Below are 110,674 nucleotides of genomic sequence, written 5' to 3'. Positions count from 1 at the left end.
CCGGGGAGCTCGACCCCCGAAACCGCTGATCATGGCGTTCATCGACGACATGAGAGCGGCTGGCCACGCGGTCGAGTCGACCTGCCGAGTGCTCACCGAGCACGGCTGCAGGGTCGCCGCGCGGACCTACCGATCGTGGAAGCAAACCACCCGCCCGATCGCGACCCGGACGCTGACCGACGCCGCGATCACTGACGCGCTGCTCGCCGCTCAGAGCACCCCCGAAGGCCTCTACGGTCGCCGGAAGATGACCCACTGGCTGCGTCGGCAGGGCCACGAAGTCGCGTTCTGCACCGTGGACCGCCTGATGGGTGACCTGGGCATGAACGGGGTCCGTCGCGGCAAGGCGGTGCGGACGACGATTCCCGCCAAGGATGGTCACCGGGCCGGGGACCTGCTGGACCGCGACTTCACGGCACCGGCACCCAACACCCGTTGGGTCGCTGACTTCACCTACTGCCGCACGTGGGCGGGGTTCGTCTATGTCGCCTTCGTCCTCGACGTCTTCGCTCAGCGGATCGTGGGCTGGTATGCGGCGACCGACAAGCGCACCTCCCTGGTGCTGACGCCGCTGCGCATCGCGCTGTGGGACCGGGAGCGTCAGGGCGTTCCGGTCGAACCGGGGCAGCTGCTGCACCATTCCGACGCCGGCAGCCAATACACGAGCATCCGGTTCACCGAGCACCTCGACCTCGAGGGCATTGGTCTTCCCCTGATCTGACGGACACCGTCACAGTGGATCTACAGCGGTCCACGGAAGGGTGTCTCGATGGAGACCTACTCACAGGAGTTCAAGGACCAGATCGTCGAGCTGCACCGCAAGGGCGGCCGGACGTTCATGGATCTCGCCAAGGAGTTCAACCTCGCAGCAACCACGGTCTCGAACTGGGTCCGGGCGGCGGAGAAGCGGGAGGCAAAGGCGGCGCGCACGAAGGCGGCCGGCGGCGAGGGCGGGGAGTCGGACCAGGCGAAGATCAAGCGTCTGGAGAAGGAGCTGTCCCGCAAGGAGGAAGAGCTCGAGATCCTGGGAAAAGCGCTGGCCTTCTTCGCACGGCGGACGGACCAGTAGACATCTACTGCTACATCCGCGCGGAGAAGGCTGCCGATACCGAGGTCAACATCAGCGCCATGTGCCGGGTCCTGGGCGTCTCCCGATCCGGCTACTACGACCGGCTCGACCGGGTGCAGGCTCCGCCTGCCGGCCGTGCCGCAGCAGACACCGAGCTTCTAGCGGAGATCGAGGCGATCCACGCGACGTTCCGCTACTACGGGTCACCGCGCGTGCATCAGGAGCTGTTGGCTCGAGATCACCACGTCGGCAGGCACCGCGTGGCCCGACTGATGAGATTGCACGGAATCAAGGCCTGCCGCGGCAAGATCAAGTCGCGACCGCGAGCGGCGCCGCCCTCCCGCCGGCCCGAAATCACCGACCGGGTCCACCGCGACTTCCACGCCGACGTCGCCGACACGCTCTGGTTCACCGACATCACCCAGATCCGCACCGGTGAGGGCTGGCTGTACGCCGCGGTCATTCTCGACGCGTTCAACCGCGAGGTGATCACCTGGGCCGTTGCCAACCACGAGACACCACGCACCGCGCTGCAGGCCCTGGGCGACGCGATCAAGACCCGGCGACCAGCCCCGGGCTGCATCATCCACTCCGACCGGGGCTACCAGTTCACCTCTGCCGACTGGCTCAACCTCGCCGCGGGCCGGGGCCTGCAGATCTCCATCGGCGAACGCAAGAGCTGCCTGGACAACGCCGCGATGGAGTCCTGGTTCGCCTCCTACAAGAACGAAGAGCTCTACCCCAACGGGCAGCCCCGAACCCGGGCAGAGGCTCGCAGCAGGCTGTTCGGCTACATCTGGGACTACAACACCCAGCGCCGACACTCCACACTCGGATACGTATCCCCGAAGTACTACGCAGAAGAAGCCAGCATCTGTCCGTGAGACCCGGGCAAGACCACATCGCACCATCGATCGGGTCGGTCGGGGACGCCTACGACAACGCCCTGATGGAATCGGTGATCGGTCTGTTCAAGACCGAGTGCATCGCCACAACCGTCTTCCATGACGGGCCCTACAAGACCCTCGCCGACGTCGAGTACGCCACCGCCGGCTGGGTCGACTGGTACAACCACCGACGCCTCCACGGCTCGCTCGGCATGATCAGCCCGGTCGAGTACGAGGAAGCCCACTACGCTGCTCGGCAAGCCGTCGGCAGCACCACACTAGAAGCGGCAGAAATCCCGTGACGGTTCAGTTTTATCGGTGATGATCTACCCGTCCACGGCGTGCTCTGTTTCGTCGAGGCCGACTGGCCGCTGATCGGCGGATCCTTCACGACCCGCGGCATCGAGGCGCTGCGGCCAAAGAGGCTCTATCCGAAGTTCAAGGCGGACGGTCCACTCCTGACCCAGACCGTGGCAGAGGTTCACCGGCGCCTTGGATCATCCCTGCCCCCAGCGTGACCACGTGACACACCGCAGATGCGCCGCGTCGCGGCGAAGTGACGCGGGTTATGAACGGAGACTCTGTCGACTAGGCGCAGTCGTTGCAGTGGGTGGCGGCATCGTCCTCGTAGAGGTGGTTGGGCTGCATGAGGTAGCAGCCCATGCAGACCCGTTCCTTGACATGGCTGGCTGAGCAGCCGCATCGGCCACACGCCGGACATTTCGGCTTGCTGCAGACGTCGTGGGTCGGCGTCCATGCCTGGAAGGGCTCGCCGCACTCGGCGTTTGGGCATTCGCGGTCAGGCGCGCGGGGGCCGGTGTCGTACTTCGGGAGGGTGAAGCGGTCTGCCCAGGGTGGTTTCTCGGTGACGGCGACGATAACCAGGTGTCCGCTGCCGATGTCGGCGACCTGGGCGTACATCGGCGAGCTTCGGATGCCGTCGCGGTACTCGAAGGTGGTGTCGTTCTCGGTGATTCTGAAGTTACGGTCGCCGTCGGCTAGGCGTCGGCGGGCCTTCTTCACGATCTCGGAGTTCGACTGCTTTGAGCCTCGGCGCGGGGGTGGGACACCGTGAGCCGGGGCGATCTGGACAACGTCTTCGTGGTCGAGCAGGACGACCATGCCGGGGACAACGAAGTTCTCGCTGGCGCGGACACAGACTGCCTGGCGGGATGCGGAGGTGCTCTGGGCGAGGGCGACGATGTCGGCGGCCGTGGGCGTTCCGGTCCCGAGGATGGATGTCGCTGTGTCGTTGGGGATGAGGAGTGTTGCGGAGAACCGTTCGCAGATCCGGTCTTCGACAGCGAAGGTGATGTCGAGTGGCAGGTCGGCGAGTACGTCAGCTATCTCGGGCGTGGTGTGTTGGATGTGGTGGCCGAGTTCGTGCAGTGCGGTGAACGCATCGCGGCGGGTGTTTCCGGATTCGGCGACGGCGATGATGGCGCGCACGGTGGTGCTGGGGTCGTAGTAGGTGCCTGCGACGCTGCACTCTTTGCCGAGAGTTGCTGAGGGCGGGACGTTGATGGCCGGTTGGAGTCGGCGCACGATGACGTCGTCCCAACTCTCGAGCTCACTGAGTGGGTCGGTTTCGAGTCCGCGGCGGTCAAGGATGCCGTCGTCAATGAGGTCTTGGAGTGCGCTGAGTGCGACGAGGACCATCTTGTTGATGAGGTCCCACGGCATGGGATTGGGCACGCCTAGTCCTGGGGCAGGTGGGTGTCGAGGTACTGGTTGATGCGTTGGCGCCACTGGTCGAGTTCGTTGTCGTCGGCTTGTCCGGTGGCGCGGGCGGCTGCTGCGTAGACCCCGTAGGCGCAGTTGCGACGCGCTGTGATTTCGTCGGCGCCAGTCGCCTTGGCGTACTTGGTGATGCGGGCGCGGACCGCGGGTGTGTTGAACAGGTGGATGACAGCGGACGGGAGCTGTGAGGCAGCTGCGACGAGTTCATCGGCCGAGTGCCCGGCAAGGGGAGCGATCTTGGTCGCTTCGTCAGGTTGAAGCGGTCTTTGGCCGCGTTTGATCTGCAGCGCGTCGGCGGTGCTCACACCGACGGCCTGGGCGATCTCGGAACCTTTGACGTTGGCGAGGAGTTCTGTGATGTCGCCACCGGATTCGGGGATCCAGGTGGCGTAGGTGAGGGTCTTGAGATCGTCGATGACGCTCGCGCGCATGACGCCGTCGTTGGTCCGTTTGGTCGGGACGGCTTGATAGTGAAGGAGCTCGTTCGAGGCGAGCTTCCGCTCCGGTGACGGCGTCTTCATGTGCCCCAGATGCGCGTCGAGTGTGGCGAGAGGAATGGTCTGTGTGGCGTCAAGCCAGAGAACCGCGGAAATCCCGATCGTCGTTCCGGACGCTGGGGTCACCGTTGCGCTGGAGTCAGCAAGGTCCGGGTCAAAGGTGACTGCTGCGACCCTCACATGGTCGTCATCTGGGTTGGTCACGATGATTACCGCGAGTGCCGTCTTCTCCCATCGTGCTCGCCAGATCTGATTGATGCCGGGTTCGGGCAGTTCGGCGGTCTCGTCGGGAAAGGTGGGCGCACTGATGCCTCGTGCGGCGAGTAGTCGCTCGCGAACGGAGTCTGCTGCCGCTGCGAAGTTGAACTTGTCACCACTGTTCGGGGTGCGCTGTTCGTCGCCCATAGTCACCTCGTTTCCACGCTAATCATCGTTGAAGGCGCCCATGGGCGCACTGACAGAGCACCTTCTGCGAAGGTGGCGGTGGCGAGTGCTTCGACATGGTCGCGGTTCGTTGGCGGCAGCGTTGCTCGCCTCTCAATAGGAACTGACGAGCCATCTCGACCAGAACTGCGAGTACAGGTTCTGGTCGGACAGGAGCTAGTCATTCGTGCGGTGAGGAGTTCGACGACCGTCCGGGTGGTTGTTTGGGTCACGGGGTTCCGCCCGAGGGTCCGTTGGGGTGCTCGCGGTTGTAGATAGCCGTGAGTTCGTCCAGAATGTGCCGGCCGAACTCGGGGGTCAGTGCGTGTTCGCGGATCTTGGCGAACATCGCCTCCAGGATGGCCTGGGCTTCGCCTTCTCCGCAGCCGAGAATGAGGACGACCGCTGCGATGCGCGCATCTGAATCCTCCGGAACGTCGAGGAACGGATAGATCGAGCGTTCCTCGGCGGAGAACTCGACCCAAAGCCAGTCTGCGGCGTCTGCTGCTGCTACTCGGTCGAGCTGCTCCTCGGCAGTCGGGTCGGCGGGACCGTACACGGCGAGGTGTTCGGGGTCGGTCGGGCTGGTGGTGTCGGAGACGTCGCGGCTGTCCGGGTCGAGGAACTCATCGAAGCGGCGGGCGATTACCCGGGCGAGGATCTGATCAGGGAGGTAGCAGCCGCCGGCAGCGGTGAAGATCGCGGTGATGACGTCGAGTAGTGCCTGCTTGGTGACCGGGGGTGGTGGGCCGGACCTGTTGAACCTCACGCCGGGCGGGACCGGGGTGCGTGCCGCAGCCGCGTGAAGGGCATCTTCGTCGCCCTGCCACAGTTCGCCGCGGGCGCCCGGGGACCCGGCGGGCGCCCACCCGTCGAGCGAATTCGCGGCGTCGTCGAGTCGGACGTAGTCAGGGTGGCGCAGCAGCATCGTCGCGAGCCGGTTCCGCATGAGGCCGACGGGCGTGCTCTTGGCGACGTCGATCATGTAGTTGCGGATGGTCTTGAGGAGTCGTCGTTCTAGGTGTCCCTGGTCGCCGCCTGCGGCTGCCTTGGCCTCGGCGACGATGGCGGCGCCCTTGTGGAGGTACAGGTCGACGGCCTGGTCGGTGACCGCGGTCTCGGTCCAACTGTCGTGGTCCCCGGGCGGCGGGAACGAGGACTGCCGGACAACCTGCCAGACGAGACGAACAACGAGCGTCAGCTCGTCTTCCTCTTCGTAGCTGGACATGCCCTTGTTCCATCCCCGCGCGCCGACTGGCCAGCGGGTACGCCCTCCCGCCGAGGTCAGTGTGCCGTTTCGACAAGGAGTTGGCCCGCATCTGCGCCTGACCGGCGAGTCCATGGAGCGCGGATGCCGGCTCGAGCTGGTGGCTCATGCCGGGCTTTCCGCTTGTGTCGCGACGGCAGCTGGATGCCCTTGTCATGCGCATCCAGTCCGGCCGATCGGTCTCCCAGAGTTGGCTCGTCTGTTCTGGGTGAGCTCGTGCAGGGACCTGGCCGTTGCACAAGCCCACTCGCGCCCGTCGGGCGATCCAGAAGTCAAGGAGGAAGCACCCCATGAACGAGAACGACAACGCCGAGCAGAACGGACGCAGTGTGTCTACGGAGAAGGCGAAGGACCCGAAGTCGGGCAAGGTGCCCATCTACATCGACGGCACGAAGTACCACCCCGAGGGCAACAAGCTGACCGGGGCACAGCTGCGTACCGTCTCGTCCCCGCCGGTGAGCAGCGACCGCGACCTGTGGCTCGACGTCGTCGACGAGCTCGACAAGCTCATCGAGGACGACGAGGTCGTCGAGCTGGAGAACAACATGCGGTTCTTCACCGTGCCGCGCGTCATCAACCCCGGCCAGGGCATCAACCTGAGCCACGGGGCCTGATCGATGGGTGCCCTCGTGGCGGTCCTCCGCGAACAAGACCAGTCCGTCCTCGAGTCGCTGGGCTACAGCTACTCGGTCGAGGTCTCCGACGGGTTCGTAAACGTCGTTCTGGCGAACTTCCCGACCCCGGGTCTCGACCCGTGCCACGTCGATCTGCTCTTGCGCCTGCCGATCGGGTTCCCCGACGCCACCCCGGACATGTTCTGGGTGTCGCCTGCCCTGACGGCCAAGGGCGCCGCGATCCCGGGCACCGAGCTGACCGAGAACTATCTCGGCCGGTCGTGGCAGCGGTGGAGCCGTCACATCGGGGGCCAGTGGCGCCCGGGCGTGGACAACCTCGAGACGTACCTCGCGTACGTCCGCCGGGCTCTAGCGATGGCGGGCGGCAAATGATGTCGACCCGCATCGCGTTCACCGAGGGCCAGTTCGCCCCGCTCGTTGCCGCCCTCGGCTCCCGTGACGAAAGCGCGGTGGTCGTCGCGACCTCCCTTGTGGAGGCCGCGACGACCACCGCGCCCACGGCTGACGCCGACGGCACCAAGGTCGATCAGAGCATCACGCTCCTCGCCCAGGTGATCACCCCGGTCCCCGAGGGCGCCTACGTCGAGCGGGGACCGATGGGCCTGTCGATCCTCTCCATGGGCTGGGTGCCCCCGTTCCGTGCGGTGGTCGCGAATGACCTGATCCCCGTGTTCGTGCACACCCATCCGCACGGCCTGCCCGAGTTCTCCACCTACGACGACCAGGTTGACGTCGACCTGGCCATCTCCGCCCGAGCGTTCGGCGCCAAGTACTACGCGGCCATCGTTATCGCCGGCACCCCGGACGACCCGGAGATGGCCGCGCGGCTGTGTGACCTCGGTGAGAACTTCAACAGCCGGGCTCCGGAGTTCATCGTCATCGACGCCGTCCGGGTCGCCGGCGCCGGCCTCCGCCTATACCTGCCGCCCGCCGCCGACGGCGGGGAGTCGACCGAGCAGCTGTCGGTGTTCGACCGACAGATCCGGATGCTCGGACCCGACGGCAACCGCACCCTCAAGCAGGTCCGCGCCGCCATCATCGGGGGTGGCGGGACCGGTTCTGCGGTCGCGGTCCAGGTCGCGCGTCTCGGTCTGGGCGAGCTCGTGATCGTCGACGACGATGTCGTCACCGACCCGACCCCGACCCGCGGCCACGGCATCACGACCTCCGACGTCGACCGGCTCAAGGTGAACGCCCTCGGTGACCACCTCGACGCCATCGGTCTCGGGACCCCAGTGGTCCGCATCGACAAGCCGCTGCACCACCCGGACGCGATCGTCGCGATCGCTCATGCCGACGTCGTCTTCAGCTGCGTCGACGGACACGGCGCCCGCCTCATCCTGAATCGGTGGGCGTTCGCGCACATCACGCCGGTCATCGACGTCGCCGTCCTGGTCGACCCAGCCGAGAGCGAGGACACCCGGGAGGTACAGATCGAGCAGCGCGTCACTTGGGTCGCCCCCGGCACGGCGTGCCTGCTGTGCCGTGGGCGGATCGACCCCGCGCTAGCTGCGGCGGAGAACCTTGACCCGGTGACCCGCAAGCGTCTCGCCGGCGAGGGGTACGTCCAGGCCGCAGAGACCCCGCAGCCCGCGGTCGTCACCCTCACCACCAGCGTCGCTGCGCTCGGCGCCACCGAGTTCCTCCTGCGCCTGACCGGCCTGGGCAGGACCGACGCGACCGAGCTGCTGCTGCGCTCGCACCTCGGTGAGCTGCGGCGCAACGCCCGATCGCCGCGTCCCGGCTGCTTCTGCACCAACGCGGGCTTCGTCGGTCGCGGCCTCCGAGCTCCGTACCTCGACCTCGCCGGGGTGCTCCAGTGAAGCGCCTCTTCACCCGCACGGAGATCGGCGTCGTCCGGGCCTACCGGCGAACCCGCAACGCCCACGCCAAGTCCCGAATCACCCGGGTCATCATCGTGGCCGACCGCGCCGAACTGCCCGAGGATCTCCATCCCCGATGCGTTTACGTCCTCGGTGCAACGACACCGAAGTGGGCGCTCCTGGACTGCCCCTGCGGACGCGGCCACACGATCGAGCTCAACCTGGCCAACCCCGCGAGAACTCGCTGGAAGGTCACCACCAACAACTCCGGCCAGCCGTCCGTCCACCCGTCCATCGACTACCAAGGCGAACCCCGATGCCACTACTGGCTCAAGAACGGTCGCGTCCAGTGGGTGCCCAACCGGACCCGCCGCTGAACAACCTCAACCAGAGGAGAGCAAGATGACCATGGTCCCCGTCGTCTCCGACACCATCGCCTTCGTGGGCTACGACCACGCCACGCACACCCTGCGGGTCAAGTTCCGCAGCGGCGGCATCTACGACTACTACGACGTCCCCGTCTTCTTGTACGAGGCCATGCTGCTCCCACACCCCTGGCGCCGCGTCGGACGCCAGATCCGGGGCCACCGCTACCGTCGCGTCGCAGCCTGAGTCGACGACGGACCGTAGCGGCTGCGTCAATCTGGGAGCCGCTGTGACGCTGGTTCGTGCAGTCGTTCGCGGTGCTGTGTAGGCCGCACGGCAGGGGACTATCGCTGCGGGCCCGCCTTTCGAGAGGCCCGGTCATCAAGAGCCGGCGCGCTTGGCACCGCGGCGCTCGGCGTGATGACCGGCGGGCAAGAGTTCGTGGCCCACAGGTTGGGGACGTGCTTGTGCGCGACGCCTATGCGAGCAGACGCGAGCAGCGTGCTGGTCCGTTGGGCGAACTGCTCGCGTGGTTGTTCAGTCCAGCGATCCCCGGCGTCGATGACTTCGAGGTTCAGCATGCCGACGGGCAGGGAGGCGCGTGCCGTCACTTCCTCGATGTGCTGAGGCCATTCGTACGGCGGCAGAGCACCGATGATCTGACCGGCTTCGCGGACCAATCGCAATCGGGACGCCGGCGACTGCGACTCCTCGACCTCGGCGACCAATCTCTCGAGCAGTTGAGCTGCGAACGGCTTCGCCTCCTTAAGACGGCGGGCCACCTGATCTGCGCCTTGCGTATTAAGAAGATCCGCGGGGTCGGCTCCGCTCGGCAGGTCGACGTACCGTGGGTTGCCGCCCATCGCGGCCAGTTGCCAGAAGGCTCGCTGCGCGGAGAGCCAGCCAGCTGCATCGGGATCGGTCGCGATGACGACACGGTTCGGCTCATCATTAAGAAGCGGCTTGAGCTTGGTTCCCTGGGTTTCGGTGAAGGCCGTGCCGAGCGGGGCGACGCCGACGTAATCGCCGCCCCCCGCGATTGTGACTGCCAACGCGTCGAGCGGACCCTCAACGATCACGGGGACCGCGCCACCCCGAAGTTCCTCGGAACTCTCGACTAGTCCGAACAGCATTTCGCTCTTGCGAAACGCAGCGGTGGACCGGGTGTTCAGATACTTGGGGCCGGCGTACTCAGAGTCGTCTTTGGTCGGATTGCGCCGGCCGATGAAGCCGACGACCCCGTCCACCTCCCGTAGCGGGATGACCAGCCGGTCCTTGAAGGCGTCAACGAGGTGACCTCGATCCGTGCGGCGAGCGAGGCCGGCCTCGACGAGCTCCTGGACAGTGGCACCACGAGAGGTCAGATGTCGGATGAGGCTGGTCGGGCCAGGTGGCGCGTAGCCGACCGCAAACCGGGTGTCGTTTCCTAGGTCGCTCCCGAGGCGGTCCCGGAGGTAGGCGGGTGCCCAGGAGCGCTGATACAGCCCGACGTAGTAGTCGCTCGCCTCTTGGTTGAGCTCGAGGATCCGAGCACGCCCGACGCCGGGCGGCTCAGGCGGAGGTGCGACATGGAGCAGGTGCAGGTCGTCCGGTGGGGTGGTTGCGTCATCCAGCGGGTCCGGCGGCGCATCGTCGGACTCGTGCGGAACGTCGGTCAGAGCGGCGATGCGCCAGACCATCGCTTCGCACAGCTCGGACGGCGGCATTGTGAAGCGGTCTCCGTCCCTGAGCCCATTCGTGACGCTGCCGATGAGTTGGTCTGGCATCCACTCCCCGGCGGCGTGGACAGCGGCGGCGAGAGCCGGCCAGGCGGGGGCGTCCATGACTTGCTCGGCGACGTCCTCCCCGAGGTGCTCGGCAAGCAGGGGCGTCCAGGCTGGACGCAGGTCAGCTGCTGGCTGACCGCTGGCGTGGAGGGCGGTGGGGCCGAGATGGCGGACTATGCGCCACCACAGCGCGTCAGCCGGTACCTCGGTGGGCAGCGGACGTCTTTCGGCGAGGGCGTTGCGCACGAGCTGTGGGACGTCGAGGCCGGCGCGGTCGAGCGAGCCAAGGTGGTCGCTCAGCAGCCGGTGGTGCGGATCTGAAGTGACCTGCTTCGGCAGCAGCGCATCCCACGTGCCCTGCCGGCGCCCTCGCATCGTGCTCCGCGCACGGTGGTCGAGTCCGTCCTGGTGTCTCCGTGCGTCGGCACCCAACTGACGAGGTCCGGTCGGTCGTGTGTCGTCGTCCGGAACGGCGTACGAAGCCCGCCAGACCGCAAGATCGCCACTGAGATCCGCGTCTCGGCCGGTGAGTGGCCGTGCCCAGTCGGGTGCCATCGTCAGCGACCAGGCGGCCGCCTCGGCGCGGACCTGACCGGCGAGGGAGACAACGCGACTGGCTCGGGCTCGCAGGTAGTTGCCCCAGTCCGCGGACGTGGCCAGCGCTTGCGGGAGTGCGGCGAGCCAGGGGAGTGGGCCGCCGTCGGATGTTGTGCTGATGCGCCAATCGAGGACGGCAGCGACGTCCTCCGCGGTGTCGCTTTCGCGCTCTGCAAGTGCATCGGCGAGCACCATGACAGGGTCATCGCCGTCGATGGCGCGGAGGGCCAGATTTCCTCGCAAGGTCGGGTACGCCGGGGCCCTGGTCAGGCCGGGGAACAGCGCTTCGGCTTGAGCGTCAAGCGCAACGAGGGCGTCCTCGCCGACGGCCTGCTCGGCGGCGAAGGCGACGGCATCTTGGTATCGGAGCACGGCCTGATGGAGCTGCGCGGCAGCCGAAGCCAGTTCGTGCTGAGTGCTGCTGGCCGAGTGCTGGGAGCCGTCCCGCTGCAGGATCGTGGCGAGTACGTCGATCGCAGTGGGCGGGAGGAGCGACTCGCGGCGGACGAGATTGTGTGGATCGCCGTCGTCCGCGGTGGCGAGGTAGAGGTGGTTCGCACTGCGGCCGCGGGAGAGGGCGACGTAGAGCAACTGCCGTGACTCCTCGCCGGAGACCACCGTGTGGCAGGTGTCGGTGGTCTGGCCCTGAGCGGCGTGGACAGTGGCGGCGTACCCCAGTTGGACATGCTCGCGGACATACTCGGCCGGTAGGACGATGCTGCGCCGCAGTTGATGGTGCCGCGCATGCAGGCTCCCGTCGCGGCCGACGGCCGTGACTGTCCAGCGGTCGCCGTTCTTGACCCAGTCGGTCGCGGTGAGGGCGAGGTGGCGCTCGTTGCGGCGGGTAACGATGGTGTCGCCCACGGATGCGGCGGTGCCGTCACACAGTGAGACCTCATCTCGGGTTTCAACAGAGCTCTCCTCTGCGGCGAGCCGTTCGGCGCGGGCGCGCTGGTTGAGCTGGGTGACCAGGTCGCGGGTGGGGGCCAGGAGGAGAGTGTCGAGCCCGGCGGCGCGGTCGGCGGCCCAGGCGGCGTATGCCTGATCCGTGGCCGAACCGGTGTCGCCGACGTGGATGCGTCCCTGATCCGCGTAGTAGCCGAGCGCGGCAGGGGAGCCCTGGCGTACGGCGAGGGTCGCGGCGGCCTCAGCGGGGTCGGTGAACCGGCGTACCTCGGACAATGTCGCGACGCCGGTCGTGCGGGCGAGGTCCCGGAGGACGCCTCCGGCAGCGACTGCCGCGAGCTGCTGGTCGTCGCCTACCAGCCGCACGGATGCGCCGCGGTTGAGGAGGAAGTCGAGGGTGTTGGCGAGTTCGATGGTGCCTGCCTGTCCTGCCTCGTCCAGGACGACGAGCGTGCGCGGTCCAACCTTCTGCATCCACGTGGGCCACTGCCCCTTTGGCAGGTGGTGCAGGGAGTGGGTGAGCTTGGTGAGGGTGTCGGTGGGGGCTTCGATGGCTTCGCGGAGCTCATGGGCTGCGGCTGCGGAAGGGGCCAGCCCGAGGACCCATCCGTCTGAGTCGGTCCACGCGCGGGTCAGCACCCGCATGGTCGTGGTCTTGCCGGTGCCGGCCGGGGCGAGGGCGAGTTGAACCCGGGCGCCGGAGGTTGCGAGACGTCGGACGAGGGTGCGTTGTGCCTCGTTGAGCGGTGTCCCGTTGGCGGTTGCTTCGGCGACGGCAATGCCGACTCGGACGTCGCTGATTCGGCGGCCGTCGTGTCGCTCGGCGGCGGCGAGGATCCTCTGTTCGGCGTCGAGGATCCGTCGGGAGGTGTAGATGGCCGCCCCGTGTACCTCGTACACGCTCTCGCCGTCGGGCCTGCGTAGCGCAGCCGGCTCCCGGACGGGATCGGGGCTGTCGAGCCGCACCGACTCCTGCTTGAGGCAGAGCTCGACCAGCCTGCTGACGGCTTGCTCGAGGGCATCGGGGGCGAGGCCGAGGCGACGCACCTGACGCTGGGCCTCGGCGCGGATGTGCCAGACGGTCCACGTGGCCCGACGCGCCTCCACCTCCGCGACGACGAGACGGGCCACCTCGGGCAACGGAGGGCCGGGGGCCGACCGCGAGGGGCCTTCGCGCAGCGCATCCTCAACCATGCGATCGACGGCGGTGTTGCTACCCAGAAGGCTGACCGCCTCCTGACGCCAGGCGATCCGCTGCTCGGATTCCGACCGTGGAGCGTGCTTGGCATCGCGGGTCTCCAAGGTGGCCTGCTGCGCGAGTGCCAGCGCCTCCACCGCGGTTGGCGGACGCCCGTGGACGTCTTGGAACTCAGTGGCAAGACGTGCGCGTCTGGACTCGATGGCCGCCCGGCGCCGCGACCACGCCTTGGTGAGTGCCGGGTCGATGCCCGCGATTTCCCGGACGCGCCGCTTCCCGGTCTTCCCGCCGCGTTCTGTGAAGCGCACACCGAGGCGCTCAGCGAGCTCGGCTTCGAGGCGGGTGTTGTAGTGCTCTGAGGCAGCGACCTTGGCGCGGTACAGGACGCGGCCGTCCAGCGCCAGCCAGCGGTCGTCGAGGGTCTGGACCTTGTTGGAGACCGCGACATGGGTGTGCAGGTCGGGGTCGCCGGCGCGGGAGTCACGGTGGGTGAACGCGGCCGCGACGAGCCCGCGCACCGGCACCTGCCGGACACCGCCGTTGCCGACGCGGGTGAACGCCACCTCTCGTTCGATCCACGCCACGGTGTCGGCGACAGCTGCGTCGTGCGCGGCGCGGACCTGTTCGGCGACTTCTGGTGGTGCCAGCGCCCAGAGAGCCGAGACAGACTTCACCGGGGAGAAGGTCAGGTCGTAGCCGGCGACGGCCGTGGTGCTCTGCCGGCTCAGCTTCGCGAGGAACCCGGCCAGTTCCCGGTCGTCGGCCGGTGGGCGCTCGTGCTGCTCGACGAACCTCCGGCGGGCGATGTCGGTGCGGATCTGCGCCCGTACGTCGGGTGGCACGGGCGTGTTCCAGTGCCGACCGTGCTCGAGGTTGTAGTCGGTGAAGGCCCTGGCGATTTCGGTGCGGCACTCGCCGGCCGCGGTGTACACCCGGAAGGCGCTGCCCAATGCGCCTGCAGCCATCGCCTGTTGAGGACTCCCACCTTCCGCGAGGACCCGGGCTTCGAGGAGAGCGCTGTTGGGGTGACGGCCCTCTCCGAACAGCGCCTTCATCTGCGACTCGGTGACCTCGTCTCCGGTATCCAGGCCGAGACTTGGGAGCCCTGAGCCGATCCATCGGCCCGGCGACTCACCCTTCTCGGCGTAGTAGTCACCCAAGCTCGCGTGGCCGCGGTCGGTTGCGTCGTGGGCGGCCACCTGCCGGGTCAGGTACGTGTACCCGTCCCCGGCGGTCAGCTTGACCAGACCCATCACACCCCGCCATAGGAGTCGCGGCGAGGTGCTCGTGGACAGCCTGTCGTTGCGGACCTTCGCGCGGTCCGGTCATCGCATGCACCAGGTGTGAGGCCTCGGGATGAGCTCGCCTGGTGAGACCGGTGGCCTTGCGTCGGCAAGGTCCGTGGCTGTCCACGAGGGATGAGTCGTGGTGCCTATGCCTGTCGACAGTTCGAGGACCGGAGGCATCGATGGGCAAAGTCGCAAATACCGCGGTCAGGCGGCGCCGGCGTCGTCGGAACGACGATCTCAGCCGAGTAGCGACGGCCGGGACAGACGCCTCTCTCGAGGCGGACTTTGTCCGTCGGCAGCGCCGTATGGCTGTCGCCGAACTGCGGCGCGCCGTCCGCACGCAGACGCTCGCCCGCGACGCGATCAGCTCGGCTGAGGAGCGTGGCGCGGTGGCGGCGCGGACCCTCGCCGACCAGGGCCTGGCTCAGACCGAGATCGCCGCGACATGCGGCATCCCGTTGTGGACGGTCCGCCGGTTACTCGCCCTCACCAAGCCCACCGACCGCACTGCGACCGGCCGGGACCACTGAGAAAGGAAGCTCTCATGCTGCTCTCCCATGCGGTGCTGTTCGCCGAAGCCCGGTCGTACCTGTGCGCCCTTGCCGATACCGCCAGCGGTTTCGACGCGAGCCTGGAGTACGAGCGAGTCCTGCTCCACCTCGACCACCTGCACGGCGGTCAGGTCACCCCCATAAGCATCGTGCCTACCGGCGACCGCACGGTGCTGTACGACGTCGCCCGCACCGCAATCACCCGGCTCGTCGACTACGGGATCGACCGTTACGAGCTCGCGATCTGCCTGAGCATGCTCGCCACGGCCTGGGAAGACGAGCAGCAGCCGTGACGTACGGCGACGTCGCCTCGCGGTTGCGCGAAACGATGACCTGGCTGCTCGAGCGCCATCGCATTACCCAGCAGCTCGGCGGACCCGGCTCCTTCCGGATCCCCGTCACGACCACCGAGGCCGATCGGTTGGCCATGGGGGAGGAGATCCAGCACTACCGCGCCGCAGTCCTGACTTACTGCCTGGAGGCCGTCCGAGCGGCCACCCCGACGGCGGACCTCGATGGCAAGGACCGACTGCGAGACCCTGCTGTGGCACTGCGCTACCAGCTTGAACTGGCCCGTTCAGGAACGCCTGCTGACGCGCAGCTGTCCTCACTCATGAGGCAGCGGTCGAGGTTTGAGCTCGTGTCGCATTGGCAGGACGCGGCCAGGATCGCCATCGAAGGGGAGCGGGAGATCGCTGCAGTCCGCCACCAGCCGCTGTCTTGGGAGCAGCAGGCTCAGCTGCTCAAGGACGCGGCCGATCTGACACGCGGGCTGGTCGTGTTGGACATCCGCTACAAGAACGTTCCGGGCTGGCGATTCCTCGAGCAGAAGCGCCGCGTTCTCACGGCGGCCACCGCGGTCTCCGAAGGCCTGAGAGCGTCCGATCTCGATGCTTCGGTCGACCACCTCGGCTGGCGGCCGACTCCCGGGATCATCGAGGGGCCGGCGTTACCCGGCCTGGCCGGCGTCCTGCAGGCGCAGCACAACGCGTCCGTCGACCTGAGTCACTTCCCGTCGGCCTTTCACTTGCGCCACGTGCTGGTGGCTCAGGCGGATCTATCCCAGCAGTCAGCGCGACTGGCTGTATCCGTAGGATCGTCGACCACGGCCTCCTTCCAGGAGCGAGCCGCGCTGTATCGCGAACTCGTCGTGGCCTCGCGGCCGCTAGGCGGTCAGCTCGGCGCTGGCCAGGTCGCCGCGGTAGAGAGCGCCAACGCGGCCCGTCGCATGGCTTCCGGTCCGGCCGACGGCGAGGACGTCGAACGGGCGCTGGCCAAGCTGATGCACCTGAGTGGCCGCGTGGACGTCAAGATCGCCGCCGCCGTCGAGCATGGCTTCCGCGAGAACCTCTACTTCGTCGCGATCAAACTGCCCACCCTTGGTCGGCCTGGCCCGGACGGAATCGTCCGTGCGGCACAGAAGCACATCCCGGTGCACGAACCAGCTCAGTCGATACTTCTCGAACTATCACGCGAACGGCTCCGCCCAGCGGTAGCCATAACGCACACCTCCGCTGGCGACGGTCGGACTCCGCGCGCAGTCTTTGAGGCCACGATTGCGAGGTCAACTCCATCGCCTCCCGCACGCTGATCATGGGTGCCACCCCCAGTTGTGCGCGGGCGGCCGGACTTCGTCCGCGTTTGATCGCTGGTTTCACCCCTGAGCGACCGGGACGCTCGCTCCTGGACACGATCGAGGAGCCTGTTCCTTTGTGTCCGCCGCAGCCAGCAGTGATCGGATAGGTAATCCGATCCCCGGAGTCGAGAGATTAGGCAGATCGTTGGCGGCGAAATGATGCGCCCAGGACTGCAGTTGAGAGTCCCCCGGCGGCCTTGGACATCAGCTCCTTGCGCGGAAACTGACTCCAGAGCAGTTGCGGGCCTATACCGAAATGGTCGATAGAAGACGCTGAGTCACTCCTGGGAGCGCCTCTCTCCATTCAGGACAGCAACTGGATTCTGGGTGCTGGGCGGTCTCGGCTGTGTGATGAAAACAGTGCCAGAGCTGCGCCAAGAGGCTTTTCCTAGTTGTCTAGGGGGCACGCGCCAGCAGCCAAATGAGTGTGGCGGGGTCGTAGGAGAGGCGCACGGCCCACTGAGAAGTGTAGGAGAAGTGCAACGCAGTTGCGCACTGCCGTAGGCGGCGGCGGGTACGGTGCTGGCCGTGAACATCGACTGGGCGCTCGGCATCCTTGACGACTTCATCCGTGCATGGGAAGGGCTGGGCGCTGGCGACCGGAACGGTCACGACTACCGCGACGAGCTGCGTCGGCTCATTTACCCGGTGAACAAGATCTACGAGCAGCTGAACGCTCCGCCTATCGACGCGCAGCTTGATTTCTACGACCCCGAAGACTCGTTCGGCTCCCCGCTTATGACAGCCAAGCAGGCTATTGGCGTGCTCCACCACTTGGAGGATGTGGCGATCAATCTGGCCCCGTCCGCGCCGTCCCTCAGCGCCGACCAGTTTCACCAGTGGGTGTGGAGGGCCGCGTCGACGTTTTGGGCGACTGGTCACTTCCCGTCCGCGGTGGAGACCGCCGCGAAGTCGTTGACGGCACACATCCAGGAAAAGTCGGGGTCCAAACTGGCCGACCGTGAGCTCGCGCGGGACGTGTTCTCCCCGAAACCGTCGAAAGACGGTCGGGCCCGGCTGTGGCTTCCTGGTGAACGTGACACCGACACGTGGGCGTCCCGCCAGGACGGGCTGCATTATATGGCGATGGGCGCGTACGCCGGGCTCCGGAACGTGGCCGCGCACGAGCTCAATACCGGATGGTCCGAACGGGAGGCGCTCGAGCACCTTGCGGTGCTCTCCACGGTCGCCAGGTGGGCAGCGGAAACCGACGTGGTGTATCCGGTCCCGTAGCCCTGCCGGGCGTAAGACTCGGACCGGAGCGTGGCCGCGTCGCAGTGGGCGGACTGGGTTGGGGGGACGGCCCGTGATCGGAGAGGTAGGGCTGGTCGACATCCGTCCTGGGTGTCGGCCTTCGCTGCGCGTAGGAGGGCGGGGTTCGCGAGGACAGCGCGCCAGCGCCGCCCGCAGCGCGGGGTCCCGCCCGCGTAGCGCCCGCGCCGAAAGCGCGCTTGAGCCAGTAAGGAAAGTCCTCACGAGACGGGCGGGTCGAAGACGGTCATGGCCTCGGCCGGGCCAATGCCTCGCTGCATGTCTTGGCGGCCCGATAGCGACTGGACTCGTCGGCTGCCCTTCTCGCCCACTCGTCTTCGAGCACGATCAGCGTGCCTAGCGGGCGGAAGATGCCGTAGATCAGCGGGGGCCGGCGTACGGAGCGACCTTGCCATTTGCCGGCGGCGGCTCCGGGTCGGCTGAGCTGTCGGTCGGCTGCACCATGATTCCCGGGTCACTCCATCGGCTTGACCTTGGCCTCGATGAAGGCGGTCTCCTCGGCGTCGAGCCCGTACTTGGCGTACAACTGTGCGTCGATCTCGGGGACGGTCTTGGTCCAGTCGATGTCCGAATCGCTTGTGAAGTCCTGCGCCGGAACGAACTTCCACGTGCTTCGCGGGTTGTCCTGCGTGATCTTCAGGACTCCGAGCATCGCGCGTGCGAACTTGGACTTGAGGTACTTCAGGCACGCCTGTGCCTCGGCTTCGGCGTCGAACGAGCCGATGGTGATGAACGTCTGCGTGACCGCGATACCCGGCTCAAGCACGGTCGGGTTGTTCAACGGGACGCCGAAGAAGTCGGTGGTCGACCCCGACCCGTTCGCCTTCGGGACCGCAACCTTGTAAGCACCGAACGACGGAGGGCCAGTGATGTAGTCGCTGCGAAGCCAGCGGAATGCACGCCTATTCTTGATCACTCCGAGGACGCGCACGTACTCGCTGCCATCGATGGGCTTCTCGGCGTAGTACAGGAACGAGAACAACTCAAAGGCGTTCGTGTTGACCAAGGCTGTGTTGCCCACGGGGCGCATTGCGAGTGCCTCAGGATGGTCCTCATACAACTTTTTGGTGTAGCGGTATGAGCGTGAGCTCGTGATGCCGAGGGTCTCGATGAGGGCCGTTCCAGACTCCAGGACTTTGTGTCGGATCGTGGTGAGTTCGGGGTGCTTGATGAAAAAGCCGATGGGGCCGAGCGTGCGCTCCGAGTCGCGGTAGGTGACGGCGATGCCGCCCTTGATGGGGTCCGTGAGGCTCGGGAACAGACGGCTTGAGTCGGACTCGTAGTAGGCCACGCTCAGGTGCGCGTCGGCCAGCATCTTCTGGTTCCACGCCTTGGGCGTGAGGCCACCGTCGAACAGGAAGCGTGCGGGTGTAATCAGCACGGCCTTAGTGCCGATCTCGTACGCGGCGTCCATGAATCGGTGGTAGATGGGGGTCTCTCGGGTGCCTTCACCCTGTGCCTCCTCCTGGTAGGGAGGGTTGCCGATCACGACATCGAACTTCTTGGTCATGTCAGTTGTCTCCCAGCATGTCGTCCACTACCTTCTCGCGTTCCTCGGGGGTCATGCGGGCGAGGTTGCCGACCCGGAAATGCCCTGAGTCCAGAAGCCACGCCCGACGCTCGGCCACACCACCGCTGACGGCCTCAAGCGTGATGTTGTGCAGGATCTGGTTGTGGCTCATCTCGAACACCTGACGGGTGAGGATGTGCCGCAGCCGCTCGTCCTGGTCCGGGATGGCGTCGGCGAGGCCCTTGTCGAGCCTGCGCACGAGTTCCATGCAGAACAGGCCGGCGGTGGAGAACAGGTCCGCGAACGTCTTGTCGGGGTCGGAGAAGATGTCCGGGTTCTCCTTCTCCAGGGTGTCGCACATCAGCGTGACGACTTGCTTTGGGGTGAACACGAGTGAGGTCTTCTGCTGGGGGATGTACGCGAAGATGTCCTCGGTGAGCGCGGGGTCGAAGTAGTCGGAGAGTTCGTCCTTCTTGTTGAGGAACTCCTGGATCGCCTGGTTGAACACCTCCTCATCGAACAGGCCCGGAACATTGGTGACTTCGCCGGTCGTTGGGTCGGTGACCTCGCGGCCGTCGCGGAGCTTGCGGAAGTCCTCCTCGGTGATCCCCGTGATCTCGTGGAACACGTCGTCTGGGGTGTATTCGTCGAAGTTGGCAAGCGTGATGTTCCGTTCGCCATAGGCCATGAGAAACATCGGGATGGTCCGTGCGAAACCGCGCAGGTGGTCGCGGGCCGCATCCATCGTCTTGTCGACCTGCTTCTGGGCCTTCTTTGTCTCCTCGCGCTTGACGACGGTCTCGGTGACGTTGTCGAGCGTGTCGTGGAAGATCGACAGCACCTGTGCGTCGAGCTCGGCCTTCGCCTCGGCCTTCTTCGCCTCGACCGCCTGGAACTCGGTTTCGGTCGCCGCTTCCTTGGCTTCGGCGTCGATGTGGCTAAGCGCGATCTGATGGTCGACGTAAGCGCGCTCCACCTTGGCCTTCACCTGCGCCTCGGTGGCCTTCTCGTCGTTCTCGACCTGCTTTGCCGTCATGCCGTACTCGGCCGCGGCCTTGGTCCGTGTCTCGCGTGCCTTCTCCGTGACGATCGCGGCAATCTTCTTGGCCGCCTCGGCCGCCTTCGTCGTTGCCGGGTCCAGCGGCGGCACGTCCTCGTCGGAGTAGACCGGCTTGCCCAGCTCGGCGACCTTCGGGTTGATGACGGTGCCGACGTCGACCTGAACGTTTCCGTCTGCGTCCGTAGTCGGTGGCGGGACCGGGACCTCGACCGGCTTGCCCTTCTCGACCTTCTTCTCCTTGGCGACGGGGAGCTGGTTGAGGATGTCCTGGAAGTGCTCCACAGCCCGGAAGATGCCTGACACGTTCGCGAACAGCAGGTTCGACATGAAGCCCCGCCGAACGACCTCACGGGCCTTGAACACTTGCGGGAACGTGAGCACCTGGGCGGCGTCGAGTTCGATCATGCGACCCTCGGTATCTTCACCGAGGATGGGGAAGAAGTTCAGCAGCCGACGGATGTTCTCCCGGCGCTCACCGGCGTCGACCGGCGGGTGCGGTGCAAGATTGTTCGCGAACGCGTCAAAGATCGTCAGCGTGCGCTCGGGGGCGAAGTCGAAGATGTAGGCGTTCTTCTTCTGGAACACCTTGTCGCCGCGTGTGAACGTGCACGGGTTCTGCGAGCGGAACGCCGCCTGCATGTACAGAGCGGGCGAGGACAGGTTGGACAGCATGATGACCGCCGTCCACTCGGGCACGGTGACACCCGTCGTGAGCTGACCTACCGACAACGTGATCGTCTTGCCACCGTCGGCCTCCGCCTTCGCGATGGCCGCGCGGACCTTGTCGAGCGATTTTCCGACAGTCACAGAGTCGTCGGCATCCTCGTCCAGACCGTCGTTCTCATCAGCCTGGGGGCGGCCGTCGCCGGCCGCGAGGATGACCGTGTACTCGCTGAAGACGGGGTGCTTCTTGAGCATCCGCTCTAGCGCCTTAGCGGAGGCGACCCGGTTGAGCAGCCAGAACGAGTGCCTGATCTCGTCGCGCAACTCCGGGGTGGAGAACGGGTACTTCTCCTGCGTCGTCAGCGCGTCTAGGAACCGTGACACATCCGCTTCGTAGACGAAGTAGCCGTTCTCCTTGGTGGAGAAGAACTCCGCCAGGTCGAACGTGTAGTCGACGTTCCCTGCCTCCTCGTCGAGGGCGACCCCTTCAGCGAGCCGATCGGCGACCATTCGGGAGAGCTGGTAGGTGAGCAGGTTGAGCGTCGGGAGCTGGACGTACGGGTTGTCGCTTGAGTCGTCCTTCCAAGACTCCTTGGCGTCCTGCTCGTTCTCGTAAGTCCAGTTGAAGATCTGGTCCTCGCCGAAGCGTCCCGATGCCAATGCCTTGAACGGAGTGCCCGACAGGTGCAATGCGTGGCGACGCTTGATCTGGTTGAACGCCACATCGGTCTTCGTCGTGTCGACGCCTTCGTGCGCTTCATCGATGACGAGCAAGTCCCAGTCGACGTCGGCGATGTACTTGAGCTTGTCGAAGGAGCCGCCGAAGTACTGCGACCCCTTGAGGTCCTGGAGCGACACGAACTCGATGATGCGGGGGTCCTGGTCGACGTTCTCCCGTGAGTACATCTTCCACTGCTCGCGCGTCATCGGGCTGCGCTGGGCGAGCGACGGTGAGTCGGACACGAACTGGTAGCTGGTCTGGTGGCCGATGAACCGCTGGTAGTCGTCGAACCAGGAGTTGGCGATGGCCGGGCGATTGGTGACGATCAGGGCGCGCTTGACATCCATCTTCCGCATCAGGTCGTACGTCGTCAGCGTCTTGCCGAATCGCGGCTTCGCGTTCCACAGCACCTCGCCAGCCCCCTTCGGGCCGAACGCCGTCATCGCCTGGCAGACGGCCTGCTGCTGCTCGGGCCGCAGTGTGTAGTCATCATGCGACGCCCCGAGCGGTGTGGTGAAGGACCTCGATGCGAACTCGAAGAAGTACTGCTGGCTCGTCTTCGGGGCGCCGGCAAACTTGTGCCACTCAGTGCGGTGCGGAGTGGTGTTGGGGTCGAACTCGCGCTCGATACCATGCTGGCGCAGGAAATCGTGGAAGTCGCTGTCGCGAAATGTCCCGCCGTCTTCGGTGATGAACGCCGCCCTGTACGCCCAGACCTTGATCTTCCTGATGTTGAGCTGGGACGCCTGCTGGCTGATCCGCTTGTCAGCGGACTCCTGCTCGGTGTACCCGATCTTTTCCCATCCGTCGTACTTCTGTACGTCAGGGGTGCGCCACGAGTAGATGAACGGTGTGATCTCGCGGTAGGTGCTGATCTTCGGGCTAGGCATCGGTCTTTTCTTGGTCGTGGACCTTCTCAATTCGGCACGCTTGGTAATCGTCATAGACGGTGAAGTCGAAACCAGCGTCGTCACGCAGCGAGGCGAGCGTAAAGGGATCGCGCCGCACCTCGCCGGGCTTTCCGTCGATTCGATGCCACCACGAGAACTGGATGTTCTCCCCCTTCGGGGTCTGGCCGGTCAGGGTGTTGCCGCGCACGATGTTTGTTTCGATCAGGAACGCTGCCGCCTGGTGCAGGTCGGTGTCCGGACCACAGGGGGTGCCGTGGGCCTGGTGAAAGCCGTGGAACTCGGCGAGCATGAGCGCCTTCGCGTCCTGGTGGTTGTCCTCAAGAAGCTCGATTCCGTAGATCGAGGCAAGCGCGAACAGCGATTCCGTCGGCCACAAGTCAGCCGGGTACCGCTTCTCGATCGCGCGGAGCTTGCGACGCAGGATCGCCACGAGGAAGTTGCCGTGGCCGGCCGCCGGCTCGAGGAAGGTCTTGTCGACGAAGTCCGGGCCGGCCTCCAACTCGTCATGGACCAGGTCGAGCATCCGGTCGACCATGTGACGCGGTGTGAAGACCTCGCCGTATGTCTTCACACGGAGCCGCGACTTCACGAACAGTTCCTCGACAATCGTCTCTGTCACCGTCACTGGCGCCCCTCATCTCGCCGACGTGCCGAGCAGGTTGGCGAGTTGGTGATCTCGTGATGGTGACGCATGCAGTCCATTGTGCAGCCTGAGGCGTGCGTCAGACGCTAGCGGTAGGGCGGGTCGTTCGCTCGACCGACTCGAATGGCAACGGAAGCGGCCAAGTTGACACCTAGGAGTCAACGCGAACTTGCGGCTCGACGCGGTCGGAACTCGTTCCACGATCGGATCGTCTCGGGCCGCCACAGAGGGGGCCGCCCGTGGCCTGAACCGCACGACACGCATTGGGGCCGTCGCTACCGACATCGCTCGCTGACTCAAGCTCGCACGATAAGTGCGTCTGGCTTCGCGTCCCGAAGGTCGTTCCTCCGGTCCGCCGACTTCGCAAGTCCGACGACTACTACGCCCGCGGAACGACCCGCCCGAATGTCAGAGATGGAATCGCCTATGAAGACACAATCCTGTGGTGCCACGTCAAGCAACTGTGTCGCGGCGATCACGAGGAACGGGTGTGGCTTGAGCAGGCGGCGGGTCTCCGGCGTTCGGCACGCGTAGGCGGTGAAGCGTTCCGACCAGGCGAATCGATCAAGGAAGGCGCGAACGGCGTTCTCGCTGTTGTTGCTGACGACCGCAAGTCGCAGAAGCCGCCGGGCCGCCTGTTCGAGAAGCCAGTCGATCTCGGGGCTTGGCTGACTGGTCAGGGCGCAGGCGATCCCCGCTGACGTGCAGGCCCGCTCCACGTCCTCTTGCTCCATGTGATCGGAGAACAGATCCGATCGCAGGCAAGGAGCGCGGAGCCACTACGCTCAGGATCCTGCGAAGCAGCGGGCGCGTGGCGTCAATCGTCGTGGTGGCCATCGTCCGCTCTGCTGGTACCAAGACCAATCCAGCGCTCTCCAACACGCAGCGCCTTCGTGGCCTACTCGCAGACGACACCGTCGTCGTCGCGGTCGTCGCACCACCAGCACTCGTCGTCGACGCCTCGGTAGTAGAGGCCGTAGCCGTGGGCGATGACCTCGGTGCACGTGGAGAACCGGGGGTCCAGCCCACTGCCGCTGCTGGTGGTGGACCTGCGGACCACCCGGGCGGTGCGGACGGTGACGACCATGTTGCGGCAGTTCTGGGCCTTGGTCAGCAGCGTGCGCTTCTCGGCACGGTTCACGGTGAGCTTGCACTGGGTCATCACAGCGACCCACTCGGTCACGTATCGGCAGGCGACCGCCTTGCGGGGCATCCACTCGGCCGGGTCCTGGTCGGACTTAGACCGGTTCGACGCCGCGGTGACCGCGACCAGGCTGCGCTTGTCACCGAGGTCGTTGGCGAAGCGTTTGCGGGTGTCGGCGTTCCGGTGAACGAGCAGCCGGACCCAACCGAGGGATCCACGGTCGCCTCGGCGATGAGGACTTCGCGGCGGGTGTCGCAGCCGTCGGAGTCGGCGTCGGTCCAGTGCTGGAACTTGTCGCGGTCGTAGCCGCGTCGGACTTCGGTGGCCACCGTGAGGTCCTTGGTATCGCGACCAGGCGCTTCTTCACGACCCCGGCCTCCGCCGCGGGTGCGGTCGCGACGTCGGTGACCACGGTCAGCCCGGTGCTAGTTGCGAGCGTGGCGACGAGCGCCGCGACGGTGCGTCGGAACATGCTGCTTCCCCCGTGTCAGGGTTGTGAGCGGGCATCATCATCGGCGAGACCACCGACTGTTCTCACCGAATCGGTAAAGACATCCGCCCCGGCCTGGACCCGGCTGCCGGCCCGGGTAGTGGCGAGGTGCATCCGTTTCTTCTTGCGACTCATCGCGGGGGGAGGTCGAACGTGTGTGCGATTCTGCGGCATCATGGATAGATGGCCGGCGGCATGAGCAAGCGGGGACAGTGGGGGCCGATGGCAGACCGTGTCCGGGCGGAGGAGGAGCGGCAGCCGTCGCCGCCGGAGCGGTTGAAGCACTGCTGGGTCACCGACCGGCACGGTCGGCTCCCCGCGCTGCTGCTGGAGTGGCGCCGCACCACCGACGGGTTCCAGGGACGGGTGGTTCGGCCGGTGTTCGAGGACGACGGCTGGCTGGTCGTGGAGGAGTGGCTCCCGGCGGGCCTGCTGGACCCCGCGTAGCTGACCCGATGTAGCGGCCCCTACGGCGTGGCGTCGGCGTCGACCGTCGGGTCGTCCTCATCGCCTGCGGCGGTGCGTTCGCTGGGGCTAGGGCTCTCCACGAACGGGTGGGCGGCGATCCACTCCTTGGTCTCGGTGTACAGCCGTTCGACGTACCGGTCGATGTCGCGCTGTTCGACGCGGTACTGCCCGCGTCCGCCGAGCTTGATGGCGGCGAGCTCGCCGCGGCGCACGAGGGCGTACACCTGGGAGTGGGAGGTGGAGAGCATCTCGGCGACCTCGTCGAGCTTGTAGAAGCGTCGCGGCAGCGGGTCGGTCACGAGGCCGCAGTCTGCCACGGACCGCTGCCGGACGCGCCGACTCCGTCGACAGGGCTGGCGGCAACGAGGCGTCCGGGGTCAGAGCTGGGAGACGTCCTGCCGTACTCCGGGCCGGCGGAAGCGCCGTGCGTTCGCGACCACGGTGAGCTGGTCGCGGCGGAACACGCGGTGTCCGCGGGAGGTGCGGGTGCTGCGCTCGTAGGGTACGAGGCCGGCCTTCACCAGTTGTCCCACCCTCGCCCGGTTGACGCCCAGGATGGCGGCGGCCTGGTCACGGGTCACCCAGTAGCTGTTCGGCCACCGGGAGTGCGCCCGCCGCCAACGCCGCAGGGACAGCTCCTCGATGCCGTTGCGGGTGAGGGGTTCGTGGAGAAGGCCGTGCCTGCGCAGAAGCCGGGGCACGGCCGCCTCGTCGCAGGAGAGGATGCGTGCGGCCTCGGCGACGGTGATCTCGTCCGGGGCGGGCTCCACGAGCGCAGCGTAGTCGCCCGTCAAGGCGGCGCGGCGCGGCGCGTGGGTGGCGGCATTCCTACGCCGGTCGGTGGGTAGGTTCAGGACCGCAGGCACGCTGAGGCAGGCGGGGGGACTGACGGCCGAGGGCGGTGGACGCGCGAGGGTGGCGGATATTGGGACGACGTGCTCGCCCGGTGGCTCTCGGGCCGGGACCACCTGGTTCCGCCTCTGGAGCGGTGGGTGGACCGCTACTCGGGCCACGTAGAGGGGGCGGTCGACCTCGGGCACTACCCGGACCCGTGAGTCGGTGACCTGCGGTGCGTCCGCCATGAGCCGCGGGTGGTCGTCCCCGGTCTGAACCCTCGCGTCGGCTACGACCAACTCCAAGGCCCCGCGGGTACGTGGTCGCAGAGCATCCGGGAGCAGCGCTACAGCTTCTGCATCGAACGCAGTCCCGCCGAGGACCCCGTCTCGTGGACCGCGCTTCACGGCAGGCCGAGTCCGTACTGGGCGAGGATCATCAAGTTCACCCCGCTCCCCTTATATCCGACGAGCGCGGCATGCGGGGCGGCGCGAGTCCGATATTGCACCGATCCGGCGAGCTCCTCGCGAGCTGGCTCCGACTCCGATGCGGGGAGCCCGCAACCACTCAGACCGAGCGGTCCCTCGTACTGTCTAGCTCAACGTCTTCATCCAGACAGATGGCTGGATAGCGAGTGGGCGTATCTAAGGAGGTCAGCCGCTTCTAGCGGTCCATCCATCGCCTCCCAGTCCGGCAGCACGTCACGCTCCCGGCTCGACGGGAGACATGCCCGGATCGAGGCTACGGGAGACCATTAGCGAAAGAAGCCTGCGTCCTTGTGGGCGGTCAGGGGCTCGCCGGGCGAGGGGACGGTGGAGATCTGACTGGCTGGACGCTTATTGGACGTTTACCAGCGCAGAAGTCCACTGAAGCCCGCCGTTGCCAACAAGTATGAGGAAGAGCCGTGTAGCACGTTTTCGCAGGTCAGAGCCGTCTTGGGCAGTTCACAGCAAGCAAGGGCAAAGCGCCAGCCACAGGTCAAGGGGTCGCAGGTTCAAATCCTGTCAGCCCGACCAAAAAAACCGGCTCTGACCTGCGGAAACGCGAGTCAGAGCCGGTTTACGTTTTGAACTGTTCTGAAGTGTCGCTTGGTCAAGTTATCGGAGCGCGCAAGGGGCCGATGACCTGCGCAAACGCTGGCCGACCAGGACGCTTCGGTGGCGACTGTTGTTGGACGTTTACTGGTCGTAAACGTCTCCGAAGTCGCCGGGTCACGTCTCTTCGGGAGCCCTGAGGCCGGCTTCCCAGGATGTGCGCCCGGGACACCTGCAACTTCGAATGTGCGCAACGATGCAGGGCCGTTGCAGGTCAGCATTTCTTGGTGGTCTTGCCGGGCGCCTTGGACCATCGGGCGTCCTGGGGGAGCAGGCCGATCAGGCCGGCCTGCTCCCGGGCGCGCTGGTTCGCTGCTTCAGTTGCCGGTGCTGGCGGTGTAGCGGAGGTAGGGCTTGACGACCTCGAGGTCGCTGAAGCGCTTCTGTGCCTCCTCGGTGGGGATGTCGTTGCTCACGATCACCCGGTCGCCGGGCTTCCAGTCCGCCGGGGTGGCGAAGGGGTCCAGGTCGTTCATCTGCAGGGCGTCGAGGACGCGGAGGATCTCGTCGAAGTTGCGGCCGGCGCTCTTGGGGTAGGTCATCATCAGCCGGATCTTGTTGTCGGGGCTGATGATGAACACCGAGCGGACCGAATGCGCTCGGACATGCCTCCGGTTGGGGCCCTGGTCTACGCGGCGGCCGTCCTCGTTGAGACGGCACTGGCCGCGAGCGCATTCTCGAACTGGCGGATGAACCCGTCGGCCAATGAAGGCTGGCGCTCGAACTTCTTGGGGCGTAGGGCGGCATCGGCGAGGGTCGCAGCCAGTCGTGCACGCGCCCGATCGTGCTGCTCCTCTTCGTCGTTGTCACGCAGCATCCCGATGTCCCGCTTCGCGGCGATCCTTCTGGTCAGGCGTGCCGCCATACCTTGACGGCGGAGAACAGCAGCAGTGCCACCAGCAGTGGTACCAGCACCAGCTCCGGGACGACGCCGAGGAGCAGCCCGCCCGCCACGGAGCCGGTCACGGACCCGGCAGCCATGGCGGCGACGAATCGCTTGTGCGACGCCAGGACAGTGAAGGCCTGGTCTCGGCTGTAGCGGAAGAACGCGACCAGCATCGTGGGCAGCGAGACAAGCAGCGACAGCGAGCCTGCCAGCTTCACGTCGACGGCGAACAGCAGCACCAGCGTCGGGATCAGGAGCTCGCCACCGGCTACTCCCATCAGCGCGGCGACCACCCCGATCCCGAAGCCGGCCACCACCCCGGCCACGAGCTGCACCGGTTCTGCCAGATCGAGTGCAGGCAGCGTGCCGAGGCGTTCGGCGGTGAAGACGAGGGCAATCAGCACCAGCAGCACCGCCAGGACCCGGTACAACGTCGCCGTCGCCATGCGAGTTGCCCACGACGCGCCCAGCCAAGCACCCACCAGGCTTCCTGCGAGCAGGTTGACCACCACGGGCCACTGGGCTCCCACGTTTGCCAGCGGGACCGCGGCCAGCCGGGCCGGGGTTGCCGCGATCACGACGACCAGACTCATGGCCTTGTTCACGATCACCGCTGCGAGGGCCGCGAAGCCGAACACGCTCAGGAGCAGGGGGAGGCGGAACTCCGCTCCGCCGAGGCCCACCAGTCCTCCGAGAAGACCCACGGCTGCGCCACCCGCGAATCCTGCCGGGCCCGTGAGCCACCGCCCGCCCCCCACAGCGGGGCCGGCCGGAGGGTGGGCGGCTGCAGTCACCCGGCCAACGCTAACGGCCCCTTCTGCGACTCGCCTGCCTACGTGAGAGTGGGAGTTGTCCACCGCCGGGTTCGAGCCACAGAGGGGTCAACCATGACCATCGAGATTAAGTCTGTTCATGCTGTTGAGATCCTGGACTCGCGGGGTCGGCCTACCGTTGCTGTGGTCCTCCGGGATGGCGCGGGCAACGACGTCAGGGCCGGGGTTCCGTCCGGGGCGTCGACCGGCTCGGGGGAGGCCGTCGAACTCCGGGACGACGACGCCTCGCGGTACGGCGGTAAGGGAACGACGTCTGCGGTGGCCAACGTCAACGGACCTATTGCCGCGGCGCTCGCCGGCCGAAGCTTCGTGGACCTTGCTGAGCTGGACCGCCTGCTCATCGAGCTCGATGGGACCGAGAACAAGTCGACTCTTGGCGCGAACGCCATCGTCGGGGTGTCCATGGCCGCTGCCCGTGCCTTCGCCGCGGCCGAGCAGGTCCCGCTGTGGCGCTACCTCACGCCGACGGGGGTGACCCCGACGCTGCCGGTGCCGCACTTCAACGTGGTCAACGGTGGCGCCCACGCGCCGAACAGCCTGGACTTCCAGGAGTTCATGCTCGCGCCGCTCGGGGCCTCCACCTATGCCGAGGCCGTCCGGGCGGGTGCTGAGGTGTACGCCGCGTTGAAGGCCCGCCTGACGGCTGCCGGGTTCGCGACCGGCCTGGGCGACGAGGGGGGTTTCGCCCCCGACATCGCGTTGCCGGAGGACGTGCTGACCACCTTGGTGGAGGCCATCAACGACGCCGGATACGCCCCGGGCCGAGACGGGATCGCCATCGCGTTGGACCCGGCGGCCAGCGAGTTCTACCGAGACGGCGCCTATCACGTGGCCGGCAAGGCGATGAGCACCGCCGAGATGGTCGACTACTACGCCGAGCTCGTCGACCGGTTCCCGATCTGGAGCATCGAGGATGGCCTGGCCGAGGACGACTGGGACGGCTGGATCGACCTGACCCGGCGGCTCGGCGACACCGTTCAGCTGGTGGGAGACGACATCTTCGTCACCAACCCAGCCATCATCCGCGATGCCATCGGCCGCAACGTCGGCAACGCGGCGCTGATCAAGGTCAACCAGATCGGCACCGTCACCGAGACCCTGGAGGCGCTGGCGGTGTGCCGCGAGGCTGGTTACGCGGCGATGATCTCGCATCGGTCCGGTGAGACCGAGGACTCCTTCATCGCCGATCTCGCGGTCGGGTCCGGGTGCGGAGAGCTGAAGTCCGGAGCGCCGGCGCGAGGCGAACGTGTGGCGAAGTACAACCGAATCCTGGAGATCGCCGACGCCGCCCCCGATGTGGCCCTGCACTCGTTCTGAGGGTCTCGCGACACCACTCCGGCTGGAGCAACGGGTCTATCGACTGGTTAGCATGAGCCCACACGATGGCGGTGGGGCTCGCCGACAACCGTGGCACCGGGCCACCAACAGTCCCTACCTGACGAGGTAGGAGTTCGTGTGCCCGAAGAGAACGCCATCGCGGACCACCGGGAAAACCAACTTCCCGTGGACTCCGACGTGCCCACCGCGTCACGCCCGAAGCAGCGCAGACGCACCGGCGTGCTGCGGTCGCACTGGGACGTCCTGCTCGTGATCGGCGCCGGAGGCGCACTGGGAAGCCTCGCGCGGTGGGGTGTGGGAGAGCTGCTGCCGTGGTCCGGCGACGAGTTCCCATGGGCGACGTTCGTCGAGAACATCTCCGGGGGACTTGCCCTCGGAATACTGATGGTGTTCCTGCTCGACGTGTGGCCACCCCATCGCTATCTCCGCCCGTTCCTGGGCGTCGGGCTGCTCGGCGGCTACACCACCTTCTCGACATACATGCTCGAGTCGCGTGACCTCCTCGTCGGTGACGAGGCATTCACCGCCTTCACCTACCTGGCCGGCTCTCTCATTGCTGGCCTGGTTGCGGTGTGGCTCGGAATCTTCTCCGCGCGCGCTGCCGTGCGTGTGGCGCAGCATCGGCGACGGCGCCGGGAAGCAGCGCGCCCATGAACCCACGACCCGATCGAAGGAGCACCCGATGACGCTGCAAGGCACCGCGACCAGGTTGACGATCATGGTGGGGGAGTCCGACCAAGCGCACCACCACCCCGTCTACACCGAGATCGTGCACCGGGCGCACCGGGCCGGCCTCGCCGGCGCCAGCGTCTTCCGCGGCATCGAGGGGTTCGGGAAGTCCAACCACATCCACACCACCCGGCTCCTGTCACTCAGCGAGGATCTCCCTGTCGCGGTCATCATCGTCGACACCGACGAAAGGATTCGCGGATTCCTCCCCGAGCTGGAAGAACTGGAGATCGAAGGGCTGGTGATCCTGGAGCCAGTCGAGGTCATCCGCTACGCAGGACGCTCCCAGCCCAGCACGGGGGAGGACCACCCGTGACGGTGGCGATGGTGCTGCTGGGCGGAGCCATCGGGGCGCCGATGCGCTACCTGACCGACCTGTTCGTCCAGTCCAGGCACGACAGCGTCTTCCCCTGGGGCACCTTCACCGTCAACGTCCTCGGCTCCCTGATCCTGGGCGTCACGGCCGCCGTCGTCGTTGACCTGGACACGCCGACCTGGCTGCTCGCCCTCATCGGCACCGGGTTCTGCGGCGCCCTCACCACCTTCTCCACCTTCGGCTTCGAGACCGTCCGGCTTCTGGAAGAGGGGTCGGTCCTCACCGCGGCGGCAAACTGCGTCGCGAGCCTGGTCATCGGACTTGGCGCCTGCGCAGCCGGGTACGCAGCCACCGCGGCGCTCCTGTGATTCCGGCCTGGAGAACGATCCCGCGCGGCGGGCTGCACCGTGGCCGACCACCTCACAGCCGTCCCGAACGACCCCGGACAATGGCACCGTGCCAACCAACGCCGTGACCGATCTCTCCGTCCTGGCGGTCGTCTTGGTGATCGCGGCGGCTTTCGGCACCGCGTTGCTCTCAGCCGTCGCCGGATTCGGCGGGGGCGTCTTACTGCTGCCGGTCTTTGTCGCGGTGTTCGGTACTCGCGACGCGGTCGCGATCCTCACCATCGCGCAACTCGTCAGCAACGGCGGTCGGGTCTGGTTCAATCGCGGTGAGATCGACCGACGCCTCGTCGGGGTGTTCGCGGTGGGGGCTGTCCCGGCCGCCGTCGCCGGCAGCCTGCTGTTCGCCACCGCCCCCGTGCCCGCCCTCACCCGGGTCATCGGAGTCTTCCTGCTCGCCATGGTGGTGTGGCGTCGGTGGCGCCCCGAGGCAGCCCGGCTCGACGACCGAGGATTCGGGGTGGTCGGGGCAGTCTCCGGGTTCGGCTCAGCGCTGGTCGGCTCCGTGGGGCCGATGGTTGCGCCGTTCTTTCTCGCCCGCGGACTCGTCCGAGGCGCCTACATCGGAACCGAGGCCGCCTCGGCCGTTGTCATGCACCTGGTCAAGCTCATCGTCTTCGGCGCGGCCTCGGTGCTCACCTGGGGCAGTGCCGGGATCGGCCTCGCACTTGCACCGGCGACCATGCTCGACGCTTGGGCGGGCAAGAGGATCGTCGACCGCCTCCCCGTGGCCGTGTTCGTCACGCTTGTGGAGGTCGGGTTGGTTATCTCGGGACTTCTGCTCATCACCATCGGTTGATTCGACAACGGTCGCGCCGCCCATCGAACGAGGTCAGCAAGTTGCTCTGAGGAATCGAGCAACCCTCCACGAACCCTCCGGATTCAGTGGTCACGTGCACGAAACGACCGGTTACAGTCGGAAGTGTTCGAGACAGCGAACGCTGCTACAACACAAGCGATTCGGCTGTTTCCCGCAACTTTGGGTGGCACTCGGAATCGCCCTGTGTGACTCCAGAGGCCACGGGTTCAAATCCTGCCTTCGCCGCTGAGCGAAGTAGCGGTTCAGAGGTGGCCCGCGCCGTAGGCATCGGCAGCGTTGCCACGGAGTCACCCGATCCAGTCCATGTGGCAGCGGCCACCGCCTCTCGGGGTCAAAGTGGTCCGAGAGCGTCATGCGGGTCGACGTGGAGGTCCAGGGTTTCGAGCACGGTGAGGAGCTGGCGTTCCTCGTACCGGAAGTGGGACTCCATGATCGCGGCTACGCCTTCGAGGTGCCGATCCAGCTCAGGGGGTGTCGACGAGCGATCGACGGCTTCCTCGAGCCCGGTGAGCAGGTGCGCGATCATGGAGTGGTCCTGCTGCAGGTAGCGCAGAGTCTCGCGGAGCTCGGGATACTGCTCGGCGAGGGCCGGGAACAGCTCACGGTCCTCGCCTTGGTGGTGTCCGGTGAGCGCGGTGCAGAACCCACCGCAGTAGAGGAGCAGGTCTCGCGTGGCCGGTGCGGCTGCGTCGCCGTCGGCGAGTGCTGCTCGGGTGATGCTCAGTGCCTCCCGCAGCCGTTCGTGGACGGCGCGCAGCTCACGGCTCCAGGCGACCAGCCTGGTCTTGTCGCCCTCAGTCACGGACAGAGGGCGAAGGGAACGACGTCATCGTCGTCGCGCTCCTTCGATCCGGCGCCTCCATGCCTGACACGGTCTGCCACCGGCACGCGACGCTGCCCGAAGCCTAGCGCGCAAACATCGGCTGCAGGGAGCTGTCGTCAGCGGGTGGCGACGTAGACGGTGTTCGAGGACTCGCCGCGGGTGAGGGGGTTCGGGAACGTGACGAGCTCGGCTCGCGCGGTGGGGAAGACCTGGGACAACACCTCGAGAAACGCCTCGTCCGGCGGGTCGTCGGACCAGAGCGCGAAGACGCCCTCGGGCTTCAGGTACCGCGTCAGTGCGGTGAGGCCGTCGTGGGTGTAGAAGGCCGCGTGGCTGGGGTTGAGCACGTGCCGTGGGGTGTGGTCGATGTCGAGGAGGATCGCGTCGTACTGCTCCGGCGCGCCCTCTCCGAAGCCACTTTCGCCGGCGACCAGGCCGAAGAAGTCACCGAGCACCAGTCGGACTCGTGGATCGTCGGCGAGACCGGCTGTGTCGGGCAGGAGATTGCGGCGGTGCCAGTCGATGACCGGCGCGATGGCGTCGACGACGGTCAGGGTTCGGCCGCGGGGTTCCTCGAGGGCGGCTGCGGCGGTGTAGCCGAGCCCCAAGCCACCGACGAGTACGTCGAGGTCGTCGCCGGGTGTCTGTGCCAGCCCGAGTCGGGCGAGCTCGATCTCGGCGACGGTGAAGAGGCTGGACATGAGGAACTCCTCGCCGAGCTTCACCTCGTAGACGTCCACGCCCAGGGACGGTTCGACCCGGCGCCGCAGGCTGATCTCACCGAGAGGGGTGTTCTGCCAGTCGAGCTCCTCGAACCTAAGGCTCATGGGGCTCCCTTCTCGGGGTGAGAGGTGGACCCCCGGCCCACTCGCTAGGAAGGGCGGGCCGGGGGCGTCTTTCAGTGGCCTGCGCCGAGGTGGCCGCTGAGCCGGTCGTGCATGTGCGCGCTGGCTCCGTCGAGCCCGACGATCTCCACGTTCTTGCCCTTGGACTCGAACTTGTGCTGGACCGCGTCGAGGGCGGCGACCGTGGAGGCGTCCCAGATCTCAGCGTAGGTGAGGTCGATGATGACGTTCTTCGGGGCCCCGACGTAGTCGAACTGGGAGTACAGGTCGTTGCTGGTGGCGAAGAACAGGGCGCCGCGGACGGCGTACACGTGGGTGTCCTCGCCGATCTCGGCGACGTCCTCGACGACCGTGAGGTGGGCGACGCGGCGGGCGAAGAGCACCATCGCCACGAGCACGCCGACGATGACGCCGTAGGCGAGGTTGTGGGAGAAGACGGTGACCGCGACCGTGGAGAGCATCACGATGGTCTCGCTCTTGGGCATCCGGCGCAGGGTGTTGCGCTGGATGCTGTGCCAGTCGAAGGTGGCGACCGAGACCACGATCATGACCGCGACCAAGGCAGCCATCGGGATGATGGCGACGAGTCCGCCGGCCCCGACGACCAGGACGAGCAGGAACACGCCGGCCAGGAACGTGGAGATCCGGGTGCGGGCACCGGAGGCCTTCACGTTGATCATGGTCTGGCCGATCATCGCGCAGCCGCCCATGCCGCCGAAGAACCCGGTGATCACGTTCGCGGCGCCCTGGCCCCAGGTCTCGCGGGTCTTGTTGGAGTGGGTGTCGGTGACGTCGTCGACGAGCTTGGCGGTCAGCAGCGACTCGAGGATGCCGACCAGGGCCATCGCCAGGGCGTAGGGGGCGATGATCTGGAAGGTCTCCATGGTGAACGGGACGTTCGGGATGAGCAGCGTCGGGAGGCTGTCGGGCAGCTCGCCCTCGTCACCCACGGTCGGCACGTCGAAGGCCATGAACACCGTGATGAGGGTGAGGACCACGATCGCCACCAGCGGCGCCGGGACGGCCTTGGTCACGCGGGGGAGTGCGTACATGATGACCAGACCGAGCGCGATCAGGGGGTAGACCAGGCCGGGTACGTCGACCATGTGCGGGACCTGGGCGAGGAAGATCAGGATCGCCAGGGCGTTGACGAAGCCGACCATGACGCTGCGGGGGATGAATCGCATCAGCTTGGCGACTCCGGCGGCGCCGAGGAGCACCTGGAAGATGCCGGCCAGGATCACCGTGGCGATGAAGTAGTCCAGGCCGTGGTCGCGGGCGACCGGGGCGATGACCAGGGCGATGGCGCCGGTGGCGGCGGAGATCATCGCGGGGCGTCCGCCGAGGAAGGCGATCGAGACGGCCATCGTGAACGACGCGAACAGACCGACGCGCGGGTCGACGCCGGCGATGATCGAGAAGGCGATCGCCTCGGGGATCAGCGCCAGGGCGACGACGAGGCCGGCGAAGACCTCGGTGCGCAGCCGCTTCGGTGACCGCAGGGTGGCGAGGACGGAGGTGTTCTCGTCCTCCTCGACCTCGCGGGGGTGGACGGGGGCAGGGTGCTGCTGGGACACGCGTGTCATCCGTTTCGTGGTCGTGGCACGCGATGTCCAGGGGCTTGCTGCCCTGCTGTCTGCGTCGTTGCAGGCGTGCGGAAGGTGCTGAAGAACTGGGAAACTGGGGCATGATCGGAGGGCGGGGCCGCTCCGGAAGACTGGGTCAACCCTACCCTAACGGGAAGGTAGGGTCGAACCGGTGACCGGCTCCGGGACGTGATCTCGGGCACGCGGCGGCTTCACGACCATCGCCGCGACGACCACCGCGAGCGGGAGGGCGACGCTGCCCAGGAGCACCGTGGTGTAGCTGCCGGTCATCTCGAAGCCGGTGGCGAAGAGCAGTGGGCCGAATGCGGTGGATCCGACGCTGATCGAGGCGACGAAGCCGCGGATGGAACCGAGGTGCTTGGTGCCGAAGTACTTCGGCACCGAGGCAGCCTCCAGCGCGCGGATGGAGGAGCCCGAGGCGCCGAGGGCGACGCCGAATCCGATGGCGGACCACCCGGGATCGACCACGACGGCCCACACCAGGGCGCCGGCGAGCATGAGCATCGAGGCTGCGGTGAGCCACCGGGAGCTGAGCCGGTCCACGAGGTGACCGGTAGCGAGGGTGGCGACCAGGCCGGCGATCGTCTGGGGCATGAAGTTCGCCGCAGCCTCGGCGGTCGACAGGCCTCGTTCACCGAGCAGGCTGATCTGGTGGAATGCGACGGCGGTTGAGAGCAGGCCGGACACGGCCACGCCGGCGGTGAGCACCCAGAAGAACGGCGTCCGGAAGGCCTCGCGACGGGTGGCGCCGCGCTCGACACGGTGCGTGTCGTGTTCCTCGACCGGTACGCCGTCAGGTCGTTGACCGAGGTGGGCGGGGTCGTCTCTCATCGCGAAGACAGCCAGGGGGATGACGATGGCCCAGATCAGCAGGCCCTCGACGACCCAGGCGGTGCGCCATCCGTGCGCGCTGATCAGGCGTTCGAGGAGCAGCGGTGCCGCCGAGATCCCGGCCGCGCCGGCGGCGGAGACGATCCCGAGCGCGGACCCGCGGCGCCGGATGAACCAGCGGGCGGCCGCCGTGGTGGCGGTGAGGCCAAGGGCGCCCTGGCCGAGCAGGCGGATGCCGACGAAGCCGATGGTCAGTCCGGTGAGGCCGTGGACGAGGGAGAGCGAGAGCAGGACCGCGCCGAAGAGTGTCCCGATGACGAGCATGCTGCGCCGGGTGCCGTACCGGTCGATGGCACGGCCGACGAACGGCATGGCTGCGGCGCCGGTCAGGGTGCCGACCAGGTAGGCGGTCGAGATCTGCCCTCGGCTGACGCCGAGGTCGCGGATCATCGGGTCGATGAACGCCGAGACGGCTGCGGTCTGGCCCGGTGCCGTGGCGGCAAGTGCGATCGCCGCGTAGGCGACGATGTGCCAGCCGTAGAAGTTGTCGGGTTTGGCTGCTGCGGGGGAGAGACGTTCCTTCAGGGTCTGTTGGCTGCTCAACGCTCTCCTGCGACGAGGGGCTCGAGCATCAGCTCGGGCTGGTTGCGCTCGACGGCCTGGGCACGCCACTTGTCGGGGAACAGGGCCAGCAGCTCACCGTCGGAGCGCTTGAGGACCTCCACGCCGCGCAGGCTGTTCAGCTCGGCGACGTCCTCTGGCCGGGTGCGGCGGGCGACGGAGTAGTCGAGGCGCTCGAGCCGCACGGGTGCGTTGAACTCGCTGGCCATACGTGCTTCGGCGACCTCGAACTGCATCGGGCCAACCGCAGCGAGCACCGGGGCCTGGTCGCCGCGGACGTCGGAGCGCAGCACCTGGACGACCCCTTCCTGGTCGAGCTGCTCGATGCCGCGGCGGAACTGCTTGTAGCGTCCGGCGTCCTTGGCGCGGACGACCATGAAGTGCTCGGGTGCGAAGCTCGCGATCGGGGGGAACCGGACCGGCTGCGTCTCGTAGATCGTGTCACCGACCCGCAGGGCGCTGGCGTTGACCAGGCCGACGATGTCGCCGGGGTAGGCGGTGTCCACGACAGAGCGCTCGCGGCCGAAGACGGCCTGGGCGTACTTGGTGGCGAACGGACGGCCGGTGTCGGCGTGGGTGGCGACCATGCCGCGGCGGAACACCCCGGAGGTGACCCGGGCGTAGGCGAGCCGGTCGCGGTGGGCGGCGTCCATGCCGGCCTGGACCTTGAACACGAACGCGCTGAACGGCTCGTGGACCTCGCGCTTGGCGCCGTCGACGTCCGGCGTCGCCGACGGTGCGGGGGCCAGGGTGACCAGGGTGCGGAGCAGCTGGGCGACCCCGAAGTTGAGGATCGCGGACGCGAACAGCACCGGCGTGGTCTCTCCGGCGAGGAAGAGCTCCTGGTCGTGCTCGGCGCCGTCGGCCTCGAGCAGGTGGTGCTCCTCGAGGGCGTTCTGCCAGTCGACGCCGTACTCGGTCAGCGCCGTGTCGGGGTCGAGCCGCTCCTCGGGGGCGCGGGTCGCGCCGCCGGCGGTGCGGGTGTAGGCGATCATGTCGCCGCTGCTGCGCTCCAGCACTCCGTGGAAGTCGCCGGAGATCCCGACCGGCCAGGTCAGGGGAGTGGGCTGCAGTCCGATCTCCTTCTCGATCTCATCCATCAGCTCCAGCGCCTCGCGGCCGGGGCGGTCCCACTTGTTGATCACCGTGATCACCGGGATCCGGCGGTGGCGGCAGACCTGGAAGAGCTTCAGGGTCTGCGGCTCGAGGCCCTTGGCGCCGTCAACGAGCATGACGGCGGCGTCGACGGCCGCGAGGACGCGGTAGGTGTCCTCGGAGAAGTCGGCGTGGCCGGGTGTGTCGACGAGGTTGATCACGTGGTCGCCGTAGGCGAACTGCAGCGCGGCGGAGGTGATGGAGATCCCGCGGGCGCGCTCCATCTCCATCCAATCCGAGACGGTTCCCTTGCGGCCGGCCTTGCCGTGCACGGCGCCGGCCTCGGAGATCACCTCCGCGTGCAGGGCGAGCGCCTCGGTCAGGGTCGACTTGCCGGCGTCGGGATGGCTGATCACCGCAAACGTGCGGCGTCGGCTGGCTTCCCGGGCAACGAGGGTGCCGTCGACCTGCGTCGTGGCTGTAGCAGTCACTTGCTCTGGTTCGCCGCCTTCTTCTTCTGCCGGTTGATCTCGCGTCGTAGGTCACTAGCGAAACTCTCCGCGACCTCGAGTTGTTCCTTCAGGGCGGTGACGCGGGCTGCGGTCACCTCGCGATACATCTCGAGCCGCCCGACCAGCTGGTCATGCTCGACGCTGAGGGGGTCACCGGCCTCGAGACCGTCGAGGACCGACAGAACGTCCTTCATCTCCTCCAGGGAGAACTCCAGCGGCTTCATCCGCCGCACCAGCCGCAGACGCGCGACGTCGGTCTCGGAGTACAGCCGGAAACCGCCGGTCGTACGTGCCGACGGCGTGACCAGTCCCACTTCCTCGTAGTACCGGATCGTGCGCAGGCTCAGACCGGTCTGTTCGGCGACCTCGCCGATCTGCATGTGGTGAAGACCCATGACGTTCGCATCCTGTCGAGAACACTGATTCGACGAGTCTACCGTCACGTCACGGCAGAGTCACATCCACGCGCCCTCGTGCGGCCATGTGCTCCACCTAGCTCCGATTTCAGTCTTACCTTACGTAAGGGTAGACTTTCGGGCAGTTGTCAATCGCATGAGGAGTCGCGTGGCTACATACAAGGTGCGGTACGTCGACGGCCGCGAGCACGAGGTGATCGCGCAGCGGCTGTCCACTGACCATGACTGCACGACGTTCGAGGTCCGTCGCGAGGGAAGCTGGCAGAAGCTCACCCAGGTCGCCAACAGCGAGGTGGAGACGGTTCGCCAGCGGATCACCGAGACCAACGGAAGCTTCCGGTGGGTCACCGCCCGGCCGGCACGGCAGATCCACGAGTACACCACCCGGGAGTGGCGATGAGCACGGTCACGCGCGTCGCCATCGCGGACGCGGTCTGGGACGCATTCGAGGCCGGCGGCGCGCGGCGCTCTGAGATCCTCGCTGTCGCCACCAGCAAGAAGGCACCGCCCGCCGTCCTCGACCGGATCGCCGAGCTGCCGGACCGCCATTTCTCCCACGTCCGAGACCTGTGGAGACACATGCCGGAGGTGCCCGTTGAGTGATCACGGCATGGCGCTCCATCTGCCGCGTCGGCCGGACTGGACCGTGCGAGCACCTTCGCGCCGAAGCCGTATCGTCGAGGCCGCCTCCGCGGTGGCCGGCGAATGCGCCTGTGGATCTCCTGTCGTAGGAGTCCTGCGCGGCTTCGGACACGCTCGTCGGAGTGAGGCCGCAGCGATCCGTCGGCGACTCAGTCGGGAGAACGTCGACGTACACGACCTGGCAGCGGCGATGACCGCGTCCGCGTTGGCTACTGCTTCCCTGCGGGGCGAGAAGCTCCCGCATGTCTGTGTGTACGTCGATGCCACGGGAGGCGCCGGCCTCGAAGCCGAGCGCGTCGCTGCCCTCGCAGGGGTCCCCATCGTTCGGGCTCGTGATCGCGAGCATGAGCGCGAGACGACCCCTCGTCTTGAGGAGATGCCGATCCTTCGGACCTTCTTCCATCACGACGAGCCGCACATGTTCCCGTCGGTGTCCGGGCAGATCCCAGACGTCGCGTTCGACGAAGTCCGGGTGGTGCCCAACCAGCCCGAGACAGGTGAGCTGCGCATGACCGTGGGAGACAACGTGCCCGTGGTCCTCGAGGCAGGGACCGAGCTGGTGGTCCAACCCTTGCCCGGCCTGGCCCGGGTGGTAGCGCGGCCTGTGCGGGGTGAGGAGCGCACCTGGATGACAGACGAGGTGCGTGTCGACCAGGTCTCGGGCATCCACACCGTGCACCGGGACGGCCTCTGCTTCGCCGACCTCGACGGTGTCCTGTCGATCGCGGGCCAGCAGACGGGACTGCGCCGCTACACCGTGTGAAACACAGGCCGCTGACCCACCAAGCGACTGCGAGGCGCGCCGGCAAACCGAGTGTGCGGCCGAGATGCGATCCCGGGCTCAAGGCACGGGGCCCCGCAACCTCGGGCGGTCCTGGCGTTTCAGTCGCCGCTACCGTGGACGGTCGTCGTGCTGCGGCCGCGGTCCTGGCGTGAGCGTAGCCGGCCTACCATCCATCCTGGTCAGCAGGCCGGCGATCGCGGGAGCACCGGCCAGCACTGTCACAGCGACCACGCCAAGGCCGAGAACGGCGCCCGCGAGGACGTCATGCGGGTAGTGCGCGCCTTGGCCCACGCGGCCGACGGCGACAGCCACGACCAGCGCAGCGCCCCACCGGTAGGACCGCGGGGCGAGGACCCAGATGGCCAGCGCCAGACCGGCGGCGATGGCCATGTGATTACTCGGGAATGACCAGTCTCCGACCGCGGGGCACTCCTCGAGGGGGAGGACGACGCGACACGGCCGCTCCTCCTTGAGCAGCAGCTTGACCGACTCACTGGCGACGTACCCCACCATCACACCCGCGCCGGCCGCGAGACCCAGCGCCAGGACCCTGACGGTGCGCCGAGACCGCCACAGGACGACTCCGTAGCCGACGAGCAACCCCAGGGTCGCTGCGTCTGCGAGTACGCCGATCATCGGCAAGCCCGTGGTATGGGGTACGACGGCCCTGTAGAGCACCTCGCCGGCCGAGGCCGAGAACCATGCCGCCAGGGCCAGGAGGGTGGTCAGTCCCAACGTCGCGACGGCGTAGAGGACCCTTGCCGTCGCAGAGACATCCCATACCCTGTGCGCCGGCGACGGCGATGGCTCACCCGGAGCCGCCGCAGCCCTAGGCATCCACCACGATGGTGATGATCAGGGGACTGCGGCGGAACTTCTTGTGCGCCCACCTGCCCACGTCGTGGGTGATCATCTGCTCGAGCTGGTGGGCCTCACCGATGCCTTCCCGGGCCGCATGGGCAAGGGTCTTCTCCACGACAGGTACCGCCCCTTCGAATGCCTCCTGGTCATGGACGAACCCGCGGATCAGGAACTCCGGCGGCTCGGCCAGCTCGCCGGTATCGGCGTCGACGATGGCAAGTACCGTGACCACGCCTTCCTCGGCGAGGGTGCGCCGGTCCTTCAGCGATGCCTCGGTGGCACCGCCGACGGTCTGCGCGTCGACGTACACGTTGCCTGCCGGCACCTTCCCGGTGATCTGCGCGCGACCTCCAACGAGGTCGACGACCACGCCGTCCTCGGCGATGACGACCCGCTTCGGGTCGATCCCGGTCTTGACGGCCAGGTCGGCGTTGGCTTGGAGGTGTCTCCACTCCCCGTGGACCGGCATCACGTTCGCGGGCCGGACGACGTTGTAGCAGTAGACGAGCTCTCCAGCGCTGGCGTGACCGGAGACGTGCACCTTCGCGTTGCCCTTGTGCACCACCTTGGCGCCCCACCGGGTGAGGCCGTTGATGACGCCGGAGATGGCGTTCTCGTTGCCGGGGATGACCGAGCTGGCCATCAGCACCGTGTCGCCGGCCTCGATCCTGATCTTGTGCTCGCGGTTGGCCATCCTGGACAGCGCGGCCAGCGGCTCGCCCTGGGATCCGGTGCAGACGATCGCCGCCCTGGTCGGGCCCATCCGTTCCAGCTGTTCGAACGGCACCACGAGGTTCTCAGGGACTCGGAGGTAGCCCAGGTCGCGGGCGACGCCCATGTTGCGCACCATCGACCGGCCCACGAAGGCGACCTTGCGGCCGTGGGCGTGAGCAGCATCGAGGATCTGTTGGATGCGGTGGACGTGGCTGGCGAAGCTGGAGACGATGATGCGCCTTGGAGCGGTGCGGAACACGGTCTCGATCGCTGGTGTGAGCTCGCGTTCGGACATGGTGAACCCGGGGACCTCGGCGTTGGTGGAGTCCACCATGAACAGATCCACGCCCTCCTCGCCGAGGCGGGCGAAGCCGCGCAGGTCGGTGATGCGGCTGTCGAGGGGAAACTGGTCCATCTTGAAGTCGCCGGTGTGCAGGACCAGACCGGCCGCGGTGCGAATCGCCACGGCGAGCCCGTCGGGGATGGAGTGGTTGACGGCGAGGAACTCCAGGTCGAAGGGTCCGAGCGTGACCCGGTCGCCCTCCTCGACGTGCTGCAGCTTCGGCTTGATCCGGTGTTCCTTGAGCTTGGCGTCGATCAGCGCCAGGGTCAGCCTGGAACCGACGACCGGGATGTCCGGTCTTTCCCGCAGCAGGTACGGGACACCGCCGATGTGGTCCTCGTGGCCGTGGGTCAGCACCACGGCGGCGACGGCGTCGAGGCGGTCGCGGATCCAGCTGAAGTCGGGAAGTATGACGTCGATCCCGGGTTGGTGCTCTTCGGGGAACAGCACGCCGCAGTCGACGACGAGCAGCTTCCCGCGGTGCTCGAACACGGTCATGTTTCGGCCGATCTCGCCGAGACCGCCGAGCCCGACGATGCGCAGACCGTCTGCGGGCAGTTTCGGGGGAGACTGAAGCTCTGGGTGGGGATGGCTCACAGCGTCACGCTATCCATGGGTGCGCTGGGCGTTCTGCCGGGTTCGGTGCGGTTCAACTCTGGTCCTCCTTGGACAGTTGTAGCCAGATCTCGTCGAAGGTCTCGTAGTAGCCCTCGGTGAGCCCCAGCAGGGTGTCGATGACCTCTTGGCGGGCCGCGGACTGGATGGCGGTCATCAGCAGGTCGCTCCTCATGGCCCCGCCGGACCGGAACGCCGCCGCGGTGTGCTCACGCAGCTCATGTCGAGGGATGCGTGGCATGTTCAGCTCGGTTTCGGGTGGGCGGGCACGCGCACGTTCACCGGTCCCACCCCGTGGATGGCTCAACCGTCTGGGACACGTGGTCGAGCTCAGGCGGGAGCGGTTCGGTGTGGACGATGGTGAGGCGGGAGACCGCGCGGGTGAGGGCGACGTACAGGTGCCGCAGCCCCACGCGAGCTCGTTGGTTGTCGCCGGCGCTCGGTCCGGCGAGGAAGTCGCGGGGTTGGGCGAGGACGACATGGTCGAACTCGAGCCCTTTGGCGAGGCTGGCGGGCACCAGCTCGACGCGCGGGCTGGACGGCAGGGCCCGCTGCAGCTCCTCGAGAGCCGAGTCCGGTGCGATGACGCCGACCATGCCTTCGTCCACGAGAGCCTTGGCCACGGCGTCGAGGGTGCCGGTGACGAGGTCGTCGCAGGCCAGCAGGTGGACGGCTCCGTCCGAGCGGACCGACCGCGCCGGCGACACCGAGACTCCGAGCTGAGGAAGGAGCCGGTTGGCCAGCTCGATGATCACGGCAGGCACCCGGAAGCCCGTGGTGAGCTCGGTGTGCTCAGCGTCGGCGCGGCCGAGGTGCCGCATCTGCGTCTCCCAGTCGGCGGCTGCCCACGGGGTCGTGCCCTGGGCCAGGTCGCCGAGCACGGTCAGGGCGCCGGACGGACAGCGTCGGGCGATGGCGCGGCACTGCATGGGGGAGAGGTCCTGGGCCTCGTCGACCACCACGTGGCCATAGGTCTGCATGGACGCGAGCGACTTCAGGTGCGACTGGAGCTCGTCGAGCAGCAGGACGTCGGCCGCGGACGGCTTGAGCGGACCCTGACGACCCAACAGGGCCGTCTCGTCTGCGGTGAACAACCCGGAGCACACCGATGCACGGAAGGTGTCGTCGGTGTAGAGCTTCCGCAGGACCTGCTTGGCGGACAGACGGGGCCACACCGCGTCGAGGAAGGCCTTGACCTCGGGTTTGCGCTTGATGTCTTGTGCCCACTTGGCGTCCCCGGCCCGCATGAGACGCGCCTCGAGCTGGCGCATCAGCCCGTGCACCACTGCCCGTTCCAGCGACTTGCGGCCTGCGTCCCAGGTGCGGTTGGTCTCCCGTGCCTGGCGGACCGCATCGCCCAGGTCGTCGACGTCGAGGTACGCCCGTGCCCCGGCATGGGTGATCATCAGCTTGTCCTGGACCTGGCCCACGTGGCTCCACACGGCCCGCTCGCAGACCTCGGCCATGCGCCCGTCGTGCTTGAGCAAGGCCACGTCATGCGGGTCGCTGTGGGCCGCCTCGGCTGCCCCGGTCAGCTCGTCGACGGTGATCTGCCACACCGATGTCTCACCGAGCGTGGGCAGGACGCCTGCGATGTAGCGCAGGAAGCTTTCATTGGGTCCTACGACCAGCATGCCGCTTCGTGAGAGCTTGCCCGGGTAGTTGTAGAGGAGCCAGGCGGCACGGTGCAGACCCACCGCGGTCTTCCCGGTGCCCGGTGCGCCCTGGACGCACAACGTGGTCTCGGCGTTGCGGCGGATCAGCTCGTCCTGCTCGGGCTGGATGGTGGCGACGATGTCGCGCATCGGACCGGTCCGTGGGCGCTCGATCTCTGTGGTCAGGAAGTCGGAGGCGAAGTCCTGTCCCAGGCGGAGGTCCTCGTCCTCGAAACCGGTCAGCGTGCTGCCCTGGAAACCGAAGCGTCTCCGCTTGGTGACCTCGAGCCGCCGGTGAGCGGAGGCTCGGTAGTAGCGCTCGGCGATGGCGGCGCGCCAGTCCACGACCAGGGGGATCGACCGGTCGGTCTCGTCACGCACGTGGCGTCGTCCGAGGTGGTAGTCGTCGCCGGAGTCGAGCCAGATTCGTCCGAAGAACAGGGGGATGTCGCGGGCGGCGAGGTCGTCGAGGCGTTCGCCGCTGTGCCGCGCCATGGCGAACCCCATGTTGTGGTCCGGGCCGGCGTCGTCGGCGTAGCGGTTCTGCTTGGCCTCGATGAAGTCGACCTGGAACTTGTCGGTCAGCGTCACGGTCGTGTTGCGCATCGTCTCCATGGCGGTACGCGCGCGGTCGTGGTGGTCGATCTCGGCACGGAGCTCGATCTCGGACACAGCGGGAACTCCAGAAATTTGCGAGGGGCGGTGGGAACCAGGGGTGTCGCGACTCGGTCGATGGGTCTGCGACTGAAGGACGAGTCTACCCAAGCGTGAGAGTGACACGCGCGCCCAGGCGGGTGCTGCCGGTCAGTCCCTGTGCTGGCGCGGACCGGCGGGGAAGATCCTTCTGTCACGTAAGGGTAGACTCTGGGGAGTGATCAGCGACGACGCAGGCCTGGTGGTGGTCTCGAACAGACTCCCCGTCCAGCGCGCCGGTTCCACCTGGCGGGCATCGGCCGGTGGGCTCGTCACCGCTCTGCGTCCCGTCGTCGCCAAGCGACGCACCACCTGGGTCGGTTGGGACGGCGGCTCCCGCGACCTCCCCGACACGCTTCCGGGCACCGACGCTCGGCTGGAGCCGGTGGCACTGTCCCGGGACACCGCACGCGGCTACTACGACGGATTCGCTAACGCCACGCTGTGGCCGCTGTTCCACAACCTGGTCGGGACGCCGGAGTACGACAACCGTTGGTGGGCGTGCTACCAGCGCGCCAACGAGGCGATGGCCGCGGCGACGGCGAAGATCACCGTCAACCCCGACTCAGATCTGGTGTGGGTCCACGACTACCACCTGATGCTGATGCCGCAGATGCTGCGCGAAGCCGGGCTCACCCGGATCCGGTTCTTCCTGCACATCCCCTGGCCGGCTCCCGAGCTGTTCAGCAGGCTGCCCTGGCGGGCCGAGCTGCTGCGTGGCCTGCTCGGCGCCGAGGTGCTCAGCTTCCACACCGAGCGGTACCGCAAGAACTTCGTCCGCTCCTGCGGCCGCATCCTGGCCGACGAGGTGACCGTCCGGGGCAAGAACCTCGAGCTCGCCGACGGTCGCGTGGTCAGGACCGCCGCCAACCCGATCTCCATCGACGTCGACGAGTTCACCCGAGATGTCGACACCCCTGACGTCACCCGCAAGCTCGACCAGCTCACACGCCAGTTCGAGGGCCGCCACGTCCTCCTCGGCGTGGACCGGCTCGACTACACCAAGGGGATCCTCGAGCGGCTGCTCGCCTTCGAGCGGCTGCTGGAGCGTCGGGCCGACCTGCGCGGCAAGCTGTCGCTGGTCCAGATCGCCGTGCCGAGCCGAGGAGCGGTGCAGCAGTACCAACAGCTCCGGGAGCAGGTCGAGCTGACCACCGGCCGGATCAACGGCCGGTTCACCGAACCCGGGCAGGACGTGCCCGTGCACTACTTCCACCGGGGCGTCCCACGGGCCGCGCTGCTGGCCTACTACCAGCTCGCCGACCAGATGCTGGTCACCCCGCTCGAGGACGGGATGAACCTGGTCGCCAAGGAGTACGTCGTCGTCTCCCACGCCGGAGGACGCCCCGACGGCGCGCTCGTTCTCAGCGAGTTCACCGGGGCCGCCACCGAGCTCCGCGAGGCGTTCATGTGCAACCCCTTCGACATCGACGGCACCAGCCGCGTCATGGAGCAGGTCCTCGCCAGCGACGCGCGAGACCGGCACCGCCGCATCCGGCTGATGGCTCGACGAGTACGACGCGCCGACATCCACCGCTGGGCAGCAGCCGAGCTCGACACCACTATCTGAGGAAGGAAACCGCACACCGTGGACCACACGGTCACCCGAGACCAGATCGCCTACTACGTGGGCAACGCCTTCACCGTCACCTGGGCCAGCCGCACACAGCTGCTGCGCACCGCCTACAACAACAACGCCCCCCACGAGGTCATCACCGAGCTCCTCGCCCTGCCCGAGCAGTTCTACAAGAACCTCGACGAGGTCTGCGACTGGATGCCGCACCTGGCAGCGAGTGCCTGACAGAGGGGAGGTGACCTGACCCGTGGCCACGATCAGCCAGTGCCCCGCCTGCGGGGAGGACGAGCGCCTGCGAGGACGTACCTCCGGTGACGACATCGAGGTGACCTGCGAGGCCTGCGGCGCCCAGTGGCTACGCGGCGCGACTCGATGCAACTCCTGCGCCCGCGCGGACGTCGTCGTCCGTCCCCAGGTGATGACCCGGCAGCCCCGCGGAAACCAGCTCGCGATCGTGGGACGCCGTGACCTGCCCCTGTGCCCGGTCTGCGACGCCGACGCGATCGCTGAGTCGCTCGGCGGGAACCGACCGGTCCCCGAGACCTACGTGTCGGTCTTCCTCTTCGGGCGAGACGTGCCCCGTCACCTACCCAGGAAGCCTGCACCTGCGGCCGGCACCAACAGTGTCGACAACGCGCCGGCGGAGGGCGGGACGCGGGCACCCCTCGCGGCATCGACCACACCTACGCCGAAGGCGGAGAAGAAGCCTCCCGCGAGACGCCCAGGACCTGCGCGACCGGAGCCGTTGCCAGCCAAGGAGCAGCGCCTCAACCGGCCGACAGCTCGCCAGGCAATCGAGGCTTACCTGAGCGCACATCCCGAAGCCGACAGCCTCGCGATGCTCCTTCTAGGCCAGCACCTCGGTCCGGCAAGCCGCCTCGAGACGCTCGACGGGCCGGGCACGGCTGACTCGCTGCGGCGCTGGTTCGACGCCACCTGGGACGCCCGTCAGGATGAACGTCGCCGCACCGCCGCAGCCGCCATCACCAGAGCAATGGAGTACTGGCGTGCCCAGGGCTGGCTCACCGAGGACCCAGCTGCAGGGCTCCGCTGAACCCCCACCACCGATTGAACGGAGAACCTGTGCTCCACGTGGACCAGTCGACGAGGACGCACGCTGCCAGAGGAGCCCTTTTGGGCGCGGCATGCGGCGACGCCGTCGGTGCACCCTTCGAAGGCTCGAGGGCTGTGTCCCGGATGCTGGCCGAGAACTGGATGACCTCGGCCAGGGCCATGCGATACACCGACGACACGGCCATGACCCTGGTCGTCGCGCGTCACCTCCTCGCCACCGCGGGCACCATCGACGAGGACCGGTTGGCAAGAGACTTCGCGGAGGAATGGCAGGCCGAACCCGATCGCGGCTACGGCTCCGCTCCTCCGCGGATCTTCCGCGCAGTCCTGAGTGGCGACGACTGGACGACCGTCACCCGAACCGCGTTCGGGCAGACCGGCTCCTGGGGCAACGGGGGAGCCATGCGCGTGGCACCGGTAGCCCTCCTCCCGCACCCGGTAACCGAGCGGGTCCGCCTGGCCCGCCGGCAAGCCGCTGTCACACACGCCCACCCACTGGCACAAGACGGTGCGGCCGTGCAATGCGCCGCCATCGCCCAGGCGGCAACGACCGCGGGGGAGGACATCGACGCGGCCGAATTCTGCGCGGTTCTTGGCCAGCACGTCAGCACCCCGGAGTTTCGTGACGCCCTTGCCGGCATCCGGGACCTCGCACGAACAGGCTCGGCCCCACGGGAGATCGCCGCCCGGCTCGGAGCCGACATCACCGCCCTGGGATCGGTGCCCACAGCTGTCGCGCTCTTCCTCAGCAGCCCCGATGACCTCGAGGCGGCCCTGATCTCCGCCGTACTCGCCGGGGGAGACACCGACACCATCGCCTCGATGACCGGAGCCATCACCGGCGCCCGCACCGGGCAGGCTGGTCTGCCGTCCCGACTGATCAGCCGCCTCGAGAATGCGGAGCAGATCCTCGACCTCGCCGACGACCTGGCGGCACGGTCAACGAGTGGACGCCTTCGCGACTGACTATCGGAGCGCAGCCGCCAACGCGAGGACGGACGCAAGCGTGTTTCTGAAGCTCCGCACGGGGTCGACAGTCGAGTCAGGGCGCAGCCGAAATCTTGCCGGCGAGGGCCTCGAGGCTCCCTGGAACGATGCTGTAGTAGGCCCACTTGCCTCGTCGCTCGCGGGCCACGAGTCCGGCCTCGACGAGGATCTTCATGTGGTGGGACACCGTGGGCTGGGCGAGGCCGAGGAATCCGGTCAGGTCGCAGACGCACGCTTCCTGCCGGTCGGCGGCGGCGATGAGGGAGAGCAGCTTGACCCGTGCCGGGTCACTGATCGCCTTGAACATGCGCGCCAACGTCTCGGCGGTCTCGTCGTCGACGATGCCTGCGGTCATCGGTGAGCAGCAGGCGGCCAGGGCGTCTGACTGGATCAGGGGAAGTGGGGGCGGCACGCCTCTAGTCTTCCTCATTCATTGACATTTGTCGATGGGTGGCTATGGTGGTCGCATCGAAGAACTTGAATGTGAGGAGCTGGGATGTCTGAGTTGCCTGTTGTGGTGATCGGTGCCGGTCCGCAGGGTCTCTCGGCTGCGGCGCACCTGCTAGAGCGGGGGCTGGAGCCGCTGGTTCTGGAAGCGGCGGAGGGTCCGGGTGCTGCGGTGAGCGAGTGGGGCCACGTGCGGTTGTTCTCGGAGTGGCCGGAGCTGGTGGACAAGGCGGCGGTGCGTTTGCTGGAGCCGACGGGCTGGGTGGCACCGACCAAGGGTTACCCGACCGGCGCTGAGTGGGTGGAGAGCTACCTCGCGCCGCTGGGGAAGGCTCTGGGGGAGCGGGTCCGGTACGACGCACGGGTCACCGGTGTCTCGCGCAAGGGCCGGGACCGTCTCGTGGACGCCGCCCGTGGCGACCAGCCGTTCACCATCCACGTCACCGACTCCTCGGGCAACGAGTCCCGGTTCGAGGCACGCGCGGTGATCGATGCCTCCGGCACCTGGCGCAGGCCCAACCCCGCCGGCGCCGACGGGCTCCCTGCACTGGGTGAGTCCGCGAACGCCGACCTGGTCGCCTACGCGGTCCCTGACTCGCAGGCGCCTGGCCGGTTCGCCGGCAGGCACACGGTCCTGCTGGGTGCCGGGGACTCCGCGCTCAACGCCGTCCTGGAGCTGGACCGGATCGCGCAAGAGCACCCGGGGACGAAGGTCACCTGGGCGCTGCGGCGCGGCAGCACCGCGAACACCTTCGGTGGCGGGACAGCGGACCAGCTGCCGCAGCGGGGCGCTCTCGGGGTTCGCGCTCGTCAGGCGGTCGAGGAGGGGCGCGTCGACACCGTGATGGGGTTCCGGACGGCTGAGCTGCGCCGCGAGGGCGAGCAGGTCGTCGTGGTGGCCGAGGACGGCCGCGAGCTGCCTGCGGCGGACACCGTCGTGGTGCTGACCGGCTTCCGTCCCGACCTGTCGTTCCTGTCCGAGCTCCGCCTGGACCTGGACCCGACGCTCGAGGCACCACGCCGGATCGCCGCCGAGGTCGACCCGAACATCCACTCCTGCGGCTCGGTCCAGGCAACCGGTGCCCACGACCTCGCGCACCCGGACGAGCCGAACCTGTTCCTGGTGGGGATGAAGTCCTACGGCCGTGCTCCGACGTTCCTGGCGATGACCGGCTACGAGCAGGTCCGCAGCGTGGTCGCCATGCTGGCCGGTGACGCCGAGGCCGCAGCGCGGGTGGAGCTGGAGTTGCCCGACACCGGTGTGTGCGGCGGCTCGGGGTTGTACGACGACCCCGAGGGTGCCTCCGGCGGTGGCTGCTGCGCGGTGCCGGAGCTGGAGGTCCTCACGATCGGGACCTCACCGGTCCGGGCCGGGTGAGCCGACCGCCGCGGGGCGTCCTCGCCACGCTGTCCCTGACGGTCACCATCAGCTACGGGACGCTGTACTACGCGTTCGCGGTCCTCGCACCGGACATCACTCGCGACACGGGCTGGTCGCTGACGGCCATCACCGCTGCCTTCTCCCTCGGCAGCGCGATGACGGCGCTGGCCGGGATCGCCGCGGGCCGGATGATCCAGTCGCGGGGACCGCGACCGGTCATGGTCGCCGGCGGGGTGGTCGGATCCGCGGGCCTGCTGGTGGTCGCGGCCGCGCCTGCCTACCTGTGGTTCGTCGCCGGGATGCTGCTGTGCGGCACGGGCGCGGCCGGGCTGTTCTACGCCCCGGCGTTCGCCGCCATCACGCACTGGCACGGTCCGCGGCGGGTCCAGGCGCTGACCACCCTGACGCTGGTCGCGGGTTTCGCCAGCACCATCTTCGCGCCCGTGACGACGGCGCTCGCCGACCAGACCAGCTGGCGGGGCGTGTACGTGATCTATGCCGGACTGTTGATGGCCACCGCCGTGCCGCTGCATGCGATCGTGCTGGGCCATCCGTGGCCGGCGGACGGGGGCCACGCGCACCGGGGGAGGGACCGCGCGGTCCTGGCCAGCCAGACGTTCGTGCTGGTCGCCATCGCCGGCACCCTGGTCACCCTGGCGATGTATGCCTCACTCATCGCGCTGATCCCGCTCCTGATCGAGCGCGGGATGACGCCGGCCATCGCGGCCTGGGCGCTCGGGCTCGGCGGGGCAGGTCAGGTGGCCGGCCGGCTGCTCTACCCACGCCTGGCCAGGGTCTTGCCCGTCCGGACCCGGGTCACGCTGGTCACCGGTGCGATGGCCCTCACCCTGGCCGCGCTCGCGGCCATCCCCGGTCCGCACCTGCTGCTGCTCGGCGTCTCGATCCTCGCCGGCGCCGCTCGAGGGCTCTATACCCTCGTCGGTGCCACGCTCGTCACCGACCTGTGGGGACCCGAACGGTACGCCGCCATCAACGGCACCCTGACAGCCCCGATGGCGGCTGCGGTGGCGATCGGCCCGTTCCTCGGCGCGTGGATCGCCCAGGCAGCCGGGGGCTACGGGACGACGTTCGTGGTGCTGGCGGCCCTGGCAGGGCTCGGCACACTGCTCTTCGCCCGCGCCGTGGGCCACACTGCCACCGCACCTGGTCGAACCTCTCCGGCCGCCCGATCCGCGTGAGTCCCGAGGAATCGGCCGGTCACCACGAGGGTGGCGCGACGGGTCTCTTGGACCGGCTCGCAGGGTCGAACGTCCCTGGGAGAAGCACCGGCACAGGCCTACGTTTCAAGTGTGGCTGCATCAAGCTCGATTGAAGTGCCAAGGTCCTCGAGCGGTCAGGTGGACGCGGCGGTCGCCTTGCTGACCGCGGCCGCCGATCCGGTGCGGTGGACCATCCTGCGACGGCTGACCACCGGTCAGGCGTGCGTGTGCGACCTTCAGGGCGAGGTGAACGTTGCGCCCAACCTGTTGAGCTACCACCTGAAGGTGCTGCGCGAGGCGGGGCTGGTGACCTCCACGCGGCGTGGCCGGTGGATCGACTACCGGCTCAGCGACGGGGCGATGGATCGTCTCGCCACTGCTCTTCCGAGTAGCGAGACACAGCCGTGAGCATCGTCGAACGGATGCCGAGCAGCACACGTGGCCGCTGGGGGACCTTGACGTCGGTGGCAGTGCTGTGGGCGGCGGCGTACTGGGTTAACGAGAGGGTCTGGGACCTGCTCTTCTACGACCTGCTGGGCATGCCGGCGGAGGCGCGACTCACCGAGACACTGCACTTCTTCTTCTACGACACCATCAAGATCGCGCTTCTCCTCACGGGCATCATCTTCGTGATCACCATCCTGCGGTCCTACATGAGCATCGAGCGCACCCGCGCCCTGCTCGGCGGACGGCGTGAGGGCGTCGGCAACGTGATGGCGGCCGGACTGGGCGTGGTCACGCCGTTCTGCTCGTGCAGTGCAGTGCCGGGGTTCATCGGGTTCGTCTCCGCTGGTGTCCCGCTCGGGGTGACGCTGAGCTTCCTGATCGCCAGCCCGCTGGTGAACGAGATCGTTATCGGCCTGCTGTTGAGCCTGTTCGGGTTCAAGGTCACCGCTGTGTACGTCGGCGCCGGACTGAGCATCGCGATCGTCGGCGGCTGGGTGCTGGGCAGGTTGAAGCTCGAGCGGTGGGTGGAGCCGTTCGTGTTCGAGACCAAGCTCGGTGGCCAGGTCATCGACTCCACCGCCGGCTTGACGTTCAACCAGCGGGTCCAGATGGGTGCCGAGGAGGTCGTCACGGTCCTGCGCAAGATCTGGCCCTACCTGCTGGTCGGCATCGGCGTCGGCGCGGTCATCCACGGCTGGGCACCGGAGGACTTGTTCGAGCGGTACGCCGGCCCGGGCAACGCGTTCGGGGTCCTCGTGGCCGTGCTGATCGGGATACCCCTGTACTCCAATGCCGCCGGCATCCTCCCGCTGGTGGAGGCCCTCTACGACAAGGGCCTGCCGATGGGCACGCTGCTGGCGTTCATGATGGCCGTCGTCGCGCTGTCGCTCCCGGAGATGATCCTGCTGCGCCGAGTCCTGAAGCCCCAGCTGCTCGTCATCTTCGTCGCAGTCGTGGGCGTCTCCATCGTCGCGGTCGGCTACCTGTTCAACGCCCTCGTCACCTGAACCACGGACACACAGAACCGTCGAAACGGCGGCGGAAAGGAGCACATCATGATCGTCAAGATCCTCGGCCCCGGTTGCACCAACTGCAAGAACCTCGAGAAGGCCACCCGGCAGGTGCTGGCCGACCTCGGCCTCGACGCCACCGTCGAGAAGGTCACCGACTATCCCACCATCGTCGGCTACGGGATCATGTCCACGCCCGGCCTGGTCGTCGACGAGAAGGTCCTGGTCTCCGGCCGGGTGCCCAAGCCGGCGGAGATCCGCGAGCTCTTGAACGGCGTCCGCGCGTCATGACCACCGCGCCCACCGAGTACCGCATCCGCGCCCAGTCCGGCGCCGGCGGTGAGGGCGCGACCGTCCATGCGGCCGGGACAGACATCGGGTTCGACGCCACCTGGGGCGGTGCCCCCGCGGGTCTGCCCGGCCCGGCCGAGCTGTTGGCGAGCGCCCTGGCTGCTTGCCTGCTGAAGAACCTGGCGAGGGCAGGCTCCATGCTGAAGTTCGACTACACCGACGCGAGCGTCGAGGTGACCGCCCGCCGGCAGGACACGCCGCCGAAGTTCGTGGAGCTCACCTACACACTCCACGTGACCACCGATGAGCCGAGCCGCCGCGTCGAGCTCGTCCACCGCAACCTCCGCAACTACGGGACCGTCTACAACACCCTCGCCACGGTCTGCGACGTCCACGGCGACATGGTCGCGACCCCGGCCGCTGACCCTTCGACGCCGAAAGGAGTGGATTGACATGCCCGAGGCACACGAGCCGGTCGTCGTGGTCGGCATCGACGGTTCGGAGTCGAGCAAACAAGCCCTGCGATGGGCGGTACGGCAGGCCGAGCTGACCGGCGCGGAGCTGGTCGCGGTCACTGCCTGGCACCTGCCGGAGATGTATGCCTACGTCAGCCGGGACTACGACGTCGACGCCGCCAACCTGCTCGACGGCGTCCTCAAAGAGGTCCTCGACCCACCCCCCGACGTGCCGGTGACCCGACGCGTGATGGAGGGCCGCGCGGCCTCGGTGCTCATCGACGCTTCCCAGGACGCCGACCTGCTGGTGCTCGGCACCCGCGGTCACGGCGGCTTCGAAGGGATGCTGCTGGGCTCGGTCACCCAGCACTGCGTCCACCACGCAGCCTGCCCCGTGGTCGTCGTACCACAAACGCAAGAGATGACGCGTAGAAGGAAGCGATGATGAACCCCTCCCACAAGCCAGTGATGACGGCGCCCGAGCAGGAGGCGGTCGTCTCCCGCCTCTCGACCAGGGACCGGCTGCTGCCGCTGTGGATCGGTGCCGCAATGGTCGCCGGCCTCCTGCTGGGTCGGCTCCTTCCCGGCCTCGACGACGCCCTGGAGGCGGTCAAGATCGGCGAGACGTCGTTGCCCATCGCGCTCGGCCTGCTGCTGATGATGTACCCGGTGCTGGCCAAGGTCCGCTACAACGAGCTCGGCAACGTCACCGCCGACAAGCGGATGGTGACCGCCTCGCTGGTCCTGAACTGGCTGGTAGGCCCGGCGGTCATGTTCGCGCTGGCCTGGATCTTCCTGGCCGACCAGCCGGAGTACCGCACCGGCGTCATCCTGGTCGGCCTCGCCCGGTGCATCGCGATGGTGCTGATCTGGAACGACCTGGCGCGCGGTGACCGGGAGATGGCGGCAGTGCTCGTCGCGCTCAACGCGATCTTCCAGGTCCTCACCTACGCCGCGATGGCGGTCTTCTACCTCAACATCCTGCCCGGCTGGCTCGGGCTGGGCACCGAGACCGTCGCCGTCTCGATGTGGGACACGGCCAAGACCGTGCTGATCTTCCTCGGCATCCCGCTCGCCGCCGGGTACCTGACCCGGGTGCTGGGGGAGCGCAGGCGTGGCCGCGAGTGGTACGAGGACCGGTTGTTGCCCAAGATCGCACCGATCGCGCTCTACGGGCTGCTGTTCACCGTGGTCGTGCTGTTCGCGCTCCAGGGCGAGACCATCACCTCCGAACCGTTCACCGTCGCCCGGATCGCCCTGCCTCTGCTGGTCTACTTCGTGGTGATGTGGTTCGGCGCCTGGGCCATCTCACGGTGGCTGCAGCTCACCTATGAGCGCAGCACCGCTCTTGCGTTCTCCGCGGCCAGCAACGACTTCGAGCTCGCAATCGCCGTCGCCATCGGCGTCTTCGGTGTCACCAGCGGCCAGGCGCTGGCCGGTGTGGTCGGCCCACTCATCGAGGTGCCGGTGCTCGTCGGCCTGGTCTACGTCGCCCTGTGGCTGCGGCACCGGCTCAGCTGGCCCGAACCGACCGCACAGAACTCTCACCAGCACGCCACCGGCTGACCAGAACACCGTGGACACCGCTCCCAGGGACCACGAGCGGCGTCACGTTCTGCCACCTTCCGAGGCGTGGCTTGGGGTGCATTGCGCCCGGCCGGGCGCGAGCAGAGTTTCAGTCGCAGGCCGGGCGGCGGTGGTCCGACGTGTTGCGCGCGCTGTCCGCGAGGCGGCTGAGTGAGGTCGCGAGGACGTCGAGAGCCTCCGGCACCAGCTGGTAGTAGGTGTAGCGACCAGCAGGCTCGGCCACGACCAGGCCCGCTTCGCGCAGGATCCGCAGATGGTTGGAGACGTTGGTCTGCCGCGCCCCGGTCTCGTCCACGATGTGGCAAGTGCACAGCTGCTCGCGGGCAAGAAGCTCGACGATCTGCCGGCGCAACGGATCGGCGAGCACCCGGAACAGGTTCTCGACCGTCGAGTCAGTCTTGGTTGATGTCATCATTGACTGATACGTTAGCCGCCGTTGCTCACGCTGCCAAGCACCAAGGAGATACATGTCCTCCGAGCCCCGAACCGTCGTCGAGGCGAAGTCGACCGGCGCGGCCCCGCACGGCGTGGTCGGCGGCCTGTCCCGGCTGGACCAGTTCCTGCCGGTCTGGATCGGCCTGGCCATGGTCGTCGGCCTCCTCGCCGGGCGCTGGATCCCCGGGCTGAACGAGGCGCTCGAGGCGGTGAAGGTCGCCTCCATCTCCCTGCCGATCGCGCTGGGCCTGCTGCTGATGATGTACCCGGTGCTGGCCAAGGTGCGCTACGACAAGCTCGACACCGTCACCCGCGACACCAAGACACTGGTGCTCAGCCTGGTCCTGAACTGGGTCCTGGGGCCGGCGCTGATGTTCGCGCTGGCCTGGATCTTCCTGCCGGACCTGCCGGAGTACCGCACCGGCCTGATCATCGTGGGCCTGGCCCGCTGTATCGCGATGGTGATCATCTGGAACGACCTCGCCTGCGGCGACCGGGAGGCCGCCGCCGTGCTTGTTGCGCTGAACTCGGTGTTCCAGGTCTTCGCCTTCGGCGTCCTCGGCTGGTTCTACCTGTCGGTGCTCCCCGGGTGGCTGGGGCTGGACACCACCGGGCTCGAGGTCTCGCCCTGGACGATCGCCGGCAGCGTCGTGGTCTTCCTGGGGATCCCGCTGCTGGCCGGCTACCTGACCCGTCGCATCGGCGAGCGCCGCCGCGGGCGGGAGTGGTACGAGACCCGCTTCCTGCCGAAGATCGGTCCGTGGGCGCTGTACGGGCTGCTGTTCACGATCGTGCTGCTGTTCGCGCTGCAGGGTGTGGCGATCACCTCCCAGCCCCTCGACGTCGCCCGGATCGCGCTGCCGCTGCTGGCCTACTTCGCGATCATGTGGACCGGCTCGCTGGCCCTGTCCTGGGCAGTCGGGCTCGGCTACGAGCGGTCCACGACGGTCGCGTTCACCGCGGCCGGCAACAACTTCGAGCTCGCCATCGCCGTGGCGATCGCGGTCTTCGGGGTGACCAGCGGCGAGGCGCTCGCCGGTGTGGTCGGCCCGCTGATCGAGGTGCCGGTGCTGGTCGGGCTGGTCTACGTCAGCCTCTGGGCGCGCCGGTTCTTCCCCCGCGCCGCCAGAAGCACTTCCACCATGTCTCGCTCGTGAAAACAGGAGAACTCCCATGACCGACAACACCGAGGGTCTGCTGAGTTTCGAAAACGCGATGGAGCAGGTCACCCGCGATCTGGCTCACTATTACGCCGACTGCTTCGGCCTGGAGACCGTGCGCAGGTGTGTCGAGGAGTCCTATGACCTTCTCGCCTCGACCGCACGGGTCCGGGCACACCTCGTGCCGCTCACGTCCAACTTCGCTCGCGATCGCCTCGCCTCCCTCGCCAAGGCCGAGGGCCTGACCACCTCCGAGGTGCCGCAGGTGCTCTTCGTCTGCGTCCAGAACGCCGGCCGCTCCCAGATGGCGGCCGCGCTCCTCGCCGACAAGGTCGGTGACAGGGTCGACGTCCGTTCCGCGGGCTCCGCCCCGGCCGCAGACGTGCACCCCACCGTCCACCGCGCCATGGAGGAGGTCGGCATCGATCTCTCCACCGCCTACCCCAAGCCCCTCACCGACGAGACAGTGCGCGCCGCCGACGTGGTGGTCACCATGGGATGCGGCGACGCCTGCCCCGTCTACCCCGGCAAGCGGTACCTCAACTGGGAGCTGAGCGACCCCGCCGCCACCGACCTCGACGGCGTCCGCCTGCTGCGCGCCGAGATCGACGCCCACGTCACCGACCTCCTGCAAAGCCTCGACATCGACATCGAAAGGCCAACACATGCCTGACAAGCCCAGCGTCCTCTACGTCTGCGTGCACAACGCGGGCCGCTCCCAGATGGCCGCGGCGTACACCATGCACCTCTCCGGTGGGGCCGTGGAGGTCCGCTCCGCGGGCTCCGAGCCGGCCGACCAGGTGAACCCGTCGGCGGTGGAGGCGATGCTCGAGGAGGGCATCGACATGTCCGCCGAGCAGCCGAAGATCCTCACCACCGAGGCCGTGAAGGACTCCGACGTCGTCATCACCATGGGCTGCGGTGACACCTGCCCGATCTTCCCGGGCAAGCGCTACGAGGACTGGGTGCTCGAGGACCCGGCCGGCAAGGGCGTGGAGTCGGTGCGCCCGATCCGCGACGACATCCGCCGCCGTGTCGTGGCGCTGCTGGAGTCCCTCGACGTTCCGGTGCAGGCCTGAGCGCGCGCAGGACCCAGGTCGTCGTCATCGGCGGCGGTCAGGCCGGTCTCGCGGCCGGCTACTACCTGCGCCGCGCCGGGGTTGACTTCGTCGTCCTCGACGCCGCCCCCGCGCCGGGTGGGGCATGGCGGGAGATGTGGCCGACCCTGCGTACGTTCTCACCGACGCAGTACTCCTCCCTGCCCGGGTGGATGATGCCGCCCTGGATCGTCGACGACGGCTACCCCCTCGCCGAGCATGTGGTCGACTACCTGACCCGCTACGAGCGGCGCTACGACATCCCTGTCATCCGCCCGGTGCGGGCTGGCTCGGTGTCCCGCCTCGAGGGTGGTCTGCTCGTTCGGACCGACGCGGGGGAGTGGGAGACCGAGGTCGTGGTCAGTGCGACCGGGACCTGGTCGAGGCCGTTCGTCCCGGCCTACCCCGGCATGGAGGAGTTCGCCGGTCGCCAGCTGCACACCGCCGACTACCGCGACAAGCACGAGTACGACGGGCAGCGGGTCGTCGTTGTCGGCGGGGGCAACTCGGCCGCGCAGATCCTCGCGGAGGTCTCGCAGGTCGCCACCACCACCACCTGGGTGACGACGAGACCACCGCGGTTCCTCCCCGACGACGTCGACGGGCACGACCTTTTCGCGATTGCCACCCAGCGCCGGCGACAGCTCGACGCCGGACACCTGGACGAGGGCGGGGTGATGGGCCTCGGTGACATCGTGATGGTGCCCTCGGTGCGCGAGGCGCGCGAGCGCGGCGCACTGCTGGCTGAACCGATGTTCGACCGTCTCACCGAGCGCGGGGTCGCCTGGGACGCGAGCGGCCGCGTCGTCGAAGCGGACACAGTCATCTGGTGCACCGGGTTCCGGCCCGCGCTGTCCCACCTCGCACCGCTCCGGCTCCGGAACACCGACGGTCACATCGCCACCGACGGCACCCAGGCGGTGGAGGAGCCCCGGCTCCGACTGCTCGGCTACGGCGACTGGACCGGCCCGGCATCGGCAACCCTGATCGGCGTCGGACGCCCCGCCCGCGACATGGTCGCCTCGGTCCAAAGCCTGCTGCGGCAGTGAGGCGACGTCGAGGGTTCTCCGCCGTGCCGTCTGTGGCGAATCGGCCTGGCAGACTGGGGCCATGACGATCACCCGGTCCGTGCTCTTGTTCGTTGTGGCCGCAGTGGCTGAGATCGGGGGCGCCTGGATGGTGTGGCAGGCCGTGCGCGAGAACCGAGGCTGGGCGTGGGCGGGTGCCGGGGTCATCGCGCTGGGCCTGTACGGCTTCGTCGCCACGTTCCAGCCCGACGCAAACTTCGGACGGATCCTCGCAGCCTACGGAGGGGTCTTCGTCGCCGGATCTTTGGCATGGGGGATGGCCCTCGACGGATTCCGACCCGACAGGTACGACGTTGCCGGCGCCTTGATCTGCCTGCTGGGAGTGGCCGTGATCATGTACTCCCCGCGCTCAACCTGACTTTCCTGCAACTGGCTGTCGCGCAGCTTGGCCGGGTTCAGAGGATCGAGCCGAGGTCTGATCCGATGGTGGGGTAGGCAGCGGTCATGGACTTGAGCTGGCGGGTGGTCAGGTTGAGCTTCATGGCGAGGCCGAGGAAGTTGATGAGCTCGCCGTACTCGGGGCCGAGTAGGTGTGCCCCGAGGATCCGGTCGGTGGATCGGTCGATGAGGATCTTGGTGGCGGCGGTGGTCTCACCGATCCGGTAGTTGGAGTACCAGCCGCTGGTGTCGCGGTGGCGGACCGCGACGTCGAGACCCTGCTCGCGGGCTTCTTGCTCGAGCATCCCTACCCGGGTGAGCTCGGGGATCGTGAACACCGCTGTGGGCACGCCGGCGTAGTCGGGGACGGTCGTGGTGGCTTTGAGCATGTTGGACGCGGCGACCTTGCCTTCGAACACCGCGACCGGGGTCAGCGGCATCCCGGGGCTGTTGGCTGCGTCGCCGGCGGCGTAGACCGCCGGGTTGCTGGTGCTCTGCAGATGAGCGGCCACCCGCACTCCGTGCTCGTCCCACTCGACGCCGGCGGCGTCCAGGTCGAGGGCGGCCAGGTCGGGTATCCGGCCCGCGCCGTGTATGACGAGGTCGAACTCCACCGTCTCGGCTTGGCCGGAACGTTCCATAGTGACCTGGTATCCGGTCTGGGACTTCTCGATTCCGGTGATCGTGGTGGAGCGCCACAGCTCGATGCCTGTGTCGGCGCCGCGGCCGATGAGGAGCTCGACGAGGTCGGGGTCGAACGCCTTGAGCGGCCGCGGCCCGCGGTCGATGATGACCGGGCTGATGCCCGCGCGCGCCGCGATGTGGGCGAACTCGAAGGAGATGAAGCCACCCCCGACAAACAAGATCCGCTCCGGCAGCTCGCGAAGGTCCATGAAGCCGGTGCTGTCGAGCAGGTGCTCGTGGCCGGGAAAGCCCAGCGGCCGGGGGCGGGCGCCAGCCGCGATCAGGAAGTGTGCTGCCTCGTAGGAGGTGCCGTCGATCGCGATGGTGCTCGGGCGGGGAACCGCGCCAGCCCATGCAGCGTGTCGACGCCGTTGCCTGCCAGGCCGTCCTCGGTGCTTCGCGGGATCGGGTCGGTGAAGCCGTGCTTGTGCTTGATCAGGTCGGCCCAGTTGATCGACAGGTCGGCATCGTCGATGCCTTTGCCGCGCATCAGCCGGGCGCTGTCGACGATCTCGGCACCGCGCCGCAGGATCTTCTTCGGGTCACACCCGCGCAGAGCACAGGTGCCGCCGTAGGGGAGTGCGTCGACGATCGCGACCCTCCAGCCCGCGGCAGCGGACTTGTTCGCCGCCGAGACACCGGCCATGCCGGCACCGATCACGATCAGGTCGTAGCTGTTCGTCATCACGCCCCCTCTGCGGCCACGGCGAGCGCGTCGCGGAGTTGCTCCATCGTCGGCGACCCCGCCAGGCCGTCGGGCGTGCGGTAGACCCGACACGACAACCCCACGCCGGCGCCCGGCTCGGCGAAGACATCGACGCCGTCGATCAGGATGCTCGGCGAGCCGTGGAACCCCAGCCGCTCGGCCTCCTCAAGGGTCTCGACGCGGTGCCGCGTCACCACGACATCGGGGCGCTCGGCAGCGATCGCGGCCAGCCGCTCGTCGGCGACCTTCCAGTTCGGGCAGTCATCGAAGTACAACAAGGAGACGTCCATGCCCGCGACGCTAAACCTTGTACCGTGGTAGAAGGTCAAGGGTGAAGGGTGGACGAAGTGTTGATCGGGGAGCTTGCCGATGCTGTCGGAGTGACCAGCCAGGCCGTCCGGTTCTATGAGCGCAAGGGTCTCTTGCCCGACGCCGAACGGGGCGCCAACGGCTACCGGGTCTACGACGATGCCACGCTCGCCCGGCTGCGGTTCATCAACCTGGCCCAGGCCGCCGGGCTCACCCTCTCGGAGATCCGCAGCATCATCGACCTACGCGACGACGGGACCGTGCCTTGCGCGCACGTGGTCACGCTCATCGACTCCAGGCTCAGTGACGTCCGGGCACGGATCCGGCATCTTGCCGCGCTGCAAGGCGAGCTCGAAGCTCTCCTCGAACACAGCCGCCTGCTCGATCCCGCCGATTGTGCAGACGACGACATCTGCCACGTCCTCACGAGCCCGTCGAAGGACACCTAGAACCCACCGGTTCTCGGACCCGACCTCTGCGCTGCAGTTGAGTGCTTGCTTCTGGCGGATATGACGCGCGTTCCGGATCTGATCCTGGCTTCCTTCAGCTCGACTCCGCTTCGCTACTGGGGTGTAGAAGTTGCTGCTCCTCATGCGGTCAGTGCCTTGGAGATACTGGCTCCATGAGCGTGAACGGCGGGCCGGCCGACCGGAGATCCATCCACGTAGAGCTGGAAGGTGCCCGCAGCGACCTGCATCAGCTGGTGGCCCGCGCCACGTCCGTCGACCTTCGTCGGCGCACCGACGGCACCCGCTGGACCAACCAGCAGATGCTGTGGCACATGGCGTTCGGGTACCTCATCGTGAGCCGTCTGCTGCGACTCGTCCGCCTCTTCGGGCGGCTACCTGAGCCGTTCAGCCGGAGCTTTGCGGCGGTGCTGAACGCGGGTACGCGGCCGTTCCATCTCATCAACTACCTCGGCTCTGTCGGCGGGGCGCTGGTGTTCCACGGGCCACGGCTCACCCGGCAGCTCGACCGTACGATCGACCGGCTCCACCGCCGCCTTGATGCCGAGTCCGAGGCAGCGCTTGCCCGGCGGATGCACTTCCCGGTCGGCTGGGACCCATTCTTCCGCGACACGATGACCCTGGAGGAGGTCTACCACTACGGCACCCAGCACTACGACTTCCACCGATCCCAGCTCACTCTCGAGTAGCCCCACAGTCGGCCGGCACCCAGATCCGAGGTCGGCAGGCGGCGGTGTGCAGCGGCTGGCCGGGGGAGTGGGCGGTGGAGATCTGACTGCCTGGACGCTTACTGGACGTTTACTAGCGCAGAAGTCCGCTGAAGCGGGCTGATGGCCACAAGGTCGAGCAAGAGTTGGTCAGCACGTTTTCGCAGGTCAGAGCGCATGTTTACCGACGGCAGCCAGCGTGCGCAAACGGCTGGCCTTGGGGCAAGGGGTCGCAGGTTCAAATCCTGTCAGCCCGACCAAAAAACCGGCTCTGACCTGCGGAAACGCGAGTCAGAGCCGGTTGGCGTTTTGAACTGTTCTGCCGTGCCGTTTGGTCAAGTCATCGGAGCGCGCAAGAGGCCGATGACCTGCGCAAACGCTGGCCGACCAGGACGCTTCGGTGGCGGCTGTTGTTGGACGTTTACTGGTCGTAAACGTCTCCGAAGTCGCCGGGTCACGTCTCTTCGGGAGCCCTGAGGCCGACTTCCCAGGATGTGCGCCCGGGACACCTGCAACTTCGAATGTGCGCAACGACGCAGGGCCGTTGCAGGTCAGCATTTCTTGGTGGTCTTGCCGGGCGCCTTGGAACATCGGGCGTCCTGGGGGAGCAGGCCGATCAGGCCGGCCTGCCCCCGGGCGCGCTGGTTCGCTGCTTCAGTTGCCGGTGCTGGCGGTGTAGCGGAGGTAGGGCTTGACGACCTCGAGGTCGCTGAAGCGCTTCTGTGCCTCCTCGGTGGGGATGTCGTTGCTGACGATCACCCGGTCGCCGGGCTTCCAGTCCGCCGGGGTGGCGAACGGGCCGAGGTCGTTCATCTGCAGGGCGTCGAGGACGCGGAGGATCTCGTCGAAGTTGCGGCCCGCGCTCTTGGGGTAGGTCATCATCAGGCGGATCTTGTTGTCGGGGCTGATGATGAAGACCGAGCGCACCGAGTTGGTGTCGCCCTCGCCGGGGTGGATCATGTCGTAGAGCTCGGCGACCTTCTTGTCGGGGTCGGCGATGATCGGGTACTCGATCGATGTGTTGACGACCTCTTCGATGTCGGGCTTCCACTGGTGGTGGTCCTCGACGGGGTCGACGGAGAGGGCGATGACCTTGGTGTTGCGCTTGGCCCACTCGTCGCTCATCTGGCCGACGCGGCCGAGCTCGGTGGTGCAGACGGGGGTGAAGTCGGCGGGGTGGCTGAACAGGATCGCCCAGCTGTCGCCCTTCCAGTCGTGGAAGGAGATGTCGCCCTCGCTGGTGGGCGCGGTGAAGTCAGGGGCGATGTCGCCCAGGTGCAGAGATGGCATCGGTTTCGTCATTCCTCTCTCAGGATTTCTGTGTCGTCTTGTGGTTCCCTCTCCTGCACGGTACATGCCCCTGGGGGTATCCCAAATCGCCCGAACCGCGCTGCCGCCGCCCCGCTTCAAGAGGGCGGGGGTGGGGGTTGCGTCGCTGCGTCGGCGTGTCGTAGCGTGTGCTGCCTCACAAATGTCCGGTCATTTTGCCGATGGTGGCTCGAGGTGCTTCTCATGGTGCGGGTTGAGGTTGTGGAGACCACGGAGCTTGGCGACCGTAGCTACGTCGCGCACGACGGTGAGGTCGCGGTTGTGGTGGATCCTCAGCGTGACTTCGACCGGATCGAGGAGGTCTTGGACCGAAACGGGTTGCGGTGCGCCTTGGTGGTGGAGACCCACATCCACAACGACTACGTGACGGGTGGCTTGGCGTTGGCGGAGTCCACGGGTGCGACGTACGCGCTGTCGGCCGCGGACGCGGTGTCGTTCGACCGGCGGGGTCTGGTGGACGGCGAGGAGCTCGAGGTGGGTGCGTTGCGTCTGCAGGCGAAGGCCACGCCAGGCCACACCGAGACCCACTTGGCTTTCCACGTGGCCGACGACGAGGGCGGTCCGGGCGCTGTGTTCACCGGGGGCTCTTTGCTTTACGGCAGTGTGGGTCGTACCGACCTGGTAGACCCGGAGCGCACCGAGGAGCTGACGCGGGGTCAGTACCGCTCCGTGCGACGGCTGGCCGCGATGCTCTCCGATGACACGCGGGTCTATCCGACCCATGGGTTCGGCAGTTTCTGCTCCTCTGGCGCGGCCACGGGGGGCGACGGCTCGACGATCGGTGAGGAGCGTGCGCGGAACGATGCGTTGACCGAGGCGGACGAGGATGTCTTCGTCCAGCGGCTCATCGAGGGGTTGACGGCCTACCCGAGCTATTACGCACAGATGGGACCGCTCAACCGGCGAGGTCCGCGGGCGCCGCGGCTCGGGTCGCCGGAGCCGGTGGACCCCGGTGAGCTGCTCCGTCGGGTGGCGGCGGGGGAGTGGGTGATCGATCTGCGGGACCGCCGCTCTTACGCGCGGCGGCACCTGGCGGGCACGGTCGGCTTCCCGGTCGAGGACCAGCTGTCGACCTATCTCGGCTGGCTGATCCCGTGGGGCGCCAAACTCACGCTGGTCGGAGAGAGTCCCGAGCAGGTGGCCGACGCCCAGCGGCAGCTGGCGCGGATCGGTATCGATGACCTGACGGGCGGCGTCGTCGGCGTCCCCTGGCAGGCGTTCGCGGAGCAGACGCGTCAGTACCCGATGGCGACCTTCGAGGACCTGAGCCGCGAGATGTCCCGGACGGCACCTGTCGTCTTGGATGTACGGCGCACCGAAGAGCGCGCCGAGGGTGCGCTCCGAGACAGTATCGGCGTGCCGTTGCATTTCCTTCCCGACCACCTCGACGAGCTGCCGGCTGGGCAGCTGTGGGTTCACTGCGCCAGTGGACTGCGTTCCTCGATCGCGGGCAGCCTGTTGGACCGCGCAGGCCACGACGTGGTGGTGATCGATGATGACTTCGCCCGTGCCACTGAGCTCGGCCTGGTCGACCCCTGACTCCCGGGCCGACCCCTGAGTCCAACTATCCAAGGAGAGGCCCATGGCATTCACCAAGATCCATCATCGCGTCGTGATCATCGGAGGCGGCACTGCCGGCATCAGCGTGGCGGCACGCCTTCGTCGTGCCGGGGTGAGCGACATCGCCCTGATCGATCCCAGCGAGACCCACTACTACCAGCCGCTGTGGACCATCGTGGGCGCAGGCATGGCCACGATGAAGGAGACAGCACGCCCACAGTCGTCGGTGATGCCGCAGGGCGTCGCGTGCCTCAAGGCAGCGGCTGAGGACATCGATCCGGAGAACCAGCTGGTCACCGTCACCGGTGGCACGGAGGTCTCCTACGACTACCTGGTGGTATGCCCGGGCATTCAGCTGGACTGGACGAAGGTGCCTGGTGTCCCGGAGGCCCTCGAGTCGCCTCACGCGTCGAGCAACTACTCACCGGACCTCGCGCCCAAGACGTGGGAGCGGATCCGTGCCCTGCGCAGGGGCACGGCGGTGTTCACGATGCCGTCCGGTCCGATCAAGTGTGCCGGCGCGCCACAGAAGATCGCCTACCTGGCAGCCGACTACTGGCGCGATCAGGGCGTCCTCGACGACATCCACATGGTGTTGGTGCTACCCACGCCCGGCATGTTCGGGGTGCCCGTGTTCGCCCAGGAGCTCGAGCGTGTGGTGGCGCGATACGGGATCGAGGTGCGCAAGAACTCCGAGATGGTCGAGGTCGACCCCACGCGCCGTGAGGCCGTGATCGCGGACATCACCGGTGACACCAAGGAAAGCATCGGCTACGACTTCCTGCACGTGGTCCCCCCGCAGTCGGCGCCCGACTGGTTGAAGGCCACACCCTTGGCTGATCCCGCCAACCCGGCGGGCTATGTGGAGGTCGACCAGTACACCCTGCAGCACTCGCGTTATCCCAACGTGTACGCGCTCGGCGACGCCGGGTCCACGCCGAACTCCAAGACCGGTGCGGCGATCCGCAAGCAGGCCCCGGTGGTCGTCCAGAACCTCCTGGCCACCATGAACGGCGCGCCACCATCGGCGAAGTACGACGGGTACGCCTCGTGTCCGCTGACGACGGCTCGGAACAAGATGCTTCTCGCGGAGTTCGACTACACCATGGAGCCCCACCCCACGATCCCGCTCATCGACACCACCCATGAGCGCACCGACATGTGGTACCTCAAGCGGTACGGCCTTCCCGCGCTGTATTGGAACCTCATGCTCAAGGGCAGGGCCTGAGCATGGCTCTGGTGAGCTTTCTTGCGAGCGGTGCGGGTCGCGTCCTGCGTGCGGTGGTGGGCCTAGCCCTGATCGTGCTGGGGGTGTGGCTCGGCGGCGCCGGGTGGGTCCTCGCGGGCGTCGGGCTGGTTGCGTTGGCGGCGGGCGCATTCGGGTTCTGTCTGCTCGCTCCCGTGGTCGGCCGCGGTCTGCGGGAGGGTGGGGCCTCGTACGAGGATGCCCGACCGACCCGATGACCGCACACCTCGACTTATCGAGCCTGGAAGCAGTCACCCCGTCTCGGATGGGCGTGGTGCGCGTGCGTAGGGTGGGCGGGTGACTGCACTCCTGGCCGAGGTCAATCCCGCAGATCTGTATGCCGCTCGGATGCAGATGGCCCTGTCGTTGGGCTGGCACATCATCATCGCCTGCTTCGGGGTCGGGATGCCGGCGATCACCTTGATCGCGGAGTGGCGCGGTCACCGCACGGGCGACCCGGTCTACAAGCTCCTCGCCCGCCGCTGGGCAAAGGCGATGGGTGTCTTGTTCGCGGTCGGCGCGGTGTCGGGCACCATCTTGTCCTTCGAGATGGGGGTGCTGTGGCCCGGCCTGATGGGCGTGTACGGCGAGGTGATCGGCCTGCCGTTCGCACTGGAGGGCATCGCGTTCTTCATCGAGGCCATCTTCTTGGGCATCTACCTCTATGCCTGGGACCGGCTGCCGCCGGTGCAGCACATGCTGGCGGGCATCCCGATCGTGATCGCCGGCGTGGCCAGCGCGTTCTTCGTGGTGACCGCGAACGCGTGGATGCAGGTGCCCACCGGATTCGACCTTGAGGGTGGCCGCATCGTTGCCGTCGACCCGGTCGCCGCCATGTTCAACCCCGCCACTCCACCGCAGACCACGCACATGATCCTTGCCGCATTCATGGTGGCCGGCTTCGGCATGGCCAGCGTGTACGCCGTCGCGATGTTGCGTGGCCGCCGGGACCGTTACCACCGGCTCGGGTTCCTGGTGCCGTTCGCGGTGGCCGCGGCGATCACCCCGGTCCAGATCGGGGTGGGCGACTGGGCTGCTCACTTCGTCGCCACGAACCAGCCGGTCAAGCTGGCCGCGATGGAGGGTGTCTTCGAGACCGAGCGCGGTGCGCCGCTGCACATCGGCGGCGTCGCGGTGGATGGGGAGCTCAGGTACGCGCTGGAGATCCCCAACGGGCTGTCCCTGCTCGCGCACTGGGACCCTGACGCCGAGATCGTTGGCCTCAACGAGACCCCGGAGGCCGACCGGCCACCGGTCAACGTCGTCCACCTGTCCTTCCAGGTCATGGTCGGCGCCGGCTTCGCGTTGCTCGGCATGGCCGGCTGGTTCGTGCTCGCGTGGTACCGCCGGCGAGACCTGCCCCGGTCGGCATGGTTCCTGCGCGCCAGCGCGTTCTCGGGTGTGCTCGCGGTGCTGGCGCTGGAGGCGGGTTGGGTCGTCACCGAGGTGGGTCGTCAACCCTGGATCGTGTTCGGGCTGCTGCGCACCAGCGACGCGGTCAACCCCGCCCCCGGGCTGGTGTGGGGGTTCGCGCTGGTCGCGGTGATCTACCTGCTGCTCACCGTCGCCACGGTGTACGTGCTGCGCCGCCTCGCCCGCAGTGTGCCGGTGCCGATCGACCCTCAAGAGTCCGACGCCGCCAGCTACAAGGTCGTCTGAGGAGTCCCGATGCCACTTCCTGAGATCATGCTCGCGGTGATGTGGGTCGGCCTCACCGCCTACGTCCTGTTCGGCGGGGCCGACTTCGGTGCCGGTGTATGGGATCTGGTCGCCGGCAACGCCGAACGCGGCCGCAGCCAGCGCGCCCTGATCGAGCACTCGATCGGGCCGGTGTGGGAGGCGAACCACGTCTGGTTGATCTTCGTGATCGTGCTGATGTGGACCGGTATCCCGTCGGTGTTCGCCGCGGTCGCCTCCACCCTCTACATCCCCCTCACGCTGGCCGCGTTGGGCATCATCGCCCGTGGGTCCGGCTTCGCCTTCCGCAAGGCCACCGTGCATCTGTGGGAACAGCGCCTGTTCGGAGCCACGTTCGCGTTCTCCTCGGTCGTGACCCCCTACTTCCTCGGCGCGGTCGCCGGCTCCATCGCCTCCGGCCGGGTCCCGCAAGGCATCGCGGCAGGGGACCTGGTCTCGAGCTGGGTCAACCCGCTCTCGGTGATCACCGGGCTGCTCACCGTGGCCATCTGCGCCTACATGGCAGCGGTCTTCCTTACCCGTGACGCCGAACGCCACGGTGAGCGTGCTCTGGCCGAGGTGTTCCGCCGACGAGCGCTCATCACCGGGGTCGTCCTGGGCGTCCTCTCCGCGGCTGGGCTAGCGGTGCTGCGGGTCGACGCCCCCGGCTTGTTCGAGGCACTCACGACCGGGCGGGCACTGCCGCTCCTGGCGGTTTCGGTGGCCGCGGGGACCATCTCGCTGGTGCTGCTGTACCGGAGGCGGTACGTCGCAGTCCGGGTGACCGCTTCCCTGGCGGTCACCGGCCTGCTGTGGGGCTGGGGAGTCGGCCAGTACCCGCAGATGCTGCCCGGTCTGGACCTGGCCGAGGCGGCCGCCACCGACGCCGTGCTTGCCGCGAGCCTCATCGCCCTCGGTGTCGGCGCCTTCCTGCTGGTGCCGTCGCTGTGGTGGCTCTATGCCACGTTCCAGCGTGAGGAACCCGCCCGGGTGGAGTGACCGCTGACCGGGTCAGCGCGTGGTGGCCCCAGCGGACGGCTGGTTGGGCGCGGGCTGGGCGGAAGCGGTCAGTGCGCGGAGGCCGCGCTGGTGCAGCAGCCAGCCGCCGATCACGAGCAGCGCCCCGAAGACGAGGAAGGCGATGTCCCAGCTCAGGGGAGCGCCGAGGTCGTCGCGGACATGGTGCACACCGAGCAGGTGGTGGTCGACCACGCCCTCGACGAGGTTGAAGATGCCCCAGCCGACGAGCAGAAGCCCGAAGTGGAAGCTCCAGTTCGGCGCCAGGCGCCCCTTGCGCCAAGCCACGACTGCAGCGATCGAGCCGGCGAAGACGAACAGCCAGGTCACGACGTGGAAGAAGCCATCGGCCGTCGTGTTCACCTCCAGCCCGGCCACCGTCGTGGTGGGGTAGTCCTCCACGTGGCTGACCATGTGATGCCACTGCAGGATCTGGTGCAGCACGATCCCGTCGAAGAAGCCCCCGAACCCGAGCCCCAGCATCAGCCCTGACACCCTCGAAGGGGGCTTGGCGACACTGCGGGCGGGGGCCGCCGGGCGGGAAGTGTCCATGCCGGCGCCGTACCCGCCGCAGGGACGGGCAAACCCGCAACTACACCTTCGCGGCGGTGACTCGCAGGCGACGCGGATGGGCCTCTCCCACCTCGATCTGCGCGCGTCGGAGTCAGGCGAGCTACCGCGAAACGCCGTCGGTCAGTGGTCGGATGCGGAGTCGTCTGGCCCGGATCCCGCCTCGTCGGCGAGGTGAGCGTTGCGGCCGGAGACGTCGGGGGCGTCGATGAAGGCCGCCTCGTCACCCAGCGCCGGATTCTCAGCCATCTCCAACTGGGCGATCTCTGGGTGGTGCAGGTCGAAGGCCGGTGACTCCGAGCGGATCCGGGGCAGCGCGACGAAGTTGTGCCGCGGTGGCGGGGAGGACGTGGCCCACTCCAGGGACCGGCCCCAGCCCCAAGGGTCGTCCACGCCGACCGGCTTCGTCCGCGCGGTCTGGAAGACGTTGAGGAAGAACGGCAGCATCGACAGCGCCAGCAGGAAGGAACCCACCGTGGAGATCTGGTTCAACAAGGTGAATCCGTCCTCGGGGAGGTAGTCGGCGTAGCGGCGTGGCATGCCCTCCACGCCGAGCCAGTGCTGTACGAGGAAGGTGGTGTGGAAGCCGACGAACAGCAGCCAGAAGTGCACCTTGCCGAGCTGCTCGTTGAGCATCCGGCCGGTGAACTTCGGCCACCAGAAGTAGAAGCCGGCGAACATCGCGAACACCACGGTCCCGAAGACCGTGTAGTGGAAGTGGGCGACCACGAAGTAGGAGTCCGACACCTGGAAGTCCAGCGGCGGGGAGGCCAGGATGACGCCGGTGAGGCCACCGAAGAGGAAGGTGGTCAAGAAGCCCATCACCCACAGCATGGGTGTGTCGAAGGACAGCGAGCCGCCCCACATCGTGCCGATCCAGTTGAAGAACTTCACTCCCGTCGGCACCGCGATCGCAAACGACATCGCGGCGAAGAACGGCAGGTCGACCGCGCCGGTGACGTACATGTGGTGGGCCCACACTGCGACCGACAGCGCCATGATCGCGATCGTCGCAGCCACCAGGCCGATGTACCCGAACACCGGCTTGCGCGCGAACACCGGAATGATCTCGGTGACGATGCCGAAGAACGGCAACGCGATTATGTAGACCTCGGGATGGCCGAAGAACCAGAACAGGTGCTGCCACAGGATCGGGCCGCCACCCGACGGGTCGTAGACATGTGTGCCCAACAGACGGTCAGCTGCCAGCATGAACAGCGCGCCGGCGAGGGTAGGGAAGGCGATCAGGACCAGCAGGCTGGTCACCAGCGTGTTCCAGGTGAAGATCGACATCCGGAACATCGTCAGGCCCGGCGCCCGCATGCTGATGATCGTGGTGATGAAGTTGACCGCACCCAGGATCGTGCCGAACCCGCTGAGGATCAGCCCCATCACCCACAGGTCTCCACCCACGCCCGGGGAATGGACTTCGTTCGACAGCGGAGCGTAGGCAAACCAGCCGAATGACGCGGCCCCGTCGGGGGTCAGGAAGCCCGAGAGCACGATGAGGGACCCGAACAGGTAGAGCCAGTAGCTGAACATGTTCAGCCGTGGGAACGCCACGTCCGGCGCGCCGATCTGGAGCGGCATGATCACATTGGCGAACCCGAAGAACAGCGGCGTCGCGAACAGCAGCAACATGATGGTGCCGTGGATCGTGAACAGCTGGTTGTAGGTCTCGTCGTTCACCACCTGCTGTCCCGGGAAGGCCAGCTCCGAGCGAATCACCAGGGCCATGAGCCCAGCGAGCAGGAACTGGACGAACGACGTGGTCAGATACATCTTGCCGATCAGCTTGTGATCGGTCGTGGTCATCAGGCGCACCAGCTGGCGACCGAGCGGGGGCCGGGTCGCCGTTTGGCTCGCTGAGGTCGGCAGCGCCTGCCGCATCGTGGTCATGGTTGCTCCCGAGTATGGTCAGGCGTGGCCGTGGGCGGTCCACACGAACTTGCGACTGGTGGAAGAACTCAGCTCGCTGCTGAGCACGAAACGGTCTCCGCGGATCAGGGTGGTCCGCCACTCCACGGGGTGGCCGTCCCAGGTGCCCAACCTGTTGATCGCAAGACAGGCCGCCTCGTCGGGCATCTGCAGCAGACGACGTTGCCCCGCTGTGGGAACCACGGCCCGGATCTTCTCCGAGGCTCCGGTGATCTTGGCACCGCACCGATCCGACAGCTCTCGGTACAAGCTAGTACGACCGAAGTCCACGCCCAGCAGGGGAGAAGCGACCCTCAGCGGCAGCCACACACGATCCAGCGCCAACGGCTCACCGTCTGCTAATCGGAGTCGCTCGAGAAAGAACAGCGGACTGCTGTCGTCGAGGCCGAGAAAATCTGAGATGACGGCGTCGGCATGAACATCGCTGCGTAGCACCAGGCTTCGCTGTTCGAGCCCGGCGGCCTCGACCGAAGCGAACAGACTGTACAGACTAGACAGCGGTTGCTTGATCTGCTTCGGGTTGACCACCCGAGGCCGCTGGCCGCGCCCAGCCACGATGAGCCCCTCACTACGAAGGCGACGCAGTGCCTCGCGGGCGGTGTGGCGGCTCACCCCATACCCCTCGGCGAGACCGACCTCACCGGGCATGTCATCGAGCAGCTCACCGGACTCGATCCTGCGGCGAACGTCGTCGTACAACTGACGCCACAGCGGCACCTTCGAGGCCCGATCAAGCGCAGCCGCCAACGACTGGCTCATCTCATCCTCCGTCCTCGACACCACGCGCCTAATGTACGGACATTTGTCTCCGCTGGCCAGGCCTCTGACAAGCCCGTGTTCTACCGAAGACCCAACGGACGGCCAGGGCCGGGCATCGATAGCGGAGGGGGCTTTCCTACCTGCGACAGACGCCCGTGCCTGATCGGCGTCGGCGCACTCTTCGCTCCTCACGCGGCATCCGCGCCGATCCCATTCGCCCGCCTACGAGTCTTAAGGCATCGGGGCCTCGATCGGGTGTCCTCACCAAGGCCGGTTTCATCGGCGCTTCGGTGCGCTCTGCACATCACCGACCGGCGTCCACGAGGACCTGAGTCGGCGGATGCCCCGGTGATTCATGGTCAGGCACGACGCGGCGGGTGTTGACCGACGTGGGAAATGCGTCACCTGGCACATTGTCTTCGATACGGTCTGAAGGTGTCGGTTCTGGCGTGGATCGTGGTCTCGGGACTGGCGATGAGCGCGTTGGCTCTTGTCGGCAGCGTGTCGGTCCTGATGCCGGAGAGCCTCTTCCGTCGTCTGGTGATGCCGCTGGTCGCGCTCGCGGCGGGAGCGCTGCTCGGCGGTGCGATGTTCCACATGCTGCCCCAGTCGTTGGCCGTGCTCGACGACGGGCTGTCGGTCTTCGTGTGGGCTGTGGCGGGACTGTTCTCGTTCCACGTGCTCGAGCAGTTCCTGCACTGGCATCACTGCCACCGGCCGGTGAGCGAGCACGGCCCGCTGGGCTACCTGATCCTGGTGGCCGACGGGCTGCACAACCTGATCGGCGGCCTGGCCGTGGGAAGCGCGTTCGTGGTCGACGTACAGCTGGGGATCGTGACCTGGCTCGTGGCGGCCGCGCACGAGGTGCCGCAGGAGCTGGGCGACTTCGGGATCCTTGTCCATAGCGGCTGGAGCTCGCGGCATGCGCTGATGTACAACCTGGCCTCCGCGCTGACCTTCCCGCTCGGTGGACTGATCGCCTACGGGCTGGCCGGCAGGGTCGACGTCGCGGTGCTGGTGCCGTTCGCTGCCGGGAACTTCATCTACATCGCGGTGGCGGACCTGCTGCCCGAGATCACCACCTCGCCGGTGCCGCGGGAGAAGCTTGTGCACACGGCGACGTTCGGTGCCGGCCTGGCCATGCTGCTCGGAGTCGCCCTCGTCACGTGAGGGCGTGCCGCTCAGCGGAACCCATGGGCTCGCAGGATGGCGCGGATCTCCGCGTCGCTGGGCATGTGATCGAGGGGCTCGTTCTCCGCGGCGAGGAACCCGTCGACGGAGAGGACATAGCCGGTTCCCTCGTCCATCAGCTCCTCGATGATCGCGACGTGGTGCGTGTCGATCCGACGCTCCTCGATGATGCGGTCCATCAGGTCACCCGCCCCTGTTCGTGGGCCGTTCGGCCTTCAGCTGCGCCCCTGCTCGGACTGTACTGGAGGAGGAGACCTGAGGAGGTCGAAGCCATGAGTTGTTGGTGTGGTCACGGACCGTGGCACTACCACGGTTACCCCTATCCACCGCAGTACCCGCCGCAGTACCCGCCGCCGCAGTACCCACCGCCGGGGTACTACCCGCCCGAGGAGCTCGAGGACCGGCCGGTCCGACGTCGCCGCCGCCGGCGCGCTCGTGACCCCGAGGAGCTCGAGGACTACCTGCAGGACCTGCAGGAGGAGATCGACCGGGTGAGGCAAGAGCTCACGGCCCTGCGTGAGCCCGGAGAGACCGAGTCCTGAGGAGGACCAGATGACCAATCCTGTCGTCGTCGGCGTCGATGGCACCGGCCGCAGCCTGAAGGCGCTCATGTGGGCGGCGCACCGTGCGTCCTTGCACGAGGTCCCGCTTCGCCTGGTCCATGCGCTCCCACGCCTGGAGGCCGACTTCCCACTGTATCCGCCGGGTCGGTTCGAGGAGGCGCAGAAGTACGGCCGCGAGTACATCGAGGAGGCCACCTCCCTGGTCCGCGAGGCCTACCCCGACATGGACATCGTCACCGAGATGGTGATGGGTACCCCGGCGAACGTGCTGCTGGCCGAGTCCGAGAACGCGCACGCGGTGGTCATCGGCGCCAAGGGCGAGGACATCGGCAACTTCCTCCTGGGCTCGACCGCCCTGCAGCTGGTCGGTCACGCCGCCTGCCCGGTCGTGGTGGTCAACCACGTCACCACCGGACACCACCTCGTGGTCGCCGGGACCGACGGGTCTCCGGACTCCGGCGAGGCCCTCGCGTTCGCGTTCGGTGCCGCCGCCCTCGGCAAGTCGCGTCTGCAGGTCATCAGCGCCTTGGGTCTGCCGCAGGGGTGGCCCGCGCACCTGCTTCGTCCGTTGCCCGAGGACAACGAGGAGGTGACCAAGCGTCGCCAGGAGGTGGAGAACCAGATCGCGCCGCTGCGGGAGCAGTACCCCGACGTCGAGGTCGAGCTCGACGTCCACCGGGTCGGCCCCTTGCACGCACTCGCCACCGCATCACACCGGGCGGACCTGCTCGTCGTCGGCTCCCGTGGCCGCGGCGGCTTCCACGGCCTCGCCGTCGGGTCGACGACCCACAAGCTGCTCCACATGGCCGGCTGCCCCACCGCGGTCGTCCACGCTCGCATCGACTAGATCCCGATGCGGACCTGGCTGTTCATCGTCATCGGGGGCGCAGTCGGCCTGGCGGTCGCGACCGGCGTCTACCTGAGCCTGAACCCCGTGCTCGAGAGGAGCACGGGGTTGGCACGGGAGATGCAGGGCCTGCTGTGGAACCTCGTCCCCCTGCTGACCGGCCTCGGCATGGTGCTCGGTTGGTGGTTCGCACGGCGGAGGTCCGCATGAGACCACGTGACCTGATGTCCGTGCACGACGGCGAGCTGCCGCGGCCCCTGGCGATGGTGGCGAAGAAGCACTACACGGTGCGCCAGACGTACTGGATCACCCACGACGCGACACGAACGACCCGGCACTTCGCCCGGTTGCGGGCCCGCGACGAGCAGTTCACCGAGCGCATCATGCTCGCCGTGACCGAGGTGAACGGGTGTGCCCTGTGCGCCTACGGGCACACCCGCTTCGCGCTCGAGGCAGGGCTGACCCGGGACGAGATCCGGAAGCTGCTGGGCGGGGCGGGCGCCGCAGTGCCGGACGACGAGCTTCCCGCCATCGCGTTCGCCCAGCACTACGCCGACACCGAAGGACATCCCGACCCGCTCGCGTGGACGACGCTCGTCGAGGACTACGGCCAGGACCGTGCGCTCGGAATCCTGGGCGCGGTCCGGATGATGATGTGGGGCAACGCCATCGGGATCCCGTGGAGCGCACTCCTATCCAGGCTGCGTGGAGCCCCGTATCCCCGAAGCAGCCTCCGCTACGAGATCGGGACAATCGTCGGAGACCCCTTCGTGATGCCGGTCGCCGTGATCCACGCGGCAATCTGGGGGACGTGCGCATCGATGCCGAGGAGATCTGGTGGCTCAACTGCACACCGTGAACCTCGCAGCCGTCGAGGGACCTGAGGTGGTGCGCCCGCCGGCTGATCACAGGCTGAGCGATGCCGACACGCGCCCGAGGCATATGCGGAAGAGCTGTGCCCCCTGTTCATCCGCGCTTCCCTAGGCTCGGCAACCCCCGGGCTAGGGGTGAATGCTGCCACCCTGGGTGCCCGTCAGCACACGCGATCCCATGACCCGGACCAGCACGATAAACGCCACGTAGATGCCCACGGTCGTCACCACCACCGTGGCCGCGGTGATGGCACTGATCTCGAAGTGCTCCTTCACGCTTCCTCCATGGTCAACGCAGGCATGCTCCCAGGGCGCCGGACGCTGCCATTGTCGGCGGAGCTGTGCGACTCCCAGCCGGCACCGGGCACCAGTCTCGCGGTGCCGGCGGCTGCGCGCGCAATCGGCTGGTAGATCTCTGGACTAGGCCGCTAAAGGCGCTCCGGACAGTCGTTCGTGGCCTCAATTGTGCCTATGACGTCACGAATCATCCCAGAGCCTCGCCATCGTTTCGTACGCTGGCACGTGTATTCGCCCGATCAGCGCAGGGAGCTGCCTGTTCTAAGGGAGCCGAAGGTAAAGGAGCTTCAGATGCCGGAGGCGCAGGCGCGCTGGCATGAGCGGCTCCCTGCCCGAGCCGCCAGCGTCCGCCGCGCACGTCACCTGGTTCGGGCTGCAGCTGGCGAGACTACGCCGGGGGACTTGGTTGAGACCGCCGAGTTATTGGTGAGCGAGCTGGTGAGCAACGCAGTCATACACGCCGGAACAACGATTGAGGTAGAGGTACTGGTCGCGGCACCGGACCGGATTAAAGTCTCCGTCGTGGACGGCAGCCCCCATAGCCCGGTTCGCCGTGAGTACGACGCTGTGGCCGCGACCGGACGTGGGGTCCGACTGCTTGACGCGTTGTCGGGCGATTGGGGGGTCGAACTCGGAGACTCTGGAAAGCGCGTGTGGTTCCGACTGCAGTCCGGGCCGCAGCCGATGCCTTCAGCGGTTGCGACCATGCACGAAAGGACTACCGCACCACCGGACACGGTCACAGTCGAGCTGGTCAACGTCCCGTTGCCGCTCTACGCCCGTTGGCAGCAGCACGCGGAGGCCCTCCTCCGCGAGTACCTGCTGGCGACTCTCGACGACGCCGATCCTGAAGCACAGCTGCGCCGGCACTCTCAGTGCAGCGATGCGGTCGCGCTTCTGGCCGAGGCGTTTCGGGCGGCTCCAGCTCTTCGCACAGAGTCTGAGCGGGGCGGTGACGTACGGACTGCACGCGTTGAGCTGACGGTACCGAGGGAGTCCGTGCCTCATTTCGCCACCCTCGACCGGACGCTCGACGTCGCCATCACACTTGCCGACACTGACCAGCTCCTCGCGCCGTCCACGGACACTGATATGCGTCGCTTGAGGGAATGGATATGCCGAGAGGTCGAGCGGCAGGCGGCCGGACAGCCACCGTCGTCATGGATCGAGGGAGAACTGCAGCCTCGGCAGTGAGGTACCACGTTGCGATTGCGCCGATCAGTCGTCGCACTATCGGAACCCTCTGGCGGCGATAACCACAATTCCGCTCTGGGTGAACGATCCATATCCGCGCGGCCGGCCAATCTGACTGCGTGGACGCTTACTGGTCGTAAACTCGCGCAGAAGTCCGCGTGAGCCTGCAGTGCGGTGCAAAAGCGGCCCGGCGGTCATCCGCCGGACTCGCCCCTGAGGTTCCGCAGTCGCTCTTGGTACTCCTCCTCGGTGAGTTCCCCGCGAGCGTATCTCTCGTCGAGAATCTCCTGCGCCCCGCTCCGCCCGGTCTCACCGTCGAGTGGGGGAGCGGCCTCGCCGCCGTGGCCAGGCGTCCGGGTCGTGGTGCCGCGGAGGAGGAGCACGACCAGCAGGATGATGGCGAGGATGATCAGTGGCCAGATGAACCACATCCAGCCCATGCCCCATCCGTTGCCCATCATGGAGCTCACCTCTTTCGGGCCTTTGAATTTTCATTGCCGGGTCGGGTCACCGGGCCAGCACGGTACCCATCATGCCGCGGTCCTCGTGGTCGAGGATGTGGCAGTGGTAGACGGTCTTGCCGCCGAAGTCCTCGAACGCCACGCGGACCTTGACCCGACTGCGGGCCGGGACGTTGACCACGTCGAGCCACAACGGTCCAGACACCTCCTGGCCGTCGACCTCGACCAGCTGCATCGGCCACACGTGCAGGTGGAACGGGTGGTCCAGCGGGCTGTCGTTGCCGATCGTCCACTCCTCGACCGTGCCGAGGCGGACCTGCTGGTCGATGCGGTCGGCGTCGAACTCCTGGCCGTCGAAGGTGAAGCTCATCATGCCGGCCCCGCCGCCCATCATCGCGCCCATGCCCATCTGGAAGGTGATCGAGCGGCGCTGGTCGACCTTGGGCTCACGCAGGTCCCGCAGACGCGGCGCAGCGGGGATTCCGCCGCGGTCGCGAGCATCACCCGAGCCGACCTCGACACGCGCCAGCGTGACCGGTCCGTCGTCGCCGAAGCTCGGGCCGCCGCCACCCATCATCCCGCCCATCATGCCTCCGCGGTCCACCGGCTGCACGACGAGCTCGCTGCTGCCTTCGCGCAGATCGACCACGAGGTCCAGCCGGTTGCCGGGAGCGAGTACGACGTCTCCGAGTGCGGCGTCGTGGGCCAGCCGCCCCACGTCACGGCCCACGACTCGCGCGTCCTGGCCGGGCAGGTCCAGGGCGAGGTAGCGGGAGGTGCACGCGTTGACGATGCGCCACCGTTCGCGTTCGCCGGAGCGTCCCTTCAGGCGCGGGGCCTGCTGGCCGTTGAGCAGTAGCAGCTCGCCCTCACGGCCCATCATCTGCTCCATGGTGGCCGGGGTGATCAGGGAGCCGCCGGGGTCCACCGTGAGATCGGAGATCACCATCACCCGCTCCCGGTCGACCTGGACCTCCTCGGCGGGGTCCTCGACGATGATCGCACCGTAGAGGCCACCGAAGATCAGGTCGGCGACGTTGCCGTGGTGGTGCGGGTGGTACCAGTACACCCCGGGCGGATGGTCGTCGGGCAACCGGTACTCATAGCGCTGCGTCTGGCCCGGTTCGACGGCGAGAAAGATGTTGTCCCCGTTGCCCTCGGGTGAGACGTGCAGACCGTGGACGTGGAGGTTGGTGACCTCCTCTAGCCGGTTGACCAGGTCCAGGCGCACGGTGTCACCGGGTCGCAGCCGGAGGGTGGGTCCGGGAACGCCGCCGTTGTATCCCATCGTCTGTGCCTTCCGCCCGGCGACGTCGTGGGTTCCGACTGCGGCCTCGAGCCGGGCCTGAAGGCGGCCGCCCTGGCTGCGCAGGACCTCCGGCTCGGTGAACGACTCACCGGCGGCGGGATCCAGCAGAGATGGGTTGAGCTCGCGCCACAGGCCGGTTCCGCCGACGGCGGTGCTTGCTAGGCCCAGCCCTCCCATGGTGAGCACGGCCCGTCGGCTGATCGGCTTCATCGGTCTCCTCCCTGGAGAACGCGCAGGCGGTGCTGGTACTCCTCGGTGCTCAGCTCACCCGCTGCGTATCGCTCTTCGAGGATCTGCTGGGCTGATCTGGTCGCGGTCGGGCGAGCAGAGGTGGCGGTGCGGGGGGAGCTGGCGATGCCGCCGACCAGGGCACGGACCGCGGTGATGGCGAGGAGCGTCACCCCCACGACCAGGAGGGCTGCGTACAGGACGATGGTCATGCCTGCGGACCTCCAGGGCGTGTCCGTCTGGTTCTCTCGTCTGCCGTTTCGGACATACCCCTAGGGGTAACCAGGACATGTGGCGTTGAAACCCGACTGGGAAGGAACATCGTGATTCCCGACTTCGAGAGGCTGTACGCGATCACCGGACCCGGGGGAGTCGAGGGCGCAGGGTCCGGTCTGGGCTCGGCCACGAGCTGGGCGATCGCGCTGGTCGTCGTACTGCTCCTCCTGGCGCTGGGGTGGTGGAGCACAACCCGCGGCCGTCGGCGCTGAGCGGAGCAGCGGTCGGCGGTCACAGGGGGACCTGCCAGTTCGCGATGACGCCCTGGAGGCGGCTGATCAGCTGCATCCACAGGCCGGACACCTGGAGTACTCCGAGCAGGATCAGCATCGCGCCGCCGGTCCACATCACCGCCCGGGCGTGCCGACGGGCCCAGGAGAAGGTCGACATCGCCTTGGTGACCGACAAGGCGGCCAGGATGAACGGGATGCCGAGCCCGGCGCTGTAGGCGAAGGTGAGCAGCGCACCCCGGCCGGCGTCGCCGGAGGTCGTCGACAGCGTGAGCACCGCCGCCAGGGTCGGACCGATGCAGGGAGTCCAGCCCAGCCCGAAGAGCACGCCGACCAGCGGTGCGCCGGCGAGGCCGGCGCGGGGACGGTAGGTGAGCCGGAACGTCCGCCCGGCCAGCGGGATCCGCCAGAGCAGGCCGGTGAACATCAAGCCCAGCAGGATCGTGAACACACCGAGGACGCGCACCAGCGTGTCCTGGTGGATCATCAGCAGCGAACCGAAGCTCCCGAACAAGGCGCCGTAGCTGGTGAACACCGCCGAGAAGCCGGCCACGAACAGCACCGAACCAAGCAGAGTGCGAGAGCGCTGTGCCGAGCGTCGCCGTGGGGGAGCCTTCACCGCCGCGCTGCCACCGGGGTCGCCACCCCCGGCGTCGCCGGGCTCGGGGGCGTGGCAGGCATCGGACGGCCGCTGCGTGGTCTCCGATCCGGCGATCCCGGCGACGTAGGACAGGTAGCCGGGGACCAGGGGAAGACAACATGGGGAGAAGAAGGAGACCGCACCGGCGGCGACCGCGATCAGCAGCGCGACGACCAGCGGGCCGGACAGGACGATGTCGCCCACGCCCTGCGTGACGGCGGCAGCTGTCGTCATCCTCGGCCCCCGTCTTCGGCGAGCACGTCCTCGACGAGCGCCGAGAGGGTGCCGTAGCTGGTCTTGCCGATCACCCGGGCCGCGAGCCGGCCTTCCCGGTCGACGATCATCGTGCTGGGCACTGCGCTCGGGGGAAGCTTGGACCCGAAGGCGAGCAGCGCTTCCTGGGAGTCGGCGGTACGGATGCTGGGGTAGGTGATGTCGTAGCGTCGCTCGAACGCCAGTGCCGAGGCGTCGTTGTCGCGGACATTGATACCGACGAACCGGACGCCGTCGGGCCGGGTCTCGTCGGCGACCTTCCGCAGCGCCGGCGCCTCCTCACGGCACGGTGCGCACCAGGAGCCCCACACGTTGTAGACCACGACCATGCCGAGCATCTCGCGGCCGTCGTAGTTTCTGCCTTGCAGAAGTGCGCCAGTGATCGGCGGCAACACGCCCCGCTCGGCAACCGGGACCTGCTCGATGATCCCGTCGCCGCTGGCGAAGCTCCGACCCTGGTCGGCGGAGCTCTTCCCGCACGCGGCGAGGCCGGGTACCGCGGCTACTGCCAGGGCCGACAACACAGTGCGCCGAGAAGGCATCCCGTTCACTCTGCGCTCACCTCGGTCCAGGTGTTCCCCTCGTCGGTGGATGTGAGGATCCCGGACTCGGTGGCGGCGTACCAGCGGTCCTCGGTCGCGGTGAACGCGTGCGGCGGCTCGGGCAGGGACCCGCTCTCTTGCCAGGACTCGCCACCGTCACCGCTCGTGTGGACCGCTCCCTCCGGCCCGACCCCGACTAGGAGGTCGCTGCTGACCCAGTCCAGCAGCACCAGGCGGGGAGCCGACTCGACCAGCTGCGGCTGGCCGGCTCCTTCTAGCTGCACCAGGGAGCCGCGGCCGTCGGTGAGCAGCAGTCGCTCCGTGCCGTCAGGGTCGGCGGCCACATCGAAGGCGGGCAGCTGTCCGAGGTCGCGCCACTGCTTCCCGTCGGTAGTGGCCTTGAGAAGACCGGTCTGGGAATCCACCCCGTACACCCGGTCCCCGGCGACCTCGAGCGCATGGAAGTCGGCCTCGCCCTCCAGCGAGAGGGTCTGCCAGGTCCGCCCTCCGTCTGTCGACTCCGCCAAGCCCAGGTGGGGAGGCCCGGAAGAGTCCGGTGCGGGGTGGCCGCTCATCAAGAAGCGGTCGGGTCCGGCGATGGTGAACGACATCGTGTCCTGCGTGCCATCACCGACCCGCTCGAACCCGTCCTCGGCGTGGACGAACACACCGGTGTGGGTGGCGACATACAGCCGGTCGTCGGCCGGGTTCACGTCCAGGGAGTGGATGTGACCGAAGGCGTCCGTGCCGGCGTCGGACGACGACGTGCCGTCGGTGGCGCCGTCGGAGCCGGCGCAGCCGGCGAGGACCAGGCCCGCGGCAGAGACGCTGGCGGTCAGGGCGATGCGGGAACGAAGGATCGACGAGTTGCGCGATCTGCGCATGGGGGAGTCTCCAGGTGATCAAGAAAGTGGGCATCGATGAGAGGACGCAGCGGGGATGCGCCGATGCCTGATCAGATCCGGAGAACGCTCAACTGCCGCCACAGCGGTTGCGGGGGTACGACGAGCTCCATCACCCGCACCGCCAGGGCAGGCTCGCGTCGCAGGCGCCAACCGCCGACCCGTGACCTCACCAGCAGCCACAGTCCGACCGCTATGACGGGGACGAGCACCATCAGGCACAGCGTCAACAGGCCTGCATTCTCGCCAGGTGGGGAGTCGTCCGAGACGGCGACGGGGGAGTCGGGCGTCGCTGAGGCCGGGGCCATGTCGACGGCCTGAACGACGTGGTGCCCCATGGGTTGGGACGCGTCACCACCTTGCATGAGTCCATGCATGCCCACGATGCCCAACGTGACCGCGCAGAGCAGGAACGACCACACGATCCGTGACCTCACGGACGTGGACCAGTCGAGATGGGCAAGAGACATCGCAACCAATGGTACGAACCGAAGCAGCCATGCCGGTACCCGCCTCGTTGGTGGAGCCGCTCGAAAGCGACCCTCTACTATCCAGGCATGAAACCGCCGGCCTTCCCGCTCATGCCGCTCCTGCCCATGTCGCTGATGGCGGCCGTCGTGGTCAGTAACGTTTTGGTACTGCGCCGCCTGAAGGTCGTGGAGGCCAAATTGGCGCAGATGGGCGCTAGTGACGCTCATGCCTAGCGAATATCCATCTGCCCTGTCGGTAGCGTCGACGCCGAGGGGTAGGTACGCGTCCCAGCGATCCGCTGAGCATGACATCCAGAGCAGATCTGGCCAGGATGCGGGGCTCGGTGCTTTCCGCGCTAGAGCATTGAGCCGAGGTCTGACCCGATGGTGGGGTAGGCAGCGGTCATGGACTTGAGCTGTCGGGTGGTCAGTTCGAGCTTCATGGCGAGGCCGAGGAAGTTGATGAGCTCGCCGTACTCGGGGCCGAGTAGGTGTGCCCCGACGATCCGGTCGGTGGACCGGTCGATGAGGATCTTGGTGGCCGCGGTGGTCTCACCGATCCGGTAGTTGGAGTACCAGTCGCTGGTGTCGCGGTAGCGGACGTCGACGTCCAGGCCCTGGTCCCGGGCTTCCTGTTCGAGGAGGCCCACTCGGGCGAGTTCGGGGACCGTGAACACCGCTGTGGGGACGCCGGCGTAGTCGGGGACGGTCGTGGTGTCTTTGAGCATGTTGGACGCGGCGACCTTGCCCTCGAACACCGCGACCGGGGTCAGCGGCATTCCGGGGCTGTTGGCTGCGTCGCCGGCGGCGTAGACCGCCGGGTTGCTGGTGCTCTGCAGGTGAGCGGCTACCTGCACTCCGTGCTCGTCCCACTCGATTCCGGCGGCGTCGAGGTCGAGGCCGGCCAGGTCGGGTATGCGGCCCGCGCCGTGCACGACGAGGTCGAACTCCACGGTCTCGGGTTCGCCGGATCGGTCCACGCTGACCAGGTAGCGGGTCTCGGACTTCTCGATCGCGGTGATCGTGGTGTCGCGCCACAGGTCGATTCCGGTGTCGGCGCCGCGGCTGATGAGGAGCTCGACGAGGTCGGGGTCGAACGCCTTGAGTGGCCGTGGCCCGCGGTCGAGGATGACCGGGGTGCTGCCCGCGCGCGCCGCGATGTGGGCGAACTCGAAGGAGATGAAGCCACCCCCGACGAACAGGATCCGCTCCGGCAGCTCGGGTAGGTCCATGAAGCCGGTGCTGTCGACCAGGTGCTCGTGGCCGGGAAAGTCCAGCGGCCGGGGGCGGGCGCCGGCGGCGATCAGGACGTGTGCCGCCTCGTAGGAGGTGCCCGCGATCGCGATGGTGTTCGAGCCGGTGAACCGCGCCTGCCCGTGGAGCGTGTCGACGTCGTTGTCCGCCAGGCCGTCCTCGGTGTTGCTCGGGATCGGGTCGGTGAAGCCGTGCTTGTGCTTGATCAGGTCGGCCCAGTTGATCGACAGGTCGGCATCGTCGATGCCCTTGCCCCGCATCAGCCGGGCGCTGTCGATGATCTCGGCGCCGCGGCGCAGGATCTTCTTCGGGTCGCATCCGCGCAGGGCGCAGGTGCCCCCGTAGGGCAGCGCGTCGACGATCGCGACCCTCCACCCCTTCGAGGCGCACTTGTTCGCCGCCGAGACACCGGCCATGCCGGCGCCGATCACGATCAGGTCGTAGCTTTTCGTCATCACGCCCCCTCTGTCGTCGCGGCGAGCGCGTCGCGGAGCTGCTCTATCGTGGGCGCCCCCGCCAGGCCGTCGGGTGTGCGGTAGACCCGACACGACAATCCCACGCCGGCGCCTGGCTCGGCGAAGACATCGACGCCGTCGACCAGGATGCTCGGCGAGCCGTGGAACCCCAGCCGCTCGGCCTCCTCCATGGTCTCGACGCGGTGCCGCGTCACGACGACATCGGGGCGCTCGGCAGCGATCGCGGCCAGCCGTTGGTCGGTGACCTTCCAGTTCGGGCAGTCATCGAAGTACAACAAGGAGACGTCCATGCCCGCGACGCTAAACCTTGTACCGTGGTAGAAGGTCAAGGGTGAAGGGTGGACGAATTGTTGATCGGTGAGCTTGCCGACGCTGCCGGAGTGACCAGCCAGGCCGTCCGGTTCTATGAGCGCAAAGGTCTCCTGCCCGAGGCCGAACGGGGCGCCAACGGCTACCGCGTCTACGACGAGTCCACGATCGCCCGGTTACGGTTCATCAACCTGGCCCAGGCCGCCGGGCTCACCCTCTCGGAGATCCGCAGCATCATCGAGCTACGCGACGACGGGACCGTGCCCTGCGCGCACGTGGTCACGCTCATCGACTCCAAGCTCAGTGACGTCCGGGCACGGATCAGGCACCTTGCCGCCCTGCAAGGCGAGCTCGAAGCACTCCTCGAACACAGCCGCCTGCTCGATCCCGCCGACTGCGCAGACGACGAGATCTGCCACATCCTCACGAGCCCGTCGAAGCGCACCTAGAACCGCCGGTACTCGGACCCGACAGCTGCGCTGCCGTCGCTCGCTATGGGGCAGGACCGGGCAGCTATCTCGGCTGCCAGATCGGTGAACTGGATAACGCGGCCTTGCGTCGTCATCGCAGCGGGGGAGGGCAGGGCCATGTGACCGAACGACCCGTGGGTGTGGGCCATGCGGCCCTTGGCTGGTTCGGTAGGACGAGACGAGTGTCGAAGAGACGGTTCTTGGTCCGCCGGTCAGGCTGCGATCGATTGGTCGGCCAGTTCTCGCGAAGGTCCCCATGCGTGTTCACCCTCTCGGTGCGCTTCTAGCTGCTGCCGCTTTGACGCTCGCCGCTCAGGCTGCCCCGGCCACCGCGGCCGGCCCGACATGCCTTGGCCGGTCGGCCACGATCGTCGGCACGGCTGGAGCAGATGTCATTCGCGGCACATCCGGTGTGGACGTCATCGTCGCCCGCGGCGGTGCGGACACCATCTACGGCGCAGGCCGCCGGGACGTCGTCTGCGGTGGTGGGGGACGCGACACGATCCACGGTGGGCCGGGTAGCGACCGCGTCGAGGGCGGTCGTCACCACGACCGTCTCTACGGCGGTGGCGGTGCCGACGTGATGCACGGCCGCGTCGGTGACGACTACCTCGCCGGCGGTCGCCACGACGACCGGCTCTACGGCAACCACGGTGCCGATCACCTCGACGGCGGCCTCGGAGCCGACCACATGTACGGCGGCGCCGGGCACGACACCCAACACCACAGCGACTCCGACCACCACAGCGGCGGAGGCCACACCGGGGGCCACCACTAGACAACCCCGCCTCGTGATGGCTCGGGGACGCTCCACCGATCCTGTGCGCCCCTCTCGCGGCCTGGGGCGTCTTTGTCGCAGCGCCTCCGCTTGTTGTGAAGGCGGTGGGAGCCGTGCCCAGCAGAAAGGGCGGGCATAGGGCGACGTGGTCGTCGTTGACATTCGGCGAAGCCGCTGCAACCATCGTCGTATGGCGATAACACAGGCACAAGGCGATGCGCTTTCGGTTGGCGCGGATGCAGCAGCGCTGAAGGCGGCTTCCTGCTTGTTCCACGGGTTCAGCGACGGCTCCCGTCTGGCGATCGTCAGCCACCTGCTCCTCGGCGAGCATCGGGTGGTGGACCTGACCCGGCACCTGGGCCTGGCGCAGAGCACGGTGTCGAAGCACCTGGCGTGCCTGGTCGACTGCGGGATCGCGCAGGTGCGTCCGCAGGGACGCGCGTCGATGTACTCGCTCGCCCATCCGGAGGCGACCGTGGAGCTGCTGGCCGCCGCGGAGAGGCTGCTGACGTTGACCGGTGACGCGGTCACCCTTTGCCCGAGGTACGGCACCCAGGCGGGGGAGGTCTGATGGCGCCGTCGACGCCGAACGCGGCGAGGTCGACGGCGGTGAGCGAGGCCGAGACCGAGCGCCTGACCCGCCGGGGTCTGCGTCTTGCCCAGTTCACGGTCGTCTACAACGTCGCTGAGGGTGTCATCGCGGTCACCGCCGGGCTGATGGCCGGCCTGGTGTCGCTGGTCGGCTTCGGCCTCGACTCCGGCATCGAGTCCATGGCCGCGGTCCTGGTCGGGCTGAGGCTGGCCGGCCGGCTCCGGCACGGCGAGCCGGACCTGGACAAGGAACGGCGCGCGCTGCGGGCGGTCGCTGTGACGTTCTTCATCCTTGCCGGCTACATCGTCTTCGAGGCCGTCCGTGCCCTGGCCGGTGACGAGATTCCTGACCAGTCGCCCGTGGGCATGGTGCTCCTGGTGGCCTCGGTGATCGTGATGCCGGTCCTGGCGGCGGCGAAGCGCCGGGTTGCCGAGCAGCTGGGCGGGGACAGGTTGATCCTCGCCGATGCCGCGGAGACCAAGATCTGCGTCCTGCTGAGCATCTCCACGCTCTTGGGCCTGGGACTCTACGCGCTCACCGGGGCTGCCTGGTTGGATCCGGTGGCCGGGTTCGTGATCGCGGCGTTCGCGGTCAACGAGGGCCGCGAGGCCTGGGAGGGCGAGCTCGTCGAGGACGACGATGACGACGACTGAGCACCTCGACCCGCTGGGGTGTCGGACGATCAGGAGCGTGGGGTGACGGTCGCGGCCTTGGCGATGTTCACGCTGTACCTGGCGGTGGGTTTCGGGCTTCGCAGCTGGGTCCAGTGGCGGCGCACCGGCGATACCGGCTTCCGGGGCGTCTCGGGACGGCCGGGCAGTCCGGAGTGGTGGGCCGGTGTGCTGTTCGTGCTGGCGCTGGTGACCGGTTTCCTCGGGCCGGTCACCGCACTCGCGGGCCTGGCGCCGCTGCCGCTGCTGGACGCGCCCCCGCTGCAGGTGACCGGGGTGGTGCTCACGCTCGCCGGCGTCGCGGCGACGTACCTCACCCAGGTGGACATGGGAAGGAGCTGGCGGATCGGGGTCGAGGCCGGGGAGCGTACCGATCTGGTCATCACCGGCGCGTTCGCGCTGGTGCGCAACCCGATCTTCACAGCCATGGCGATCACGGGTGTGGGTCTGGCGCTGATGGTGCCCAACGCCGTCGCCCTGTCAGGAGTGGTGCTGTTGCTGGTCGCCCTGCAGCTCCAGGTCCGGGTGGTCGAGGAGCCCTACCTGCTGTCCACCCACGGCGCGAGGTACGCCGACTACACCGCGGGGACCGGACGGTTCCTGCCCGGCATCGGCCGAGGCACACCGACCGAACTGATGACGGAGGTGGTCACCTGATGGGCGCGAGTCACGGCCAGGAGACCGGGCATGCCGGTGGCCGGCACCGGTGGCGGCTCGCCGCCGCGTTCACGATCATCGCTGGCTTCTTCGGTGTCGAGCTGACCTATGGTCTGCTCAGCGGGTCGCTGGCGCTGCTCTCCGACGCGGGCCACATGGCCGCCGACGTGGTCGCGCTCGGCGCGGCGCTGGTCGCGACCCGGGTGGCCACCCGACCGGACACGACCGGGCGCCGCACCTACGGCTCCTACCGGGCGGAGGTGTTCGCCTCCGGGCTGGCGGTGCTGCTGATGCTGGCCGCCGCCGTCTACGTGGTCATCGAGGCGGTCGGCCGCGTCGGAGAACAAGTGGAGGTCGACACCGGGCCGATGCTGGTCGTGGGCGCGCTCGGCCTCGTCGTGAACCTCGCCGCGATGGCGCTGCTGCGCGGGGGCGCCGCGGAGAGCTTGAACGTCAAGGGTGCCTACCTCGAGGTGGTCGCCGACACCGCCGGCTCGGTCGGGGTCCTGGTGGCCGGATGGCTGGTGTGGAGCACCGGGCAGGGCTACTGGGACACCGTGATCGCACTCGCCATCGGCGCCTACATCGCGCTCCGGGCGGTCATCTTGGGCCGCGAGGTGCTCGCCGTGCTCGGCCAGCACGCACCGGCCGGGGTCGAGCCCGACCAGGTCACCGCGGACCTGGTCGCGGTCGACGGCGTGCAGGACGTCCACGACCTGCACCTGTGGACCCTGACCTCAGGGATGCACGTCGCGACCGCGCACCTGGTCACCGCCGAGCCCGCGGCGCAACAGACGGTCCTCGACCACGCCCGCGCGGTCCTGCGAGACCGACACGGCGTCGCCCACGCCACCCTCCAGGTCGAGACCCGCCCCACCCCCGACTGCGACGACCCCAGCTGGTGACCCACCGGCCGACCCCCACCGCCCCGTTGTTCACCGGATCGGGACCTTCACCCCAAGGGAAACCCCCGCCCCACGAGCAACTCCAAACTGGCCCAGGTCACCGGACGGTCACTCACCGCATGGTCTGCGCCTCCGCGGCAGGAATCGTCTTTGGGATCTTTTCGCCTCGAGCTGATGCCCGACTCGTGCGGTGACACCCGGCCAGTACGCCGCCGGCCCCGCTGCGTACGGGGGTTGACGCAGCAAAGCGAGTGCTTCGGGACAGCCGGCAGGCAGAGAGGTACGACGCGCGTCCGGTCTGGTCCTGGCGTCCTTTTGCTGGACTCCGCCTCGCTAAGGGGTGTAGAAGGTCATGCTCCGCTTCCGATCAGTGCCTCGGAGATACTGGCTCCATGAGCGTGAACGGCCGGCCGACCGACCGCAGATCCATCCACGTAGAGCTGGAACGCGCCCGCACAGACCTGCACCAGCTGGTGGCCCGCGCCACGTCCGCTGATCTTCGTCGGCGCACCGACGGCACCCGCTGGACCAACCAGCAGATGCTGTGGCACATGGCGTTCGGGTACCTCATCGTGAGCCGTCTGCTGCGACTGGTCCGCCTCTTCGGGCGGCTACCGGACCCGTTCAGCCGGGCCTTCGCAGCGGCGCTGAACGCGGGTACCCGGCCGTTCCATCACATCAACTACATCGGCTCTGTCGGTGGGGCGCTGGTGTTCCACGGGCCACGGCTCACCAGGCAGATCGACCGGACGATCGACCGGCTGCACCGGTGCCTTGATGCCGAGTCCGAGGCAGCGCTTGCCCGGCGGATGCACTTCCCGGTCGGCTGGGACCCCTTCTTCCGCGACACGATGACCCTGGGGGAGGTCTACCGCTACGGCACACAGCACTACGACTTCCACCGAGCCCAGCTCACCCTCGAGTAGCGGCCAGGACCGACCGGCGCCCGCGACCGGGCCGGAGGTCGTCAGACGTTCCCTCTGAGGAGGCGTGGATCGCGGCATGAGCGTGAAACTCGGTAACCCTGAGGCGGCGGTGTGACGCAGTTCCGTGAAGGTTCCTTAGGAAGTGAGGGCGTCTGCGTCACTGGCAGAGGTCTTCCCGACCGGCCGCGGCAAGGACGCGCAAGGCATTCAGGGTCACCATCAGGTTGGGTTGGCCGGCGCGGCCCCAGTCGACTACCTCCGGGGTGTTCTTACTGCCTGGCTTGCGCCACCATTGCGCCTGCGCGTTCCACCGTCCGTCCGGCCGGCGCTTCTCATCGAGCAGGTCCAAGGCATCGGAGGCACGCGGGTCGGTGCACCGGCCCCCGCGCGCGATGACGATCAGGGCGGAGAGCACGTCGTAATGCCAGTACGACGGGTAGGGCATCGACAGCCAACGGGCATTGATCGGCTTGCCCGTGCCGCCACGACGGAACACCCGATGCTGGAGGAACAGCTCGACGGCCCGCTCCGCGGCCTCGCGGGCGCCGGCGTGACCGGTGGCCGTGGCGTACTCCTGCAGGCCCCAGGCTGTGCGCACCGACTCGTGGAACGACGATCGGTGGCCTTCGGCCTGGTTGTCGCAGTTCCAGCCGCCGTCTGGCCACTGCCAGGAGATGATGTCCTCGGCAAGTCGTCTAGTGCGTTCGTCGCCGGCGAGTCCGAGCCGTGTGCACGCGCCGAGGGCGTTGCCGTGGATGCTGGCGTGCGCACGCGGCCGCCCGTCGACCACCCGCGGGGGGCGCCTCAGACCGTCGAGGATCCAGGCCAGCACATGCTCGGTGGCGGCTGCGACGCGTGGGTCGTTGGCCGGCGCGGCGAGCTCGGCCAATGAGACCAACCGCCAATGGGCGCCGGTCCACTTGCGGTACGGGTCGTCCCCGAACCCCCCGTCCTCATGCTGCCCCGCGAGCAACGCCGACACCCACGGCCCCGCCGTGATGGCTGCCCGCTCCGACGGCGAGTCATCTCCCAGCAGATCGCGACGGGCCAGGTACCGCACCGACGGCTCCTCCGCCGCGAGCAGCCAGGCCAGCGTGTCAGCGGTCTTGGTGTCCACAACGGCAGACTCTCAGATACCCCGCCGCTTGAGAGCCCCGCGGCGACTCCCTCCGAACTGACGGTCAACGCGAACGCGAAGGTGTGAACGTCCGGGATTCTCAGCTGGTCAACAAGTAACGACTACAGCGCCTGCCCTCAAGTGGTCGGACCAACCACGGCGAACGAGCTCGTCGACCCGACGAGAAAGTCGATCTCCCTGAAGAAGTGCAGAACAGGCTTCGCAGACCGAAGCGGTGCCACCAGAAGCGCTGCCCCCGGACGGCGTGCAGCGAAGCGGCTCGGGCACGCCACGGTTGACTCGCACGCAGACGGTGAGTGCCTGTCGCCTCACGTTGCACTTCAGGCGTACCAATAGGGTCTGCTGCACGAACGGGTGACAGGTTGGGTCAGGCTGCCTGAACGGCAGGTGTGGTCATGATGGTCTCGTACTCAATGGGGGTCAACCGGCCGAGGGCATCTTGTCGTCGGCGTCGGTGGTAGGTCCTCTCGATCCAGGTCACGACCGCGAGCCGGAGCTGCTCGCGGGTGGTCCAGGAGCGCCGGTCCAGGACGTTCTTCTGAAGCAGGGAGAAGAAGCTCTCCATGGCTGCGTTGTCGCCGGCCGCGCCGACTCGGCCCATGGACCCGACCATGCTGTGACGGTTCAGCGCGCGGACGAATTTCCGGCTGCGAAACTGGGATCCTCGATCGGTGTGCAGCACGCAGCCGGCGACGTCACCGCGTCTGGCGACGGCGCTGTTCAGCGCCGCGACGGCCAGCCGGGACTTCATCCGCGAGTCGATCGAGTAGCCCACGATCCGGTTGGAGTAGGCGTCCTTGATCGCGCACAGGTAGAGCTTGCCCTCGCCGGTCTGGTGCTCGGTGATGTCGGCCAGCCACAGCTCGTTCAGCGCCTGGGCGGTGAACTGGTGCCGGACCCGGCCCATGTCATCGACCACGGCGCACAGGTCGTCGTGGACCGGTGGACCGGGCTTCTTGCCGTTCTTTCCACGCTTCTTGCCGAACGCGCTCCACCAGCCGTTGTCCGAGCAGATCCGCCACGCGGTCCGCGCGGCCATGCGCTGGCCGGCATCGGCCGCCTCGTCGAGCAGGAACCGGTAGCCGAACTCCGGGTCGTCGCAATGGGCGTCGAACAGCGCGTTGGCCCGATAGGCCTCCTCCAGCTCAGCATCGGTGATCGGTTGGGCGAGCCAGCGGTAGTAGGGCTGGCGAGCAAGCTTGAGCACCCGGCACGTGACCGTGACGGGGATCCCGTCAGCGGCGAGCTCGCTCACGAGCGGGTAGAGCCTTTTCCCGGCAGGTTCGCCTGGGACAGGTAGGCCGCTGCACGACGCAGCACCTCGTTCTCCTGCTCCAGCAGTCGGATCCGCTTCTTCAACTCGCGGTTCTCGCTGCTCTGGGCTTCGGTCGTTCCGGGCCGGTTGCCGTCCTCGACGTCAGCCTGGTGCATCCAGTTGCGCAGACACGACTCGGCGATGCCGAAGTCGGCAGCGATCTGCTTGATCGTCACTCCGGGCTCACGATCGCGGGCAACGTTCACGACGTCGTCGCGGAACTCTCGGGGATAGGGCTTGGGCACGGTGCACATCCTTCCAGCGGCACCCCTCGGCGCCACAGATCAGATGTCACCTATCCGTGCAGCAGACCCATACGTGATCAGGTTGCATCTTGGATTCCCCCTATGACTGCGTATTCCAATCGGTAGAGAGTACGAAGCGGCACCGACAGAATTGCGATCAGTCATGCTGTGCGGCTTGGTCAACTCTGGTCGAAGAAGCGCTCGGCCTCTGCGCGGATCTTTGCCAGCCGCTTGGAGACGGCTGAGTGACTCGCGTAGCCGAGGATGTCAGCGATCTCGGTGTTCGAAGTGATGCCGGAGTTGAGCAGGACGACGATCTGCTGGTTGCGGGGCTCGAGCAGCGCCATGAAGTCGTTGGTGACGATGTTTCCGACGACTTCGCTCTCAGGCCCCTGGACGGGGGTGGTGTCGGGCACTTCGACGAAGGTGACCTTGGCCTTGCGTCGCTTGCCGTGGAGCTTCCGTTCGAAGTCTTCGCGGGCGTAGGACCAGTGGTCGGAGAAGTCATCCTCGATGCGATGTGAACGGACGGCGTCCATGATGTCGCGCAACCGGCCAGTTTCGTCGGCGTGCTCGATGACGTCTTCTAGGGCGAGGTCTGCTTCTTCTTCGCCCATCCAGACTGTCCCGCCCATCCTGGGGTGGCCGGTGATGGCGCCGGGAAGGATGCTTCCGTCGACCAGCGTCACCGGGATGCCGAGCTCGGACGGGTCCTTGCCCTTGTCGACTTCGGGGAAATCGCGTAGCCGGTCCTGGATGGTCGCGGTGACTGCGGGGATCCAGAAGTCGAGGTTGTGCGCCAGGAGCTTGATGGGGTCGTTCTTGGTGAACGCGTGCAGCTTCGAACCGGACTCGAGGTGGCGCCAGACTCGATGGGCCCATGCGCGGGAGAGTCGCGCTTCGAAGTCCTCAGGCAGGAAGTCCTCGATGCGGTTGTACTCGGCGAGGAACGGCCAGTGGCAGCCGCGGAGAACGGGGAGGTCGAACTGCTCCATGGTCCGCTTGGGCAGCAGATTGAGCAGCGGCCCGTACTCGTCGTACCGGAGGCGGGTGCGAGGGACGAAGGTGACGTTAATGTCGCCGAGGTCGGCGATCTGGGCCATCTCCTCGGGCAGTTCGTCCTCGTCGAAGAAGCGACGGCGGAACTGGCCGGCCTCCCAGAGCATGTTCCATTTGGCGACCGCAACCGCGGCCTTGGTGTTCTCCTCGTCACCCATCCCGGGCTCCAACGCGATCGTGGCGTACTCGGGGTGGGTCGGCTCGAGCGGCCGGACGATGCCGTTGAACATGAAAGCGGCGGAGGTATTCCGTACGGCCGGGTACTCATCAGGACGCCAGTCCTCGTCGGGCAGGAACGCGTCGCTGCGGCGCCATGCGAGGTGTGTTCAGAGGCGGTTGGTTCCAGGTCGTCTGGCGTCTGCCGCTCGGGTTGGTCGTCCACTAGGTCTGCGAGGAGGTCGGTCAGGTCGGGAGTGTCGGGTGTATTCCTCATACCTACAACACGACACTTGTCGCCGGAACCGTTCCTGGCGCTCCGAACTTTCTTGGATGGCTTTGCTGGCCACCGCGAGTTCGAGTTTCCGGCGTTGGCGCACAGCGCCGGGCGCGTCATTCTGGGCCGGTGTGCAGCGACAGGCCGGGGGGAGTGGAGATCTGACTGCCTGGACGCTTATTGGACGTTTACTAGCGCAGAAGTCCGCTCATGCGGGCTGATCGCCGCAAGGCCGAGCAAGAGGTGTTGAGCACGTTTTCGCAGGTCACAGCGCATGTTCACCGACGGCAGCCAGTCTCCGCAAAGGGCCGGCCTTGGGGCAAGGGGTCGCAGGTTCAAATCCTGTCAGCCCGACCGAAAAACCGCCTCTGACCTGCAGTTTTGCAGTTTGGGGGAGTGGCGAGATTTGAAGTGCAGGCGCCGGATTGGCCTGCTATTGGCCTTAAACTCCCCGGGATCGTCGCCCAGATGGGCTTTGAGAGGCCCCTGTCGGTATCGCCAGCCGTCGGTGACCGTCAGTTTCACGCCTGAATCGGCGATCGTGACGGTGTCTGTGAGGCGTTGGGCCATTTGAACAGGGGTCTGGGGATCTTCTGTCCAAGTGGCCAGAAAGCGTCGTTCGATCGAGGACCCGAGCCCCTTCAACCAAGGCCGAGAGCTCGGCGGAGCTGGTCCAGGGTGGGCGCTCCTCGGTACCCGTCTGGCGTGGCATATCTCCGGCAGGTCAGGCCGACTTCGAGGTCGGGTTCGTCGAAGGCGTCGCGGCCGTCGACCATCACGGTGGGCGATCCGTGGAATCCCACCTCTTCGGCCTCCTGTGGTGTCTCCACGCGTCGCCTGGTGAGGTGCAGGTCTGGGTGCTCGGCGGCCAGGGCAACCAGCGCTTCGTCCATCTCTTGCCAGTTGGGGCAACCGTTGAAATAGAGAAGGGTGACGTCCATGTCTACAAGTTAGACCTGGTAGTTCACGTCGACGCGAAGGCGAGGCGAGGGTCGTCCGGCCCCGCGTCGGCTTGACCACAGTCCGTGGAGGCCGCGAGGGGTCGGCGTAGCGTCGTGGATGGAGCGGGCCTGAGGCCCGACCTGGTCCGGCCGGTGCTGCCGCCCGCGAGGAGGAGGCCGTGCCAAGTCGTCGGCGTCGTCGAGGATCGTCATCCTGTCCGGAGCTCGGACCCCGATCGGCAGACCGTCATCCAACACGGGGCGTTGTCGAACTCGTTGGTTTGCTGAGCCACGGGGTGGCGGTTGTCGACGTGGCCCGCTACTGCGCGGCCGTTCCAGAGCTGATGCACGGGGTTATTGCCCCACCGGTTTGCTCCAGCGTGTCAGGAGTCGACTGCTTTCCACCATGGGACCGAGAGTGAGGGCAACCGCAACGACCACACCGAGGCCGACGCCCATGCCCGCCAGAAGGTCGTGTGGATAGTGAGCGCCCTGCCCTAGGCGCCCGGCGCCCGCCGCTGCGACGAGAGCAGTGAGCGTGGCGACGAGCGGCCGGGTGACCTGCGGAAGGGTCGCGGCGCTGGCGACAGCTAGGCCGACGGCGATTGTCATGTGGTTGCTGGGGAAGGACCAGTCCCCAGGCGGGGGGCATCGCTCGAGGAGGAGTGCCTCGCGGCATGGCCGTTCCTGGATGAACGCCAACTTCGCCACTTCGCTCACCAGGTACGCCACACCGACACCGATTCCTGCGGCGACGCCCCGGGCGAGGGACGCGGCGGCGAACCTGGATCGCCACAATGCCGTCGCGTAGGTGACACCTAGTGTGGCTAGGGCGACGTCTGCAAGGTGGTGGATGCCCTCGAGTTGCGCGGTCTCGGGTAACAGGGCGAGGTAGATGGAAGTGCTGAGAGGCTCAAGGAGTAGGGCTGTGCAGACGAGGGCGGTGGTCAGGGCCAACGCGAGGGTCGCTCGGAGTGCCTCGCGCTTGGAGGGGTAATTGCTCATGCGGTTGGCCGTGCGTGCGGCCACGTCGGTGACGCGATGGTCAGGCCTCGACGACGATGCTGATGATCAGTGGGCTGCGGCGGAACTTCTGGTGTGCCCATCTGCCCACGTCGTGGGTGATCATCTGCTCGAGCTGGTGGGCGTCGCCGATGCCCTCGCGAGCGGCGCGGGCGAGGGTCTTCTCCACGACGGGGATCGCTGCCTCGAACTTCTGCTGGTCGTGGACGAAGCCTCGGATGAGGAAGTCCGGCGGTTCCGCGAGCTCGCCGGTGTCGGCGTCGACGAGCGCGAGCACGGTGACGACGCCCTCTTCGGCGAGTATGCGCCGGTCCTTCAGGGTGGCCTCGGTCGCTCCGCCGACGGTCTGGCCGTCGACGTAGACGTTGCCGGCCGGGACCTTGCCGGTGATCTTGGCCTGGCCGTTGACGAGGTCGACGACGACGCCGTCCTCGGCGATGACGACCCGCTTGGGGTCGATCCCGGTGCTGATGGCGAGGTCGGCGTTGGCCTGCAGGTGCCGCCACTCGCCGTGGACCGGCATCACGTTGGCGGGCTGGACGATGTTGTAGCAGTAGACGAGCTCGCCGGCGCTGGCGTGGCCGGAGACGTGCACCTTGGCGGTGCCCTTGTGCACCACCTTGGCTCCCCAGCGGGTGAGCCCGTTGATGACGCCGGAGATGGCGTTCTCGTTGCCGGGGATGACCGAGCTGGCCATCAGCACGGTGTCGCCCTGCTCGATCCTGATCTTGTGCTCGCGGTTGGCCATCCGCGACAGCGCGGCCAGCGGCTCACCTTGCGATCCGGTGCAGACGATCGCGGCCTTCTTCGGCGACATCTTCTCCAGCTGGTCCAGCGGGACGACGAGGTTCTCGGGGTACGTGAGGTAGCCCAGGTCGCGGGCCACGCCCATGTTGCGCACCATCGACCGGCCCACGAAGGCCACCTTGCGGCCGTGCGCCTCGGCCGCGTCGAGGATCTGCTGGATGCGGTGGACGTGGCTGGCGAAGCTCGAGACGATGACGCGTCGCGGGGCGGTGCGGAAGACGTGCTCGATGGCGGGCGTCAGCTCGCGCTCGGACATGGTGAAGCCGGGGACCTCCGCGTTGGTGGAGTCGACCATGAACAGGTCGACGCCCTCCTCGCCCATCCGGGCGAAGCCGCGGAGGTCGGTGATGCGGCTGTCGAGCGGGAACTGGTCCATCTTGAAGTCCCCGGTGTGCAGCACCAGCCCGGCCGTGGTCCGGATCGCCACCGCGAGGCCGTCGGGGATGGAGTGGTTGACGGCGAGGAACTCCAGGTCGAACGGGCCCAGGTCGATCCGGTCGCCCTCGGCGACCTGACGCAGCTTCGGCCTGATCCGGTGCTCCTTGAGCTTCGCGTCGATCAGCGCCAGGGTCAGCCGGGACCCGACGACGGGGATGTCCGCCCGCTCGCGCAGGAGGTAGGGGACACCGCCGATGTGGTCCTCGTGGCCGTGGGTGAGGACGATCGCCTCGATGTCGTCGAGACGGTCCCGGATCCAGGTGAAGTCCGGGAGGATCACGTCGATGCCGGGCTGGTGCTCCTCGGGGAAGAGCACGCCGCAGTCGACGACGAGGAGCTTGCCGCGGTGCTCGAAGACGGTCATGTTGCGGCCGATCTCACCGAGGCCGCCGAGACCGACGATGCGGAGGCCGTCGTTGGGAAGCTTCGGGGGGGACTGCAGCTCGGGGTGGGGGTGGCTCACCGGGTCACGCTACCGGAGTCGGTCACGTCGGGATCTCCTTCATTGTGTGTGCGAGCCGCCGGATGGTCGGCTCGTTCTCGAGTCGCTGGAGCCATCGAGGCGGAAAGGCCTCGGCGCCGCTGCGTGCTCCGCTGATCGCGCCGGTCATCGCCGCGATGGTGTCGGTGTCTCCGCCGACCTCGAGGGCGAAGGTCAGCGCCTGGGGAAGCTCGTCGGGGTGGAGGAGGAAGGCGACGAGCGCTGAGGGGACCGATCCGAGTGCGGTGATGTCGTGACCGAGCCGTTGCGCCACCTGCGCGGGTGTCCACTGCTGACGGACCGCCGCGTGGACGGCTTGCAGCGCTTCGCGGAACTCGTGCGTGGCGATGTGTCCACGGACCAGTGTGAGGAACGACATGGGGTCGAAGGGCTGGGCTGCGGTGTCGGCGGCGATGGCGACGCTCGCGCACAGCAGTGCCGCGCCGTCCTGCGCCAACGGATGGCTATGGGTGACCGCAGCCTGTTGCCGGGCACGCGCGACGCGCTCGGTCACGGTACCGTGGACGAACGCGGTCGGCGCCGCCCGCATCGCACCTCCGTTGCCCAGTGAGCCCGTTCCTCCGAAGAGCCCGTGGGCCACCGCGCGCCAGTCGTCGCCGGCGAGGGCGGCAGTGAAGATCGCCGGTGGGCCTGCGCCGTACCCGCGGTGTGGCTCGTGGCGCCAGGCATGGGCGAAGTCCATGACGAGGGCGTCGTCATCGACGTGCCCGGCGTGTTCGTGGAGGTGCTGGGCCAAGACGATGGTCATGGCTGTGTCGTCGGTGTACTGCAAGGGTGCGTCGGAGTCGATCCACTTCTGGATCTGGGGCAGCGACGGCTGGGGGTGCCCTTCGAAGGGGGCTCCCAAGGCGTCGCCGCAGGCGACGCCGAGGAGGCTGCCGGTGACCAGTTCGGTCGACGGGCTCATCGGCGTGGGCCGTGGTGCGGAGCGTCGAGCGGCTCGGGCATCGGTTTGGTGTGGACGATGGTGAGTCGGGAGACGGCGCGGGTGAGGGCGACGTAGAGGTGTCGTAGGCCGATGCTGTCGGGTGCGTGGTTCTCGCGGGTGCTGGCGGTGTCGACGATGTCGGCGGGTTCGACGAGGATCACGTGGTCGAACTCCAGGCCCTTCGCGAGGCCGGCCGGCACGAGCTCGACGCGTTGGTCGGTGGGCAGGTTTGCGCGCAGGTGGTCGAGGGTGGTCTCGGTGGCGATGACGCCGACCAGGCCGGGCTCGACGAGTGCCTTGGCGACGGCGTCGCCGGTGGTCACGGGTAGGTCGGAGCCGGTCAACACCTCGATTTCGCCGTCGGCGCGCAGCGATCGGGCGGGGGAGACGTCAACGCCGAGGTGGGGCAGGATCAGGTTGGCCAGGTCGATGATCGCGCCGGGGACGCGGTAGCCGATGGTGAGCTCGGTGTGCTCCGCGTCGGGGCGGCCGAGGTGTCCCATCTGGGTGGGCCAGTGGGTGGCTGCCCAGGGGGTGGTGCCTTGGGCGAGGTCGCCGAGCACGGTGAGTGCACCGTTGGGGCAGCGACGCGCGACGGCGCGGCACTGCATCGGTGAGAGGTCCTGAGCCTCGTCGACGACCACGTGGGCGTAGGTGCTCAGCGAGGTCGGGGTCTTGATCAGGGACTGGAGCTCGTCGAGGACGAGGACGTCGGCGGGCGAGAGCTTCTGGGTCGGCTTGGTCTGCTGGTGCAGGAGCTCGGCTTCCTCGGCGGTGAGGATCGCCTCGGTCACGAGGGCACGAAACCCGCGGTCGGCGTAGAGCCTGCGGAGGAGCTGCTTGGCAGTGAGCACCGGCCAGGTGCGGGTGAGGAACTCCTTGACCTCGGGGCTGCGCCGAACGGACTGTGCCCACTTGCTGTCCGCGGAGCGTCGCGCTCGCAGCTCGAGCTGGGTGACCAGGGCTTGGACGATGGTGCGTTCCAGCGACTTCCGCCCGCTGTCCCAGGTGCGGGAGGTACGCCGGGCGCGGTCGATGGCGACCGTGAGGGTCTCGACGTCGAGGTGCGCCCGCTCGCCGGCGTGGGCGATCGTGATGCCCTCCTCGATCTCACCGAGGTGGCTCCACACCGCGCGGTGGCAGACCTCCGTCATCCGGGCGTCGTGCTTGAGCCTCTCCACCTCGGGTGCGTCGTGCTTGGCTGCGGTGGTGGCGCCGGTGAGTTCGTCGACGGTCGTCTGGGACACCGAGGTCTCGCCGAGGGTGGGGAGGACGCCGGAGATGTAGCGCAGGAACCCGTCGTTGGGGCCGACCACGAGCATGCCGCTGCGGGTCAGCCGGCCGGGGTAGGAGTAGAGCAGCCAGGCGGCGCGGTGCAGTCCGACGGCGGTCTTGCCGGTGCCGGGGGCGCCCTGGACGCACAGGGTGGTGTCGGCGTCGCGGCGGATGAGCTCGTCCTGCTCGGGTTGGATGGTGGCGACGATGTCGCGCATGGGGCCGGTGCGTGGGCGTTCGATCTCGGAGGTGAGCAGGCCGGAGGTGAAGTCCTGACCGAGGCGGAGGTCTTCGTCCTCGAAGGCGGTGAGGGTGTTGCCGTCGAACCCGAACCGGCGGCGCCGCGCCACCTCGTGGCGGTGGTGGGCCGAGGCGCGGTAGAAGCGTTCGGCGAGCGGGGCGCGCCAGTCGATGACGAGCGGGACCGAGCGGTCGTCCTCGTCGCGGACGTGTCGGCGGCCTAGGTGGTAGTCCTCGTCAGAGTCGAGCCACAGGCGCCCGAAGAACAGCGGGATGTCACGGGCGAGCAGGTCGTCGAGGCGCTGGTCGCTGTGCCGGGCCATCGCGAAGCCCATGTTGTGGTCGGGGCCGGCGTCGTCGGCGTACCGGTTCTGCTTGCCCTCGACGAAGTCGAGCTGGTACTTGTCGCGCAGCACGACGGTGGTCTCGCGCATCGAGCCCATCGCGCGACGCACCCGGTCATGGTGTGCGGTCTCGGCCCTCAGCTCATGGGCCGGCATCGGGCCGGTCAACGGCGCAGGGGGCGGGGGCGGACGGTGATCCAGCGGTAGTGCCCGTTGGTCTCGACGATCCGCTTGCGGACAACATCCACGGCCTCGGCGGTGAACTGCTGGACTTCCGACCAGTCGCCGCGCTCGCGTCGCTCGAAGCTGATCGTCTCATCGGTGGCCGACATGCGCTGGGCCTCGAGCTCGGTCTCGGAACCATCCACATGGCACACCTTGAACGTGGGCACACAACCTCCTGGTCTCCTCGTCTCCAGCAACAATACCGTGACGTAAGGGTAAAGATGAAACGCGGGCGACGGGATGGTGCGGTGCGACCATAGGGGGTCTAGGGTGCCGGTATGACGATGCCGAATGGTGCGATCCTGCTCGGGTACGGCGGGTCGGAGCACAGCAAGATCGCTCTGGCCTGGGCCGACGAGGTCGCCGCCCAGCTGTCCCGCCCGCTGCACGTGCTGGTCTCCGCCCTCGATGTGGCGCACATCCCGGACGTGCCCAAGGAGCTCGAGGCCGGGGCCGTCACCGAGGAGCTGGAGAAGATTCTGGCCTCGGCCAAGGCGCCGAGCACGTCGGTCTCCACCGTGCTGAGCGCACCTGGCCCGGCGCTGGTCCGTGAGGCCGAGCACGCCCATCTGACGGTGCTCGGGGCGCGGACCCAGGGGCCGTTGAAGGCGATGGTGTCGGGGTCGGTGAGCCAGCACGTCACCCGGCATGCGCCCGGACCGGTCGTGGTTGTCCGGGAGCCGCACACCCGGCACACCGGCCTGGTCGTGGTGGGGGTGGACGGCTCGGAGTGCAGCGCCAAGGCCTTCGACTTTGCTCTGCGGCACGCCGGTGAGACCGGCGCCCGGGTGGCCGCGGTGCACGTGCACCGCCAGGACGGCGACTCCTCGGACGAGAAGGTCGACCAGGTCATCGAGGTCGCACTGCGGGACCGTGCCGGTGTCGAGGTCGACGTGGAGCATGTCGCCGGCTCCGCGGCCGAGCGCCTGGCCGGGGCCAGCGAGAAGGCCGACCTGCTGGTGATCGGTACCCGCGGGCGCAGCGCCCTGCGCAGCCTGCTGCTGGGTTCGGTCACCCAGTCGGTGCTCGAGCACGCCCAGTGCCCGGTGGCCGTGGTCCGCTGAGATCACCGGCGGCTCGAGCCGAGAGCGGGCTGAGGGGCCTGACGCCGCTGCGTCAGGCCCCTCAGTCGTCTGCGTCCGCGGTCAGTGGGCGTCGCCGAGGTGACCGCTGAGCCGCTCGTGCATCTGCCGGCTCGCCCGGTTGAGGCCGCGGATCTCGACGTTCTTGCCCTTGGACTCGAACTTGCGCTGGATGGCGTCGAGGGCGGCGACCGTGGAGGCGTCCCAGATGTGGGCGCCGGAGAGGTCGATGACGACGTTCTTCGGCGCTCCGGCGTAGTCGAACTGGGAGTACAGGTCGTTGCTGGTGGCGAAGAACAGCGCCCCGGTGACGGCGTACACGTGAGTGTCCTCGTCGACCTCGGCGACGTCGGAGACCTCGGTGAGGTGAGCGACCCGGCGGGCGAAGAGCACCATCGCGACCAGGACACCGACGCCGACGCCGATGGCGAGGTTGTGGGTGGCGACGACCGCGACCACGGTGGAGATCATCACGATGTTCTCGCTCTTGGGCAGCCGGCGGAGCGTGCCGGGCTGGATGCTGTGCCAGTCGAAGGTGGCGATGGCGACCACGATCATCACCGCGACCAGGGCGGCCATCGGGATGATCGCCACCAGGTCACCGACCCCCACGACGAGCACGAGGAGGAAGACGCCGGCGAGGAAGGTCGAGATCCGGGTCCGGGCTCCGGACGCCTTCACGTTGATCATCGTCTGGCCGATCATGGCGCAGCCGCCCATGCCGCCGAAGAAGCCGGTGATCACGTTGGCGGCACCCTGGCCCAGGCTCTCGCGGGTCTTGTCGGAGTGGGTGTCGGTGATGTCGTCGACCAGCTTGGCGGTCAGCAGCGACTCGAGGATGCCGACGAAGGCCATCGCGAGGGCGTAGGGGGCGATGATCTCGAAGGTGGCCCAGGTGAGCGGGACGTCGGGGAGGAACAGCGACGGGAGGCTGTCGGGGAGCTCGCCCTCGTCGCCGACGGTCGGGACGGTGACGGCCATGAACACCGTGATGATCGTGAGGATGACGATCGCGACCAGCGGCGCCGGGACGACGTCGGTGAGCCTGGGCAGCGCGAAGATGATGCCCAGACCGAGTGCGATCAGCGGGTAGACGGCGAACGGCACGTCGCGCATATGGGGCACCTGGGCGAGGAAGATCAGGATCGCGAGGGCGTTGACGAAGCCGACCATCACCGAGCGCGGGATGAACCGCATCAGCTTCGCGACGCCGACCGCGCCGAGCACGACCTGGAAGACCCCGGCGAGGATGACGGTGGCGATGAAGTAGTCGAGTCCGTAGTCCCGTGCGACGGGTGCGATCACCAGGGCGATGGCGCCGGTGGCTGCGGAGATCATCGCGGGGCGTCCGCCGAGGAAGGCGATCGAGACCGCCATCGTGAAGGAGGCGAACAGTCCGACACGGGGATCGACGCCGGCGATGATCGAGAACGAGATCGCCTCCGGGATCAGCGCGAGCGCGACCACGAGACCGGCGAGGACCTCGGTGCGCAGCCGCTTGGGGTTGCGCAGCGCCGCCATGACCGAGGTGTTCTCGTCCTCGTCGACCTCGGGCACGTGCACCGGGATGGGCGGGTGCTGGCCGGGGGAGTGCAGGGAGTCCTGGGCAGGGGGTGTTGACACGCGTGTCGTCCGTTTCGTTGTCGGGCGCACGCGGGCCTTTCACGGCATACTGCGTCGTTGCAGGCGTGCAGATGAGTACAGGATCAAGGGGCCGGCGGCTGGGCGCCGGAAGTCTGTGTCGACTCTACCGTAACGGCACAGTAGGGTTTGACCGATTCCAGGTGACCTGTCGCACACCCCAGGAGTCAGTCATTCAGTCGGTCGCTGCGACGAGCGGCTCGAGCATGAGATGGGGATGCAGTCGCTCCACGGACTGTGCGCGCCACTTGTCGGGAAACAGGACGAGGAGTGCGCCGTCGCTGCGTTGCATGACCTCGATGCCGCTCATCGCGTTCAGCTCGGCCGCGTCCTCCGGCCGGGTGCGCCGGGCGAGGGAGTAGCTGAGCACCTCGAGTCGGACGGGGGAGTTGAACTCGGTGGCCATCCGGGCTTCGGCGACCTCGAACTGCATCGGCCCGACCGCGGCGAGCACGGGGGCCTGGTCGCCGCGCATCTCCGAGCGGAGCACCTGGACCACGCCTTCTTGGTCGAGCTGCTCGATGCCGCGGCGGAACTGCTTGTAGCGGCCGGCGTCCCTGGCCCGGATCGAGGCGAAGTGCTCGGGGGCGAAGCTGGCGATCGGGGGGTACTCGACCGGCTCGTCGGCGTAGATCGTGGATCCGACGCGCAGGGTGCTGGCGTTGACCAGGCCGATGATGTCGCCGGGGTAGGCGGTGTCGAGCACGGTGCGCTCCCGGCCGAAGACGGCCTGGGCGTACTTGGTGGCGAAGGGCTTGCGGGTCTGGGCGTGGGTGGCGATCATGCCGCGTTCGAAGACGCCGGAGCAGACCCGTGCGTAGGCGAGCCGGTCGCGGTGGGCGGCGTCCATCCCGGCCTGGACCTTGAACACGAATGCGCTGAACGGGGCATCCACCGGACGCTGACCACCGTCCACCGTCGGTGTGGGCGATGGGGCTGGGGCGAGCTCGACCAGGGTCCGCAGGAGCTGGGCGACGCCGAAGTTCTGGATCGCGGAGGTGAACAGCACCGGGCTGGTGTCGCCGGCCAGGAAGGTCTCCTGGTCGTGGTCGGCGCCGTCCGCGGTGAGCAGCTCGTGCTCCTCCACGGCGGTCGTCCAGAAGTCGCCCTCCGTCGTCCCCGCTGTGGCCGCGTCGAGGTGCTCCTCGGGCGCACGGGTGGCCCCACCGGCGGTGCGGTGGTAGCGGATGTACTCGCCGGTGCGCCGGTCCAGCACTCCTCGGAAGTCGCCGGAGTAGCCGACCGGCCAGGTCAAGGGAGTGGGGCGCAGTCCGATCTCCTTCTCGATCTCGTCCATCAGCTCCAGGGCGTCCTTGCCCGGCCGGTCCCACTTGTTGATCACGGTGATCACCGGGATGCGGCGGTGTCGGCAGACCTGGAAGAGCTTGAGGGTCTGCGGCTCCAGGCCCTTGGCTGCGTCGACCAGCATCACTGCCGCGTCGACGGCCGAGAGCACGCGGTAGGTGTCCTCGGAGAAGTCGGCGTGGCCGGGGGTGTCGACGAGGTTGACCACGTGGTCGCCGTAGGCGAACTGCAGGGCAGCGGAGGTGATGGAGATGCCGCGTGCCTTCTCCATGTCCATCCAGTCCGACACGGTGCCGCGACGCCCGGCCTTGCCGTGGACGGCGCCGGCCTCGGAGATGACCTCGGCGTGCAGGGCCAGCGCTTCGGTCATCGTCGACTTGCCGGCGTCGGGGTGGCTGATGATCGCGAAGGTACGCCGCCGGGCGGCCTCGCTGCGGACCTGGGCCGCCGTGCCGTCGCTGAGGCCCGCTTCGGTGTGTGCGGGGGCGCTCACCGGGACTGCTGGGCCAGCTTGCGCTGACGGTTGAACTCACGACGCAGGTCCGCGGCGAAACCTTCCGCGGTCTCCAGCTGCTCCCGCAGGGCTTCGACGCGAGCCTCGGCCGCCTCGCGGAACATCTTCAACCGGTCGACCATCTGGGCCCGTGCCTCAGGGGACTGGTCGGGATCCTCGAGGGCGTCGAGCGCTTGCAGGACGTCCTTCATCTCCTCCAGCGAGAAGTCCAGCGGCTTCATCCGCCGGACCAGTCGCAGCCGCGCGAGGTCGCTGTCGGAGTAGAGCCGGAACCCTCCTGTCGAGCGCGCTGAGGGGCGGACCAGGCCGACTTCCTCGTAGTACCTGATCGTGCGCAGGCTGAGACCGGTCTGCTCGGCGACCTCGCCGATCTGCATGTGCTGGAGACCCATGAATGTGTCCTCGATCGGAATGCGACTGAACAAGCAGTCTAACGCGACGTGACACTTCCGTCACGTGAGCGTGGAGGAGGGCGGCGACCTCCTCGACCAGGACTTGCGAGTCTACCCTCACGTCAGGGTAGACTCGGCAAGGAGAACTCGATCGACTCAGGAGGCCCGGTGGCGACCACGCTGACACGCACACAGATCGCGCAGTACGTCGGACCCGCCTTCGGCGACGGAGGAGTCAGGACCTCCGAGCTCCTGGCTGCCGCGACCAGCGCGCAGGCGCCCCCTGCGGTGCTCGAACGACTGAACTCCCTTCCCGAACGCACCATCCCGCACCTGCGGGAGCTGTGGCGACTGATGCCGGAGGTACCCGTTGAGTGACACCCTCGCCCTTCCCGACCACGCGATGCACCGCATCCGCGATGTGACCTCGGTCCGTAGCCGTCTGGTCGAGACCACCCTGGCTGTCCTGTCGAACTGCCGGTGTGGTGGGCCGCACACCGCCGGAGTGCTGCGGGGCTTCGGGTTCACCGGCCGCAGCGAAGCCGCCGTCCTGCGCGGCCGCCTGGCGCAGCGCGGAGTCCGGGCCAAGGACGTCCCGGTCAGCGTGGTGGTCGCGTTGTGGGGCCGCCCCGACGATCACGACAGCCCGGTCTGCGTGCTCGTCGACGCCGTGACCGATCCCACTCCCGAGGCCGAGCGCGCCGCCGCGCTGGCCGGTGTACCGCTGGTGCGGCCGCGCTCCCGGAGCCGAGGCGAGGTCGACGAAGCCGAGTCGACCGTCCGGGCCGAGGTCGTGGAGGCCCTCCACGCAACGCCGGTGGAGCGCCCGGACGGAGACGGCGACGTCTTTCCCGTCCGTGGCAGGCCAGATCCCCGACATCGCGCTGGAGGAGCTGCGGATCGTTCCCAACCAGCCCGAGACCGGACGGATCCGGCTGCGCGTCCACGGCGGCATGCCGTTGACCCTCGAGGCCGGCACCGAGGTGCGTTGTATCCCCGTCGCGGGCGCGCTGCGGGTGGAGGCCGCCCCGCCGAGCGAGGAGGCACGGACGTGGCTGACTCCCTCGGTCGAGGTGGAGCAGCTGGAGGGTCTGCATACCGTGCGCCGTGACGGGCTGTGCGTTGCGGATCTCACGGCCCTGCTGGTCGAACCACTGCCGCGTCCCGTTACCCGCTACGTGGTCTGACCCTCCGAGGGGGGTTCACTCGCCCAGGGCAGCAGACAGGGCGCTCCAGGTGTCCGTCGTGATCCAGCCTTGGTCGGCCCAGTGGCCCAGTGCTGCACGCACCGAGGCCAGTGCAGCAGCGCGACGGGGGTTGCTGCTCGGCCAGGTGCCGTCGAACCAGCGCCGCAGCGCATCTGGGGCGCCGTCACGCCCGAGGTCGGAGAGCCGACTGGCAGGGCCGAGGTGGGAGCCCAGCATGAGCATGGTGAGGCTGTCCGCGTCGGCGCCTGCCGCGGTGAGGTAGGCCTCGATGGCCTGTCGGGCCGTGGGGTCCGCCGGCTTTCGCGCCGGTTCCTGCTTGGGACTGCGAGGAGGCGGTGTCGCCGGGGTGTTCGATGTGCGAGCAGGCCGGTTGGTGGTCCGGGGCGGTGGCGGTGCGCCCGGCTGCGGCTTCTTGGAGCCCTCGGGCGGGCGGGTAGGGGTCACGGTCGCCGGGTTCAGCGTTGCCTTGGGTACGTAGTTCTCGGGCACGGGCCGGTTCTTGCCGAGAGACTCCGCAGCGACCTCGGCATCGCAGGACCGGCACAGGGCCACCTCGCGCCAGCCCACGATGGCCACCTGGTTGCCGCGCGGCGTGCGCGACATCGGTTGCGGACGGTGCACGATGTCGTGCCCACCGCAGGTCCGGCAGGTCAGCTGCCCGCGCACCCAGCTGTGCCCGCAGGCTTCGCACGTCACCTTGATCTGGTCGCCGTCGCGCTGGCCGCGCAGGCGCTCGGTCTCCCCGCAGGCCGGGCAGGAGTGCTCACCTGCTGCCATCGGTGTCCTCCGCGAGGTCCGCGCCGCAGGCGTCGTGCTCCGGTCGGTGGAGCGTCGTCTTGGTCATTGCAGCTCCAGTGCCGCCCATCGGTGGATGTCGTGTCGGCGGACCCGTCGCGCCATCGTGGCCAGGTTGCGGCGGCGTTCGGCGGCGGGTACCTCCAGGGTCTGCTCGATGACCTGGCTCATCCCTTCGGTGTCGAAGGGGTTGCACCGCACGGCGCCGCGGAGCTCGGTGACCGCGCCGGTGAACTCGCTGAGCACCAGGGCCCCTTCGCCGGCGGTGGCGTGCTGGACGACGGCGAACTCCTTGGAGACCAGGTTCATCCCGTCCTTGAGGGGGGTCACCAGCATCATGTTCGCGAGCCGGTAGTAGGCCATCAGCTGCGCACGGGTCACACCGCGGTGCAGGTAGTGCACCGGTACGTCGGCGCCGGGCTGGGTGAAGCGGCCGTTGATCCGCCCGGTCAGCTGCTCGACCTGCTCGCGGAGCTGTTGGTACTGCTCGACGTTGCCGCGGCTCGGGATCGCGATCTGGACCAGCGCGATCTTGTCCTCGAGGTCTGGGCGACGCTCCAGGAGCTGTTCGAAGGCGGCCATCCGTTCCGGGATGCCCTTGGTGTAGTCGAGCCGGTCCACGCCCAGCAGCACTGCGCGGCCGGCGAACTGCTGCCGCAGCTGCGCCAGAACATCCTCGACCGCCTCCGAGCGAGCCGTGGACTCGAACTCCTCGGTGTCGATGGCAATGGGATTCGCGATCGTGCGGACCAGCCGGCCGTCGTACTCGATGTCCTTGCCTCGGACGGTCACCTCGCCCTCGAGGATCCGGCCGCAGGAGCGGACGAAGTTCTTGCGATAGCGCTCGGTGTGGAAGGAGAGCACGTCGGCGCCGAGCAGCCCGCGGAGGATCTGTGCCCGCCACGGCAGGCGCGAGAACAGTTCGGGCGCCGGCCACGGGATGTGCAGGAAGAACCGCACCTGGGCGTCTGGCGCCTTAGCCCGCAACATGCCCGGCGCCAGCATCAGGTGGTAGTCGTGCACCCAGTACACCGGGTCCTGCAGCTGCCTCCCGGCTTCGAGCGTCGCCGTGGCGAAGGCCTCGTTGGCGCGCACGTAGGCCTCCCACCAGGAGCGGTCGAACGCGGGGGTCCCGACCAGGTCATGAAAGAGCGGCCACAAGGTCGCGTTGGCGAAACCGTCGTAGTAGTCACGGGCGTCGCCGCGGCTCAACGTCACCGGTGCCAGTGTCGCCTCGGTGCCAGGCAAGGTCTCCGGCAGCCTGCGGTCGCCGCCGTCCCAGCCCACCCACACCGTCCTCCGCAGCATGACCACAGGCCGCAGGGCCGTGACCAGGCCACCGGCCGCCAGCTCCCACCCTTTGCGGGCCCGTTGCAGCGGTAGCCGGTTGGAGACCACCACCAGGTCGCGATCGGACATCGTCCTCCTGTCGAACGTCTCACTCGACCCTACCCTCCCGTGAGGGGAAGGATGCAGTGACCGATCGTCAGGGGCCCGCAGGCGTTGAGCCATGCGTCATCGCGGGGCGGATGCGGGCGGTCGCGGCCAGGACCACAGCCGTCCCGGCGATCACCGCCAGCACCCCCAGTCCGAGCAGATGGTCCCCGGTCAGGGCCAGCGAAGCGGCCGGAATGAGCGGTCCGAGAGCGGCAGCAGCGATCATCGACGACTGCGCCAGCCCCTGAAGTCGTCCCAGCCCGCTCATGCCGAACACGGCCGCCCACACCGTCCCGTTGACGACACCGATCGCACCCATCCCGAACCCGAGCAGGGCGAAACCCAGGTAGGCGCCAGGTCGGGCGGGCAGCAGCAGTGTCGCGACTCCGAGCAGCACGGCGAGACTGGGCAGGAGCAGGGCGCCACGGGTGCTGAGCCGGTCGACCAGAGCGCCGGCCACCAGTACGCCGGCCGCGGACGCGGCGCCGAGCGCGCCGACCAGCCCCCCGGCCGCCAGGTAGCCGATCCCCTTCGAACCCAGGACCTGCATCTCTGCTTGAGTGCAGTAGCCTCGGTGGCTGTGGAGAATCAGCGCCCGGTCGGCGGTGT

At 67.9% G+C, this 110,674-nt stretch carries 121 protein-coding genes and 2 pseudogenes (1 of these 123 cut by a window edge); 64 read left to right on the top strand and 59 right to left on the bottom strand.

Going from position 1 to position 110,674, the window contains the following annotated elements:
• From ACYVIH_RS04045 to ACYVIH_RS04030, 4 genes and pseudogenes are all read left to right on the top strand, one after another.
• Window positions 1-703: pseudogene (locus ACYVIH_RS04045) on the top strand (IS3 family transposase); its annotated part reaches 283 nt to the left of the window's first position; the annotation flags it as partial.
• A gap of 66 nt (window positions 704-769) precedes the next feature.
• Window positions 770-1,069 (top strand): transposase, encoded by a 300-nt coding sequence (locus ACYVIH_RS04040; protein WP_460866295.1) that lies wholly within the window; start codon window positions 770-772, stop codon window positions 1,067-1,069.
• A 59-nt stretch (window positions 1,070-1,128) separates the two neighbouring features.
• Window positions 1,129-1,953, top strand: a complete 825-nt coding sequence (locus ACYVIH_RS04035) for an IS3 family transposase (protein ID WP_460866292.1) — start codon at window positions 1,129-1,131, stop codon at window positions 1,951-1,953.
• Window positions 1,954-1,964: 11 nt separating this feature from the next.
• Window positions 1,965-2,258, top strand: a pseudogene (locus tag ACYVIH_RS04030) (transposase); the annotation flags it as partial.
• 286 nt (window positions 2,259-2,544) lie between these two features.
• Here the strand turns inward: ACYVIH_RS04030 and ACYVIH_RS04025 are convergent.
• From ACYVIH_RS04025 to ACYVIH_RS04015, 3 genes are all read right to left on the bottom strand, one after another.
• Window positions 2,545-3,651, bottom strand: a complete 1,107-nt coding sequence (locus ACYVIH_RS04025; RefSeq protein ID WP_460866289.1) for an ImmA/IrrE family metallo-endopeptidase — start codon at window positions 3,649-3,651, stop codon at window positions 2,545-2,547.
• Between the two features lie 2 nt (window positions 3,652-3,653).
• Window positions 3,654-4,598, bottom strand: coding sequence for a hypothetical protein (locus ACYVIH_RS04020; RefSeq protein WP_460866287.1), 945 nt, complete (start codon window positions 4,596-4,598; stop codon window positions 3,654-3,656).
• Between the two features lie 247 nt (window positions 4,599-4,845).
• A complete protein-coding gene (locus ACYVIH_RS04015) occupies window positions 4,846-5,844 on the bottom strand; it encodes a hypothetical protein (RefSeq protein WP_460866284.1) in 999 nt (332 codons plus the stop codon).
• A gap of 329 nt (window positions 5,845-6,173) precedes the next feature.
• On the opposite strand from ACYVIH_RS04015, the gene ACYVIH_RS04010 reads away from it, so the two are divergent.
• From ACYVIH_RS04010 to ACYVIH_RS03990, 5 genes are read left to right on the top strand one after another with little or no spacing between them, the layout of a single operon-like run.
• On the top strand, window positions 6,174-6,497 hold the full coding sequence (locus tag ACYVIH_RS04010) for a hypothetical protein (protein ID WP_460866282.1): 324 nt from the start codon (window positions 6,174-6,176) through the stop codon (window positions 6,495-6,497).
• Window positions 6,498-6,500: 3 nt separating this feature from the next.
• Complete coding sequence (locus ACYVIH_RS04005; protein WP_460866279.1) at window positions 6,501-6,890, top strand: E2/UBC family protein; 390 nt, start codon at window positions 6,501-6,503, stop codon at window positions 6,888-6,890.
• Window positions 6,887-8,341: a ThiF family adenylyltransferase gene (locus ACYVIH_RS04000; protein ID WP_460866277.1), complete on the top strand. Its 1,455-nt coding sequence runs from the start codon at window positions 6,887-6,889 to the stop codon at window positions 8,339-8,341. The genes ACYVIH_RS04005 and ACYVIH_RS04000 overlap by 4 nt, the downstream gene beginning before the upstream one ends.
• Window positions 8,338-8,718 carry a DUF6527 family protein gene (locus ACYVIH_RS03995; protein ID WP_460866275.1) on the top strand — a complete coding sequence of 127 codons (381 nt, stop codon included), beginning with the start codon at window positions 8,338-8,340 and terminating at the stop codon, window positions 8,716-8,718. Before ACYVIH_RS04000 ends, ACYVIH_RS03995 begins: the two co-directional genes overlap by 4 nt.
• A 25-nt stretch (window positions 8,719-8,743) precedes the next feature.
• A complete protein-coding gene (locus tag ACYVIH_RS03990) occupies window positions 8,744-8,953 on the top strand; it encodes a KTSC domain-containing protein (protein WP_460866272.1) in 210 nt (69 codons plus the stop codon).
• Between the two features lie 98 nt (window positions 8,954-9,051).
• On the opposite strand, the gene mobF is transcribed toward ACYVIH_RS03990, so the two are convergent.
• Window positions 9,052-14,427 (bottom strand): MobF family relaxase, encoded by a 5,376-nt coding sequence (mobF, locus tag ACYVIH_RS03985; protein WP_460866270.1) that lies wholly within the window; start codon window positions 14,425-14,427, stop codon window positions 9,052-9,054.
• Window positions 14,428-14,768: 341 nt separating this feature from the next.
• On the opposite strand from mobF, the gene ACYVIH_RS03980 reads away from it, so the two are divergent.
• From ACYVIH_RS03980 to ACYVIH_RS03965, 4 genes are all read left to right on the top strand, one after another.
• The gene (locus ACYVIH_RS03980; RefSeq protein ID WP_460866268.1) at window positions 14,769-14,993 is read left to right on the top strand and encodes a hypothetical protein; all 225 of its coding nucleotides are present in this window, start codon (window positions 14,769-14,771) and stop codon (window positions 14,991-14,993) included.
• Between the two features lie 14 nt (window positions 14,994-15,007).
• Window positions 15,008-15,307 (top strand): hypothetical protein, encoded by a 300-nt coding sequence (locus tag ACYVIH_RS03975; RefSeq protein ID WP_460866265.1) that lies wholly within the window; start codon window positions 15,008-15,010, stop codon window positions 15,305-15,307.
• Window positions 15,304-16,605: a hypothetical protein gene (locus tag ACYVIH_RS03970; RefSeq protein WP_460866263.1), complete on the top strand. Its 1,302-nt coding sequence runs from the start codon at window positions 15,304-15,306 to the stop codon at window positions 16,603-16,605. Before ACYVIH_RS03975 ends, ACYVIH_RS03970 begins: the two co-directional genes overlap by 4 nt.
• Before the next feature lie 573 nt (window positions 16,606-17,178).
• On the top strand, window positions 17,179-17,883 hold the full coding sequence (locus ACYVIH_RS03965; protein ID WP_460866261.1) for a TIGR02391 family protein: 705 nt from the start codon (window positions 17,179-17,181) through the stop codon (window positions 17,881-17,883).
• A gap of 493 nt (window positions 17,884-18,376) precedes the next feature.
• On the opposite strand, the gene ACYVIH_RS03960 is transcribed toward ACYVIH_RS03965, so the two are convergent.
• From ACYVIH_RS03960 to ACYVIH_RS03940, 5 genes are all read right to left on the bottom strand, one after another.
• Window positions 18,377-19,432, bottom strand: a complete 1,056-nt coding sequence (locus ACYVIH_RS03960) for an Eco57I restriction-modification methylase domain-containing protein (protein WP_460866260.1) — start codon at window positions 19,430-19,432, stop codon at window positions 18,377-18,379.
• Window position 19,433: 1 nt separating this feature from the next.
• Entirely contained in the window at window positions 19,434-22,850 is a 3,417-nt protein-coding gene (locus ACYVIH_RS03955; protein ID WP_460866258.1) for a DEAD/DEAH box helicase, read from the bottom strand.
• Window positions 22,759-23,412: a DNA methyltransferase family protein gene (locus ACYVIH_RS03950; protein ID WP_460866256.1), complete on the bottom strand. Its 654-nt coding sequence runs from the start codon at window positions 23,410-23,412 to the stop codon at window positions 22,759-22,761. The genes ACYVIH_RS03955 and ACYVIH_RS03950 overlap by 92 nt, the downstream gene beginning before the upstream one ends.
• A 314-nt stretch (window positions 23,413-23,726) precedes the next feature.
• The gene (locus ACYVIH_RS03945; protein ID WP_460866254.1) at window positions 23,727-24,164 is read right to left on the bottom strand and encodes an HAD family hydrolase; all 438 of its coding nucleotides are present in this window, start codon (window positions 24,162-24,164) and stop codon (window positions 23,727-23,729) included.
• A 164-nt stretch (window positions 24,165-24,328) separates the two neighbouring features.
• Window positions 24,329-24,613, bottom strand: a complete 285-nt coding sequence (locus ACYVIH_RS03940; protein ID WP_460866251.1) for an excalibur calcium-binding domain-containing protein — start codon at window positions 24,611-24,613, stop codon at window positions 24,329-24,331.
• Between the two features lie 673 nt (window positions 24,614-25,286).
• Here ACYVIH_RS03940 and ACYVIH_RS03935 point away from each other — a divergent pair.
• Window positions 25,287-25,511: a hypothetical protein gene (locus tag ACYVIH_RS03935; RefSeq protein WP_460866248.1), complete on the top strand. Its 225-nt coding sequence runs from the start codon at window positions 25,287-25,289 to the stop codon at window positions 25,509-25,511.
• 20 nt (window positions 25,512-25,531) lie between these two features.
• Here ACYVIH_RS03935 and ACYVIH_RS03930 read toward each other — a convergent pair whose 3' ends face one another.
• From ACYVIH_RS03930 to ACYVIH_RS03910, 5 genes are all read right to left on the bottom strand, one after another.
• On the bottom strand, window positions 25,532-25,831 hold the full coding sequence (locus tag ACYVIH_RS03930) for a helix-turn-helix domain-containing protein (protein WP_460866245.1): 300 nt from the start codon (window positions 25,829-25,831) through the stop codon (window positions 25,532-25,534).
• A 78-nt stretch (window positions 25,832-25,909) separates the two neighbouring features.
• The gene (locus tag ACYVIH_RS03925; protein WP_460866243.1) at window positions 25,910-26,302 is read right to left on the bottom strand and encodes a MerR family transcriptional regulator; all 393 of its coding nucleotides are present in this window, start codon (window positions 26,300-26,302) and stop codon (window positions 25,910-25,912) included.
• A 1,475-nt stretch (window positions 26,303-27,777) separates the two neighbouring features.
• Window positions 27,778-28,041, bottom strand: coding sequence for a thioredoxin domain-containing protein (locus ACYVIH_RS03920; RefSeq protein ID WP_460866241.1), 264 nt, complete (start codon window positions 28,039-28,041; stop codon window positions 27,778-27,780).
• 47 nt (window positions 28,042-28,088) lie between these two features.
• Entirely contained in the window at window positions 28,089-28,325 is a 237-nt protein-coding gene (locus ACYVIH_RS03915; RefSeq protein WP_460866238.1) for a hypothetical protein, read from the bottom strand.
• A complete protein-coding gene (locus ACYVIH_RS03910) occupies window positions 28,310-29,104 on the bottom strand; it encodes a TSUP family transporter (protein WP_460866352.1) in 795 nt (264 codons plus the stop codon). The genes ACYVIH_RS03915 and ACYVIH_RS03910 overlap by 16 nt, the downstream gene beginning before the upstream one ends.
• 129 nt (window positions 29,105-29,233) lie before the next feature.
• Between ACYVIH_RS03910 and eno the strand changes: the two genes are divergently transcribed.
• The 5 genes from eno (at window position 29,234) to ACYVIH_RS03885 (ending at window position 32,765) form a co-directional block, all read left to right on the top strand.
• Window positions 29,234-30,496: a phosphopyruvate hydratase gene (gene eno, locus ACYVIH_RS03905; protein ID WP_460866236.1), complete on the top strand. Its 1,263-nt coding sequence runs from the start codon at window positions 29,234-29,236 to the stop codon at window positions 30,494-30,496.
• A gap of 138 nt (window positions 30,497-30,634) precedes the next feature.
• A complete protein-coding gene (locus ACYVIH_RS03900) occupies window positions 30,635-31,171 on the top strand; it encodes a fluoride efflux transporter FluC (protein ID WP_460866234.1) in 537 nt (178 codons plus the stop codon).
• Between the two features lie 28 nt (window positions 31,172-31,199).
• Entirely contained in the window at window positions 31,200-31,562 is a 363-nt protein-coding gene (locus ACYVIH_RS03895) for a DUF190 domain-containing protein (RefSeq protein ID WP_460866232.1), read from the top strand.
• A complete protein-coding gene (gene crcB / locus ACYVIH_RS03890) occupies window positions 31,559-31,930 on the top strand; it encodes a fluoride efflux transporter CrcB (protein ID WP_460866230.1) in 372 nt (123 codons plus the stop codon). The genes ACYVIH_RS03895 and crcB overlap by 4 nt, the downstream gene beginning before the upstream one ends.
• Window positions 31,931-32,066: 136 nt before the next feature.
• Entirely contained in the window at window positions 32,067-32,765 is a 699-nt protein-coding gene (locus ACYVIH_RS03885; protein WP_460866349.1) for a sulfite exporter TauE/SafE family protein, read from the top strand.
• Window positions 32,766-33,117: 352 nt separating this feature from the next.
• On the opposite strand, the gene ACYVIH_RS03880 is transcribed toward ACYVIH_RS03885, so the two are convergent.
• From ACYVIH_RS03880 to ACYVIH_RS03855, 6 genes are all read right to left on the bottom strand, one after another.
• The gene (locus ACYVIH_RS03880) at window positions 33,118-33,588 is read right to left on the bottom strand and encodes a hemerythrin domain-containing protein (protein WP_460866228.1); all 471 of its coding nucleotides are present in this window, start codon (window positions 33,586-33,588) and stop codon (window positions 33,118-33,120) included.
• A 137-nt stretch (window positions 33,589-33,725) separates the two neighbouring features.
• Window positions 33,726-34,436 carry a spermine/spermidine synthase domain-containing protein gene (locus ACYVIH_RS03875; RefSeq protein ID WP_460866226.1) on the bottom strand — a complete coding sequence of 237 codons (711 nt, stop codon included), beginning with the start codon at window positions 34,434-34,436 and terminating at the stop codon, window positions 33,726-33,728.
• Window positions 34,437-34,507: 71 nt separating this feature from the next.
• Complete coding sequence (locus ACYVIH_RS03870) at window positions 34,508-36,031, bottom strand: SulP family inorganic anion transporter (RefSeq protein WP_460866224.1); 1,524 nt, start codon at window positions 36,029-36,031, stop codon at window positions 34,508-34,510.
• A 156-nt stretch (window positions 36,032-36,187) separates the two neighbouring features.
• Complete coding sequence (locus ACYVIH_RS03865; RefSeq protein WP_460866221.1) at window positions 36,188-37,495, bottom strand: MFS transporter; 1,308 nt, start codon at window positions 37,493-37,495, stop codon at window positions 36,188-36,190.
• Window positions 37,492-39,099 carry a peptide chain release factor 3 gene (locus ACYVIH_RS03860; RefSeq protein WP_460866219.1) on the bottom strand — a complete coding sequence of 536 codons (1,608 nt, stop codon included), beginning with the start codon at window positions 39,097-39,099 and terminating at the stop codon, window positions 37,492-37,494. The genes ACYVIH_RS03865 and ACYVIH_RS03860 overlap by 4 nt, the downstream gene beginning before the upstream one ends.
• Window positions 39,096-39,515 carry a MerR family transcriptional regulator gene (locus tag ACYVIH_RS03855; RefSeq protein WP_460866217.1) on the bottom strand — a complete coding sequence of 140 codons (420 nt, stop codon included), beginning with the start codon at window positions 39,513-39,515 and terminating at the stop codon, window positions 39,096-39,098. The genes ACYVIH_RS03860 and ACYVIH_RS03855 overlap by 4 nt, the downstream gene beginning before the upstream one ends.
• Window positions 39,516-39,684: 169 nt before the next feature.
• Between ACYVIH_RS03855 and ACYVIH_RS03850 the strand changes: the two genes are divergently transcribed.
• From ACYVIH_RS03850 to ACYVIH_RS03840, 3 genes are all read left to right on the top strand, one after another.
• On the top strand, window positions 39,685-39,936 hold the full coding sequence (locus ACYVIH_RS03850; protein ID WP_460866214.1) for a hypothetical protein: 252 nt from the start codon (window positions 39,685-39,687) through the stop codon (window positions 39,934-39,936).
• A complete protein-coding gene (locus ACYVIH_RS03845; protein WP_460866211.1) occupies window positions 39,933-40,139 on the top strand; it encodes a hypothetical protein in 207 nt (68 codons plus the stop codon). The genes ACYVIH_RS03850 and ACYVIH_RS03845 overlap by 4 nt, the downstream gene beginning before the upstream one ends.
• A gap of 415 nt (window positions 40,140-40,554) precedes the next feature.
• Complete coding sequence (locus ACYVIH_RS03840; RefSeq protein ID WP_460866209.1) at window positions 40,555-40,941, top strand: hypothetical protein; 387 nt, start codon at window positions 40,555-40,557, stop codon at window positions 40,939-40,941.
• Window positions 40,942-41,070: 129 nt separating this feature from the next.
• On the opposite strand, the gene ACYVIH_RS03835 is transcribed toward ACYVIH_RS03840, so the two are convergent.
• The 4 genes from ACYVIH_RS03835 to ACYVIH_RS03820 form a co-directional block, all read right to left on the bottom strand.
• Complete coding sequence (locus tag ACYVIH_RS03835; protein ID WP_460866207.1) at window positions 41,071-41,697, bottom strand: phosphatase PAP2 family protein; 627 nt, start codon at window positions 41,695-41,697, stop codon at window positions 41,071-41,073.
• Window positions 41,698-41,791: 94 nt separating this feature from the next.
• Entirely contained in the window at window positions 41,792-43,477 is a 1,686-nt protein-coding gene (locus ACYVIH_RS03830) for a ribonuclease J (protein ID WP_460866205.1), read from the bottom strand.
• A 52-nt stretch (window positions 43,478-43,529) separates the two neighbouring features.
• Entirely contained in the window at window positions 43,530-43,736 is a 207-nt protein-coding gene (locus ACYVIH_RS03825; RefSeq protein WP_460866203.1) for a hypothetical protein, read from the bottom strand.
• A 37-nt stretch (window positions 43,737-43,773) separates the two neighbouring features.
• Entirely contained in the window at window positions 43,774-45,822 is a 2,049-nt protein-coding gene (locus tag ACYVIH_RS03820; RefSeq protein ID WP_460866200.1) for a HelD family protein, read from the bottom strand.
• 199 nt (window positions 45,823-46,021) lie between these two features.
• Here ACYVIH_RS03820 and ACYVIH_RS03815 point away from each other — a divergent pair, with 199 nt between their 5' ends.
• From ACYVIH_RS03815 to ACYVIH_RS03800, 4 genes are read left to right on the top strand one after another with little or no spacing between them, the layout of a single operon-like run.
• Window positions 46,022-47,413: an alpha,alpha-trehalose-phosphate synthase (UDP-forming) gene (locus tag ACYVIH_RS03815; RefSeq protein ID WP_460866198.1), complete on the top strand. Its 1,392-nt coding sequence runs from the start codon at window positions 46,022-46,024 to the stop codon at window positions 47,411-47,413.
• 18 nt (window positions 47,414-47,431) lie between these two features.
• Window positions 47,432-47,644: a DUF2795 domain-containing protein gene (locus ACYVIH_RS03810; RefSeq protein ID WP_460866197.1), complete on the top strand. Its 213-nt coding sequence runs from the start codon at window positions 47,432-47,434 to the stop codon at window positions 47,642-47,644.
• Window positions 47,645-47,666: 22 nt separating this feature from the next.
• Window positions 47,667-48,473, top strand: coding sequence for a hypothetical protein (locus ACYVIH_RS03805; protein ID WP_460866195.1), 807 nt, complete (start codon window positions 47,667-47,669; stop codon window positions 48,471-48,473).
• Between the two features lie 29 nt (window positions 48,474-48,502).
• Window positions 48,503-49,459, top strand: coding sequence for an ADP-ribosylglycohydrolase family protein (locus tag ACYVIH_RS03800; RefSeq protein ID WP_460866193.1), 957 nt, complete (start codon window positions 48,503-48,505; stop codon window positions 49,457-49,459).
• A 76-nt stretch (window positions 49,460-49,535) separates the two neighbouring features.
• Here the strand turns inward: ACYVIH_RS03800 and ACYVIH_RS03795 are convergent, their stop codons facing one another.
• The gene (locus tag ACYVIH_RS03795; protein WP_460866191.1) at window positions 49,536-49,835 is read right to left on the bottom strand and encodes an ArsR/SmtB family transcription factor; all 300 of its coding nucleotides are present in this window, start codon (window positions 49,833-49,835) and stop codon (window positions 49,536-49,538) included.
• Window positions 49,836-49,976: 141 nt separating this feature from the next.
• Here ACYVIH_RS03795 and ACYVIH_RS03790 point away from each other — a divergent pair, with 141 nt between their 5' ends.
• The 8 genes from ACYVIH_RS03790 (at window position 49,977) to arsB (ACYVIH_RS03755) (ending at window position 56,297) form a co-directional block, all read left to right on the top strand.
• Complete coding sequence (locus tag ACYVIH_RS03790) at window positions 49,977-51,305, top strand: NAD(P)-binding domain-containing protein (RefSeq protein WP_460866186.1); 1,329 nt, start codon at window positions 49,977-49,979, stop codon at window positions 51,303-51,305.
• Window positions 51,302-52,507: an MFS transporter gene (locus ACYVIH_RS03785; protein WP_460866184.1), complete on the top strand. Its 1,206-nt coding sequence runs from the start codon at window positions 51,302-51,304 to the stop codon at window positions 52,505-52,507. The genes ACYVIH_RS03790 and ACYVIH_RS03785 overlap by 4 nt, the downstream gene beginning before the upstream one ends.
• Window positions 52,508-52,642: 135 nt before the next feature.
• Complete coding sequence (locus ACYVIH_RS03780; RefSeq protein ID WP_460866181.1) at window positions 52,643-52,936, top strand: ArsR/SmtB family transcription factor; 294 nt, start codon at window positions 52,643-52,645, stop codon at window positions 52,934-52,936.
• A gap of 14 nt (window positions 52,937-52,950) precedes the next feature.
• Window positions 52,951-53,982: a permease gene (locus ACYVIH_RS03775; RefSeq protein WP_460866178.1), complete on the top strand. Its 1,032-nt coding sequence runs from the start codon at window positions 52,951-52,953 to the stop codon at window positions 53,980-53,982.
• Window positions 53,983-54,030: 48 nt separating this feature from the next.
• On the top strand, window positions 54,031-54,276 hold the full coding sequence (locus tag ACYVIH_RS03770; protein ID WP_460866176.1) for a thioredoxin family protein: 246 nt from the start codon (window positions 54,031-54,033) through the stop codon (window positions 54,274-54,276).
• Window positions 54,273-54,728, top strand: a complete 456-nt coding sequence (locus tag ACYVIH_RS03765; protein WP_460866173.1) for an OsmC family protein — start codon at window positions 54,273-54,275, stop codon at window positions 54,726-54,728. Before ACYVIH_RS03770 ends, ACYVIH_RS03765 begins: the two co-directional genes overlap by 4 nt.
• Window position 54,729: 1 nt before the next feature.
• Entirely contained in the window at window positions 54,730-55,176 is a 447-nt protein-coding gene (locus ACYVIH_RS03760; RefSeq protein ID WP_460866170.1) for a universal stress protein, read from the top strand.
• Complete coding sequence (gene arsB, locus ACYVIH_RS03755) at window positions 55,173-56,297, top strand: ACR3 family arsenite efflux transporter (protein ID WP_460866167.1); 1,125 nt, start codon at window positions 55,173-55,175, stop codon at window positions 56,295-56,297. Before ACYVIH_RS03760 ends, arsB (ACYVIH_RS03755) begins: the two co-directional genes overlap by 4 nt.
• 109 nt (window positions 56,298-56,406) lie before the next feature.
• On the opposite strand, the gene ACYVIH_RS03750 is transcribed toward arsB (ACYVIH_RS03755), so the two are convergent.
• Entirely contained in the window at window positions 56,407-56,733 is a 327-nt protein-coding gene (locus ACYVIH_RS03750; RefSeq protein WP_460866164.1) for an ArsR/SmtB family transcription factor, read from the bottom strand.
• A gap of 52 nt (window positions 56,734-56,785) precedes the next feature.
• Here ACYVIH_RS03750 and arsB (ACYVIH_RS03745) point away from each other — a divergent pair, with 52 nt between their 5' ends.
• The 5 genes from arsB (ACYVIH_RS03745) to ACYVIH_RS03725 all read left to right on the top strand — a co-directional run bounded on the left by arsB (ACYVIH_RS03745) (window position 56,786) and on the right by ACYVIH_RS03725 (window position 60,456).
• Window positions 56,786-57,910: an ACR3 family arsenite efflux transporter gene (gene arsB / locus ACYVIH_RS03745; RefSeq protein ID WP_460866161.1), complete on the top strand. Its 1,125-nt coding sequence runs from the start codon at window positions 56,786-56,788 to the stop codon at window positions 57,908-57,910.
• 16 nt (window positions 57,911-57,926) lie between these two features.
• The gene (locus tag ACYVIH_RS03740; RefSeq protein WP_460866158.1) at window positions 57,927-58,586 is read left to right on the top strand and encodes an arsenate reductase ArsC; all 660 of its coding nucleotides are present in this window, start codon (window positions 57,927-57,929) and stop codon (window positions 58,584-58,586) included.
• Window positions 58,579-58,992: an arsenate reductase ArsC gene (locus ACYVIH_RS03735; protein ID WP_460866156.1), complete on the top strand. Its 414-nt coding sequence runs from the start codon at window positions 58,579-58,581 to the stop codon at window positions 58,990-58,992. Before ACYVIH_RS03740 ends, ACYVIH_RS03735 begins: the two co-directional genes overlap by 8 nt.
• Window positions 58,875-60,059: an ArsO family NAD(P)H-dependent flavin-containing monooxygenase gene (locus tag ACYVIH_RS03730; RefSeq protein ID WP_460866346.1), complete on the top strand. Its 1,185-nt coding sequence runs from the start codon at window positions 58,875-58,877 to the stop codon at window positions 60,057-60,059. Before ACYVIH_RS03735 ends, ACYVIH_RS03730 begins: the two co-directional genes overlap by 118 nt.
• A gap of 61 nt (window positions 60,060-60,120) precedes the next feature.
• A complete protein-coding gene (locus tag ACYVIH_RS03725; RefSeq protein WP_460866153.1) occupies window positions 60,121-60,456 on the top strand; it encodes a YnfA family protein in 336 nt (111 codons plus the stop codon).
• 37 nt (window positions 60,457-60,493) lie between these two features.
• On the opposite strand, the gene ACYVIH_RS03720 is transcribed toward ACYVIH_RS03725, so the two are convergent.
• From ACYVIH_RS03720 to ACYVIH_RS03710, 3 genes are read right to left on the bottom strand one after another with little or no spacing between them, the layout of a single operon-like run.
• A complete protein-coding gene (locus ACYVIH_RS03720; protein ID WP_460866343.1) occupies window positions 60,494-61,414 on the bottom strand; it encodes an FAD-dependent oxidoreductase in 921 nt (306 codons plus the stop codon).
• Between the two features lie 26 nt (window positions 61,415-61,440).
• On the bottom strand, window positions 61,441-61,845 hold the full coding sequence (locus ACYVIH_RS03715; RefSeq protein WP_460866151.1) for an FAD-dependent oxidoreductase: 405 nt from the start codon (window positions 61,843-61,845) through the stop codon (window positions 61,441-61,443).
• Entirely contained in the window at window positions 61,845-62,156 is a 312-nt protein-coding gene (locus ACYVIH_RS03710; protein WP_460866149.1) for a thioredoxin family protein, read from the bottom strand. The genes ACYVIH_RS03715 and ACYVIH_RS03710 overlap by 1 nt, the downstream gene beginning before the upstream one ends.
• A gap of 48 nt (window positions 62,157-62,204) precedes the next feature.
• Between ACYVIH_RS03710 and ACYVIH_RS03705 the strand changes: the two genes are divergently transcribed.
• Both ACYVIH_RS03705 and ACYVIH_RS03700 read left to right on the top strand, forming a co-directional pair.
• Window positions 62,205-62,624 (top strand): heavy metal-responsive transcriptional regulator, encoded by a 420-nt coding sequence (locus ACYVIH_RS03705; RefSeq protein WP_460866147.1) that lies wholly within the window; start codon window positions 62,205-62,207, stop codon window positions 62,622-62,624.
• Between the two features lie 173 nt (window positions 62,625-62,797).
• Window positions 62,798-63,331, top strand: coding sequence for a DinB family protein (locus ACYVIH_RS03700; RefSeq protein ID WP_460866145.1), 534 nt, complete (start codon window positions 62,798-62,800; stop codon window positions 63,329-63,331).
• 672 nt (window positions 63,332-64,003) lie between these two features.
• Here the strand turns inward: ACYVIH_RS03700 and ACYVIH_RS03695 are convergent.
• Entirely contained in the window at window positions 64,004-64,639 is a 636-nt protein-coding gene (locus ACYVIH_RS03695; RefSeq protein WP_460866142.1) for a peroxiredoxin, read from the bottom strand.
• A gap of 222 nt (window positions 64,640-64,861) precedes the next feature.
• Between ACYVIH_RS03695 and ACYVIH_RS03690 the strand changes: the two genes are divergently transcribed.
• From ACYVIH_RS03690 to ACYVIH_RS03670, 5 genes are all read left to right on the top strand, one after another.
• Window positions 64,862-66,217 (top strand): MBL fold metallo-hydrolase, encoded by a 1,356-nt coding sequence (locus tag ACYVIH_RS03690; RefSeq protein ID WP_460866140.1) that lies wholly within the window; start codon window positions 64,862-64,864, stop codon window positions 66,215-66,217.
• Between the two features lie 43 nt (window positions 66,218-66,260).
• Complete coding sequence (locus ACYVIH_RS03685) at window positions 66,261-67,466, top strand: NAD(P)/FAD-dependent oxidoreductase (RefSeq protein WP_460866139.1); 1,206 nt, start codon at window positions 66,261-66,263, stop codon at window positions 67,464-67,466.
• A gap of 2 nt (window positions 67,467-67,468) precedes the next feature.
• Window positions 67,469-67,702 carry a YgaP family membrane protein gene (locus tag ACYVIH_RS03680; protein ID WP_460866137.1) on the top strand — a complete coding sequence of 78 codons (234 nt, stop codon included), beginning with the start codon at window positions 67,469-67,471 and terminating at the stop codon, window positions 67,700-67,702.
• Between the two features lie 79 nt (window positions 67,703-67,781).
• Entirely contained in the window at window positions 67,782-69,143 is a 1,362-nt protein-coding gene (locus ACYVIH_RS03675; protein ID WP_460866136.1) for a cytochrome ubiquinol oxidase subunit I, read from the top strand.
• A 9-nt stretch (window positions 69,144-69,152) separates the two neighbouring features.
• Window positions 69,153-70,160 (top strand): cytochrome d ubiquinol oxidase subunit II, encoded by a 1,008-nt coding sequence (locus tag ACYVIH_RS03670; protein ID WP_460866134.1) that lies wholly within the window; start codon window positions 69,153-69,155, stop codon window positions 70,158-70,160.
• A 12-nt stretch (window positions 70,161-70,172) separates the two neighbouring features.
• Here the strand turns inward: ACYVIH_RS03670 and ACYVIH_RS03665 are convergent, their stop codons facing one another.
• The 3 genes from ACYVIH_RS03665 to ACYVIH_RS03655 form a co-directional block, all read right to left on the bottom strand.
• Entirely contained in the window at window positions 70,173-70,730 is a 558-nt protein-coding gene (locus ACYVIH_RS03665; RefSeq protein ID WP_460866132.1) for a DUF2243 domain-containing protein, read from the bottom strand.
• A 141-nt stretch (window positions 70,731-70,871) separates the two neighbouring features.
• Complete coding sequence (gene ctaD, locus ACYVIH_RS03660; RefSeq protein ID WP_460866130.1) at window positions 70,872-72,563, bottom strand: aa3-type cytochrome oxidase subunit I; 1,692 nt, start codon at window positions 72,561-72,563, stop codon at window positions 70,872-70,874.
• Window positions 72,564-72,665: 102 nt separating this feature from the next.
• A complete protein-coding gene (locus tag ACYVIH_RS03655) occupies window positions 72,666-73,445 on the bottom strand; it encodes a GntR family transcriptional regulator (protein ID WP_460866129.1) in 780 nt (259 codons plus the stop codon).
• Between the two features lie 435 nt (window positions 73,446-73,880).
• Between ACYVIH_RS03655 and ACYVIH_RS03650 the strand changes: the two genes are divergently transcribed.
• The gene (locus tag ACYVIH_RS03650; RefSeq protein WP_460866127.1) at window positions 73,881-74,615 is read left to right on the top strand and encodes a ZIP family metal transporter; all 735 of its coding nucleotides are present in this window, start codon (window positions 73,881-73,883) and stop codon (window positions 74,613-74,615) included.
• An 11-nt stretch (window positions 74,616-74,626) separates the two neighbouring features.
• On the opposite strand, the gene ACYVIH_RS03645 is transcribed toward ACYVIH_RS03650, so the two are convergent.
• A complete protein-coding gene (locus ACYVIH_RS03645; RefSeq protein WP_460866125.1) occupies window positions 74,627-74,815 on the bottom strand; it encodes a hypothetical protein in 189 nt (62 codons plus the stop codon).
• Between the two features lie 93 nt (window positions 74,816-74,908).
• On the opposite strand from ACYVIH_RS03645, the gene ACYVIH_RS03640 reads away from it, so the two are divergent.
• The 4 genes from ACYVIH_RS03640 to ACYVIH_RS03625 are packed head-to-tail and all read left to right on the top strand — an operon-like array spanning window position 74,909 to window position 76,930.
• Window positions 74,909-75,178, top strand: coding sequence for a hypothetical protein (locus tag ACYVIH_RS03640; RefSeq protein WP_460866123.1), 270 nt, complete (start codon window positions 74,909-74,911; stop codon window positions 75,176-75,178).
• Window positions 75,179-75,188: 10 nt separating this feature from the next.
• Window positions 75,189-76,046 (top strand): universal stress protein, encoded by an 858-nt coding sequence (locus ACYVIH_RS03635; protein ID WP_460866122.1) that lies wholly within the window; start codon window positions 75,189-75,191, stop codon window positions 76,044-76,046.
• Window positions 76,047-76,052: 6 nt separating this feature from the next.
• Window positions 76,053-76,256, top strand: coding sequence for a hypothetical protein (locus tag ACYVIH_RS03630; protein ID WP_460866120.1), 204 nt, complete (start codon window positions 76,053-76,055; stop codon window positions 76,254-76,256).
• The gene (locus tag ACYVIH_RS03625) at window positions 76,253-76,930 is read left to right on the top strand and encodes a carboxymuconolactone decarboxylase family protein (RefSeq protein ID WP_460866117.1); all 678 of its coding nucleotides are present in this window, start codon (window positions 76,253-76,255) and stop codon (window positions 76,928-76,930) included. The genes ACYVIH_RS03630 and ACYVIH_RS03625 overlap by 4 nt, the downstream gene beginning before the upstream one ends.
• 117 nt (window positions 76,931-77,047) lie before the next feature.
• On the opposite strand, the gene ACYVIH_RS03620 is transcribed toward ACYVIH_RS03625, so the two are convergent.
• Complete coding sequence (locus ACYVIH_RS03620) at window positions 77,048-77,194, bottom strand: hypothetical protein (RefSeq protein WP_460866115.1); 147 nt, start codon at window positions 77,192-77,194, stop codon at window positions 77,048-77,050.
• A 195-nt stretch (window positions 77,195-77,389) separates the two neighbouring features.
• On the opposite strand from ACYVIH_RS03620, the gene ACYVIH_RS03615 reads away from it, so the two are divergent.
• The gene (locus tag ACYVIH_RS03615; RefSeq protein ID WP_460866113.1) at window positions 77,390-78,409 is read left to right on the top strand and encodes an ATP-binding protein; all 1,020 of its coding nucleotides are present in this window, start codon (window positions 77,390-77,392) and stop codon (window positions 78,407-78,409) included.
• A 194-nt stretch (window positions 78,410-78,603) separates the two neighbouring features.
• Here the strand turns inward: ACYVIH_RS03615 and ACYVIH_RS03610 are convergent, their stop codons facing one another.
• The 3 genes from ACYVIH_RS03610 to ACYVIH_RS03600 are packed head-to-tail and all read right to left on the bottom strand — an operon-like array spanning window position 78,604 to window position 80,619.
• Window positions 78,604-78,870, bottom strand: coding sequence for an SHOCT domain-containing protein (locus tag ACYVIH_RS03610; RefSeq protein WP_460866111.1), 267 nt, complete (start codon window positions 78,868-78,870; stop codon window positions 78,604-78,606).
• Window positions 78,871-78,916: 46 nt separating this feature from the next.
• Window positions 78,917-80,389, bottom strand: a complete 1,473-nt coding sequence (locus ACYVIH_RS03605; protein ID WP_460866109.1) for a multicopper oxidase family protein — start codon at window positions 80,387-80,389, stop codon at window positions 78,917-78,919.
• On the bottom strand, window positions 80,386-80,619 hold the full coding sequence (locus tag ACYVIH_RS03600) for an SHOCT domain-containing protein (protein ID WP_460866106.1): 234 nt from the start codon (window positions 80,617-80,619) through the stop codon (window positions 80,386-80,388). Before ACYVIH_RS03600 ends, ACYVIH_RS03605 begins: the two co-directional genes overlap by 4 nt.
• 111 nt (window positions 80,620-80,730) lie before the next feature.
• Between ACYVIH_RS03600 and ACYVIH_RS03595 the strand changes: the two genes are divergently transcribed.
• The gene (locus tag ACYVIH_RS03595) at window positions 80,731-80,895 is read left to right on the top strand and encodes a hypothetical protein (protein ID WP_460866103.1); all 165 of its coding nucleotides are present in this window, start codon (window positions 80,731-80,733) and stop codon (window positions 80,893-80,895) included.
• A 19-nt stretch (window positions 80,896-80,914) separates the two neighbouring features.
• Here the strand turns inward: ACYVIH_RS03595 and ACYVIH_RS03590 are convergent, their stop codons facing one another.
• From ACYVIH_RS03590 to ACYVIH_RS03575, 4 genes are all read right to left on the bottom strand, one after another.
• Window positions 80,915-81,787: a cytochrome c biogenesis CcdA family protein gene (locus ACYVIH_RS03590; protein ID WP_460866100.1), complete on the bottom strand. Its 873-nt coding sequence runs from the start codon at window positions 81,785-81,787 to the stop codon at window positions 80,915-80,917.
• Complete coding sequence (locus tag ACYVIH_RS03585) at window positions 81,784-82,368, bottom strand: TlpA family protein disulfide reductase (protein ID WP_460866097.1); 585 nt, start codon at window positions 82,366-82,368, stop codon at window positions 81,784-81,786. Before ACYVIH_RS03585 ends, ACYVIH_RS03590 begins: the two co-directional genes overlap by 4 nt.
• A gap of 5 nt (window positions 82,369-82,373) precedes the next feature.
• The gene (locus ACYVIH_RS03580) at window positions 82,374-83,252 is read right to left on the bottom strand and encodes a F510_1955 family glycosylhydrolase (RefSeq protein WP_460866094.1); all 879 of its coding nucleotides are present in this window, start codon (window positions 83,250-83,252) and stop codon (window positions 82,374-82,376) included.
• Between the two features lie 71 nt (window positions 83,253-83,323).
• A complete protein-coding gene (locus ACYVIH_RS03575) occupies window positions 83,324-83,740 on the bottom strand; it encodes a hypothetical protein (protein WP_460866092.1) in 417 nt (138 codons plus the stop codon).
• A gap of 87 nt (window positions 83,741-83,827) precedes the next feature.
• On the opposite strand from ACYVIH_RS03575, the gene ACYVIH_RS03570 reads away from it, so the two are divergent.
• Window positions 83,828-83,974, top strand: a complete 147-nt coding sequence (locus ACYVIH_RS03570; RefSeq protein ID WP_460866089.1) for a hypothetical protein — start codon at window positions 83,828-83,830, stop codon at window positions 83,972-83,974.
• Window positions 83,975-84,096: 122 nt separating this feature from the next.
• Here the strand turns inward: ACYVIH_RS03570 and ACYVIH_RS03565 are convergent, their stop codons facing one another.
• Entirely contained in the window at window positions 84,097-85,449 is a 1,353-nt protein-coding gene (locus tag ACYVIH_RS03565; RefSeq protein WP_460866088.1) for a dihydrolipoyl dehydrogenase family protein, read from the bottom strand.
• A complete protein-coding gene (locus tag ACYVIH_RS03560) occupies window positions 85,449-85,799 on the bottom strand; it encodes a thioredoxin domain-containing protein (RefSeq protein WP_460866085.1) in 351 nt (116 codons plus the stop codon). The genes ACYVIH_RS03565 and ACYVIH_RS03560 overlap by 1 nt, the downstream gene beginning before the upstream one ends.
• 9 nt (window positions 85,800-85,808) lie before the next feature.
• On the opposite strand from ACYVIH_RS03560, the gene ACYVIH_RS03555 reads away from it, so the two are divergent.
• From ACYVIH_RS03555 to ACYVIH_RS03525, 7 genes are all read left to right on the top strand, one after another.
• Entirely contained in the window at window positions 85,809-86,228 is a 420-nt protein-coding gene (locus ACYVIH_RS03555; protein ID WP_460866082.1) for a heavy metal-responsive transcriptional regulator, read from the top strand.
• A 277-nt stretch (window positions 86,229-86,505) separates the two neighbouring features.
• Window positions 86,506-87,027 carry a calcium-binding protein gene (locus ACYVIH_RS03550; protein WP_460866080.1) on the top strand — a complete coding sequence of 174 codons (522 nt, stop codon included), beginning with the start codon at window positions 86,506-86,508 and terminating at the stop codon, window positions 87,025-87,027.
• 265 nt (window positions 87,028-87,292) lie between these two features.
• Window positions 87,293-87,598 (top strand): ArsR/SmtB family transcription factor, encoded by a 306-nt coding sequence (locus ACYVIH_RS03545; RefSeq protein ID WP_460866077.1) that lies wholly within the window; start codon window positions 87,293-87,295, stop codon window positions 87,596-87,598.
• 38 nt (window positions 87,599-87,636) lie between these two features.
• A complete protein-coding gene (locus ACYVIH_RS03540) occupies window positions 87,637-88,272 on the top strand; it encodes a cation diffusion facilitator family transporter (protein ID WP_460866074.1) in 636 nt (211 codons plus the stop codon).
• A gap of 42 nt (window positions 88,273-88,314) precedes the next feature.
• On the top strand, window positions 88,315-88,947 hold the full coding sequence (locus ACYVIH_RS03535) for a methyltransferase family protein (RefSeq protein WP_460866072.1): 633 nt from the start codon (window positions 88,315-88,317) through the stop codon (window positions 88,945-88,947).
• Window positions 88,947-89,852 carry a cation diffusion facilitator family transporter gene (locus ACYVIH_RS03530; protein WP_460866070.1) on the top strand — a complete coding sequence of 302 codons (906 nt, stop codon included), beginning with the start codon at window positions 88,947-88,949 and terminating at the stop codon, window positions 89,850-89,852. Before ACYVIH_RS03535 ends, ACYVIH_RS03530 begins: the two co-directional genes overlap by 1 nt.
• A gap of 392 nt (window positions 89,853-90,244) precedes the next feature.
• Window positions 90,245-90,778, top strand: a complete 534-nt coding sequence (locus tag ACYVIH_RS03525; protein ID WP_460866068.1) for a DinB family protein — start codon at window positions 90,245-90,247, stop codon at window positions 90,776-90,778.
• Window positions 90,779-90,935: 157 nt separating this feature from the next.
• Here ACYVIH_RS03525 and ACYVIH_RS03520 read toward each other — a convergent pair whose 3' ends face one another.
• The 9 genes from ACYVIH_RS03520 to ACYVIH_RS03480 form a co-directional block, all read right to left on the bottom strand.
• Entirely contained in the window at window positions 90,936-91,895 is a 960-nt protein-coding gene (locus tag ACYVIH_RS03520; protein ID WP_460866065.1) for a hypothetical protein, read from the bottom strand.
• Window positions 91,896-92,283: 388 nt separating this feature from the next.
• Window positions 92,284-93,476 (bottom strand): IS3 family transposase gene (locus ACYVIH_RS03515; RefSeq protein WP_460866063.1). Its coding sequence is split into 2 segments (ribosomal slippage): window positions 92,284-93,189 and window positions 93,192-93,476, totalling 1,191 coding nucleotides; the frame shifts between segments, so codons are not numbered across the junction.
• A 179-nt stretch (window positions 93,477-93,655) separates the two neighbouring features.
• Window positions 93,656-94,693 carry a hypothetical protein gene (locus ACYVIH_RS03510; RefSeq protein WP_460866061.1) on the bottom strand — a complete coding sequence of 346 codons (1,038 nt, stop codon included), beginning with the start codon at window positions 94,691-94,693 and terminating at the stop codon, window positions 93,656-93,658.
• A gap of 916 nt (window positions 94,694-95,609) precedes the next feature.
• Window positions 95,610-95,909 (bottom strand): thioredoxin domain-containing protein, encoded by a 300-nt coding sequence (locus ACYVIH_RS03505; protein ID WP_460866059.1) that lies wholly within the window; start codon window positions 95,907-95,909, stop codon window positions 95,610-95,612.
• Window positions 95,910-96,263: 354 nt separating this feature from the next.
• Window positions 96,264-96,914 (bottom strand): phosphatase PAP2 family protein, encoded by a 651-nt coding sequence (locus tag ACYVIH_RS03500; RefSeq protein WP_460866057.1) that lies wholly within the window; start codon window positions 96,912-96,914, stop codon window positions 96,264-96,266.
• Window positions 96,915-96,954: 40 nt separating this feature from the next.
• The gene (locus tag ACYVIH_RS03495; protein WP_460866055.1) at window positions 96,955-98,640 is read right to left on the bottom strand and encodes a ribonuclease J; all 1,686 of its coding nucleotides are present in this window, start codon (window positions 98,638-98,640) and stop codon (window positions 96,955-96,957) included.
• Between the two features lie 22 nt (window positions 98,641-98,662).
• Complete coding sequence (locus ACYVIH_RS03490) at window positions 98,663-99,586, bottom strand: ADP-ribosylglycohydrolase family protein (RefSeq protein WP_460866053.1); 924 nt, start codon at window positions 99,584-99,586, stop codon at window positions 98,663-98,665.
• Window positions 99,583-101,577, bottom strand: a complete 1,995-nt coding sequence (locus ACYVIH_RS03485) for a HelD family protein (protein ID WP_460866051.1) — start codon at window positions 101,575-101,577, stop codon at window positions 99,583-99,585. The genes ACYVIH_RS03490 and ACYVIH_RS03485 overlap by 4 nt, the downstream gene beginning before the upstream one ends.
• 53 nt (window positions 101,578-101,630) lie before the next feature.
• The gene (locus ACYVIH_RS03480) at window positions 101,631-101,858 is read right to left on the bottom strand and encodes a hypothetical protein (protein ID WP_460866049.1); all 228 of its coding nucleotides are present in this window, start codon (window positions 101,856-101,858) and stop codon (window positions 101,631-101,633) included.
• Window positions 101,859-101,969: 111 nt separating this feature from the next.
• Here ACYVIH_RS03480 and ACYVIH_RS03475 point away from each other — a divergent pair, with 111 nt between their 5' ends.
• Window positions 101,970-102,755, top strand: a complete 786-nt coding sequence (locus ACYVIH_RS03475; protein WP_460866046.1) for a universal stress protein — start codon at window positions 101,970-101,972, stop codon at window positions 102,753-102,755.
• A gap of 81 nt (window positions 102,756-102,836) precedes the next feature.
• Here ACYVIH_RS03475 and ACYVIH_RS03470 read toward each other — a convergent pair whose 3' ends face one another.
• The 3 genes from ACYVIH_RS03470 to ACYVIH_RS03460 all read right to left on the bottom strand — a co-directional run bounded on the left by ACYVIH_RS03470 (window position 102,837) and on the right by ACYVIH_RS03460 (window position 106,625).
• A complete protein-coding gene (locus ACYVIH_RS03470; RefSeq protein WP_460866043.1) occupies window positions 102,837-104,396 on the bottom strand; it encodes a SulP family inorganic anion transporter in 1,560 nt (519 codons plus the stop codon).
• 193 nt (window positions 104,397-104,589) lie between these two features.
• The gene (locus tag ACYVIH_RS03465) at window positions 104,590-106,212 is read right to left on the bottom strand and encodes a peptide chain release factor 3 (protein WP_460866039.1); all 1,623 of its coding nucleotides are present in this window, start codon (window positions 106,210-106,212) and stop codon (window positions 104,590-104,592) included.
• Window positions 106,209-106,625, bottom strand: a complete 417-nt coding sequence (locus ACYVIH_RS03460; protein ID WP_460866036.1) for a MerR family transcriptional regulator — start codon at window positions 106,623-106,625, stop codon at window positions 106,209-106,211. Before ACYVIH_RS03460 ends, ACYVIH_RS03465 begins: the two co-directional genes overlap by 4 nt.
• Window positions 106,626-106,793: 168 nt before the next feature.
• On the opposite strand from ACYVIH_RS03460, the gene ACYVIH_RS03455 reads away from it, so the two are divergent.
• Both ACYVIH_RS03455 and ACYVIH_RS03450 read left to right on the top strand, forming a co-directional pair.
• Window positions 106,794-107,003, top strand: coding sequence for a hypothetical protein (locus tag ACYVIH_RS03455; RefSeq protein WP_460866034.1), 210 nt, complete (start codon window positions 106,794-106,796; stop codon window positions 107,001-107,003).
• A 479-nt stretch (window positions 107,004-107,482) separates the two neighbouring features.
• A complete protein-coding gene (locus tag ACYVIH_RS03450) occupies window positions 107,483-107,812 on the top strand; it encodes a hypothetical protein (protein ID WP_460866032.1) in 330 nt (109 codons plus the stop codon).
• A 15-nt stretch (window positions 107,813-107,827) separates the two neighbouring features.
• On the opposite strand, the gene ACYVIH_RS03445 is transcribed toward ACYVIH_RS03450, so the two are convergent.
• The 3 genes from ACYVIH_RS03445 to ACYVIH_RS03435 all read right to left on the bottom strand — a co-directional run.
• A complete protein-coding gene (locus tag ACYVIH_RS03445; RefSeq protein ID WP_460866030.1) occupies window positions 107,828-108,610 on the bottom strand; it encodes a hypothetical protein in 783 nt (260 codons plus the stop codon).
• A gap of 63 nt (window positions 108,611-108,673) precedes the next feature.
• Entirely contained in the window at window positions 108,674-110,047 is a 1,374-nt protein-coding gene (locus tag ACYVIH_RS03440; RefSeq protein WP_460866027.1) for an alpha,alpha-trehalose-phosphate synthase (UDP-forming), read from the bottom strand.
• A 67-nt stretch (window positions 110,048-110,114) separates the two neighbouring features.
• A partial coding sequence (locus tag ACYVIH_RS03435; RefSeq protein WP_460866025.1) for a hypothetical protein occupies window positions 110,115-110,674 on the bottom strand: 560 nt, incomplete at its 5' end.

It is taken from the genome of Nocardioides pakistanensis (assembly GCF_054781215.1).
The sequence above is the reverse complement of the archived record's forward strand: the minus strand, read 5'-3'. Positions and strand labels throughout refer to the sequence as shown.

Bases quoted from the DNA above. Each gene is read 5' to 3' on its own strand.
- ACYVIH_RS04040 (WP_460866295.1), top strand. From the start codon at position 770: ATGGAGACCTACTCACAGGAGTTCAAGGACCAGATCGTCGAGCTGCAC.
- ACYVIH_RS04035 (WP_460866292.1), top strand. From the start codon at position 1,129: ATGTGCCGGGTCCTGGGCGTCTCCCGATCCGGCTACTACGACCGGCTC.
- ACYVIH_RS04020 (WP_460866287.1), bottom strand. From the start codon at position 4,598: ATGGGCGACGAACAGCGCACCCCGAACAGTGGTGACAAGTTCAACTTC.
- ACYVIH_RS04015 (WP_460866284.1), bottom strand. From the start codon at position 5,844: ATGTCCAGCTACGAAGAGGAAGACGAGCTGACGCTCGTTGTTCGTCTC.
- ACYVIH_RS04010 (WP_460866282.1), top strand. From the start codon at position 6,174: ATGAACGAGAACGACAACGCCGAGCAGAACGGACGCAGTGTGTCTACG.
- ACYVIH_RS04005 (WP_460866279.1), top strand. From the start codon at position 6,501: ATGGGTGCCCTCGTGGCGGTCCTCCGCGAACAAGACCAGTCCGTCCTC.
- ACYVIH_RS04000 (WP_460866277.1), top strand. From the start codon at position 6,887: ATGATGTCGACCCGCATCGCGTTCACCGAGGGCCAGTTCGCCCCGCTC.
- ACYVIH_RS03990 (WP_460866272.1), top strand. From the start codon at position 8,744: ATGACCATGGTCCCCGTCGTCTCCGACACCATCGCCTTCGTGGGCTAC.
- mobF (WP_460866270.1), bottom strand. From the start codon at position 14,427: ATGGGTCTGGTCAAGCTGACCGCCGGGGACGGGTACACGTACCTGACC.
- ACYVIH_RS03980 (WP_460866268.1), top strand. From the start codon at position 14,769: ATGGCTGTCGCCGAACTGCGGCGCGCCGTCCGCACGCAGACGCTCGCC.
- ACYVIH_RS03975 (WP_460866265.1), top strand. From the start codon at position 15,008: ATGCTGCTCTCCCATGCGGTGCTGTTCGCCGAAGCCCGGTCGTACCTG.
- ACYVIH_RS03960 (WP_460866260.1), bottom strand. From the start codon at position 19,432: ATGACCAAGAAGTTCGATGTCGTGATCGGCAACCCTCCCTACCAGGAG.
- ACYVIH_RS03945 (WP_460866254.1), bottom strand. From the start codon at position 24,164: ATGGAGCAAGAGGACGTGGAGCGGGCCTGCACGTCAGCGGGGATCGCC.
- ACYVIH_RS03935 (WP_460866248.1), top strand. From the start codon at position 25,287: ATGGCAGACCGTGTCCGGGCGGAGGAGGAGCGGCAGCCGTCGCCGCCG.
- ACYVIH_RS03915 (WP_460866238.1), bottom strand. From the start codon at position 28,325: ATGGCGGCACGCCTGACCAGAAGGATCGCCGCGAAGCGGGACATCGGG.
- eno (WP_460866236.1), top strand. From the start codon at position 29,234: ATGACCATCGAGATTAAGTCTGTTCATGCTGTTGAGATCCTGGACTCG.
- ACYVIH_RS03895 (WP_460866232.1), top strand. From the start codon at position 31,200: ATGACGCTGCAAGGCACCGCGACCAGGTTGACGATCATGGTGGGGGAG.
- ACYVIH_RS03875 (WP_460866226.1), bottom strand. From the start codon at position 34,436: ATGAGCCTTAGGTTCGAGGAGCTCGACTGGCAGAACACCCCTCTCGGT.
- ACYVIH_RS03855 (WP_460866217.1), bottom strand. From the start codon at position 39,515: ATGGGTCTTCACCACATGCAGATCGGCGAGGTCGCCGAACAGACCGGT.
- ACYVIH_RS03845 (WP_460866211.1), top strand. From the start codon at position 39,933: ATGAGCACGGTCACGCGCGTCGCCATCGCGGACGCGGTCTGGGACGCA.
- ACYVIH_RS03840 (WP_460866209.1), top strand. From the start codon at position 40,555: ATGCCGATCCTTCGGACCTTCTTCCATCACGACGAGCCGCACATGTTC.
- ACYVIH_RS03825 (WP_460866203.1), bottom strand. From the start codon at position 43,736: ATGCCACGCATCCCTCGACATGAGCTGCGTGAGCACACCGCGGCGGCG.
- ACYVIH_RS03795 (WP_460866191.1), bottom strand. From the start codon at position 49,835: ATGACCGCAGGCATCGTCGACGACGAGACCGCCGAGACGTTGGCGCGC.
- ACYVIH_RS03790 (WP_460866186.1), top strand. From the start codon at position 49,977: ATGTCTGAGTTGCCTGTTGTGGTGATCGGTGCCGGTCCGCAGGGTCTC.
- ACYVIH_RS03775 (WP_460866178.1), top strand. From the start codon at position 52,951: ATGCCGAGCAGCACACGTGGCCGCTGGGGGACCTTGACGTCGGTGGCA.
- ACYVIH_RS03770 (WP_460866176.1), top strand. From the start codon at position 54,031: ATGATCGTCAAGATCCTCGGCCCCGGTTGCACCAACTGCAAGAACCTC.
- ACYVIH_RS03765 (WP_460866173.1), top strand. From the start codon at position 54,273: ATGACCACCGCGCCCACCGAGTACCGCATCCGCGCCCAGTCCGGCGCC.
- ACYVIH_RS03760 (WP_460866170.1), top strand. From the start codon at position 54,730: ATGCCCGAGGCACACGAGCCGGTCGTCGTGGTCGGCATCGACGGTTCG.
- arsB (WP_460866167.1), top strand. From the start codon at position 55,173: ATGATGAACCCCTCCCACAAGCCAGTGATGACGGCGCCCGAGCAGGAG.
- ACYVIH_RS03750 (WP_460866164.1), bottom strand. From the start codon at position 56,733: ATGATGACATCAACCAAGACTGACTCGACGGTCGAGAACCTGTTCCGG.
- arsB (WP_460866161.1), top strand. From the start codon at position 56,786: ATGTCCTCCGAGCCCCGAACCGTCGTCGAGGCGAAGTCGACCGGCGCG.
- ACYVIH_RS03740 (WP_460866158.1), top strand. From the start codon at position 57,927: ATGACCGACAACACCGAGGGTCTGCTGAGTTTCGAAAACGCGATGGAG.
- ACYVIH_RS03735 (WP_460866156.1), top strand. From the start codon at position 58,579: ATGCCTGACAAGCCCAGCGTCCTCTACGTCTGCGTGCACAACGCGGGC.
- ACYVIH_RS03725 (WP_460866153.1), top strand. From the start codon at position 60,121: ATGACGATCACCCGGTCCGTGCTCTTGTTCGTTGTGGCCGCAGTGGCT.
- ACYVIH_RS03715 (WP_460866151.1), bottom strand. From the start codon at position 61,845: ATGACGAACAGCTACGACCTGATCGTGATCGGTGCCGGCATGGCCGGT.
- ACYVIH_RS03710 (WP_460866149.1), bottom strand. From the start codon at position 62,156: ATGGACGTCTCCTTGTTGTACTTCGATGACTGCCCGAACTGGAAGGTC.
- ACYVIH_RS03700 (WP_460866145.1), top strand. From the start codon at position 62,798: ATGAGCGTGAACGGCGGGCCGGCCGACCGGAGATCCATCCACGTAGAG.
- ACYVIH_RS03695 (WP_460866142.1), bottom strand. From the start codon at position 64,639: ATGCCATCTCTGCACCTGGGCGACATCGCCCCTGACTTCACCGCGCCC.
- ACYVIH_RS03690 (WP_460866140.1), top strand. From the start codon at position 64,862: ATGGTGCGGGTTGAGGTTGTGGAGACCACGGAGCTTGGCGACCGTAGC.
- ACYVIH_RS03685 (WP_460866139.1), top strand. From the start codon at position 66,261: ATGGCATTCACCAAGATCCATCATCGCGTCGTGATCATCGGAGGCGGC.
- ACYVIH_RS03680 (WP_460866137.1), top strand. From the start codon at position 67,469: ATGGCTCTGGTGAGCTTTCTTGCGAGCGGTGCGGGTCGCGTCCTGCGT.
- ACYVIH_RS03670 (WP_460866134.1), top strand. From the start codon at position 69,153: ATGCCACTTCCTGAGATCATGCTCGCGGTGATGTGGGTCGGCCTCACC.
- ACYVIH_RS03665 (WP_460866132.1), bottom strand. From the start codon at position 70,730: ATGGACACTTCCCGCCCGGCGGCCCCCGCCCGCAGTGTCGCCAAGCCC.
- ctaD (WP_460866130.1), bottom strand. From the start codon at position 72,563: ATGACCACGACCGATCACAAGCTGATCGGCAAGATGTATCTGACCACG.
- ACYVIH_RS03655 (WP_460866129.1), bottom strand. From the start codon at position 73,445: ATGAGCCAGTCGTTGGCGGCTGCGCTTGATCGGGCCTCGAAGGTGCCG.
- ACYVIH_RS03645 (WP_460866125.1), bottom strand. From the start codon at position 74,815: ATGGACCGCATCATCGAGGAGCGTCGGATCGACACGCACCACGTCGCG.
- ACYVIH_RS03640 (WP_460866123.1), top strand. From the start codon at position 74,909: ATGAGTTGTTGGTGTGGTCACGGACCGTGGCACTACCACGGTTACCCC.
- ACYVIH_RS03635 (WP_460866122.1), top strand. From the start codon at position 75,189: ATGACCAATCCTGTCGTCGTCGGCGTCGATGGCACCGGCCGCAGCCTG.
- ACYVIH_RS03630 (WP_460866120.1), top strand. From the start codon at position 76,053: ATGCGGACCTGGCTGTTCATCGTCATCGGGGGCGCAGTCGGCCTGGCG.
- ACYVIH_RS03625 (WP_460866117.1), top strand. From the start codon at position 76,253: ATGAGACCACGTGACCTGATGTCCGTGCACGACGGCGAGCTGCCGCGG.
- ACYVIH_RS03615 (WP_460866113.1), top strand. From the start codon at position 77,390: ATGACGTCACGAATCATCCCAGAGCCTCGCCATCGTTTCGTACGCTGG.
- ACYVIH_RS03610 (WP_460866111.1), bottom strand. From the start codon at position 78,870: ATGATGGGCAACGGATGGGGCATGGGCTGGATGTGGTTCATCTGGCCA.
- ACYVIH_RS03605 (WP_460866109.1), bottom strand. From the start codon at position 80,389: ATGAAGCCGATCAGCCGACGGGCCGTGCTCACCATGGGAGGGCTGGGC.
- ACYVIH_RS03600 (WP_460866106.1), bottom strand. From the start codon at position 80,619: ATGACCATCGTCCTGTACGCAGCCCTCCTGGTCGTGGGGGTGACGCTC.
- ACYVIH_RS03590 (WP_460866100.1), bottom strand. From the start codon at position 81,787: ATGACGACAGCTGCCGCCGTCACGCAGGGCGTGGGCGACATCGTCCTG.
- ACYVIH_RS03585 (WP_460866097.1), bottom strand. From the start codon at position 82,368: ATGCCTTCTCGGCGCACTGTGTTGTCGGCCCTGGCAGTAGCCGCGGTA.
- ACYVIH_RS03580 (WP_460866094.1), bottom strand. From the start codon at position 83,252: ATGCGCAGATCGCGCAACTCGTCGATCCTTCGTTCCCGCATCGCCCTG.
- ACYVIH_RS03575 (WP_460866092.1), bottom strand. From the start codon at position 83,740: ATGTCTCTTGCCCATCTCGACTGGTCCACGTCCGTGAGGTCACGGATC.
- ACYVIH_RS03570 (WP_460866089.1), top strand. From the start codon at position 83,828: ATGAAACCGCCGGCCTTCCCGCTCATGCCGCTCCTGCCCATGTCGCTG.
- ACYVIH_RS03565 (WP_460866088.1), bottom strand. From the start codon at position 85,449: ATGACGAAAAGCTACGACCTGATCGTGATCGGCGCCGGCATGGCCGGT.
- ACYVIH_RS03550 (WP_460866080.1), top strand. From the start codon at position 86,506: ATGCGTGTTCACCCTCTCGGTGCGCTTCTAGCTGCTGCCGCTTTGACG.
- ACYVIH_RS03530 (WP_460866070.1), top strand. From the start codon at position 88,947: ATGGGCGCGAGTCACGGCCAGGAGACCGGGCATGCCGGTGGCCGGCAC.
- ACYVIH_RS03525 (WP_460866068.1), top strand. From the start codon at position 90,245: ATGAGCGTGAACGGCCGGCCGACCGACCGCAGATCCATCCACGTAGAG.
- ACYVIH_RS03510 (WP_460866061.1), bottom strand. From the start codon at position 94,693: ATGGGTGACGAGGAGAACACCAAGGCCGCGGTTGCGGTCGCCAAATGG.
- ACYVIH_RS03505 (WP_460866059.1), bottom strand. From the start codon at position 95,909: ATGGACGTCACCCTTCTCTATTTCAACGGTTGCCCCAACTGGCAAGAG.
- ACYVIH_RS03500 (WP_460866057.1), bottom strand. From the start codon at position 96,914: ATGAGCAATTACCCCTCCAAGCGCGAGGCACTCCGAGCGACCCTCGCG.
- ACYVIH_RS03490 (WP_460866053.1), bottom strand. From the start codon at position 99,586: ATGAGCCCGTCGACCGAACTGGTCACCGGCAGCCTCCTCGGCGTCGCC.
- ACYVIH_RS03475 (WP_460866046.1), top strand. From the start codon at position 101,970: ATGACGATGCCGAATGGTGCGATCCTGCTCGGGTACGGCGGGTCGGAG.
- ACYVIH_RS03460 (WP_460866036.1), bottom strand. From the start codon at position 106,625: ATGGGTCTCCAGCACATGCAGATCGGCGAGGTCGCCGAGCAGACCGGT.
- ACYVIH_RS03445 (WP_460866030.1), bottom strand. From the start codon at position 108,610: ATGGCAGCAGGTGAGCACTCCTGCCCGGCCTGCGGGGAGACCGAGCGC.
- ACYVIH_RS03440 (WP_460866027.1), bottom strand. From the start codon at position 110,047: ATGTCCGATCGCGACCTGGTGGTGGTCTCCAACCGGCTACCGCTGCAA.